Origin of the sequence: Niabella sp. (assembly GCF_030150205.1) — a bacterium.
Taxonomy (GTDB): Bacteria; Bacteroidota; Bacteroidia; order Chitinophagales; family Chitinophagaceae; genus Niabella.
In genome coordinates this window covers 1-84958 of record NZ_JASLGT010000032.1, presented here as the reverse complement: position 1 = coordinate 84958, position 84958 = coordinate 1, and the positions used below count along the sequence as shown (strand labels likewise).

52 protein-coding genes are annotated in these 84958 nt (G+C 48.0%); 9 read left to right on the top strand and 43 right to left on the bottom strand.

The window, feature by feature from the left end; all coding sequences use genetic code 11:
* Together Q1V85_RS23405 and Q1V85_RS23400 are read right to left on the bottom strand one after the other, a co-directional pair.
* Positions 1–3054, bottom strand: a 3054-nt coding sequence (locus Q1V85_RS23405) for a DUF6443 domain-containing protein (protein ID WP_300604042.1), incomplete at its 3' end; no start/stop codon positions are given.
* A gap of 72 nt (positions 3055–3126) precedes the next feature.
* Positions 3127–6936, bottom strand: coding sequence for a hypothetical protein (locus Q1V85_RS23400; protein WP_300604040.1), 3810 nt, complete (start codon positions 6934–6936; stop codon positions 3127–3129).
* 496 nt (positions 6937–7432) lie between these two features.
* Between Q1V85_RS23400 and Q1V85_RS23395 the strand changes: the two genes are divergently transcribed.
* From Q1V85_RS23395 to Q1V85_RS23375, 5 genes are all read left to right on the top strand, one after another.
* The gene (locus tag Q1V85_RS23395) at positions 7433–8068 is read left to right on the top strand and encodes a response regulator transcription factor (RefSeq protein WP_300604037.1); all 636 of its coding nucleotides are present in this window, start codon (positions 7433–7435) and stop codon (positions 8066–8068) included.
* Positions 8069–9417: 1349 nt separating this feature from the next.
* Positions 9418–9945 carry a helix-turn-helix transcriptional regulator gene (locus Q1V85_RS23390; protein ID WP_300604034.1) on the top strand — a complete coding sequence of 176 codons (528 nt, stop codon included), beginning with the start codon at positions 9418–9420 and terminating at the stop codon, positions 9943–9945.
* A gap of 228 nt (positions 9946–10173) precedes the next feature.
* Positions 10174–10584 carry a hypothetical protein gene (locus Q1V85_RS23385; RefSeq protein WP_300604032.1) on the top strand — a complete coding sequence of 137 codons (411 nt, stop codon included), beginning with the start codon at positions 10174–10176 and terminating at the stop codon, positions 10582–10584.
* Positions 10585–10670: 86 nt separating this feature from the next.
* The gene (locus Q1V85_RS23380; RefSeq protein WP_300604029.1) at positions 10671–11189 is read left to right on the top strand and encodes a hypothetical protein; all 519 of its coding nucleotides are present in this window, start codon (positions 10671–10673) and stop codon (positions 11187–11189) included.
* 18 nt (positions 11190–11207) lie between these two features.
* Complete coding sequence (locus Q1V85_RS23375) at positions 11208–11651, top strand: phage holin family protein (RefSeq protein WP_300604026.1); 444 nt, start codon at positions 11208–11210, stop codon at positions 11649–11651.
* Positions 11652–11784: 133 nt separating this feature from the next.
* On the opposite strand, the gene Q1V85_RS23370 is transcribed toward Q1V85_RS23375, so the two are convergent.
* On the bottom strand, positions 11785–12522 hold the full coding sequence (locus Q1V85_RS23370) for a carbohydrate-binding family 9-like protein (protein WP_300604023.1): 738 nt from the start codon (positions 12520–12522) through the stop codon (positions 11785–11787).
* A gap of 317 nt (positions 12523–12839) precedes the next feature.
* On the opposite strand from Q1V85_RS23370, the gene Q1V85_RS23365 reads away from it, so the two are divergent.
* A complete protein-coding gene (locus Q1V85_RS23365) occupies positions 12840–14198 on the top strand; it encodes a M20/M25/M40 family metallo-hydrolase (protein ID WP_300604021.1) in 1359 nt (452 codons plus the stop codon).
* Positions 14199–14471: 273 nt separating this feature from the next.
* Here the strand turns inward: Q1V85_RS23365 and Q1V85_RS23360 are convergent, their stop codons facing one another.
* The 4 genes from Q1V85_RS23360 to Q1V85_RS23345 form a co-directional block, all read right to left on the bottom strand.
* A complete protein-coding gene (locus Q1V85_RS23360) occupies positions 14472–16154 on the bottom strand; it encodes a RagB/SusD family nutrient uptake outer membrane protein (protein WP_300604018.1) in 1683 nt (560 codons plus the stop codon).
* Between the two features lie 19 nt (positions 16155–16173).
* Positions 16174–19581, bottom strand: coding sequence for a TonB-dependent receptor (locus Q1V85_RS23355; protein ID WP_300604015.1), 3408 nt, complete (start codon positions 19579–19581; stop codon positions 16174–16176).
* Between the two features lie 124 nt (positions 19582–19705).
* Positions 19706–20758, bottom strand: coding sequence for a FecR domain-containing protein (locus Q1V85_RS23350; RefSeq protein ID WP_300604013.1), 1053 nt, complete (start codon positions 20756–20758; stop codon positions 19706–19708).
* Between the two features lie 59 nt (positions 20759–20817).
* Positions 20818–21390, bottom strand: a complete 573-nt coding sequence (locus Q1V85_RS23345; protein WP_300604010.1) for a sigma-70 family RNA polymerase sigma factor — start codon at positions 21388–21390, stop codon at positions 20818–20820.
* 163 nt (positions 21391–21553) lie between these two features.
* On the opposite strand from Q1V85_RS23345, the gene Q1V85_RS23340 reads away from it, so the two are divergent.
* Positions 21554–21724, top strand: a complete 171-nt coding sequence (locus tag Q1V85_RS23340; protein ID WP_300604007.1) for a hypothetical protein — start codon at positions 21554–21556, stop codon at positions 21722–21724.
* Here Q1V85_RS23340 and Q1V85_RS23335 read toward each other — a convergent pair.
* From Q1V85_RS23335 to Q1V85_RS23275, 13 genes are all read right to left on the bottom strand, one after another.
* A complete protein-coding gene (locus tag Q1V85_RS23335) occupies positions 21705–22169 on the bottom strand; it encodes a heme-binding domain-containing protein (RefSeq protein WP_300604005.1) in 465 nt (154 codons plus the stop codon). The two genes, Q1V85_RS23340 and Q1V85_RS23335, sit on opposite strands and share 20 nt — an antisense overlap.
* Positions 22170–22239: 70 nt before the next feature.
* Positions 22240–23388 carry an efflux RND transporter periplasmic adaptor subunit gene (locus tag Q1V85_RS23330; protein ID WP_300604002.1) on the bottom strand — a complete coding sequence of 383 codons (1149 nt, stop codon included), beginning with the start codon at positions 23386–23388 and terminating at the stop codon, positions 22240–22242.
* A gap of 126 nt (positions 23389–23514) precedes the next feature.
* Complete coding sequence (locus Q1V85_RS23325; protein WP_300603999.1) at positions 23515–27855, bottom strand: CusA/CzcA family heavy metal efflux RND transporter; 4341 nt, start codon at positions 27853–27855, stop codon at positions 23515–23517.
* 254 nt (positions 27856–28109) lie between these two features.
* Positions 28110–28538: a hypothetical protein gene (locus Q1V85_RS23320; RefSeq protein WP_300603996.1), complete on the bottom strand. Its 429-nt coding sequence runs from the start codon at positions 28536–28538 to the stop codon at positions 28110–28112.
* Between the two features lie 45 nt (positions 28539–28583).
* Positions 28584–28805 carry a hypothetical protein gene (locus tag Q1V85_RS23315; RefSeq protein WP_300603993.1) on the bottom strand — a complete coding sequence of 74 codons (222 nt, stop codon included), beginning with the start codon at positions 28803–28805 and terminating at the stop codon, positions 28584–28586.
* A 22-nt stretch (positions 28806–28827) separates the two neighbouring features.
* The gene (locus Q1V85_RS23310) at positions 28828–29259 is read right to left on the bottom strand and encodes an SWIB/MDM2 domain-containing protein (RefSeq protein WP_300603990.1); all 432 of its coding nucleotides are present in this window, start codon (positions 29257–29259) and stop codon (positions 28828–28830) included.
* 393 nt (positions 29260–29652) lie between these two features.
* Positions 29653–32124, bottom strand: a complete 2472-nt coding sequence (locus Q1V85_RS23305; RefSeq protein ID WP_300603987.1) for a TonB-dependent receptor — start codon at positions 32122–32124, stop codon at positions 29653–29655.
* 292 nt (positions 32125–32416) lie between these two features.
* Positions 32417–33655, bottom strand: a complete 1239-nt coding sequence (locus Q1V85_RS23300; RefSeq protein ID WP_300603984.1) for a GTP-binding protein — start codon at positions 33653–33655, stop codon at positions 32417–32419.
* 400 nt (positions 33656–34055) lie between these two features.
* The gene (locus Q1V85_RS23295; protein ID WP_300603981.1) at positions 34056–34772 is read right to left on the bottom strand and encodes a DUF4625 domain-containing protein; all 717 of its coding nucleotides are present in this window, start codon (positions 34770–34772) and stop codon (positions 34056–34058) included.
* Positions 34773–34844: 72 nt separating this feature from the next.
* Complete coding sequence (locus Q1V85_RS23290) at positions 34845–35531, bottom strand: hypothetical protein (RefSeq protein WP_300603978.1); 687 nt, start codon at positions 35529–35531, stop codon at positions 34845–34847.
* Between the two features lie 35 nt (positions 35532–35566).
* Complete coding sequence (locus tag Q1V85_RS23285; protein ID WP_300603975.1) at positions 35567–36052, bottom strand: DUF4625 domain-containing protein; 486 nt, start codon at positions 36050–36052, stop codon at positions 35567–35569.
* 2 nt (positions 36053–36054) lie between these two features.
* Positions 36055–38463 (bottom strand): TonB-dependent receptor, encoded by a 2409-nt coding sequence (locus Q1V85_RS23280; RefSeq protein ID WP_300603973.1) that lies wholly within the window; start codon positions 38461–38463, stop codon positions 36055–36057.
* Between the two features lie 96 nt (positions 38464–38559).
* A complete protein-coding gene (locus tag Q1V85_RS23275) occupies positions 38560–38865 on the bottom strand; it encodes a hypothetical protein (RefSeq protein WP_300603971.1) in 306 nt (101 codons plus the stop codon).
* A 270-nt stretch (positions 38866–39135) separates the two neighbouring features.
* Between Q1V85_RS23275 and Q1V85_RS23270 the strand changes: the two genes are divergently transcribed.
* A complete protein-coding gene (locus Q1V85_RS23270; RefSeq protein WP_300603968.1) occupies positions 39136–40437 on the top strand; it encodes a hypothetical protein in 1302 nt (433 codons plus the stop codon).
* Between the two features lie 54 nt (positions 40438–40491).
* Here Q1V85_RS23270 and Q1V85_RS23265 read toward each other — a convergent pair whose 3' ends face one another.
* The 3 genes from Q1V85_RS23265 to Q1V85_RS23255 are packed head-to-tail and all read right to left on the bottom strand — an operon-like array spanning position 40492 to position 44187.
* The gene (locus Q1V85_RS23265) at positions 40492–41901 is read right to left on the bottom strand and encodes an FGGY family carbohydrate kinase (RefSeq protein WP_300603965.1); all 1410 of its coding nucleotides are present in this window, start codon (positions 41899–41901) and stop codon (positions 40492–40494) included.
* Between the two features lie 2 nt (positions 41902–41903).
* Positions 41904–42878, bottom strand: a complete 975-nt coding sequence (locus tag Q1V85_RS23260) for a sugar phosphate isomerase/epimerase family protein (RefSeq protein ID WP_300603962.1) — start codon at positions 42876–42878, stop codon at positions 41904–41906.
* Between the two features lie 40 nt (positions 42879–42918).
* On the bottom strand, positions 42919–44187 hold the full coding sequence (locus Q1V85_RS23255) for a class II aldolase/adducin family protein (RefSeq protein WP_300603959.1): 1269 nt from the start codon (positions 44185–44187) through the stop codon (positions 42919–42921).
* Positions 44188–44679: 492 nt separating this feature from the next.
* On the opposite strand from Q1V85_RS23255, the gene Q1V85_RS23250 reads away from it, so the two are divergent.
* Positions 44680–45711, top strand: coding sequence for a GntR family transcriptional regulator (locus Q1V85_RS23250; RefSeq protein ID WP_300603956.1), 1032 nt, complete (start codon positions 44680–44682; stop codon positions 45709–45711).
* Between the two features lie 122 nt (positions 45712–45833).
* On the opposite strand, the gene Q1V85_RS23245 is transcribed toward Q1V85_RS23250, so the two are convergent.
* From Q1V85_RS23245 to mgtE, 20 genes are all read right to left on the bottom strand, one after another.
* Positions 45834–48587 carry a family 78 glycoside hydrolase catalytic domain gene (locus Q1V85_RS23245; protein WP_300603953.1) on the bottom strand — a complete coding sequence of 918 codons (2754 nt, stop codon included), beginning with the start codon at positions 48585–48587 and terminating at the stop codon, positions 45834–45836.
* A 37-nt stretch (positions 48588–48624) separates the two neighbouring features.
* Entirely contained in the window at positions 48625–50010 is a 1386-nt protein-coding gene (locus tag Q1V85_RS23240) for a hypothetical protein (protein ID WP_300603950.1), read from the bottom strand.
* 23 nt (positions 50011–50033) lie between these two features.
* Positions 50034–51296, bottom strand: coding sequence for a hypothetical protein (locus tag Q1V85_RS23235; RefSeq protein ID WP_300603947.1), 1263 nt, complete (start codon positions 51294–51296; stop codon positions 50034–50036).
* A 42-nt stretch (positions 51297–51338) separates the two neighbouring features.
* The gene (locus Q1V85_RS23230; protein WP_300603944.1) at positions 51339–52529 is read right to left on the bottom strand and encodes a DUF4998 domain-containing protein; all 1191 of its coding nucleotides are present in this window, start codon (positions 52527–52529) and stop codon (positions 51339–51341) included.
* 30 nt (positions 52530–52559) lie between these two features.
* Entirely contained in the window at positions 52560–53777 is a 1218-nt protein-coding gene (locus Q1V85_RS23225; protein ID WP_300603941.1) for a DUF4959 domain-containing protein, read from the bottom strand.
* 31 nt (positions 53778–53808) lie between these two features.
* Positions 53809–55695, bottom strand: a complete 1887-nt coding sequence (locus Q1V85_RS23220; protein ID WP_300603939.1) for a RagB/SusD family nutrient uptake outer membrane protein — start codon at positions 55693–55695, stop codon at positions 53809–53811.
* A gap of 19 nt (positions 55696–55714) precedes the next feature.
* Complete coding sequence (locus Q1V85_RS23215) at positions 55715–58948, bottom strand: TonB-dependent receptor (protein WP_300603936.1); 3234 nt, start codon at positions 58946–58948, stop codon at positions 55715–55717.
* A 982-nt stretch (positions 58949–59930) separates the two neighbouring features.
* Positions 59931–61220, bottom strand: coding sequence for a hypothetical protein (locus tag Q1V85_RS23210; RefSeq protein WP_300603934.1), 1290 nt, complete (start codon positions 61218–61220; stop codon positions 59931–59933).
* Positions 61213–62406: an SGNH/GDSL hydrolase family protein gene (locus Q1V85_RS23205; protein ID WP_300603931.1), complete on the bottom strand. Its 1194-nt coding sequence runs from the start codon at positions 62404–62406 to the stop codon at positions 61213–61215. Before Q1V85_RS23205 ends, Q1V85_RS23210 begins: the two co-directional genes overlap by 8 nt.
* 4 nt (positions 62407–62410) lie before the next feature.
* Complete coding sequence (locus Q1V85_RS23200; RefSeq protein ID WP_300603928.1) at positions 62411–64030, bottom strand: beta-N-acetylhexosaminidase; 1620 nt, start codon at positions 64028–64030, stop codon at positions 62411–62413.
* Positions 64031–64135: 105 nt separating this feature from the next.
* Positions 64136–66916 (bottom strand): alpha-L-rhamnosidase, encoded by a 2781-nt coding sequence (locus Q1V85_RS23195; protein ID WP_300603926.1) that lies wholly within the window; start codon positions 66914–66916, stop codon positions 64136–64138.
* 13 nt (positions 66917–66929) lie between these two features.
* Entirely contained in the window at positions 66930–68711 is a 1782-nt protein-coding gene (locus Q1V85_RS23190) for a hypothetical protein (RefSeq protein WP_300603924.1), read from the bottom strand.
* 11 nt (positions 68712–68722) lie between these two features.
* A complete protein-coding gene (locus tag Q1V85_RS23185) occupies positions 68723–69667 on the bottom strand; it encodes a hypothetical protein (protein WP_300603921.1) in 945 nt (314 codons plus the stop codon).
* A 5-nt stretch (positions 69668–69672) separates the two neighbouring features.
* Positions 69673–72393 (bottom strand): alpha-L-rhamnosidase, encoded by a 2721-nt coding sequence (locus Q1V85_RS23180; RefSeq protein ID WP_300603919.1) that lies wholly within the window; start codon positions 72391–72393, stop codon positions 69673–69675.
* Positions 72394–72405: 12 nt separating this feature from the next.
* Positions 72406–74190 (bottom strand): RagB/SusD family nutrient uptake outer membrane protein, encoded by a 1785-nt coding sequence (locus tag Q1V85_RS23175; protein WP_300603916.1) that lies wholly within the window; start codon positions 74188–74190, stop codon positions 72406–72408.
* Positions 74191–74201: 11 nt separating this feature from the next.
* Positions 74202–77144: a SusC/RagA family TonB-linked outer membrane protein gene (locus Q1V85_RS23170; RefSeq protein WP_300603914.1), complete on the bottom strand. Its 2943-nt coding sequence runs from the start codon at positions 77142–77144 to the stop codon at positions 74202–74204.
* A gap of 42 nt (positions 77145–77186) precedes the next feature.
* Positions 77187–78998, bottom strand: a complete 1812-nt coding sequence (locus tag Q1V85_RS23165) for a RagB/SusD family nutrient uptake outer membrane protein (RefSeq protein WP_300603913.1) — start codon at positions 78996–78998, stop codon at positions 77187–77189.
* Positions 78999–79019: 21 nt separating this feature from the next.
* A complete protein-coding gene (locus tag Q1V85_RS23160) occupies positions 79020–82208 on the bottom strand; it encodes a TonB-dependent receptor (protein ID WP_300603911.1) in 3189 nt (1062 codons plus the stop codon).
* 429 nt (positions 82209–82637) lie between these two features.
* Positions 82638–82796 carry a hypothetical protein gene (locus Q1V85_RS23155; RefSeq protein ID WP_300603908.1) on the bottom strand — a complete coding sequence of 53 codons (159 nt, stop codon included), beginning with the start codon at positions 82794–82796 and terminating at the stop codon, positions 82638–82640.
* 93 nt (positions 82797–82889) lie between these two features.
* Positions 82890–84275, bottom strand: coding sequence for a magnesium transporter (mgtE, locus tag Q1V85_RS23150; protein WP_300603906.1), 1386 nt, complete (start codon positions 84273–84275; stop codon positions 82890–82892).
* Positions 84276–84958 lie beyond the last annotated feature (683 nt).

Below are 84958 nucleotides of genomic sequence, written 5' to 3'. Positions count from 1 at the left end.
ACCATCCGGATCGATAAACCGTACCGGATTATCAAAAGCATAATTGTAAGGAGAAAATCGCCGCATTTGATCAGCCAAAGGGTCTGCAACATGCCACCTTCCGATCTGTGCATCGTAATACCTTGCTCCGTAATCATATTGATCTAACCCCAGGTCCTGTTGCAGCTCCTTACCATTATACAGCTTCGCATTTCTTAAAGAAGCTGTGGTCGCCAGGGTAGAGATCCCTTTCATCGTTAATCCAAAAGCATAGTAGTGCGTTTCCTCTAACAGCGTCCCATTCTCTTGTAGCATCATCCGAACATTTCCTAAATGATCATGCAGGAAATAATCATAAACAATACCTCCACCGTTATCCGGACGTATTCGCCCCTCTTGCATACCGATGTGCTGCAGCACATCATTTTCAAAGATCATTCCACCCAGGTAGGTAGTGATTTTTTGCGGCTGACCTATTTCATTGACCGTCTTACTCAGTTTGTTACCCGCTGCGTCGTATTGATAAACAATCGTTCCTCTACCGGCTATCGTTACCTGCTTTGGTAAATTTAAGATATTATAGGCAATATTTTGAATGTTCTTGTTTTTATCCTGCGTCAGGTTGCCGTTTGCATCATAGCTGTAATCATCGTCCACATTTGTTCCGTCATTAAAATCACCCAGGGCATGCGTACGCGTATCCCCCGCGTTATCCGTTACCCGGGCCAGTTTATTGCTGCCCGGCTGGTAGGCATAAGCCAGCTGATCAATCAATATCGTGCTGCCACCAGCCAGTCCCCACTGGCTCATGGCTTTAATATTGCCATTTAAGTCATAAGCGCCATTGTTGGGATTAAGTGGATTTCCATCCCCCATTTGGCTGGTAAAATCGATAGCCGTTTTAATAAAGGCCGCACCACTTGCCTCCTTAAAGTCGGCCTTCATTAACCGGTTGGCCACATCATAGCTGTATTCATAACGGCGTATAGGGGCTCCGCCCTGTTGTCCCCGCCAGGTCATGCCCGCGATATTGCCGTTGAAATAACGGGCACCGGTGGTGCCCCCCAGCCCGGGATATTGATCATAATTGAGCTCGAAGCCGAAATGGCCGCCGCTTCCGCCCTGTGCATAGGTCCGGTTCACGCCCAGCAGCCAGCCCCGGATATTGTATTCATAGCTTTGCTGCTCCAACCCCGTTGTTCCATTGGCATCGGTGGGTTGCAGGCTTTTGACGGTAAGTTGCCCCAGGGCATCATATTTATTGATGGCGATCACCTTCTCCGCACCGTTTACCCCTACGCCATTAGCAGTACCATTTACCTCCTTTGTGGTCTTTACCAGCCGGCCCAGGGCATCATAAGTATTACGCGTAATGGTCGTTACACTGGCTGCCGCCGCGCCGGGGCTTTGCTGCCGGCTTACCATTACCAGCGGCTGCCCGCCCCAGCTGTATAAACTGGTCCCAATATCCAACCCATTTTTATGGTTGGTGCTCTTTACCTGTATGGGCCGTCCCTTACTGTCGTAAATCGTCAGAGTATACAAATATTCACTGGTTTCCAGTTTATTTACTTTTGTACCAGTGACCATTCCCTTGGTTTGAACCTCCTTTACATTTGCCTGCGCAAAAGGGAAACTGCTGGAGGGAACGGCTGCAAAATAAGCGGCATCCCAGCTGTTGTTATAGCTTGCATCAAACCCCGTAACACCGGGGTTCTTAGCCGGATCAGCCAGCCAATCATAATTATCATAAAAGGTTTCCGTTAAGATGCTGGCTATCGCCGGGTTATCCAATGTGGTTTGTGCCGGATACTGCCCGTCATAGTTGGTCGTTCCGCTCAGGGCCATGGCTGCACTCCAATGGGTTTGCGGGTCATTCGCTGAAGGGCCCACACTCCACAGCCCGGTTTTTACCGGACGGTTCAGGTAGTCATATTGGGTATAGTTCCATAAATACTGGCTCCGCAGGTTGCCGTCCTGCGTCATTACCAGCCGGTCCCATATATCATATACCATAAATACATCAGCAGCACCCGGCACCTGTTTGATGATCATCCGGTTGCGCGCGTCGTACTCGTACCGGAAGCACTGCTCTTTTAGCAGGGTTGGGGTCAGCACCCAGCTATAGCTCCCTGCCATGGTGTTAACCCCCTCGGGCTGAATCACACAGCGCAAATTGCCTGGGGCATCATAAATATAATATGTGCACATCCATCCGTCGTGGCCGCTACCCGATCCGTCATCCGCTGCCGCGGTCAACTGTACTTTTTTTAAAACAACCCGGCCTTTTTTGTCTTTATACACAATAACCTGCTTCCCATGCTCATCTTCAGTAATCGTTTTGTGCAGTTCCCCCGTAGCATAAGGCCCGCTCACAATATAGCTGCTATTAATGGCACTGCCGCCGGCGCCATTACCCGGGGCCGCATTTATAACATCCCAGATCAGTACTCCTTCCGTAATCGTATTAATGCAATAGTTGCTTTTCATGCCCCGGTGCGGAACACCATTGGCGGGATCGGCACTCCCTGCCCAGCTTTTTCCGGGAGCAAGCACCTCCTGTGCCCGGCCCAGCGGCGAGGCCTCAAACCGGGTCTGGCTATAAAAATAATCCTCACCCTGGGCACTATATCTACTGCTCAGTGCCGACTGCTGTTCCGTAAAAGGGTTGGTTTTAAAGGAACCGGTGGAGGAGGACGAAGCATAGGGCAGGAATTTATAGGCCTCCCGGCCAACACCATCGAACAATACCGGCGCTACCAGGTCCCTGGCATTGGCGGCATCCGTGGCCGCATTCCCGATATCTGTTGTTATCATCGAGCCTTGCTTCTGCACCGTTTGCAAGGGCCGGCCCAGCCCGTCTACATACTGCGTGACCTCTTTGACTTCTGTCAGGGGCCTGGAGGGCAACGCATTCTCATCCGCTGTTGGAGCCGTGGTGGTCCAGGTCCGGATATAGTTCAGCGGGGCATTGGCATCGTAGGTCGGGAGACTTGCGGGGCGCTGAGCAAACAGGTTTAAACTATATAGCATCCCCAGGATCAACAATGATGATAATTGGCGGAACTGGCACATAATGATTTATTTTTAAATTTGTATCACCAACGGTTGGCAACAGTTAAAGAAAAATCTCTTTGATAAAATCGGTTAATATGGGAAAGCGCCCACCATTACCTCATACAGCTGTCCGGCTACAAGGACCACCTGATCCCCGTTTTTGAAATTCTTATAGGCAGAAAGATTACTAATATCAGATACCACGAATTTGAGTCCCCCTTTGTCATAGCGCTGATCGGCCCCTACACGGATACTGATCTTATAGGTGCCGGCGGGGATATGTGCGGTAAACTCCGCTACCGGGTCGTTAATTTGCGACTTGCACTTAACGGTTGCAACCACAGCGTCATTCAGAATAAAGTCTACATAGTACAACGGGTAGATGCCATCACTGGGATCAGTAAGATATACCACGGCAACATCAGCCGTATTATTGGAAGGCGGTACGTCTGGAACAATGCTACCGGATGGCGTTTCAGCTTCCTGCTGTGCAAAAATATCGGCCGTGGACTGGTCATTTAAATATTTGCCGCCTTCCACTATTTTATTATAAAAATACCAGAAACCTGAACCGGCGACATTATGAGAATACATCATCGGAACATTAACCGTCTGTTGCCAGGTAGCCTGCACGGAACTTCGGTTCAACACATTATACCTGTACTGATTTAATATATTGCCATCATGGTCTTTCTTGCGCACTAACCGACCGATAGGATCATATTCAAAATAAGTAATTTTGGCATCTGCGGTAGTATGGCTGCTTACCCCTACCATGGGCCGGTAGGTATAAATGTCTGCCATTACATTCGGCTGGTTCAAGCCGGATAATAGGGTGCGGAGACCGATATCACTGGTGGGATTAATGATCTGCGCATTGGATTTATAAGAAGCCGGGATAAAGGCATAGCGTTGTCCCTTCAGCTCCGCAACAGGATATACATACTGGTATCCCCACAGGTAGGAAACCGGTAGCCCATCTTTGCCTATCAATTCCAGCAGATTTCCGTACTGGTCATATTCCGGAAAGCGGGTAACTACCTGTAATGGCTGACCGTTTACAGAACTGCTGATACTCGCCGGAGCTATTACCCCCAGACCTACTGAAAAATTATTGTATTCCGTTTTACGCCGGCTTATTTCCACGTTACCTGCAGGAACGTCGGTTTCTATTTCTTCCACGGGTAAGCTTACCATATTACGCCCTGCCATGGCATCATATACCGGCGTGCCGCCAAAATTATACGCATATTTTACCTGCTTTTCTATTGTATGCCCTTTACTATCTGTTGTAGTTATTTTTGAAGGATTCAAAAATGGAAGATGATCATAGCTAAATGAGGTTACTGTTTTTAAACTATCTGTATCTGAATAAGACAACTCCGAAACCTGGCTGGGCAGTAATCGGCCCACCGGTATACCATATTCACCAAACATAAAATCAGTCAAATTAAACAATGAACTATTTCCAAAATATTCAGAGGTACTGTATAAGTCAAATGGATTCCCGTAATAGTCTCCGGGGCCAACCGAATATAACGTACGTAAAAAAGAATAATTTACCCGAATCTGCTGGGGCAATGTATATCGTGTGTAACCGAACTCCTTTTTATGAACCAGCTTATACAGCGCACCCAGTTCATACGACTTTGCAGCTGGGTTAAACTTATATTGCTTTATCGATTTTTGTGCCCCGATCATCCATTCGGCACACAGCCGGTTTATATTTGTGCCCCCGATACGGCGGCTAGGGCTTTCTGCATACTGGCGCACCTCATAGTTATCAAAAAAATCACCCGGGGCGTAGTACTCATATACCGTCTTCCCGGTTTCTTTACCAAGGTCCTTGTTATACTCTGTTACTTTTTGATAATAAATGGGGCGGCCATTACCATATGTATAATCCAGGATGGAAGCTGGCTGGTAAGTAGTCTTCTTTTCAACCGTTTTTATTTCCATGCCGGTTTTACTGTTGCGCGGATTACCATCACCCGATCTTAAATAGGCCAAATCCTGCACAAGGCCAACGGCCCCATAATAAAACGCCCCATCTCCCCTGGTTAATTCAGGCTGATTCATTGTCAGACCCGTACCCTCTTCCAACATCCCATACCGGTAGTATTTTTGCCCCAACAGTTTACCGTTTTCATCATGGGTATTAATGCTACGGATGCGTAGGCCGCCTGCAAACTGGGGCAGGGTTTCGGTCACTCCACTTCCGGCATTCCAGCTAAATACCTGGTTATACTGGTTGGATTCAAAGTTAAAATCCGTAAAGCCACCGGTCGGATACACAATCCGTTTTAAGACCCCTGTTTTCATCATGGCCTCATTCGGAAGCTCTGCAGCATTGTTTCCTGTAACAGTCACCGGGATATTAGTTGCAAAGTTTGTACAGCTGAAATGACCATCCCGGAAGAACTTTGCCTCGTTTATCTTAATAGTAGGCAACGCCCACAAGCTGGTACCGGTATTGTTAGCGTATGCAATCTCCATCGTATTCCCATTCCGGTATCCCCAGGCATCCTGTCCCTTTAAATGGTTACCAAAACAGAACCGGGATTCATAGCCAAACGTGTAACGTTCATAGGTGGTTCCTGTGTTTTTAATATGCAGGGAATCCAGGTATGAAGTACCCTGAAAATTAAACCCATTGTACAACTTCGATTCCGTAATATATAGCGGCGCTGTATACGATTGGTAGAATTGTATGGTTTTTATCTCCTCATTGAAGGGGCCCAGTACCTGGATACCGGTTAACCGGTCTGCACCAATAAATTTGATCTTGCCCCCCCTGAAGCTAATCTCATCAACCGATATACCATATACATCCTGCCAACCACGATTGGTTGTTTCTTTTTTTTCATACACAGCATCCATCACATGGTCACTGGCATCGAGATACAGGGCATGAAAATAAGATTTAGGCCCATTACCAAAAACAGCCATATACTTGGGTGTGGCAACACCTTCAAGCCCCACCTGTATATAATCAAAGTCTGTGGTCTGATTCATAGGATACTCATTGGCCTTTGCAAAAACAGTCGGACAGGGCTTTTCATTATCATAGTACTCCACATAATCAATATAGCTTCTGTATGTTGTCATCGTTTTGGGCGTATAGGTAAACGTAAACTCTGCAACCCCCTGCGCACTCTCTATTTTTTTGCATTTCCAGGCAGAACGTTCGCCACCGTTTCCATTATTTGTAAATTCCAACCCCTTTGAAGCATACTGACTCACATCTATACTCCCTCCCGGCTCTCCAAAATAATATTTTGTACCATCCGTATCTGTAATAATGAACTGCCCGTTATTATATTGAATTCTTATATTATCATAAGGAACCGGCACAATACTATACCCGGTACCATTATCATTCTTCTGGAAATAAAATGATCCGGACTTATTCAATAATTTATAGTTAAACTTATCCGGTGCTGCATCTTTTTCCCCGGTTGCCAAAAAGTAATTCTCCAGATAGGTATCCGGATAGGCACAGGTAGTGCAGGTATATGGATTGGCGTAAAATGTTTTTACAAGCGAATTATTAATATACCCTCCGGTTTCAAAATCGCTCTTCCCATTTACGGTGCGCGTAATCTGCAAATCACTGCTCAACGACCAACCCAAACCGGACCGGGTGGCTTGTTCATTGATCCGGAATCCCCCTGCGTGATATACCAGCTCGATCGGCAACTTCATATTTCCCACTGTTACTTCATAAAGCGGAATACGGATATCCGGCAAACCGGTATTATAATCTATGGGGTAGTTTACTTCTTTTGCTAACGCCGCCGCTTCCGGCGTTACGGGCGTAAATTTATTTTCCTGCCCCACCGCAATGGAATAGCTAAAAATCGAAAAAAATTGTAGTAAAAATGCAACTTTGGCTCTCATGGCTTTCATTTTTCAATGTTTATAATTTTCGTTCCCCAAGGGCAGTGGTTTCTAAATACATTTACATTTCTTTATTATAAGGGCACATAGGATTTACCCTGCCTTAAACCTATGGCAATACCAACCTTAAACCGGCCAACATCTAATACTTAAAAAATCGTTATTTTAAAAGAAAATCACTCATTCAATTATTTGGTTGTTTATCATTGTACTTCAGTCGAATTTCCTCTATGTCGATGAACCAAAATTAAGAACCGCTTCAAAAGCAAACAATAGGTAATTATGCGTATTTATGGCACTACTTTTCAAAACCAACGCCGGTTATCAAGAACGGGTTCTATATCATTACTTACATCTAAAACTTCAATTCAACAATACGTACAAATACTTATTTTCCCAGCTATTCCGTTTTGGAATTTTTATTACTAAAATCGAAATTCGGTCCAGCGTTCACTTAAAACCATGAGAATATCTTTTGCTCACTAAAACTCTTGCCATGATTACATTAACAACTGCTAGTTATCATTTAGCTAAAAAATGCCAGGCCCTCATTTCAAAAACCCTTGACAAAGACACGACCATCAGCAACTGGAAAGATGTCGAAAACCCCGAACGAAAATCTGATATTATATTTATCATTTCCAAATATGCGGATGATGTAACTATTACGTTCCTGAAAAAAATAGAGCACTCTAACAAGGAAATCATTTTCATCGCAGAAGTGTTTACCTATCCGTTAATAAAAATGCTTTTAAAGCACAATATTTCCGTCTTTATCGGCATGGATGATCTTGATGAATTAACATTAAAAACAGCGACTGCCGCCGTCTCCAACAATGATCTCTATATGTCGAAATCAATCCTTCAGATCTACAAGAGTCCTCCCAAAAATGAATTAAATCATTTAAACTTATCAAACCGGGAGATCGAAATCATACAGTTAATAGGCGAAGAGCTTACCACATTTCAAATAGCCACTCAGTTATATATCAGCAAAAGAACCGTGGATACACATCGTCAAAATGTCATGAAAAAGCTCAATGTGCATAATAATGTCGGTCTGATTAAAGCAGCTATTACAAACAATATTCTGAGTGTACCAATCGGCATTCTTACGCTTCTAAGCATTTAAACACAAAGTTACAAGCAAGGAACTCAGACTCCAGCCCTCTCTGGAAGATCGAAGGCCTCTGAACAAATAACTTCGGATTGAGCCGCTGACCATCACATTACCCCGGGTGATTATAGATGTTTTGCTTATAACCATGCACCCGCCCATGTTTAATATGCAGCATAATTAATAGAACCTACCGCAGTTCCGATGTTTTATCCAGTTCAAAGCAATCGAAGCTTCGCATCGCAAAATCACAAAGATGATCGAGACCTTTCGGCTTCGCTCAAGCGTGACCAATGCATATGATGTCATCGCCACTTTGATCAGGCTCTTTATCAAATACTGCTAATAACAGATGATGTTATAAATTGGAGACGAATCACACTATCGTCGTGCTGAGCACAGCCGAAGCACCCCTGTGATACCGGACGGACCGAAGATCGGGAGACCTTTCGGCTTCGCTCAAGCGTGACCAATGCATATGATGTCATCGCCACTTTGATCAGGCTCTTTATCAAATACTGCTAATAACAGATGGTGTTATAAATTGGAGATGAATCACACTATCGTCGTGCTGAGCACAGCCGAAGCACCCCTGTGATACCGGACGGCCCGAAGATTGGGAGACCTTTCGGCTTCGCTTAAGGTGACGAATGCATACGATGCCATTGCCACGTTGATCAGGCTTCCTATAGCATACTCAGGAAGACCGCCCGATTTTTGAATGTTATTCATAGCCGTAATTTGAATGACAGGTTCGCTGCCCTACCCGTTTTTAAAATTAACAATTCCCGTTTCAACAAATAACTCTTTTTTACTATATTTATACTGTCAATAAAAAATGACCACTATGAAACCATTACAAACCGTACACAGCCCACCTGGTTTTGCCGCCGTTAACGGGCTCCGGGCATAGCCCGGTACCGGGTACTGCATATCACAACCGAAGCAACGCATCCCCGGGAAAACAACGCCGTTACCGGCTTCCTCATTACCCTTAGCAACCGCGCTGACCGCATCCGGAAGACCGGCAGCCAAAGCGATTCTTCACTGCTCTAAATCGATCGCCATGAACCCACCTCGTAGCAAGACCCTGCAACCCTAATCATCATTGCATTTCAGAAAGCGCCGGGAAGCCGGAACATTCCGCTATCGTTTGAATGTACCCGCATACTGCAGCACCCCTGACGGTGCACGGGCTTTCTATTTGTAAAAACGGCCGCAACCCGGCATACCGTCAGCCCCAACCGGCACCGGTAACGGAACCGCCGTGTCATTATTGTGAACCTGGTTTTGTGCATTTCTTTTTTGTTCACAAAAAGCGGTTCACAAACCGCACCATCCATCATCACGAAAAACGTTTTATCATGATTTTTTTCAGACAAGAAACCCAATTTAACCAAACAGAGCTGGCAGCACTGTTGGGCGTATCAAAAAGTATGATCTCGATGCACGAAAAGGGCGAACGTCCGTTGCCGCTTGAAGCGGAACGGATGCTGCTGGCCCTGCAAAAGACCTGGTCCCTCTTTTTGCAGGAGGGGCCATTACCCGGCCATCATGTTGCAGCAAAACCGGCCGGCTTTGAGCGGCTGCGGTTACTGCTCAACACCTGTACACAAAGGGCTGCAGCCGATGCCGTACGCTACAGTCAGCAAATTGAAAAGATCAGCGATACCCGCAGGGCCCTGGAACAAAAACAACGCTTTCTATACTATTTAATGCAACAGGAAGCCGCCGCAGTTGTACCCCTGCCCGTATTAAAAAACCTGGAACTGGACATCCGGAACCGGATGAAAAACTGTTGCATCGAAAACCAGCGGATCCTTGTTTTTCGCCTGAATTTGTCTACCGCATTACAACAGACCGCCCGCGAGGCCGGCAATGGATTACCCTGAAGGAGCCTGTTAAATATTTTTGAATGCTTGCGGCAACGCTTCGTTTTGGGGAGTGTGCAGCCCTAGGTTTGCTGTATTGTTAACCGGAGCGCTTTCTGCAGCCTGCGGGTACGGTACGGTTCTAACCGGTGGAACCTGCCGGGCCGGCACCCGGGAATAATTCCTGAAGATCCGCGGACAGGATTGGTTTGAGGGCGGCAGCAGGAAGCGCTTCACAAAATTTAAGGTATGACCGATTTTATCCAGGCATTTAAAACCATCACCCAATGCGATCTGGCACTGGCCGCTGCGGCAAAAAAACAAAAGGCGCTGCAAAAGAAGCAACGCAATACAAAGGAGGCCACTGAGCAGTTCCAGGAAACCGTTTCGGGTATCCTGCAGGAAATGACCGGCAGGGAAAAGGACATTGCTGATTATAAACAGCGATTGGCCACGGATCTGAATCAAAAAGAGCGGGATGAAATACAGGACAAACTGGTAAGGGCAGAATATGCCTTATACCAGCTGCAACGCCGCGAACGCAATTATGGCATTGCAGAACTGGCCGGTAAGGACTTCGATCTGGGCGAACTGGATCGCGGGGCAGAAAGCCTGGCTGAATTTATAGCAGCCGTGGAAGCCCGCAAGGCAGCGCTCTAAGGGTATTATGCTTACCCCGCTGCCCCGTAAGGCGGCGGGGTTTTTGAAAAAAAACAATCTATTATTCATTACAAAAAAACAACATCATGCAAGCAACAAATACGATCATGCCGTTAACCATCAGCGAGCAAGCCCGGCTACTGGGTATTTCCGCATCACAGGTTCGCCGCATTTACGGGGGCGCCCCCAATATACCAATGGCCGCCATCGAAAAAACGGTACAGCTGCAGCAGCTATGGGCAGCGCTGGAACAGGACCGGGCAGTAACAGCGCACCCCGATCCGGAGGCGCAAAAAACCGAAATAGCAGACCAGCTCCGGAAACTGCAGGAGCATATCGATGGCAAACGGCTCCGGCTGCGGTTCCAGGTATTCCATATAGAACGGCGTACCGGCAACCTGCCCCAGAAGATGGCGCTGATCCTGCACCTGGCAACAGCAGGCCCCGAAGGGCTCATTAACAAAAAGGAACTGGAGCTGATCCAATGGAACCTTTCGGAAAAGATCAGCAGCGCCGGCTGCTACCGGCAAAAGGCCATTGAAACGGAACTGGCGATCCTGGACGGCATAGAGCGGCTGATACAGGAACAGCTTCAAAAATTATAAGCCATTAAAATCTTTGCCATGCACACAATGATCCGATACTGGCCCAATATCGCGCTGCTTACCGGCCTGCTGGTGGTGGTACTGCTTGATTTTATTTTTGGAGTGGCCAAGGCCACGCTTACCGGCATCCGCCGCAGCTCACAGGGCTTCCGTAAAACCATTACCAAGTTCCTGCAATATGGTGGTTGCATCATCGTAGCGATGGTGATCCTGAACATCGTATATTGTTCCAACCAGGTGTTTGATCACCACTTTACCGGGTTCTTTGGAGACATCATGTTATATATCATGATCTACACCGAAGTGGTATCCGTTTTTGAGAATATGGAGGCGATGGCCCCGGGCAGCATCTTTGTAAAGGTTTTTGTACGCCCGGTGCGGCGCATCATTACCCTGCGGCTAAAGCGGTTATTTGGAGAGGAACCTCTTCCTGCTGCCCCACCCGGCTCAAATGATCCATAACCATGCATAGACTTAAAGACCAGACAGGTATTGATTCCCCGGTTCCCGGTGTTTCCTGAAAGAGACGCCGGGAACTGCATTGATAACAAGCGCGCAAAGCCCCCCAGCGAGCGCACCAACCGGAAAAATACCATCAATTAAAGACCAGGGTATAATACCGGTGTAATTCATGGAAAGATTCCTGAACGGGCGCCCAGGCCCATTTCACCATGGCGCCGCTATCATAATCGAGCCGGCAAAAATTGGCCCGCCATTGCGTGCCCTTTGCCGGTGGCATATTCTGAAAGGTGCTCAATAGTTCATAAGGGAAAAACAATTCGGCCGTCCAGGATTGAATGGCCGCCCCCGGCTGCATTTCCCCGCCGGTAATATGCACGGCCTTCTGTACTTTTTTCCGGCCTTCATATAGCGGCGGCGGCTGTGCGGCCATACGGCCGTTCTGCCGGCCCAGCAATAATACCAGCTCCTTATCCAGGGGACTTACCTCGTATTCAAAATACGCAGGCAAAGAAGGTTCCGGATGAAAGAACACCTCGAATACATCGCCCAGGAAAAGCTTTTCAAAATCTTTTTTAAAAGAAGAAGATACCCGTGCATCTGCGCCATCAAAAAGCACATACACCCCGGTAACGGAGTAAAGGATCTTAAACCGGCTTTTATAAGCGGTGCCGGCGGTATCCAGCTTTTGCAGATCGACCCATGGTGCTTTTTTCCATTGCGCATTCCTGCCCTTCCCGGTGATCCTGAAATCCTTGCAGGGATGCACCACCAGCGCCGTATCGGGACCGGGAAATAAAGCCCGGCCCGCGCCGGCAAAACCCGGCATTGCTGCCAGCTGTATGATCAAAAAAATAAAAAAGCATTTCCACATAGCAAACCATTTAACCGTATAACAGTGGCTGATGGAATATGGGCCCCATCGTTTACCGGAAAGATACAAAAAACGCAACAATCGCCCTGGCGATGCATGCTTCCCGGTGTCTCATCCCGCAACGGAAACAGCAGGCGCCGTATCAGCCCCCAGGGAACCTTTATCAACAGCCCTGCTGAGCGAAAGCCCATAAGATTATTGTAAACACATCATCGGTTTTATTATGCAGACAAGCAACGCAGCATAACCGTAAAAACTTTATTCACCCCTGTTGTGTTCCCATACCAGTTTATTATTTTTGGGTCATAATTGCAAATATGAAGCAGTATTTTACCGGATTACTGATGATGATGCTGGTACCATTAGCATCGCCGGCGCAGATCATTACCCATAAAGATCCCATGATCGAAAAAATGGCGGCGGCTGTTTCGGCCGATTCCTTACGCTCCTATATCGATGCATTGGTTGCCTTTAACACGAGGCATACCTTAAGCACACAACAGCAGCCCCGTGAGGGCATAGGTGCTGCACAGCGATGGGTGCTCCAAAAATTCCGGCAATTTGCTTCCGGATCCGGCGGTAACCTTTCTTCCTTTATCGATACGGTAACGTATACGCCGGACAGCAAAAGAGTAGACAAGCCCTTTGTGCTGGGTAATGTGGTGGCCATTTTAAAGGGAACCGATCCGCTGGACCGGCGGGTACTGATGATCACCGGGCACCTCGACAGCCGGCGAACGGATGTAATGGACCGTACCGGCACAGCACCGGGTGCTAACGACGATGGCAGCGGTGTGGCGGCCGTACTTGAATGTGCCCGGGTAATGAGCCGGCAGGCATTTCCGGTAACGGTTGTTTTTGTGGCTACCTCCGGCGAAGAGCAGGGCCTGTTGGGCGCCCGCTTTCTGGCAGACCAGGTAACAGCAAAAAACTGGCACCTGGAAGCCTTACTGAACAATGATATTATAGGGAGTAATAACAGCAATGAAACCCGGATCATCAATAATACCCAGGTCCGCGTTTTTAGTGAGGGCCTTCCCTTAAAGGCCGACCGGGAGGCCTTTGTAAAGATCCGCTCCCTGGGGTTGGAAAATGACGGCGCCCCCCGGCAGCTGGCACGCTATTTTAAAGAGATCGGCGAACGTTATGTAGACAATATGACCGTAAAGCTGGTTTACCGCAATGACCGCTTCCTACGCAACGGGGATCACAGCCCTTTTGTTGAAAAAGGATATACCGCCGTACGGGTCACTGAAATGAATGAGAACTTTGAACATCAGCACCAGGATGTTCGCACAGAGAACGGCGTGCAGTATGGCGATCTTCCCCGGTTTATGGACTTTGAATACCTGCGGAAAAATACTGCGCTGAACCTGGTTACCCTGGCCAACCTGGCAAAAGCGCCGGCGGTACCACAACGCGTTGCCTACATCACCAAAGGGCTGGAAAATTCCACCACTATCCAATGGACGGCTCCCGCTACAGGCGCGTGCAAGGGTTATTACCTGCTGATGCGGGAGACCAGCAGTCCGCAATGGGAGAAAAAGATCTTTACCCCGGCAACCACCATCACGGTTCCTTATTCAAAGGACAATTATTTTTTTGCCATACAATCCGTGAGTGCAGAGGGGAATGAAAGTCTTCCCGCATTGCCGGGTCTTTCATCCTCCAAATGATAACCGGTTCCAAAGGCCTTATAAAAAGTCAGGAAAGTTACTTATATAAATGAGGTTGCAGCAAAAAAAAGGATAATCTATTAATAGATCATCCTTTTTCTAATAAGGTTCCTTTGTCCGTAAAAACTGCTCCGCTGCGGTTGGGGTGACAATGATCTTTCCCGGCGGGATCTTCCGGTTACCAGACTGTCCGTATGCACAGCATTCTTTCAGCATCCCTACATTGCGTTCCTGATAACGAACAAGGTTTGCTTATGTATAACCAGGACTTCCTTAATATCCCTTCGCCGTTTGTGCGCTGACCAGATTCGGATTTTTATCAACTGCCGACTGGGGATAAGGCATCAGGATAAATTTGTCGTTCCAGATTCTTGTCTGTGCAACCGAATTATTCAGATCTTTCAGGCTGCCCATTACATTTTTTGCGATGCCCCATCTGCGGATGTCAAAATACCGCTGCCCCTCGCCTGCCAGTTCCAGCCGCCGTTCATTCCGGATCAGCTCCCGCAATTTATCTTTGGTATTAAAGGAAGCCTCGTCAACCGGGGGCATGCCGGACCGGTCTCTTATATCATTTAAAGCCGCATAAATAGTGGCGTCCGGACCGCTGACTTCATTTTTAGCCTCTGCAAAAGACAGCAATACTTCGGCATAGCGAATGATCGGAAAATCCTGGGCACCATCCCAGTCGGTAGATACAAAGGCCGGGTCTACTAATTTTTTAAAATTATACCCGATCTTGCTGTTATTGTTATTAACGCCGGACTTCCACGTAAATACATATCCCTGCGCATACCGGTTCCAGGTGGTGGTTGGGAAAAGCACACTGGCATATAAACGGGTGTCCCTGTTTTTAAACTCGGAGAAATAAGCTGCGTTGGAATTACCATCGCGGAAATTCGCAGCCCTGGTTTCCGGGGAAGGCGCCGTAAATGGCTTCCCGTCACGTCCCCAATATGCATCTACCAGGCCCTGTGTGGGCGTAATGGAGCTCCACCCCCCCAGTTCGGCCGGAGGAAATAAGGTATTTAAACCATTGCCCCAGGCATAGGAGGAATTGGTAATGCTCTGCGAGCTTAGAATCACTTCCTTGCTGGTTAATTCATTGGCCGCCCAGAACTGCTGCTCATAGCTTGCCAGGCCTTTATAAAACCGGGTTTTATCGTCATTGTTTGCAAAATCTACAAAAGGCGCATAATCCTCCGTCATATCCGCAGCCGATACCGAAGGAACGCGGAAAAGTTCGTAACCCATGCCCATTACTTTTTGTGCGCTGGTAACCGCATCGGCCCATTTTCCAAAATGAAGCTGTACCCGCGTCAGCATGGCCCAGGCGGCCCCGCTGGTAATACGTCCCTTTTCATTACCGGCTCCGCCGGGATAGCTGGCAGGAAGATCGGGAGCGGCAGCCTGCAGTTCTGTTATTACAAAACTGATAACGTCTGCCTGTGTTGCAGGAGCCACCTTGGTTTCGGCCGGATCTGTATAGGCATCTTTTAACAGCGGCACCGGACCAAATGTGGCCGCCAGTTCATAAAAAGCAAAGGCCCTGATCGCTCTTGCTTCAGCAATATACCGCTTCCGGGTACCCTCATCCATGGGCGCCTTCCCGATATTGGCCAGGAAATAGTTGAGCGTACGGATGGATTGATACCGGCTGTTATATCCTGCATCCAATGAAGGATCCACATTGCCGGCACTTACAAATGTGGCCGTACTTTCCCAGTAATATTGGGCAAAGGCATTATCAGAAGCTCCGTCATTATAGGCATAATTATACCCATATTGTAAATACCCATAGCAGGCGTTGAGGGCAAGCAACGCATCTCTTGAAGATTTCCAGAACGACCCGGACGATACCTGGTCCTGGGGAACATAGTCTAATTTTGATTTTGAACAGCTGATCACAGACAATAAGCTCCCGATACAAATGATATATAGCGTAACACGTTTCATGTTGTAACTTTTAGGTAGGTTAAAAAGTGAGGTTAACGCCGATGGAATAAGATTTGAGCTGCGGGTAGGCCGCCCTTGCGGAAGGCGCTTCCACATCAAAGTCTTTCATACGTTTATCGCCTCTGAATGTAAATGGATTGTTGCTGGAGTAATAGACCCGCAACCCTTTGATCTTTGCTCTTTCAAGAACCGCAGCCGGCAATGAATAGCCAAAGGACAGCGATTTGATCCTGAAATAATCGGCATTGAACAACCAAAAGCTCGATAGCTGCAGGTTTTGCGCATTTGCCGATGAGCGCAGTACCCGGGGATAAACAGCATTGGGATTGGGATTATCGCTGGTCCACCGGCCCAATACATATGCCTTTACGCCCGCTCCATTAAAAAAGGCCTGTGAGGCTTCATTTTCGAGGTATACCTGTACGCCGGATACACCCTGGCCGATAATCGAAAAATCAAAATTTTTATATCCCAGTGTGGCGTTCGCCCCATAGGTAAGATACGGCACATCGTTACCGGTGATCACCCGGTCGTTTGCATCGATCTGCTTATTTCCATCCTGGTCTACATATTTAATATCGCCGGCCTTTGTGTTTGAAAATTGTTTTGCATGACCGGCTACCTCATCATCACTTACAAACAAGCCATCCGCTTTGTACATATAAAAGGATCCCACAGCTGCACCCACGCGGTTAATATAATACCCGCTGATCATATCGGTATTGTCGGCATTTCCAAGCGACAGGATCTTGTTTTTGATCTTGCTGAAGTTTCCGCCGATGGAATAGCTGAAGCCGCCGATATGGTTGGCATAATTCAGGGAAACTTCAACACCTCTGTTTTGCACTTTTCCCATGTTCCGGGAAGGATATAAGGAACTGGACAAGCCCGCTTCGGCCGGTACCGACTGATCGGTTAATAAAATATCGTTGGTGATTTTATTAAACCAGTCGGCCTGTAAAGAGACCTTATTTTTAAACAGGCTTACATCCAGCCCCAGGTCCGTCATGGTAACCTTTTCCCAGGAGAGGTTGGGGTTTGCCAGTTTTCCCGGAGACACACCATCCTGCTGTTTTTCATCCAGGATGGCCACTGTTCCGGAACTCAGGCCATCGAAAAAGTCGTAGTTGCCCACATTATTAATATTGCCCAGTTTTCCCCAGGAGCCCCTGAGCTTCAGTTCAGACAGCCAGGCAATATTTTGCATAAATGCTTCCTTTGAAATGCGCCAGGCTCCGGAGAAGGATGGATAGTATCCCCACCGGTGCCCCGGTGCAAACCGCGAAGACTCATCACCCCTGAAGTTCGCCTCCAGGAAATAGGTTTCGTTATACGAATAGTTCAGTCTTCCGAATGCTGAAAACATTGCATTTTGCTGTATGCCGCTGGTGCTAACACCGGGTATGGTACCCGTTACCGTGGTATTGAGCGGATCGGTAGAGCCGGCATCGATCGAATTGAGCTCGTCGTTTACAAAATTCTTCCGGATCACGCGCAGGGCCCGGCTTTTATTATTCTCGTATGAAGTACCCACCAGCAGTTTCAGAAAATGACGGGCGATCCGCTTTTCATAATTTGCCGTAAACTGACTTAGCAAGCTGGTATTATTGACCCAATCTTCCGTTAACTGGTTTACCGTAACGGCCGTTGAATTTAACGGTGCCCCTGTAATAAAGTTGGGGATCGGGTTCATACGGTTCAGATAGGCATCAGCGATAGAATTAAAATTATTATACGAGAACAACCCGTTCAGGTCCAAACCTTCAACCGGCGTAAAGGTTCCGGTAAGATTTCCAATAAACCGGTTACCGGCCGAACTGTTGCGTCCTCCTTCCTGCAGCTTGCGAACCGGGTTGTCAGCGGCAAGCGTTGCATCAATTTTTCCTCCGTTCATGCTGCCCCATTCTCCGTTCGACTGTTTGTTTACCAGCAGGGGAATGACCCGGTTTAAACTTACAAAACTGAGCGGCCCGCTTTTGCTGTCGATATCATCGCGCACATAAGATATATTGGTACCGATCTTTAATTTTTCAGAAACCTGTGACTCTACATTTGACCGGAAGGAGTAGCGTTTAAGATCTTTATTCGGAATTAAAGAGCCCTGCTTGAAAAAGGCGCCGCTAAAATAATACCGGGTAGTACCACCTCCGGAAACATTTACCTGGTGCTCGGTGATGGGTGCCGATGACCGCAGCGCCAGTTTATACCAGTCGTTGTTGGGAAAGCTATCCAAAGCGGAACCGTCTTTTATTTTTTGCAGCTGCGCATCAGAAAATGGTGCAGCGCCGCCGGCATTTTGCGCAGCTTCATTGCTTAAGATGGCATAATCATAGGAACCCAGCCAGTGCGGCAGCACGGTGGGTTTTTGCGAGCCATAGTACCCATTATAATTCACCACGGCTTTACCGCCCTTTTTACCGCTTTTTGTTTTTACCAGTATGACGCCATAAGCTGCCCGCGATCCGTAAATAGAGGAGGCGGAGGCATCTTTCAACACAGAAATCGATTCCACATCCGCCGGGTTGATCCGCGCAAAATCACCGGCCGATACCGGCACCCCATCTACTACAAACAGCGGCGAAGAAGTGCCCAGGTTGCCCCTGCCTCTTACATTGATGGAGCCGATATCACTGCCTACATCCCCGGGTCGGGCTAAAATGACCATTCCCGGTACAATGCCCTGCAATGAATTGGTAAGCGAGGTTACGGGGCGGCTGGTGATCTGAGCAGTATTGACCGTATTTACCGCGCCGGACAGGTTCACTCTTTTTTGTGTACCATAACCCACTACCACCACTTCTTCTATCTGCTTTGCCTGCGTTTTGAGGGTTACTGCAATATTGCCGGAGCTGCCGATCGATATTTCAATGGTGGCATAGCCGATGGCTGATATTTCCAGTACATCCCCTTCCGCCGCTTCAATCCTGAAGTTTCCGTCTTTATCGGTAACAACGCCCCGATTGGTTCCTTTCACATTTACCGATGCCATGGGAATGGCTTCACCCGCTTCATTCCGGACCACACCCGTTAGCTGCCGGTACTGCGCACTAACGAAAACAGGCTCCTCCGATGAGGTTAACACAATCCTGTTTTTGGGAATCACCTCCCATTTAATGGAGGTTCCGTTCAGCAGTTTAGACAGGGTCTGGTTGATCCCTGCGTTTACAATATTGATCGTAAATTTCTGGCCAACCGGCAAATCATCGCTGCTGTAATAAAACCGGTAGCGGGTTTGTTTTTCAATTTGAGCAAAGATCTGCTGTATGCTTATATTATCTGCCTTCAGGTTGATGACCTCCTGAGCATGGTTTGCCGCCGACACCTGCAGGGCAATAAAAAGAAAAAAGGTAGACAATTTCATAATCAGAATGGCTCTCCGCAGATACAAAAATGTACCCGCAGAAAAAAGACAAGCGCTTTTTTCCATAATTTTGTTTTAAGTTTTAGACTATTTGTTCGTGTTTAAGACCCTGTTAATGGAGGATGTTGCCGCATTCTCCATTTTTTTTATACCCTATGTTTGTTCGCTCATTGGCAAAATATTTAAATCGTTAGTAAATAAGCACTGTATTTTTTTCAAGCCGGTAATGAAAGGGCTTGATCATTTGCAGGATGCGGAGGATATCCTCCAGGTTCGTTTCATCAAATACGCCGGTATAATGATAACCGGCCACCTGGTTATTTGCAAAGCTGATCGTTACCTCAAACCGCCGTTCAAATTCCACGGCTATTTCAGAAAGCGGCTTGTCTTTAAACGCCATCTTGTTATGCAGCCAGGATGTTTCTACAATTTCACTGTCTGCAACGCTAATATTGGTAATGCGGATATCTTTTGTGGCGGACGGGGCGGTTTTTGAAGTGTTTACCGGCCGTTCTATGATCACTTTTTCAGAAGGTTCCATACGGATGGTCCGCTTCGTTTTTACCAGGGTCATTTCGATACTTCCCTTTAGCAGGGAGGTTTCCATTTTGTCTTCATTATTATAGTTCCGCACATTGAATTCCGTACCCAGCACTTTGATATCGGCTTCTGAAGTATGCACAATAAATGGCACTTTGGCATTGTGCGCCACCTCAAAATAGCCTTCACCAACCAGTGTAACCTCCCGGGTGGTTTGGCCAAAACCGGGTTTATAGCTCAGGTAACTGTTTGTATTCAGGTGCACAATGGTACCGTCCGGAAGGGAAAGCGTTGATTTAGATCCCCGGGGCGTTGCCGCTGTAAGCGCCGCAGGAGGCAGGGTTGTATTTTTCCCTTTAAACAGGTAGCCTCCGAGGCCCAGCACCAATATAAGCAATGCGGCTATGGAACAAAAGGCCAGCACTTTCTTAAAGCCGGCGGTTCTGGTTTTCACCGGTACAACCGATGGCAACGCCGCTGCTGCAGGGTTATGTATCATCTTCAGATAATGCGGCAGATAAGCAGCTTCGGTATCAATCGATGCCTCCGGGGGGGCGGGTTTCAATAACTGGTCGTGCAGGAACTGAAGCTCCGCATCGCCCTGCAGGATATGTTCGAGCTCCCATAGCTCTTCCTGCGTGGCTTCCTCAGACAATTTGCGGCCCATTAAATCATAAAACCGGTCCTGTGAAGACATCCTCATGTATATTCCTTACATCTATGACGTTTGAACGAACCGTTTCCGTGAATGGTCTGGAAAAATTATTTTTTCTCCGTTGCGAGGTAGCTTTTTAATGCCAGGCGGATCTTTTTTAATGCAAGCCGCATATGTGTTTCTACTGTGTTTTGCGAAATCTCAAGGATCCCGGAAACCTGTTTATAGGTAAAACCCTGCTCCTTTATAAGTTTGAAAACCAATTGACTCTGTGTTGGCAAGGCCTCAACGGCCGTTCTGATATAATGATCCAGCTCGCTTGTGATGTATAACCGTTCCGGGGTAAGGGCATCCACCAATCCGGGCTCCTGGTCATAAGCAGCTGCAGCCACCAAAATATCCCGCTTTTGTTTCCGCAGGATATCCACCGCTTTGTTGCGTGCCATCCGGAACAGGTACAACGACAGGTCTTCTACATAATTGAGCTCACGGCCCATGGTCCAGACCTTCAGCAACGTTTCGGAAACCACATCTTCCGCGTCATCCCTGTTTTTGACAATGGTATTAACAAACCGCACCAGTAAGGGATGAAAATGAAAAAACAATGCTTTGTAGGCCGCCTCATCCTGCAAATAAGCAAGCCGGTTTTGCAACTGCAATATTTCCTGTCTTGTTTTCAACGAAGACAAATATCGTCAAAAGTTCATATTCACAAATAGAAAATAGTTTTAAACTGATGGCCCTGTTGCCTCAGCATCCGGCCGCACAAAGCAAAAACAGCCGTTCCAGTTTGGAGAACATCTTCTATATGCTGAACCACCTGATTTAAAACCAATCAATTGCATGTCTTGTTATTATTTACAGGCACAGCAGGCAGCAACCCGGTTTGCAAAACCGGTACTGCTTAAAAAAAAAAAGCCCGGTTCTCCGGTACCGGAAATGATGCTGTGTACGCTCCTCCTTCTTACCTTACCCCGGAGCGCTGTTCCGGGGCTTATTGTATTTGCTTTTTAAGCTCCTTTGCCCATGCTTCAATTTCTTTCTTATCGGTATCGGACAGTATTGCATTGCGATGAATGAGGGTATAGGAAGTAAGGGGCATTTCGCCTTTGTGAACGGTTTCCGCCACCTCATCCAGTTTATGCAGTTTCTTCTTAACCGGATAGGTATTAAATTCATCAAAATTCAAATGTCGTTTGCCGGAATTGATATGGTTGGCAAGCCACCATTTTACCGGCTGTACCTGGTTGTACCAGGGATAGCGGGTATTATTGGAATGACAGTCATAGCAACTGGTCTTTAACAAGGTTTGTATATGCGGGGGCACGGCATAATGTTTATCGATGGCATTTTCGGAGGCAACGGCTGCGCTGTTTTTACCGGTTCCGAAAAATTGTATCACCACCAGCAGCAGCAAAACGCCAATGATTATTTTTTTAACAACAGCCTTTTTTTTCATCTCCTGGTATTTACGATTTTAAACATGCGGATCTGCATACAAACATCCATCAAGTGGGCGCCCTACAGGCTTATTCCCCTTCACCTTCCGTATTCTTTAGCTGCATCAGCAGGGTGTACGCATTTTTTGTTACGATATTTTTTCCTGAAAATTCCTGATAATTCTGAACCTGTACAAATCCTTTTTCTGCTGTGCCGGCTGTAACGGGGGTTAACCGGTACGTTTTTGGTTTTTCCTCTACAAACACATAGCTTTTTCCTTCAAAATCCACCACACTTTCTTCCGGTACCACATGGGCCAGGCTGGTTTCTACCTGAATTTCCGCATTCATATAAATGCCGGGAACCAGGTTCCGGTCGTATTTTTCAAAATGACAATGCACGTCTGCCAGTCCACCCGCTGTTATATCCCTGCTGATCAGGTGAATTTCGCCGTAATATTTTTGATCCGGATTGATATTGGTATACGCTACCACTCGCTGCCCCGGTTTTAGCATTGCCAGATCTTTTTCATATACTTTAAGATTCAGATGGATGTCTTCCGGGTTAACAAGTTCAAAAAGAATATCAGCAGGGTTCACATATTTTCCTATGTTCACATTTACCTTGCTTACGTAACCATTGATGCTGCTATACACCGGAACGCTCCTGCGCATATTTTCCGGTGTGATACCGGAGGGCGTAATATGCACCAGTTGCAGCTGCTGGGCAATGGCGTTCATCAATATCTGCTGGCTGTTCATTTCGGATTGCGCCTGCTGCATTATTTTGTCGCTGCTTGCCTGGCTTTGATTCAGCTCCTTCTGGCGATTATAATCCAGCGTGGCAAAATGCAGCTTTGACTTCGCCGTAAGATAATCCTGCTGCAATTGTATAAACTGCGGATTTTCGATTACTGCGATCACTTCCCCTTTTGAAACCTTCATGCCCGGCAGCAGCCGGGTGCTTTTCAAATACCCGCCCAGCGGCGTGCTTACAGAGATCATATGCTGGGGCGGCACATCAATTTTTCCGTTCAGCTTCAGCACCGCGGCCATTTGCTGTGTAGCCAGCTGTATGGTTGCAACCGGTGCATTCCGCAACTGGGCATCGGTTAGTGTAACAACATATTCGTCTTTCGGAGCCACTGCTGCCTGCCTCTTTTCCTCCTTGCTGCCACATGCGGCCAGCATTCCTGAAAGTGCTATAACAACGGGTATATTTACAATTCTTGTTTTCATGCGTTTGTTTTTTCTTTGGGGCCAACTCAAAAGTCTGTTACCGATCCCTTCTACTTTTTAGATGTTTGGATACTCCTGTTTGCCAGGGCGGCCTGTCAACAGACGTTCTTTTAGTTACCCTTTTAATTAATTGATCGTTATATACTGGAGCGCTATGGCATTTTCATTCAATTTCCAAATAGCTTCTGCATAATTGCTTCTTACCAAAACAGCCTGGTTTACCAGCACTACAAATTCCAGATAATTGATGGCTCCGTTTAAAAACTGTTTCTTTGCCGTTTCAACAATGATCTGTGCATTTTTCAGTTCGGAGGTTTCATACTGCTGCACAATACCCAGATTGCTTTTATAGGCCTGTAACAGCTGCTCATATTGTTTTTTTAAAGCGGCCCGTGCATTTTCTAAATGATCGGCTTCGATGCCGGCAGCCATTTTAGAGGCTTCAATCCTTGCCTTTTGTCCACGGGAAAACAAGGGAACCGATATGCCTGCCTGAACCGAATGAAACCGGGGACTGGCATCATATAACGTTTCATCGGGCCCCATGCCTTTAAAACTATTCAGATTATAACCCAGTTGCCAGCCCGGAAGCAGTTTGGACCGTTCAACAGCCGTTTGTTGTACTGCAATCACTTGCTGCTGCTCCAGCACCTGCAGCATGGGATGGGCGTTTAATGCATCCATTACCAATACCGCTTTCGGCTCTCCGGCCGGAACATAATCTGTTTCCGAATTCAACAGCCACCGGAACTGCAGCCGAACGGTGTTTAGCTCCTGCCGTACCTGTTGCAACTGGATATCGATGGCCGCCTTCTGCTGGTCGGCCGTGGTTTTCTCCAGCAGATTGCTCTCTCCTGCTTTCAGGCGCAGCGCTGCCTTGTCCTGGAAACCGGAATAGAGCTGAACGGCCTCCAGCAGTAGTTTTTCCTTCTCCTTCCAATACAAAAAATCGTAGTAGGCAAGACTCACTGCTTTTTTCAGTTCAAATGCCTGCAGGGAAACATTGAGCGCGCTTTTTTTCCATTCTTCGGTATACAGGTTTTTCTGTCGCTTATAAACAGCCGGGAACGCCATACTTTGCGCAATCCCCAACCGGGTATCCTTATAAACGCTGTTAACCTGCCCGTAATCCACCGTGATACCGGTTTGCGGAATATCGGCACCGGAAGTTTTAATGAGTGCTTTGGCATAATCGGAGCGAAGCTGTTCATGCTTCAGGTTCCGGTTCTGCTGCAGGGCAAGACGAACGGCCTCATCCAGGGAAACAGGCACCTGTGCGTTCAGGGCTCCTCCCAAAAGCAGGGAGCAGAAGATCAACAAGGGTATTTTATTTCTATTGATTGTCTTTTTCATTTTTATTCCTTTTTCAATGGTTACATACAGCAGTGGTAATACAAACAGTGTCAATAAGGTTGCAATGATCAGCCCGCCGATCACCACGGTAGCCAGCGGCCGCTGTACCTCAGCACCGGCTCCGTTGCTGAGCGCCATGGGTATAAAACCCAGTGAAGCCACAGAAGCCGTCATCAGTACCGGCCGCAGCCGGCTTTCGCCTCCATCGGCCACGATCCTTACGATATTGCGGATGCCCCTTTTATAAAGACGGTTAAATTCAGAAATCAGTACGATGCCGTTTAATACAGCCACACCAAACAATGCAATAAACCCAACGCCTGCGCTGATGCTAAACGGCATTCCCCTGAGTGCGAGAAAAAATACACCGCCGATGATGGAAAGCGGAATGGCGGTATAGATCAGCAGGCTTTCCTTAACCGATTTAAATGCCAGGAACAGCAGGGTAAAGATGAGGGCCAATGCCACCGGAACAGCGATCATCAGGCGCCGTTTGGCATTGTTGAGGTTTTCGAAAGAACCTCCGTATTTAACGGAATACCCCGCAGGAAGTTTTACCCCTTTTTCTACTTTTGCCTGCAGTTCCGCTACGATACTTTGCACATCCCGGTCCTTAACATTGAACCCTACCACGATCCGGCGCTGTGCATTTTCGCGCTGCACCTGGTTGGGCCCCTGTTCAATATCCACGCTGGCCAGCTGTGCTAACGGGATCTGGTTGCCGGAAGGCGTTGGCACCAGCAGGTTCCGGATGTCATCGATATTTTTCCGGTCACCGGCATGCAGGCGTACCACCATATCAAAACGCCGCTCGCCCTCAAAAACAAGACCGGCGCTTTGGCCTGCAAATGCGGTATTGATGACCCGGTTTACATCGGCTACCGAAAGATGGTATTGCGCAATAACAGGGCGGTTGTATTTTACCACCACCTGCGGCAGTCCCGAAACCGGCTCAATATACAGGTTTTGAGTACCCCTTACGGTTTCGATGATCCGGCCTATTTTCTGTGCGCTCTGAACCAGGGAATCCAGGTTGTCGCCAAAAATTTTCAGCACCACATCCTGCCGGGCTCCCGTCATCAGTTCATTGAACCGCATCTGAACCGGGTATTGAAAGCCAACGGTAATACCGGGCACATCCTCCAGCGCCCGGGTCATTTTATCTGCCAGTTCGGGAAAGGATCTGGCAGACGTCCATTTTTTCTTGTCTTTCAGGATCACCATCATATCCGATGCGTCCATCGGCATAGGGTCTGTAGGTACTTCCCCGCTTCCGATCTTCGTAACCACTTTTTCTACTTCCGGGAACCGGGTCCTGAGAATATGTACGGCCTTCTGCGTGCTTTCGATGGTTGTATTCAGGTTGCTTCCCGGCAACACGCGGGTATCAACGGCAAAGTCGCCTTCTTCCAGCGACGGAATAAACTCGCCGCCCAGCCGGCTAAGGATAAAAATGGCAAGTACAAACAAAGCCAGCACCAGTGCAAAAATAGTTTTGGGAATCCTCAGCACCCGGAACAGCGTTTTTATGTACAGCACCTCCAATTTTTTCATCATCCGATCGGATAAGGAAGGTTTGGGGTTCCGTTTCTTTAGGAGTACCGCGCTCATCATAGGAATATAAGTGAGGGATAACAGGAATGCGCCCAGCAACGCAAAGGCAACGGTTTCTGCCATAGGTTTAAACATTTTTCCTTCAATCCCCTGTAAGGTAAGAATCGGGAGATATACCACCAGGATAATCACCTGCCCGAAAACAGCGCTATTCATCATTCTGCCGGCAGACTCCTCTACAACCCGGTCCATTTCCCTGCCGGGGATCTTTAAAAGATGTTTAAATTTCCGATGCTGCATTAACTGGTGCAATACGGATTCTACAATGATCACCGCGCCATCAATGATCAGTCCGAAATCCAGCGCGCCCAAACTCATCAGGTTGCCGCTGACGCCGAAGAGGTTCATCATACAGATGGCAAAAAGCATTGCCAGGGGAATCACCGATGCCACCAGGAGCCCGGCCCGGATATTGCCTAAAAACAACACCAGTATAAATACCACGATCAATGCCCCTTCCAGCAGGTTGGTTTCAACAGTGCTGATGGCATGGTTCACCATTTTTGTACGGTCGAGGAACGGCTCTATCCGCACTCCTTCCGGAAGTGTTTTTTGTATTTCGGCAACGCGGGTTTTTACATCTTTAATTACCTGGCTGCTATTGGCTCCTTTCAGCATCATGACCACGGCCCCGGAAACCTCCCCGTTGTCGTTATAGGTCATGGCACCATAACGGGTAGCATACCCGGTTTTTACATCTGCCACATCCCTGATAAAAAGCGGCACTTCGTTTTGTTTACCGGTAATGGAAATTTGTTCAATATCTTCCTTATTCCCTACCAGCCCTTCGCTGCGGATGTACAGCACCGTAGGCCCCTTTTCGATATAAGCGCCACCGGTATTCTGGTTATTATCGTTTAATGCATTAAATACATCATTGATGGTAATACCATAGGCGTTGAGCTTACCGGGGTTTACTGCAATTTCATATTGTTTTAGTTTTCCGCCAAAGCTGCTGACTTCGGCCACGCCTTTTACACTGAGCAGCTGCCGCCGCACCATCCAGTCCTGGATGGTCCTCAACGCGGTAATATCGTATTTTTGTTCGTAGCCTTTTTCAGGACGTACCACATACTGATAGATTTCACCCAGCCCCGTGGAAATGGGCCCTAACTCCGGGTTGCCGATCCCCTGCGGGATCTCCTGCCGCGCCTGTTGCAGCCGTTCTGCAACCTGCTGGCGTGCCCAGTAAATATCAATATCATCGTCAAAAACAATGGTAACCAGTGAAAGTCCGAACCGGGAGAAGCTCCGGATCTCCTTTAACCCGGAAATATTGCTGTTGGCCTGTTCAATCGGAAAGGTAACCAGGCGTTCGATATCGGTTGCACCAAATGAGGGGGCAACGGTAATTACCTGCACCTGGTTATTGGTAATATCCGGAACCGCATCGATGGGCAACCGGGTTACCTGGTAGGCACCAATGCCCACCAGGGCCAAAACCAGTAATGCAATAATGAGTTTATTCCTTACGGAAAACGTGATAATTTTAGTAAGCATAATGATCCCTTACATCTTAAGTGTTAAAGAATGAGCTATGGCTGATGCTTTATTTTACAGGGCAGTGATGCACCCCGGCGGGAATGCGCCGGTACCCGGGAACAGCGTTCTGTAATACCCAAACAGGTATTGGCATACAACACCTACCATTGCACGGCTGGCTATAGCTGCGATACAGCATTGAAACCGGGGCTATATGTATAAATACCCCGGAAGACTGCCGGTAGCCGATGAAAATAAAGCGATAAAAAAAGTTAACAAACCCGGGGAGGCTGCCAGATAGAGGTTAAAACATCTTTTTCATAAAAGACATTTTTGTACGGTGTTGTCCGTTTTAAAGAAGGGAACGTCCATTTCCTGAGTTCCAAAGAAAAATGGCTATCTACGGTAAATACAAGCGTGAGGCTGCCGGAATGGGTTACGAAGGGCAATTGCTGATCCCGCTGATAGTCTGCATCCTTAACCGGGTGATTGTAGTGCATTTTCAAAAATGCCCCGAACGTCAACTCCGGATCCTGCTGCCGGTGTTCTATAAAATGCGCTACCAGTATGGGTATTTTCAGGAACTGGGAAGCCTCAGTCGTAGAGACCAGGTAAACAAAAAGCATACATATAGCGATCCACCTGCGCACCGGCCAAAGGTATGAAAAACCGGATAAAAACAGCGTAGTTTGGATTTGCATATTTGTAACAAAACAATATACCTGGTCATAACATCATAGCCAACTTCATAAAAAAATTTTATCGCCTCGCTGTTCAGGTATGGATGCAATATGCACAGGATGCAGCCCGGTGGGCTTCAATATAAACAGCACCAGTACTAAAGGAAGCCAGGCCATCCCTGTAAATGGTCGGCCCCTGGCATACAGCAATACGATCGTTTGTATAAAATAAAAAAGCTGTATCAAAACCATCGCTTCGTTCTGAAGGATACCTTTTGATACAGCCATGCGGATGGAATCCGGAAACCGTTTATTTCACATTCGCACTAACGATCTTGGCCAGATCGAACATTGACACCTGGGATTTACCGCTAAATAAGGTTTTTAATTTATCATCAGCGTTGATCATCCGTTTGTTGGTGGAGTCTTGTAATCCCTGCTTTTTAATATATGCCCATATTTTTTTGATAATATCGGGACGCGAAGCCGGTTTATTACCGATTACTGCTGCCAATGCCGGACTGGGTGTAAGCGGTTGTAACAGGGCGGGGTTTATTTTTCTTTTCTTCTTGGGAGCGGCCTTCTTTGCTGCTACTTTCTTGGGGGCTGCTTTCTTTGGTGCTGCCTTTTTGGGAGCCGCTTTTTTTACGGGAGCTTTTGTAACTTTTTTGGGTGCAGCCTTTTTAGCGGCTGCTTTTTTGGGTGCTGCCTTTTTTGCAGTGGTTTTTTTCGCTGTTGCCATGATAATGGGTTAAAGTTTAAAATCGAATTAACCTTATAAAGTTAGCTAAAACATCCATTAAAAAACAAAACAGATCCTGCCGGTCTTTATCTTTTTACATATTCAGCCAGGGAAGTACCCCTGTTTTTTCCCGGCAATGGTCCGTTTAAGCGGGTCTTTTAGGGGATCAGCAAACCGGGGCCATACCCCGCTTCCGTTACGGATACTTTACAGAACAGCCGGAAGCTGCACCCGCCTGAGGGCTGCTTTACACCGCAAAAATGGAAAATATGGCTGCATCCCGGGAAGCCGTCCAACCGGTACCGCCTCATTAAAGAAATTGAAAATCAGCGGCATAATGCATCAAAAAAGCCTCCTTCCCATACCATGCAGGTGCCGGTGAATGGCGGCCATTCAGAAGGGCAGGATGATTTTAAGACTGCCATTCCGGCCCATATTATAAATCCCCGAATGCCCGTTCGGTGATTGTGCATAGTGCTCAAAATATTTCAACCGGTTTAAATTGGATTGATAGGCCTTATTGAAAAGATTTGTTACCTCGAACTGAACCTGTATGCTTTGCATTTTTGAAAATGGAATGGCGGCAACCACACCCGCATGAAAGAGCATAAAGCCGGCTGTTGCCGTTTCCGTTTGATCTAAACCAAGGTAGCGCCCCTGCGCAGCCGTACATTCCATGGATAGTTTTGGCGTTAACGCATCCAGCCATCCGGACCGGGGGTTTATGACCTGCGAAAGACTGCCTACCCATTTCAACGGCGGTATCAGCGGCAGATATGCGCCCTGTATCCCTTTATTTTTATAGGCAGCCTCCCGGTTGAAGCCATACACCAGGGCCAGGCTGTTATCGAACCGGAAGCCTGCTAATCGCCGGGGGTGCACCGCCAGCCAAACCTCCGCTCCATAGAGTTGCGCACGGGCCTGCCGGTATTGATAGGTTTTATTGCCCTGGGGATCTGCCAGGGCATTACCGTTTGCATCTGTCACTAAATTTAAGTAGATATAATGCTCAATATCCGTATTGAAAAAACTTACATCGGCGGAAAAATTTTTAAACCGCGCACTGACTCCGATATCTTCCTGTAATGAAAACTCCGGTTTAAAGTTCCGGTTGCCGAGGTAAATCATATGCGCACCGGGATCTAACCCGTTGCTGGCCATTTCGGTGATATTCGGTGCCCGGTATCCCCTGCCGATATTGGCTTTCAGGCTTAGCTGATCAGAAACCCGGAAAGTTCCGCCCACACTTGCCGCCATTCCGGCGAATATTTTCCGGTATGCCTCAAACTGCAATACAGCCCCGGTGGTGTCCGGGATCATTGCCTGCTGATCAAACCCCGTGGCATCATTGGGCTTTACATAGAAGTTATCCCATTGCACCTGCCGCAGATCATAGCGCAGTCCGCCGCTTACTGTCCACCGGTCATTGCTCCATTTTGCATATGTATATATACCACCGTCTCCCAGATGATAATCCGGAATGGGGAAATCAGTAGCAGTTAAACTTTTGTTATGCTGGAACATCCCATTCAGCCCAATGGTTGCTTCAATATTTGAAAATACCGGCGCATGGTACCGCAGTCCATAATTGAGGGTATTTAATTTTACATACATGCCCGGCTGCTGTAACAGGGCCGGGTGATTATATTCCCTGCGGATGTTTTGCTGGGCACCCAGCAACAGCTCAATGCCACCGGTGCCCGCCTGCCACCGGCTGTTGAGGTACGCCCGGTAATGCTGTATATGCTGTGAAAGTCCGGGTAACCGGTACCCGTTTAATTCACTGGCCGGCACCACCGGGCGGCGACCGATGGTATCTTCCGTTCCCTCATACACCTGTTTGGTAAATTTACGGGTAAGCGAATCGCGGCTGCCGTCTGGAATGGCCTGGAGGTTATCATATAAGGTAAGACTGATCCGGATAAACCCTTTATCCGTTTTGTAACCAGCAAGCGCAGACAGATTGCTTTCACGGAACCGGGTAAGGTACACCCTTCCGTCTACCGGGTTGCGGTAGTCTTTCGCCATCCTGTAAGATCCTCCCGCAGCCAGTAAAAAATGCCCGTTATCGTAGCCGAATCTCAGGCCATTGCCTATTAAATTGTTATTCGTTTGATACTCCCCCGTAAATTTCCCGTGAACCCGTTTGTCCGGAACACCGGGTACAAAGGGGAACAGGCTCACCACGCCGGCCAGCGCATCGGATCCATATTGTAACGAGGACGGACCTTTGATCACTTCTGCCCGGTCTATATTGTAGCCATCCACTTCAATACCATGCTCATCGCCCCATTGCTGTCCTTCCTGCCGGAGGCCGTCGTACAGGGTAAGCACCCGGTTATAACCCAGCCCGCGGATGAACGGCTTTGAAATGTTTGGCCCGGTTTGCACCGCATGTAATCCCGGTACATTTTTCACCAGCGCGTCTATAATATTGACCGATGCCGTTTGTTCTATTTGTTTGGATGAAATACTGGTCACAGCCAGCGGGTTCTCCCGGATACGCGTTGCCTTCGATACACCGGTGATCACAATTTCATCCATAATGCCATCGCCCGCCGGCAATGCTACCGGGATGGTCAGCTGTTCATTTTTTTTTACCCGTACCGGCAACTTTACATCAATATAGCCCACGCAGGACACCTGCAGGGTATAAGCACCCGGGGGAACATCGCAGATGATAAAATATCCGGCACTGTCGGTAACGGCACCCCGCCGGAGCTCTTCCAGCAATACATTGGCCAGGGATACCGGCTCCTGGTTACCGGTTACCACGCCCCTTACCACTGTTTGAGCATACCCCATCCCTGTTAACAAACAACACGCCAATAACCATCCGGCATAGTTCACCCGTATTCTGTTCATACCACGCTTTTAAATATGTAATAACGGGCAGCAGCCAACATTTATCTGCCCACCCCACCTGCAGGGTCGTACCTATGCTTTCAACAAGAAAGCAATAAAAATTTATTTCATCAGCAAAAATATAAAGTTAGATTAGTCTAACAAACAATTTTCCGGAATTATTTTCTGCCCGGGGTAAAGAACGCCGGCACTGTTTCCTCCTTATTCTGAAAAGTGCGGGAATAACGGAACTCCAGGGGTTACCAGCGGCCACCCGCTCTGTGAATGCAATAGCACACTCAAAATGCCTGTTTTAAATATTGCAGGGAAACGGATCGCTGAACCGGGCCTTTGTCGTGAACAGATACAATTCCGTATCCTGTAGTAAACATTGTTCCAGGTCCGCCGTAAGCTGCGTTTTATCCAAATCCTGGCCGATAAATACCAGTTCGTTCATCCGGTCGCCCCATTGCTTACTCCAGCGTGCCTCAATTGCGTCCCGGTTATATACATAAGACGGATAACGCATGCGTTCATTGTAAGGCATACTACTCCACCATATCCCTGCTTTTTCTATACGGGAAGAACCGCCGGCCTGTGAAAAATTCAGGGCGTCACCGGGCCTTGATGCCAGCCAGAACAGACCTTTGGCACGAATGATCCCCTGCGGGTATTGCGTGTTTAAATAATTCCAGAACCGCTCCGGATGAAAGGGCCGCTGCCTGCGGAACACAAAGGAGCTGATGCCGTATTCCTGGGTTTCGGGGATGTGTTGTGCTGCCTCCAGTTCCTTTTGCCAGCCGGCCGCGGTTTGGGCTTCTTCAAAATCAAACAAGCCGGTATTCAATATGGCGGCAGGATCTACCCTACCAAAACCGGAACGAATGATCCGCGCCCCCGGGTTTAGCTTTTGAAGGGTGGCCTCCAGGAGACCGGCGGTATGTGCGGTCACCAGGTCGGTTTTATTCAGGATGATGACATTTGCAAATTCTACCTGGTCGGTCAGTAGATTGACAATGGTGCGGTTGTCCCCCTCCATATCCGTTAGCGCGCGGTCTTTCAATAAAGCCTCTGTACTAAAATCTTTAAAAAAATTAAAGCAATCCACTACGGTAACCATGGTGTCGATATAGCTGAACCGGGAAAGATCGATACCGTTTTCTTCATCGCTGTAGGAGAAGGTTTGTGCCACGGGTATGGGTTCGCTGATGCCGGAGCTTTCGATGAGCAGGTAATCAAACCGTTCCTCCCTGGCGAGTTTCTCTACCTCCAGCATCAGGTCTTCACGCAGCGTACAGCAAATACAGCCGTTGCTTAGTTCCACTAATTTTTCCTCCGTCCGCGACAGCGCGTTTTCCTGCTCCGCCCCGGGCAGATGATTTTCGATCAGCCGGGCGTCCAGGTTCACCTCACTCATATCGTTTACGATTACGGCTACCTTTAATCCCTGTTTGTTGTGTAAAACATGGTTGAGCAGGGTTGTTTTTCCCGCTCCCAGAAAACCGCTCAGTACCGTTACCGGTAATTTTTTATTATTATTGTTGTTGACCATTGTGCATTGTTTTTTGAGAAAAATCCGGTGGCTGCCGGTTTCATAAATATCCGCTACCGTTAATGGCAATGCAGCCAAGTTTATATTCAGTGCATGTGCTGTTAAAAAAAAAGAGGGTCTCAAAAGTCTTTTACAGGAGGATCAGCACCACAACCCTGCGTTGTTATGCCTGCTTCCCGCAGCGCGGCTGTATCCTGCGTACCTGTGGTACAGGCTTACGCCCTTGCCGGTGCCGTCACTGCAGCGATCTAACCGCGAAATCCAACTTAACACCTGTGCGGTCAACCGGAACTACAGCGTTGCGTTCAGGGCACGGCGCGGGGTTTGTTATCAGCCTGGTGCTATTTTGCAATAAACACCGGGCATAACCAATGGAAGACGATTGAGCCCCTCTATAACTTTATTTATCAAAATGGCCTTCCCATTCCCGCATTTTTCCGGCCTGATCTTTTATCTTCAGATGCACATGAAAGTGGCCGGACGGTATATCGGAAAGGTTAAAATGTTTATGCAGATGAAAACCCGGTTTACCCACATAGTCTCCGGTGATGGCATACTCTTTTTCAAACGTTCCTCCATGGATCTCCAATGATATATCGGCAATTTTATTAGGGGCTGTAATATCGCCCGCTATATGCAGGTCGGCCGTTGCATTATTATATGCTACTTCGAAGCCCGTAACGGATGGCAATGAAGGGTCTGTGATAATACTTAACCGGCTATCTGCCTTTGCGGTATTGCCCGCTTTATCGGTAACCGTGAGCTGCACCCGATAGCCGCCGGGAGCCGCCGTTTCCGGGATATCGATATGCTCATGAAATGCCGCATTCTTTGAGCCGGTATATCCTTCGGTAAAGGTTTTATCAAAAGTCCAGCCCGTTCCGTTTTCCGGTTGAATATGCACGCTAATGGCTGCAATGGTACCGGGAGCCTGTATGGTGGCTTCCATATGCACGTCATCGCCGGGATAGCCGGTTCCGCTGTTAGCGCTGCCCAATTCCAGTTGACTGATAGCTGGTCCGGCAACGACCTCCTTATCCTTACTGCAGGCACTGATGGCCAGTATAAAAAGAAAGACGGGAATACTCCATTTACTAAAAACCTGTTTGTTGTTCATGATTGTTACGTTGATGATTGGTTAAAAAAAATTTACCTGTTTATTATCCGGGATATGTTCCCCATTCAAAAGTCATTGCTGATCATATGTACCATAATAAAACAGACCGGAGGATCTGAAAACAGTGAGTCTTTTATCAGACACAAAGCCCAGCTCCGTGGTACTGCCATTTACCGATTTAAAGCCACTCCCTCCAATAAGCGTGTAGCTGGTTGCCGTGTTATCAATTGCCCCTGCATCGGTTCCGGAACCATAAGTACTTGCTCCGGCTTTGTTAAAACTATAAATCAGCCCGGCACGGTTGCTTGATGCGCCCATTTTAAATTCGTCGCCTTTAAAGATTTTTCCAGCCAGTTCGTTCGTACCGGTGATGGGCAATAGTTCGGCCGTTGCCTCATATTCCACGGGACCGCTACCGCTGTAGTAAGCGGATGTGATTTGCTTATTTTTGTTCAGGGTAAACTTAGCTGTACGGGCATTGCTGCCGGTTACTTCAAAAAGCAGGGAGGAATCGGTTAAAGCGTAAGTGCCCTCCAGATCGGTAGCGGCCGAAGCGATAAACAATGCCTTGTTACCTTCCAGGAACCGGATAAAGTAAACACTGGTGTATTTGCTTCCGGTTTTCTGGGTATTGGTACCTGCTACAAAATGCCCGGTAATGGCAAATGGTTTATCGGGCGCTGTTATAATTTCTTTCTTCTTACATCCGCCGGCGGCGGCAATGCCTGCAAGCATCATTACTGATACTATTTTTTTCATTTGTTTATTTTTTAAATGGTGATTGTTTCCGTGATTCATTTAATTTTTATACTTAAGCCTTTGATGGTTTGCCAACCCTCTTTGTCGGTAACTTTTATCATAAAATGATAGTCGCCGGTATCGGCATCCGCAGGTATCTCAATCTGTGCCGTAGCAGTATAGGTGCTGTTGCCGGGTGGCACCGGTATGCTTTTTACAAGAAGCAATGGCTTCACCGGAGTTTTTACGGGGTCCATACTACAAGTGTTTACCTCGGTGCTGTGACTGTGATGATCAAAGTTGTGGTGTACATCGATGCTCACCGACCCCAATGCTGCATTATCCGCTACCAGTATTTTAGCGGTAAATTGTTGCCCTCTTATCAGTTCGCTGCATTGCCTGGGAAACGCCGCCGCCGCTGTTACATCGATCGAAGGATATTCTGTATCTTTTATGCGGTCCTTATCTTTTGAGCAGCCGGCGAACAATACCGCCCCACAGATGCCTGCAGCTACCCGTTTCCAATGTTTCGTCTGATTCATATCTATTGTTTATTGTTTAAAAAATCAAAAGGGATCTTTGCCACCAATACCCAGTTGCGCCCCTGTTCCGGCAACCCGATCAGCCGGTAAAAACTGGTATGATTGAGGTAGCGGAGGTTGAACACATTTTGCAGTTGCATACGCAGCTGCACTACCTGCCGTTTTATCCGGATGCCGGTTCCTGCCTGCAGATGCATCAACCGGTAACCGGGTGTTTTTTTCTCCGGTGGCACCACCTGCTGTTGTGCCGCAGTAATGCGGTAATCCACCGAAAAATAAGTATGTTGAAAAGATTCCGGGAGTTCCGGCTGATAGGTAAGATTCAGCAACAGGGAGGATGGCGGTGAAAACGGCAGCGTATAGCCTTTTTTGTCGCCGGATACCTGTTCTGCATACAGGTATTCACCCAGTACTTCCGCCTTTAAATTTTCCCGGAGCTGAAAGGCGATATCCAGCTCTCCCCCAAACCGCAATACCCTGCTTTGCCGGTATTCAAAAATCTGGTTACCCGCGCCATACAGGTAATCAAAATCCGGGGTGGGATTTAAATAAATATAATTGGAGAAATAATTGAGGAACGGATTGAGCTGAACACGCCATTTGTTTTTAGTAAACATCCATCCCGCGTCCAGCTGGTATGATGCTTCCGGGGCAAGGTCCGCATTGCCGCGCTCATAGCTGAAATAATGATAATTGATACCATTGGCACCCAGCTCCTTTGCAATGGGCATCCGGAAGCTTTTACCGATATTGGCTTTCAGCTCCCATTGCCGGGTATGATACGTAACACCAACAGACCCGGTAAGGCTGTTAAAACGCCGGACGTTTTCTTCGGCACGTACCACATAAACAGCGTTCGTATCCCCGTTCCGGATAAGCGGGGAGGCAAACCAATCGGCGTACCGGCGCATATGGATCCGGCCGCGATCATATCGTAGTGCACCATGTAACAGCATGCGTTCACCCAACTTCACCCGGTCATATACAAACGCGCCAATTGTCCGCTGATCAAAGGCCGGCGCCAAAAAGCTCCAGCCACTGATCTCATTATCCTGGATCTCTCCATTCACCCCAAACTGCAATTCCTGTTGCCGCAACTGCAGCCGGTCATGAAGGTTCACAGCATACACCCGTTTAAGAAACTGTCGTTCGAGTGTTTTGGGAATGGTCATCGCAGCGGGATAAACCGGTGGCATAAAGCCATGATTGACATAAACATTGTATTCCTGCCGGAAATTCTGCTGATAACCCAGTTCTAATTCCAGGTGGTGACCGTTCATCCTTACATCGTTCCGGCTGATGGCTTTAAAATGACGTACCTTTTGATACGGCATCTGCAGGTCCCGGCTGCTCCGGTCGTGCAGCGCCGGATCTACCGCCCTCGGTTCCAGTCCGTGGGCATTGGCAAAAAAGCCGCTTTTACTAAATGTATTACTGATGTAAAAAACAGACCGGAACCGGTCCGAAATATACCCGGTGCTCATATGCAAAGCCGTTTCTGCTCCGGCCGTATTTCTTAAATATTTTTTGTACAGGGATACCGGGTAATCGTATATATACACGCGGGCAGCAGGTACCCGGTAATCGCCGTAGTTGAGGCCGGTTACCCTTCCGGTAGCAAACCACCGTTGCTTGCGGCCGTAGAGATTTAAGGAACCACCATACAACGCGTTATTGGTTTTCCCGGTCACTTGCAGATCACCACCCAGGCTGTGCGGCGCCGGCAGCGCGGGCGGTTGTATACGGATAACACCGGCTATTGCATCGGAACCATAAGCAACAGAAGCCGGCCCCTTTATGATTTCCACTTCCGCCGCGGCAAACTGATCAATTTCCAGGCCATGATCGCCCCCCCATTGCTGTCCCTCATGCCTAATGCCCCGGTCTACCACCAGCACCCGGTTAAATCCGAGGCCCCGGATCAGCGGTTTGGATTGCCCGGATCCGATGCCAATGGCCTTTATACCCGGCAGTCGCTCCAGGCTTTGCATAAGGCTTCCGCCCAGGTTTTTCTGAAGCTCATCGCCGGTTACGATCTCCAGGTTTAACGGTGTTCCGCTTTTCCGCCGGCCCATTGTATTGTTAGATACGATCACCTCATCCAAAAGCCGCGTTTCCCGGCACAGCACCACGCGCAGCGAAAGATCCCGATCGGTAATCGTAATATGCCGGGCAACGGATTGATAACCGGTACCTGATAAATAGAGCGGGTAAGTACCGGCAGATAACCGCCTGCATATATAAGCGCCCGGAGCTGCTTCTACCGGAATCGCAGGACGCTTTCCCAACTGCACTACAGCGCCGGGAACAGGTTGTTCATCTTTATTGATAACGGTTATGGTCAACTGATATAACTGCGCATTTGCCACGCAGCAAAACATGCCGCAGCAAAGCAGGAGCATAAATTTCATATACAGAAATGCAATAAACCCGGCAAACGCCCGCGTTTATCTTTTCATTAAATTGGGAATAGGGAAAACAGGTACACCCCGTAGGTGGGGAATGTATTAAACAATAGCAGTGGCCATGGCAGCCGGCGGACCTTTATTGGTAAACCCCTGTAAGGTAAATTTATAAAAACCGATATAATAGCGTCCGCCATGCACCGGTATGGCCGCAATGGGAGTCGCTATCTGAATATCCGGAACGGATCCATCATAGGAAACGCCGTGCTGAATCTGATCGCAGATCTTACAATGGTCTGCGATCATTTTTACCAGCGCTTCTTTTTTTTCCAACATCACTTTGTTTTCATAATGATGCTGGTGCAGCAGCTGCATGGAAAATGAGCAAAGCAGGATCAGTGCAAACATCGCTGCCGATAATTTACAGCGCAGCAGGATGATATAGAAGCCGGCTTTTCTCAAATCGCAACAAAGTTGCAAAAAACGAATTACTTATCCAAAACTGATTCAATTTATTTTTTAGCGACGGACAGGTTCACTGCTGCAGGGTTCGGCCGGCCGTACATATGCGGCCCGTACCCGGGATGACGGCAACATCCGTCGTATCCATTTAACAGATCCATCGATGCTATCCTGTTTTGCAATAAATTCGCAGCAGATTTTTAAAACGAATTGCACATGAAATACCGGAACCTGCTAAGATTCGTCTATACAGGAATGTTGCTGGGGTTCTTTGCAGCGAACGCATCCGCGGCGTTGCCCGTTACCCCCAATGATTTTAAAGGAACCGATACCGAACGGATCCAGAAAGCGATCCGCAAGGCCGCCAGGTACACGAATACCATTACCATTCCTTCATTTAATGCCAATGGCACCGCTATCTGGAAAATTGACCAGGCCATTTTGGTGCCCTCCGGGATGACCATCCTGTTGGACAATTGCGTGCTTCAATTGTCAGACAGCTGCCGTGACAATATGTTCCGCAGTGATAATGTAGGGGAAGGTACAGCGCACCCGGTATGGAATAAAAATATTGCGCTTATCGGCATCGGTAATGTGATACTGAAGGGAGCCAACAATCCAAGGGCTACCGGCGACGGGTTGCGCCGGCTGGTTTCTGCCTATGACGCCAATCACAGTAAGGAACGGATCAGTTATGGAAGCGATGCCGGGAAGCCCGGAAGAAAACAGCTGTCCGACTGGCGGAACTTTATGATCCTGATGGCCTATGTAGACGGCTTCAAACTTAAAAACATCCACTTTGAGCACGCCCATTCCTGGGCCGTAACGTTTGAACGCGTACATCATGCGGAGCTTTCGGATCTAAGCTTCTTTACTCCGCAGTTCCGGTGGATAAGGGGAGAAAAAGTTACCACTTACAACAATGACGCCATCGATCTGAGGGAGGGATGCAAATATTTCCAGATCAGGAATATAACCGGGATCAATGGCGACGATTGTATCGCACTCTCTGCCCTTGACCTGGGAGCTGCGTATCATTCAAATGGCAACCTGCAATCATACCAGGTTACCTCCACCCTGCACAGGGACTCCGCGGATGATATTGAGCACATTCATATCAGCAATATCAAAACCAATTATACCGGGGTGGCGCTCCGCGCCAGTGACAGCGCCAGCATTCATCATGTGTTTATCAACGGCGTTACTACCGTTGCCGATCCTGAAATTCCGCCGCCCTATAAAGGCAGCCCTTATACGGTTCTGCTGGGGAATACCGGTTATGGGAAAGCTGCCACCGCATATAAGATCCACCATATCTATATATCCAATATCACCGGTGATGGCCTGGCGTTGATTGAGGTAAAATCACCCATCGCCGACTGTGTGTTTATGAATGGCGTGTACACCGGCTCAAAGGCAGCAACGGCCGTCACTTACCGGGATCAAACCCAAACATTGAGTCAACATATACGGGAAGTAAACCTGATCAGATCTGAACATTCAGCGGTTCCTCAATAGCAGCGCATGGCCCGGTATTCCGGCCGGAACAAGGTACCGGTATTACCTCCCCTGTCAGTTTACAGTTGCAGGACCCGCACCAGTTTTCGGACCTGGTATTTTTTTTACCTGAAAAAATGAGACCGGCACCGGCTGCCGGTTCCAGTGCCGGTGCAATACCAGGGCCGCACCCAGTGCCGTGCCCTGGTTCATAGCGGCCGCAAATACTTCCTGTTGCGGAAATACCCGCGCCAGCAATGCCATAAAGAGGGCATTTTTACTAAATCCTCCGTCTACATAAATGCTGTTGACAGCACTGCCTGTTAATACAAGCTGCGAAGCAATGCTTTGTTGCAACACCAGGTCCATCATTAACCGGCGATAGGCGGCTCCGGGCGTTTTAAAGGCATTCAGATCCCGCTGGTGAAACCGGCAGGGTGTTGTAGCGCCTGGATAGCCACCAGCAGTACCGGTAGCCTCCTGTCCGAACCCTTCCGGCACCACCGGGTCTGCAGCAACGGCTTTATAAAAATCGGGCGGTGCATTAAAATGGCGGGCGATGCGCTGTACCTGCTGTTCGTGGTCGTTGCCTGCAAACAACATGGATACGCTTACGGGAGCACCCTGATAGGTAAGATAACTCAGGCATCCGTTTGCCAATGCTGCTTCGTCGGGCAACCGCCGGCTAAAAGGATTCAGACTAATGGCCCAGGTGCCGGTAGATAAAATCATAAACGGTTCGGAAAAACTTTGCAGATAAGGGATCATTGCCGCAGAACTGTCGTGCAGCCCGGTACCAACCGCGATCCATTCACCCGTTTGCTCGTTCAGCACCGGCACGGCCCTATCACCCGGTGTAACAGCACACAACTTATCCAGCAGCGCTTCTTCTTTCAGCCAGGCATGATATTGTTGTTCCCGGAAATTCCACATGGCAGAATGACAACCGATATTGGTCATTTCAGCCACTTTATTACCGGTTAGTAAAAAACTCAGGTACTGGGGAAAATGCAGCACGTTTGCAACCGCTGCATATAACAAGGGTTTCCTTTTTTTAAACCAGAACAATTGCATACCGGCATTCAGGTGTCCCATCGGAGGCGAACAGGTATCCTGCGCAAACGCAGTGCCCCCTGTTTGGGCAGTAAAGACCTTTAAAAGCTCTTCCGGATAAGGTTTCAGGTAATTATACAGGTACCCTACCCTTTTTCCTGCAGCATCTATATATACCAGCGAGGCTCCGTAAGTAGTAAAGTTGACGGCCTTTAACTGATAAAGCGGCGAAGCTTTTAACTGCTGAAAATGCGTCAATATCCAGGCTACTACCGCATCCAGGTCTTCGCAGGGGAAGCCGTCATCATCAGTTATTTCATCAAAAACAACCATATCCTCTTTTACGATATGGTACTGCTCATCAAAGAGCAATAATTTCTTATTGGTCTTGCCGATATCAAAAACAGCACTTACCGGTATTCTTGTTTGCATCGTTATCCATGTATCAGCTTGCGCAAAAACCGGGAGGTTTTTACCGCATCATTTTCCCGGATGAGTGCGTCGATTTCATTATAATGGTCTTCCACGATCTGCTCATATTTCTTTACCCACCATATGCTTTCGGCGATGGCGTCTACGGCATCTTCCCGGTAGGGATATTGATCCATAGAGATCCAGCCATCATAGCCCGTTTTCTTTAACCAGAATAATAGTTCAATGTACGTGGTAAAATGTACGCTGCTTACGATCATATCATCATCCCAGCTTCCATGGTTATCATTAAAGTGCATATGATACAGCAGGTTGCCGGCCCTTTTGGCCAACACTACTGCTTCTGCCACATTTTCCCCGGCATAAAAGCTATGCCCGGTATCAATGGTAATGCCCACATTGCTGCAGCCGGTTTCTTTTGCGGCCAGAATCGTATCAGCCATGCGTGCATGATAGGAAAAATTACGCGGCTCCTTTGGCTTGTATTCCAGGGCATACCGGAGGGTGGGAAACGCTTCCGCAACGGACCGGGTGGCTTCTGTGAGCCAACTCCGCTCCTGGTCGTAGTCGGTTGCCAGCAAATAATCATAGCCGTCCTGGCCCAGCCACAGATTTACGATGCCGCAATTCATAGCCAGCGCCACTTCGCTCATTTGCCGCAGGTAATCCAGCGCAGTGCGGCGCACATTGGCGTCTATGCTGGTAAGGCTGCCCTTTCCGAAAAGCGGATTTCCAAAAGTATCGGGTATAATACTGGCGCAGGCCACACCGGCATCATCCAATCGCTTCTTCATATCGGATACATTATCCGGCCGGATATCCCAGCTTCCGACCAACTCAATTCCCTGGATCTGCGGCATCCGTTCCAGTGCCAGCTTTAACATTTCTTCTGAGCTGGGGTTCTGTTTATACCCCTGGCAAAAACGGTCGCGCGTATTTCCCAGGTTCCCCAGTATAATAGCATATTTATGACTCATAACAATACGGTTCTATAGGGTGATGATAAATTGCACTATCTTATATTTTCCATTCATAGTTTTTCCAGCGGCCCATTACTTTTCCGAGGGCTTCAATTTCGTTATCTTCTATCGGGATCATGTCTCCCAGTGATGTTGACAATATTAATGATTTTGCACTGAATTCGGCTACTTCAAGATAATCAAACGCCTGTAAGAGTTTATTACCGGCCACCACCACTCCCTCGTTTTTAATAATCATTACCGGTGAATTTTCCGGCAGCACCGGTTGCTGTGTATCTTTATTGGCAAACAGGCATCCCAATTCACCCATTTGTATATCCTGGAGATAGATCCAGGTTTCCGGTATGGTGCGCACGTTAAAATGCGCCCCGGTAATAGCAAAGGAAGTGAGGTAAATGGGTTGTGTGATGATCACCGCATTGATCTCCGGATGGCGTTCATAAATAGCCTGGTGCAGCAACACGGTTTTATCCGGTACTTTTCCTTTTTCCGTTTTACCGTTCCGGATCTGCACCAGGTCACCGGGTGTAAGATCCCATTTAGACAGACCGTCCGGCGTAATAATAAAGTTGTTCTCTTCCCACCGGACAGACATCGATCCGTATGCGCCCATCATCAGGCCCTGGCGGCAGGCCCGGTTAATAATTTTGTGCAGCTCCGTTCGCTTTTCCCGGTTAGCGGTTGAAAAAGACGGCTCCTGCGCTTCTTCCGGCAGGCTGGTCTTAAACCGCATCAAATGTTTTTCGATGCAGGTTTCGGTAAGGGTATGCAGGTTTCCGATCCGGTAGCCATAAAGTATAGATTTTGCGGTAGCCTCCATCAGCTCAAACTTCTGATAAGCATCCGATATATCGGAGCCTCCCGTTACCGTTCCATGATTTTCCATTATGACCACCGAAACCCCTTCCTTAAATTCCTCCGCAATCCGTTCGCCCAATGCTTCGGTTCCCGGCATTGCATAAGGCGCATAGCCGATGTTGCCGCATAGCGCGCGCACCTGCGGCAGCACACGGGTATCTGGCACTTTACGTACAATACTGAAGGCTACCATACCGGGAGGGTGCGCATGTATCACCGCTTTTATATCGGGGCGCTTTTTATAAATAGCCCGGTGAAACGGGTACTCCGACGAAGGTTGATGTACGCCAAGGATGGTGCCATCCTTTTTTACACAAACAATATCGGATGGTTTCAACAATCCTTTGTCTACTCCCGCCGGTGTAATCCAGATATTTTCGTCTTCATCAATGATGGATATATTTCCTCCGGAGGTAGTGGTAAGTACCCGGTCGTATATCCGCAACATAATTAATGTGATCTGGTCACGAGGATGCATTATTGTAGTACTCAGCAAGCTTTTCATAAAAGAATCATTCTAAAAAGTCTCAATCGCAACAAACTTAAAAATAGCAATCAGCATTTCTATCCTGCCTTGACCCGGAAGCAGTTTTCAGGTATTAGCAATTAGCTATCAGTTATCAGTTTTCAGTTGATTCGTCCGGCATCGGTGATCTGACATCTTGCATCAAGTATCAAACGTGAAACCTGGAACCTCAAACCTGGAACAGGCCTTTGACGTTTAGCATTCAGCTATAAGTTTTCAGTTATCAGTTTTCAGTTATTGTTGTCTCGTGATCGGTGATCTGACATCTTGTATCAAGTATCAAACGTGAAACCGGAACCTCAAACCAGGAACTTTAAACGTTAACCTGTTTTTATTTTAAAGAATCCTTTTTTTCTTTCTTATATTCATTTTTTAACCCTATTTTGGATGTTGTTAACGCATTCCTTATTGCCAATGAAAAAAGAAACATTATTGGACCTCATCCAGGTAGATCCTTATTCGAGCACTTCAAAATACCTGCAGATCGTAAATGCCGTTTTAAGAGAAATTGAAAAAGGCACGATCAGGGCCGGCGACAATATGCCTTCGATCAATGAGCTCAGCATTGAACTGGATATTGCACGGGACACGGTGGAGCGGGGTTATAAACAATTGCGCCAGATGGGCGTTATTAAAGCCGTTCCCCGGAGAGGTTATTTTATTGAGAATACCGAGTTCCGGCGGCCGCTGAAACTGTTTCTTCTTTTTAATAAACTGAGCACGCCTAAAAAGCAGGTTTATGATGCGCTGGTACATGCGCTTGATGATAACGCCGGGATTGATTTTTATATTTACAATAACGATTTTCATTTATTCAAAAGCCTGCTTTCCGGAAACAAAGATCCTTATACGCATTATGTGATCATTCCGCATTTTATTGATAGCGGTGAACGGGCGTATGAGATCATCGATATGATACCAAAAGAAAAACTGATCCTGTTAGACAAATTACTACCGGAGATAAAGGGCCCTTATGGCGCTGTTTATATCGATTATGAAAACGATATTTACCAGGCTTTAACGGCCGCCCTGGAGCGCCTGGTAAAATATCATACCATTAAGCTGATCTTTCCGGACAACAGCTATTATCCAAAAGAAATAAAAAAAGGCTTTGCGCATTTTTGCCAGGACAATGCCTTCTCCTACCGGATCATTAACAATATCGAAAATGAACCGATCAAACAGGGGGAAGTATACATCAACATGATTGAGGAAGACCTGGTTACGCTTATTGAAAAAATACAGCCTACATCCCTGAAGATCGGCACGCAGGTGGGTATTATCTCTTATAATGAAACGCCTTTTAAAAGAGTTATCCTAAATGGGATCACTACCATTTCTTCCAACTTTCATGAAATGGGTATCATGGCTGCAAAGGCGATTGTTTCCGGTGCTACGGACAAACAGAAAGTACCATTCCTGCTTACGTTAAGGCCTTCTTTATAAGACGCAGGCCAACAGGTCTTGTTTACTCAAACGCATCGCCCACCGTTATGACCGCATTCTTTAATATGCAGGAACTGATTCAACAGTTCTCTGGACCACGCAGTCCATGCAATGGCATCCGCTTAACGCGAAGCGAACCGGTATTCACCGGATCCAACCTGCACAACGGTATACCCATCTGTAGCCGGCAAAACCCGGATGTCCTTTATCAACCGGATGTTCTTCCCGGATTCTGTTACGGATGCTCCCCTGGTGGCAGGGATCCATACTTCTGCGCTGGTATTGGGCGGTATGGTAACGGTTAACTCATAGCCGCGGCCTTCCTTCTTCCAGCTGCTCTGAATGGTTCCCGCTACGGACCGGAAGGTACCACGCGCCTCCGTAAGGTTCCCTGTGGGCTGGGGTTTGATGCGGATCTTCTCAAAACCCGGTGCTGCCGCATTTATACCCAATAAAGAGCGGTAAAACCATTCACCAACCGATCCGAACATGGGATGATTTTGCGAGTAGGTATTATCCGAATACTTCCAGGTTTCCCAAAGCGTTGTAGCACCACCTTCAATCATATGCCCCCAACCGGGATAATCGCGCTGATCTGCGATCCTGTAAGCCAGATCATTCCGGTTGTGCAGGCGCAGCACATCAAAAAGCATTTTGGTGCCAAAGATCCCTGTAGAAAGGTGGTAATTTTTTGCAGCAATGGCCCGTTCCATGGCGGCCAGCGCCTGCGCTTCCTGCTGCGGATCTAATAAATGATACCAGAGGCCAAAGAACTGTGCCGACTGGGTTCCATTGTCAAATGTTCCGTTGGCTGTATGATAAAATTTTTGCACAATGGCCCGCCGGATGGTGTCTGCCAGCAACTGGTATTTTTTATGATCCGCCTGCTCACCCAGGATGCCGGCGAATTCACACATTAACCGGATATGGTGATAGTAAAAACAGGAGGCTGCAAATGCAAAGGGTTTTTCATCGAGCGATTCATGATCACTCAGATCGGTATCATATAAATAGTCTTTTGCACGGTCTGTAAGAAATTGTACCTGTCGCTTTAACGCCGGGTAATGGTTACGGATCACCCGCTGATCTCCGTAAAAATCATATACCTGCCGGATCACATAGGCAAACCCGATCTGGAAACCCAATGGGCCCGATTGATCTCCCGGGCCGCTATCGGCAATGCCCATATACGGTGCCGTTTCTGTAATGCCCCCCAGGGGCCGCTGTGCGTCTTCATGATCCTGCAATACTTTGCGGTAAAAATTGGCCATATCAAAATTAAAATTGAATGCCTCCGCCGTACAGAACATATCGCCGCCATAACCGAATTTTTCACGGGCCGGACAATCAGACTGTACACTGAACAGGTTGCTTAAAAAGGTCCAGCGGATATTTTCTGCCAGTTGATTCAACATAGCATTCGAGCAGTTAAAGGTTCCGGTTTCCTCAACTGCCGCACTCATCCGCAATCCTTCAATATCGGAAAGCTGCGGCGTACCCGGCCATCCGGTTATTTCTACATACCGGAATCCATGAAACGTGAACCGGGGATGCCAGACTTCTTCACCCCTACCCGATGCCGTATACCGGTCTTCCTGCCAGGCAACCGGGGGAGCACCCGGGCCACCATTGCCCGATTTTACCTGGCCGGCTACCGAGGTCATCCCGTTTAAACTGCCATCCTTATACACATCTTCTCCGTACCGGAGCACTACCTGGGTACCGGCCGGTGCCTTTAAACGGATGCGGGCTACCCCCGCAAAATTTTGTCCCATATCCACCACGTAAACGCCCGGTTTAACAGCGGTTATTTTCACCGGATGAATGACCCGGGTAATTTCCACCCCCGGCTGTAGCTGCGCCTGCATTTTACCCGCTGGCCCCTGCACCCGAACGGCCGGTTTAGCTGCTGCCCAAATGCCCCCGGAACCATTCCAGTGCTCTATTCCGGCACGGGCATCATACTGTTCTCCCAGGTATACATTATTCCGGATAACAGGGCCTGGTGCTGTTTGCCAGCTGGTATCCGTGGCGATGAAACCGGTAGTACCATCTGCATACTGCACCCTTATCATGGCTTTTACACAAGGTTCTCCAATGGTAAGGTGTTCTCTTAAATTACGCGCGCCCCACATATGCAGCGGCAGCGGGTTATACCATCCGTTACCCAGCATTACCCCAATGGTATTGGAGCCCTGCTGCATAAAGGCGGTAATATCCAGCGACCGGTATAATACTGTTTTGTCAAAGCTCGTCCATCCCGGGGCCAGCAATTCCGTGCCGGCTTTTTGCCCGTTAATATATGCTTCATAATATCCAAGCCCTGTGATGTACAAACGTGCGGCCGTAATTTTTTTTGCACTGCTAAACGATTTTCTAAACACCGGTGCCGGCCGGCCTTTATAAAAATCTTCTTCCCGCAGCGGTGTTTTGCGCCCGTCACCGATCCATTGCGCATTCCACTCACCTGCGTCCAGCGCGGCGGTTTCAAACCAGGCATTCGGCGTCCATGCCGAGGGTTTTCCATCCTGGTCCCAAACCCGCAGCTTCCAGTAGTACCGGGTAAAGGAACGTAAGGGCCTGCCACTATAAATGATGCCATTGGATTTTGAAGTGCGAACAATGCCCGAACTCCAGCTGCGATTTCCGGCACTGTGTATACTATCGGTGCTCACCACGATTTCACAGGCCGATTGTTTGCGGTTACGGCCGCTGGCTTCAAAAATCCAGCTGAACGCCGGCCGGGCGATATCAATGCCCAGGGGATTTTGTATATACTCGCACTTCTGCGTAATAGGCCGGAGGGTTTGAGCGGCCAGGTTGTTTGCCGGCGAAACAACTGCCAGCAACAGGGATAACCATAAAAAGCGTACCATTTTCATGTGATGGTTTAATAATGAATAGCGGTCAACATCAGGGTTTATGCATCATTTCATTTAAAACAATATAAGGACAGGACACGGAAGTAAGATAAACCGGTCCGCGGGTATACGACGGCGGATGAAAACATTCCAGCGGACCGGCATAACCGCTGCCCTTTCGAAAATCCGTATCCCTTAATTCAGCAATATACTCCTTTACCAGCTTTTGCGCATTCTGCTCGTCTACAAGCCAGATGGCATATGCCACCCATCCCACCGGTGTATGCCAGTATGCACCGTTTTGATACTGGTTTAGCGGAGCTTCGGGTATGGCCCCTTCCCAGGCAGTAGCAGCACTGAAATCATCTGTTGTAAGCACATGCCGTATCGCACCTTTATACGCCAGGGTACCTGCCGTATATGCCTCCGAAAGTGAGGCCGCGGCCTTTTCTGCTGCTTTACCCGAAAGGATCCTTAAGTAAATGGCCAGCGCAGTACCCCATACATCTTTTTGCGCGCTCTTGCCGGTAGATGCCCGCAGCATGCCGCCGGTATCCGTAAAGATCGCTGGTATGGCGACTTTCAGACTGTCGGCAATCGTCTTATACAAGGCTGCTTTGGCAAAATTGTTCTTTTTTTTAAAGATCGACGAAAGATCCAGGGCGGCCTCATATTTCAGCAATGAGGGATAAAGCAGATCGCCCGTGATATGGATGGCATCCCTGAATCCAAAATCCACCGCGCGATACGGCTCTATGGAATGCACTATATGCGTACCGGAATGCGCAGGGGGAACCCGGAAAGCGATCTCCAGCCTGTCTGCCAGCGCCGTACCATTAATTATTTTATCCAGCACCGCCCCATCACCGGTGGTGGCAATATAGTGTGCGGCCATCCTGATAAAATAAAACTGATCACAGTATGGCGGAAAAAAACCAAATGCATCGGTGCCCTGTTCTTCCACATCATAGGTACCGGCAAAATAAACCGGCACCCGGTTATCGGCCAGGATATGATCTGCAATGGCCCCATAAGGGATCATACCGCCGCCTTTCGTGATCTGCGTTTGATCGCATTGCGTAGCGGCCGTAAGCAATAGCAGGTGCTTTTGCTCGCGGGCAGTTACAAAACCCGTTTCGAGGCTCATCACATAATCCCTTATCCAGAAAGCGGGATAGGTATCCCTTCCTCCCGGACGGATCAGGGTGCCACCCGTTTTATTAAATCCGAAAGGTGTGGGCATCGGCTGGCCGGAACGCACACGGGCGCTATCTAATACCGCCTGTGTAAGCCCTTTTAAAAAGCGCAGGTCTTCCGTGTGGATAATACTTCTTTTTTGTGCGTAAACGGATGACGTCCACAGCCGAAAGAACATGAAGGCTGACAGGGTCAAATATTTCATGAACAAAAGCTGCCATGATTTTTTTCTGGATCGCATAGTTTCTTTTTTACATAGGCACTTTACCAGTTTCCCTTTAAGGCATATAGTTTTCCTGCGCCGGGTGGCAGCAAATCCGTAAAGATCGCTCCTGGCTTATACCGGACGGCGTGCTGTTTTCCATCCAGTGCTGACACGTAACGTATTCTTTTAATCCCTTTATTCACATTGAATGAAAAAGCTACTTCGTTCTTCAGCGATTTGTTTACCACCATTACAAAAGATTGCTTTGTACGGCGATCTTTAAAATGCGTAAGCAGCATGCGTTGATCCTTCACCGGTTTCCAGAAAAAATCATCTGGTATGATCATTCCTTCCGTACCATCCAGGGTATCTGAATGATATACCGCCACTGCATCCAGTAAGCCTACGGTCTTTCCCAACTGCTTCAGTTCCGCATTTAATTTTTTAAAAGACTCGTACAAATCGGTCTTGTTGCCCAGGCTGTCGATGATGGCATTGGTAAAGCGCTCCACAGGCTGTCCTACCGGCGTATTGTAGGTAAACCATACCAGGCTTTTGATCCCGTAAGCCAATGCCGTATATGCGCTGTACCGCAATTCACTGCTGTTGGGTCGCCGGTAAGCATTTACAATGCCCATCGATTGCGGGTACATGGAGGTGGCTATCCCATACTGCAGGCCGGCACGCCGGATCACATCCAGGTTTTTAAAATACGCCGGCCCGAAAGATCCGTTCGCCAGCAACGGATAATGATCAAAGGAAAGCAGTTTCAGGTTTTCCTTCCCCACCTTCTGTATCCAGGCATCTACATAGGCTTTTTCATAATCGGGGTAAACAAAATTGGGGAACAGGTTTACGGAAGGAATACGTACCGGGTCATATTTCAATATAGTTTTATACGCGTTGGCCGGCCAGGCCAGATCCTCCTTACCTGGCTCATCTACGATAAAATAACCGCCCAGCCCGGGGTGTTGCTTATAGACCCGCACCATTGCAGCAATATCTGCTTCGCTGCCCCGCACACGCGGGTCACGCACAAAATAGTGCAGCCCATACCGGGCCGCCAGGTCGAGGATGCGGAGGTTTCTGCGTTCTGCTACGGCGGCATCCTTACCAACGTTAAAAAGACTATCCCCTATAAACTGGATAAAATCCACATTGGCCTCTTTGATCCAGCGGAACTGTTCATCATTGGTCATTTCCGGCATCGGCCCATAGAAGATGCCGATTGAAAAAGAACCGGGAAGCGTATCTTTTACCGTAGCTGCATGCGCTGTAACAATCAGGCTCCAGCATACTACCACTCCCAACATGCGTTTCATGTACCTGTGTTTTATACGATTTTATAAATGAACGACGGACGATCAGGGTTTGCTAAAATTGCCCATCAACTCAATTTCCATGATCTGTATGGCCTGGGTTGGTTTGGGGTTCCAGGTGGAGTGCACCTGTATCCGGATGTACCGGTAGGCCTGTGCACCCGGCGGAATCAGAAAAAGCTCCCCTGCCGTAACATTATGTGTGCCTGAGGTGAAATCGCCCAGCTTGGTCCAGTTCGTCCAGCTGCCGTCTGCCGGCGGATTATTGCTGCCCCATAGCGAAAATGTTTTGGGGTTACCTTCCGAATACGTCGATCCCCAGTCTGTACGCTGCCATAACCGGAATGAATACAGGGCGTAATCCGGTGTACCTAATTCAAAGGTAACATGAGCGGGTTTTAGAATATCGGGTGAATGATAACCGGGGTCTGCATTGGTTCGGCCGTCCCACATATTTTCAATACGCCATGTGGGGAAAATAGAAGCCATTTCACCGGCATCACCCGGAAGCCTGACCGCCTTAAATTTCGATTTATCGAGCTTATACACGATGGCTTTTGACGGAATCAATGCCGGGCTGGTTTTTAACGTATCAACAGACGTTGTATCGGCCCGGTACCAGGTGGTATAGGAAAGATCCGTTCCGGATTTATAATCGGCAAGCGTGGTATTTGCCGACTCCGGTGTTACAAAGATCTTCTTAACAACACCGGTGGCATCCGTATAGGTAAGTTCATGTCCGATGCTTCCATTATAGGTGTCTGCACCACCCCAGGTTAATAACAGCTTTCCGTTTGTATTGTCTACAAAGCTCTCGCTCAGCGGGCGGTTAAACATATTGGAGAGAAAGATAGCTCCTATGGAACGGCCCTGTACCTCTACCGGAACGGAATGTTTACCCGCATCATCAAAGGTTTTGATAATAAACGAATACATTCCCTCAGGTATATTCAAAAAATAGGAAACCGTGTCTATATTCCCAGGTATTTTGAATTCTGCAGAGTCTGCAAAATTATTCCAGTAAATACGGGCTTTGGAAACAGTGGGATCTACCGGTGCCGCCCAGGTAAACTTAACCCGGTTCAGGCCCGAATATGTTTTTACCGCTTTGGCCCGTTCTACATAAGTGATGCCTTCGGGTACTATATATTTCTTATATGGATCATCCATTTTCTTACAGCCGCCAATGACCAAAATTACCAGCGCTGCCATAAACAGACCTGTATTGATTTTCATATTGCTCTAATTAATTTTACGATAGCATGATTATTGTCCATCCTGTCCCCACAAGGTCAGCTCCTGTATCACGATCTGCGTTTGACCGCTGGAAATGCCCCAGGTATTTAATGTTTTAAAGCGGATATATCTTACCGTGGGGATGCCGGCTTCAAACTCAAACTCCTCTCCCCTGTTAAGGGCATAATCCTTGTCTTCTGTTGTTACCGGCCCTTCACCCGATGGTTTAAAAGAGCTGAACGTTCCCAGTTTTACCCAGTTACTACGGTAGATCTTATTTTCAAGGTCTACATAATCGCCATCCGGGTTCACGCTGTTGGCACCCCATATTTCAAAATTTTTGGGGTGCGATCCCTGGTAAGCGCCTTCGGGGTGCAGCCAGGTTCGCATGCGGCTGATGGCCACCGGGCGGCCCAGGTCGAGGGTAAAGGTTTGCGGCAACTGGTAGCCCCTGGTAGCAAAAAGACAACAGTAGCCAAAGCCTCCGTCAAATATTTTGCGCAGGGGGTAGTTTTCTACATACTCGTAATTATCTCCCGGCAGCTCCATCGCTTTCCAGCTGCCTTTATCGATCTGCTTTTCAAACCAGGGCTTTATGATGGCATTCTTTTGTGCCGTTTTATTGTTCCAGCGGTCTCTTAACAGTACGGCGAACTTTCTTTCGGTAGTATCCATCCCTCTTACAGAAAAATTAACGCGATCCGCTGCGGTATAATAGGTGGTGAGCTCGCTGTAATTACCATTGCGCAGGGTATCCTGCAGGATCACTACTGCCAGGTTCGCACGTTCCGGATTCTGAAGTTTCACATTAATTCCGCCGAAGGTTCCTCCAATACTCAGCGTTTCATATACCGATTGAATGGCAGGCGTGAGCGGTTTTATCTTTACCACCAGCGGATCAGACGCTTTTTCATTTTTCCCCACGCTGTACAGCTTTACATCGTATTCTTCGGTATCGCCAAAGCCTTCTATTTTTAGCGTATCTGTGTAATAAGAAGATTTCACCTCCCATTTGGAACCGGGTGCCGTTTCATATACGGCTTTTACATACCGGAGGTTGGGGTCTTTGGGTATTTTGTAAACAATGTATGCTCCGCCGCTCCGGGGAATCACTCTTGCATCCTGTACCTGTGCCGGCGCAGGCAGGTTCGCATCTGTATAATTGAGATAGTTTTCCTTCCGGTTACAGTTGAGCATTAACAGCGAAAGAAGTCCTAAAAGCCACAGCCGGTATTTTCGTTCCATCATTGATAAAATTTAAAATATTAAGTTGCTATTCCTACCATCCGATATTTTGTACCAGGTTCGTATTTACATTGAGATCACTTTCCGATATGGGCCAGAAATAATCTTTTATACCAAACCGCTGCTGGAAAATATTGGTAGGCCTGTAGTAGGATTCGGTGGAGGAGCCGTAAACGTTCCAGCCGGTAATTGTTTTGTTCATTTCTGTAAGAGCCAGTTTCCAGCGGCGCAGGTCCCAGAAACGCTGTTCCTCAAATGCCAGTTCATTTAACCGTTCCCGCTGAATGATCTCCCTTACACCATTTTTCGTGGTTACTTTTGCCGGGTTGGTAGAGAAGTTAGCCCAGGCGGCAAGCACCCCGGGAATGCCGGCCCGCTCCCTTACTTTATCCAGGTACAAAAACACTTCCGGATCCGGCCCTTTCACTTCATTCAGGCATTCACTGTATAAAAGATACAGATCAGCCAGGCGCATCAATGGCCAGGGATACTGAATGGTGGTATAGCTGGATGGGCTTCTTACATTATCGGGGTGGATCCATTTTTTAATGGGGTAACCGGTTACAGGTCCCTGGAAGCTGGAGGCTTTGCCGATCGGGTCGCCCAGCTTAAACCGGAGCCAATAAAGATCATCGGCATTTTTATCATTAAATTTACCCTGGCCATACCAGATGCCGCCATCAAAACCCAGGTAGGCGTAAAACCTGGGTTCGCGGCTAAAATTAAGCGCCGCCGTAACAAACCCATTTCTCAGGTACCGGCGGTGAGCGGCCGTAGCGGTGCGGGTCGTATACCGGTCTGCATAGTTCCAGGTCTTATCTTCATTTATAGGCAACCCGTTGCTGGTATAAAACTGTTCTGCTATTTTTAAAGGTGCGTTGTACCGGTTATCCATCCATACCCTTGCCTGCGGACTGGGATCCCAATCGGGCGATGCAAGGATCTGCATCCGGCTGATCCAGCTTTGGGTATTGGCCCAGATGATCTCGGAATTCCATTTTTCTGAGAAGGCCATGCGCAGACTCAGTTCGGTTTGGGTGGTATCGCTGATCAGAAATGCTGCTTTTACATTGGGATGCTTATACAATGCCATACCGGCCGTTTCACATACAGCGATGGCCTCCCGGCAGGCATCGGCAGCCCGCTGCCACTTTGCCACGGAAGATTCCGTATTAAACAGCGGTGTTCCGTCCGGGTTTTTGAGACTGGCTTCATCGGCATTTCCGTTAAAGAGCGGGCTGGCGGCAAAAGTGAGCACTTTGGCTTTAAGGCTGTATGCTACAGGCGCGGTTATTTTCCCGTTATACTGTGGGTCTACAATGGTTGCCGGCAGGTCGCCTTTTGCTTCATCCAGGAGCTGTGCTATATAATTGAAGCAGGAGTCTACCGGCTCGCGCAGCACTTTTACTTCATTAACACCAGCAGAGATCGGCAGGTTAACCCTTACCACGGGTATGGGACCATACATCCGCAGCAACAGGAAGTGATAAAAAGCTTTCAGTACTTTTACCTCGGCAATCCATTGCCTTTTTTCCCGGGGCTCCATATCCGGTACCCTGCCGATATTTTCGAGGAAGATATTACAGTCCCGGATGGCACGATACATGGCAGACCAGTAATCACCTCCAATAGGATTGATCACGTTCTGATCGCCCTCTGCAAGCCGCCGGTATGTGCTGGTTTCACTGATATCCGGGAGCTCCCATATTTCATCACCGCCGAATAAGGCCGGGCTACCATTGGGCTCAGCGTCCCGCGGCATATAGGAGTAACAGGTAAACAGGTATTTTTCTGCCTCACCACGCATCGCAAAGGCGTTGTCAAGGGTGGCCACATTATCGGGAACAATGTCGAGGTATTTCCTGCAGGAAGCAAAACAGCAGACGATCCCTATAAAAACGCAGCCGGCAATTTTTTTCATTATATGCATTTTAATCCGTTTAATTAAAATTGAAGTGAACACCCAGGTTGTATACTTTTTGAATGGGGTAGCCCAGGCCATTACCGCCCATCTCCACATCCCAGAGTTTGAATTTGCTGAATGTAAGCAGGTTGTTCCCGCTAAAATAGATCCGGATACCGGAGGAACGTATTTTGTTGGTTAGCTTTTGCGGCAGGGTGTAGCCAATCTCTACTGTTTTGAGGCGTAAAAATCCTCCATTGCGCATAAACCAGGTACTTGTTTGTGCATTATTCGGATGATCAAAATTACTGAGGCGGGGCCAGAAGGCATAAATGTTCTGGTTTTGTTCGCTCCAGTAATCATCGGCAATTACTTTAAGCACCTGCCGGTCGCCCACAAATGGATTGACCGCCCAGTAAGGTTTGTCGGCTCTTGGCGTTACATAATTAATCCAGAATGATTCGTGGGCCATACCCTGGAAAAACAAAGACAGGTCAAAACTTTTATAGGATAGCGAGGGCCCAAAGCCGTAAACAATTTCAGGCACCGTAGGATAACCGATCGGCACCCGGTCGGCTTCTGTAATGCGTCCATCGCCATTTACATCCAGGAATTTAATATCACCTCCCAGCACCTGGCGGCCAAAGTTCTGAGCCGGGGAATTAAGCGCCTCTTCATCATCTACAAAAAGGCGCTCTGCAATATACCCATAAGTCTGATTTACATTTTGCCCCACTTTGGAGCGCCAGGGTTCCTTATACTGCGGTTCTTCATTTACCAGGTACTTATTGGTAGCATAGGTAAAGTTTCCCATGGCCGAAAGGAACAAACCGCTGCCGAAGGTTTTGCTTACCGTAAGCGAAGCATCAATACCCTGCGAAGCTTGTTCTCCAACATTTGCCCGTATGGGCGCCGATAGTCCCATAGTGGTTGGGATAAATGCCCTTGTCATCAGGATGTTGGTACGGTGCTGTTTAAAGAAATCCACGTTCAGGGTAACGGCGTTGAATAACCCAAGCTCCAGGCCCAGGTTTTGCTGGTACGATTTTTCCCAGGTAATGTCTTCATTGGCATACCGGCCAACGGAAACGCCATTCAGGTACTTGCTTGTGCCAACCAGGTCTCGTCCAAAACTGGCCCCTCTCCCTGGAACATTCATATTAACTTCCGATAAATAGAAGAAGCGATCGTCCGGAGAGCCGATGGCATCATTGCCGATGACACCGTAGGTGTAGCGAAGCTTCAGTGTATTGACCGTATTCCGTAATTTCTCAAAGAAGGGCTCGTTATGAATGGTCCAGGCGATCCCTCCGGATGGGAAAAATCCAAAACGTTTGTCCTTATAAAACCGTTCGGAACCATTATACCCAAAATTGAATTCGGCATGATACCGGCTGTCATAGCCATAAGTAAAGCGCCCCGAAAGCCCTGTATTTCGTAAAGGCAATGAATTTAATAATGAGTTGGCAGCGGAATTGAGCCGCTGCTGTACAATACCTACCAGCATGCCACTGATGGAATGTTTTTCATGGATCCGGTTATCATAATTCAAAACACCCTGGGCATAAAAATTTGCATTAACCTCTCTTTCAAGCGGGTTACTGCTATAATTTAAATACTCTGTTCCTATTGTTCCTATTGCATGATCGTTGGCCGAGGAGTTGATGACATTATACCTGTATTCCTGGGTAATGGGATCGTAATTGGAAACCTCGTAATAGAAGGGATTGTAGGAACGAACTACTGTATTATAAGCATAGCGCTCCACATTGAGCATACCCCGGAAATTAAGCCCCTTTATCAGCGATCCCAGGTTCTGGGCAACTTCCAGCTGCGCCATCATTTTGGACCGGTTCCAGTCCCGGTAGCCCTTTACCATTTCCGCATAAGGATTCAGGTAGAGGGAACCCCGGTTGCTGCGGGTAACATTGTTGCCAAAGAGAATATGTTTTACAAACGAATGGGCCGAATCTTTTGGAAAGGTGGCCGGGAACTGCACCGGGTTGGAGTGCATCACCATCCCGTACATTTCCTCCCCGTTGTTGATCGGTCCCCGGTAGTCGTCAAAATTCCCATACAGCCTTACCGTAAGCATAGTGCTCTTGGTAAGATCAATATCTATATTGGAGCGCAATGAGTAGCTTTTGAGGTTGATATTGCTGTTAAAGTTATTTACAGGGTCTACCTTCAGCACACCGTTATCCTGGTTTAAGGCGCCGGAAACAAAGTAGCGGGCCACGCCGCCACCGCCACTTACGTTAAGCGCATAGCGCTGGTTGCTGGTATAATCCTTAAATAATATCTTCCTCCAGTCATTAGCCGGATAAATATAGGGACTGGCTCCTGGCTGACCGGTGCGGTTGATCTTGTCTTCTGAGTAGAGAATATCACCCAGCGGATTCCTGGTAAGCACGGCTTCATTGGCCATTTTCATATAGGTGACCGGGTCCGCAAGTTCTATGTTTTTGGTGGGCATGGAAAAAGCCTGGTCTACGCGCAGGGATATTTTTGCACTGCCTACTTTTCCCTTTTTGGTATTTACCAGGATCACACCATTTGCTCCTCTTGCACCATATACGGCAGTAGCGGTAGCATCTTTTAAAATGGAAAAGGCAGCAATATCATCCACCGTAAGGCGGGCCAGGTCTGTACTGGAGGATTCGATGCCGTCTATCAGGATCAGCGGACTGTTCTTATATCCGAAGGTGGTTACGCCTCTTACGAAAAACTCTGCATTATCGCGGCCCGGCTCCCCGGTACGCTGGTATCCTATTACTCCAGCCACCCGCCCTGCCAGCGCCGTGGTAAGATTGCTGGAGGGAATCCGCAACTCTTCCGGGTTCACAGAGGTTACCGCACCCACTACCTGCTCTTTTCTGCGCGATTCAAACCCCACCTGCACTACCACCTGGTCGAGCCCCTGCACTTTTTCATCAGACTCCAGTACAATCACCAACTCTTTGCCGCTACGGGCCAGTACCGTTTTCGGCTTATAATCTACGGCCGACACTTCGATGGAGTCTTTGCCGGAAGATGCCATGATAAAAAAATTACCGTTCGGATCTGTTACCATTCCCCGGGAAGTACCTTTGATACTTACCGATGCGTTCTCTATTGAAGCACCGTCTGTATTCATTACTTTGCCAAATACCTTAATAGTATCCTGCGCCTGTGCAGCGGCAGTTGTAATACAAATCAACGTATAACAGAGTGAGAGACCAAGCACAAGCCGTTTCAGTCCTGAAAAACACAGCAGGGTTTTTCTTTTCATGTTTTATTTATTTTTTTTGATTCGGGTATAGCGTTCATCATAAGCACACGCAGGGCTGTGCGCTATGAAACAAACCGCATTTGGAGGCATTCGCTATCGTTTTTTTTCAGCAAGGAATCCTGGAAAACCGTTACTTTTTCAATGCAAACAAAACAATCGTTTAATACTGTTTCCTTTTTAATAAAGGTTTTTCAGATACCGGATTTAAAAGTAAAGAATCATCATAAGCTGTCTGTCCTGTACTGTACTGTAATACAAAAAAAAGGGCGACATACAACAATGCATACCGTTGGATACACATAATGAACCGGCATCAAAATTATCTTTGTGGGGTGTACCTACGGCACACCCAATGATCTTCGCGCCACCAATAGATTGTTCCGATGGAACAAAAAGGTGAAATGTTTTTAGGCCCGTCACGCTTTGCAGTTGGATATTGTTTATGAATGCTATTGCTCTTTTTTAGAACCCTGTATCAGAACAACTCACTTGCTGCATACCGTACCACCAATAGATTGTTCCGATGGAACAGAACAAGCGAAATGGTTTTGAGCCCGTCACTCTTTGCAGTTGGGTATTGTTTATGAATGTCATGGCCATTTTTAGAACCCTGTATCAGAACAGCTCACCTGCTGCATACTGTACCACCAATAGATTGTTCCGATGGAACAAAACAGACGAAATGGTTTTGGGCCTGTCACGCTTTGCATTTGGATATTTGTTTATGAATGCTATTGCCTCTTTTAGAACCCTATATCAGAACAGCTCACCTGCGCATACCGGCTATCACCAATATTGTTCCGATAGAACAAAACAAGCGAAATGGTTTTGACCCGTCACGCTTTGCAGTTGGATATTGTTTATGAATGCCGTTGCCTCTTTTAGAACCCTGTATCAGAACCGCTCACCTGCTGCATACCGGCTACTCAATAAATAAGCTGCCGTTTTGAAAATGATTGCAGACAGGATCTTACATAATCGTTTACCGGGATATACTTACCCGTTCTGATTCCAGGCCAAAATGATTTACCGTACTGACCGCGATTTTTCCGGGATCATTGACGGGATCCGTCAGTGTTATCTCCATCCGGGGCAATTCAAGCGGATATCCATTATCGCCGTTTGTGTCAAACTGCTGATAGGTTCCTGCAGAAGGCCAACGACTCACCAGGATATTGTTCCGGTAGATATTGAAATGACTGATCCCTGATTCTACATCGGCATCGGCTTTCCAGGTGAGCACCGCAGCGTTTTGCCTTTTTATTACCTGCAGACCATACGGCGCCGGTGGTGGCGTGCGATCGGTTACTGTTCCGGTGATCACGTATTCCCGCCACTTTACAGCAGTTACCGAATCGGGCAACCAGGCGGCGTTTAGCTTGCTGCCGGGAAAAGCAACAGCCAGGTATAAATTATAATGTACGGTATCTGCCAGCCATGCTTTAGCGGGGTTAACAGGGCGCATGGCGGTATAACCCGCCGCCGGCTTTTGCGGCAGCCGCTGCTGCAGAACGGCTTCGTAAAACGGGATGGCCATATACCGCACATAACTGTAATTATGGGTTTGATGCGGAGTATAAGCTATACCGGTATAGCCACCACCAGAACGGAGTTTGTGAAACTCATCTATGGAGGCTTGCCAGCAACAGGCATCTCCTTCCGGTCCGGCATGACGCAACAGCACCGGAACCTTAAGTGCGGCCGGCGGATAAGCACCCGGTTGTGCAGACGGGGAATAGCCAAACAGCGCCATTATTCTTTCAGGATACTGTTTAAGCATGGACAGGGCCCAATAGCCACCGCCGGAATGCCCCCATAGCAGCCAGGGAAGATTTGCCAACTCCCGGTGGCCAGACAAAGCCCCGATCTCCGTTAGTGCTTTTATGAGTGCCGTTCCCGACCCGGAGCTTGCATCACGCCAGTTACGGCAATTGCCTTTTGCTGCATACAGATCCGGACCAACTATGGCCAGGTGCCATTTCTTTGCAAAAGCCTGGTATTGTAAATCATAAGCAGTTGCCGCTCCGGTTCCTTCCATCGTACATCCGTGCTGATGTATAAAAACACCATTCAGGGATGACATACTATCCGGAATAAATATGGTATAGCGGGCGGAATCAAACGTATAGCGGGGATCCGTTTGCGTAATGATATAAATCTTGCCATTGGGTACCTGCCGCACCTGGTGAAGAGGCAACCCTTGCCCCTGCGCCCACACCATTAGCAATAGCAATAGCCCGCACATCAAAATCATTCCTTTTATCTTATTCATAAATTTCGGGTATATCCGTTAAGGTTTGCAGGTACATCCGCCTTGACCCCTTCTCATTGGGATGATGATAGATCTGTCCGAAGTCGTAGTCTTCATGCCACATGGTGGTTTTATCAACCACAGCTCCGTCAAAATCCAGTGAAGTTGCCTGATCAAACAGCGCGCCTTTGATCTTATATTTCCGACGTACGTTTTCAATGACTGCGTTAACCGGCACCTGGCTGCCACTTTCATTTGCCGGAATATTATTGAGGATGGGTATACTCCCCTGCAACCGTATGTATTCAACCAGGGCGCTCAGGTTTTCTTCTGTATTGCCTCCGTTAGTACCAATCGTCACCATTACGTATTTTGCTTTTATAAAGGGGAGTTCATTTTTGATCCGTTCGGATAATTCCCGGATCGTTGTTCCTCCACGTCCACTGGCGATAACCGTTCCCTGGATCCGCTGCCGGATCAACTGTGTCCAGGCCGCAGGAAAAACCGATGTTGGAAAATATCCTTCAGGCTCTGTAATCGAATCACCGTACAGCAATAATGTTACATTACAGGCCTTCGAAAGTACCATCATTTGCTTTATCCAGATGCCGGTACCTTCCACTAACCCAACGCAATAATAATCGTGCTGAAGCCCTACCGCAAAGCCGGAGCCTACCGCCCCGGCCCGTACGCCGCCCGTGCCATCCATGGTAGCCACCACACTATCGGCATCTCCGGTATGCAAATCGATCAGCTTCAGCATTGCCCTCTGGTAATCGCGGTGTACTTCTACCAGGTAATCATGTCCGGGATTTAGAAACGCAACGGCCTTGCGGGTCTCCGGCCTGGTATGAATGCTGATGCTTTTATCCACCATATCCACCCCTGCTTTAAAATCGCCCTGATCGCTCTGAAAGATGGCATGGGCATCTGCCGAAAACCGCAGCCGGTAACGCACCAGCCGCGCTGCAAGGGAATAATATTTATTCAACCGGACCAATGCCCCCTTATAGTTCAGCAGCAGCCCGTCTTTTGTAAAACGGGCGCCGGAGGCCGGCAGGGTCATCTCCGGTACATGAGCCTCCCGGTTAAACACCTGGTTGTATAATACAACCGTGCCCTCCATACCGGTTTGAGCGCAAACCCGGATAGCCGCTGAACATAAAAAAAACAAGCAATACAAGAGCAGGCGCCCATCCTTTTTCATAGTGTTAATATTTTCCCTTTTGATGTAAAATATATCCCTTATCCGTCCATATTTTTTCAATCGGAACAAGCCTTTTTCTAAAATCCTCATACGATCGTTTTACATCCTGTGGCATCCAGCCTGCTTCCGCCAGTGCTGCAATGCGCGGGAAGGTTTGAAAATAAACGCGTTCATCCGTAGGCGTAAACTCGCCCCACATCTGGGCGCCCATTCCCAGGATCTTTTGCCGGTCAGCTGCTGCAATACCATCGGGTACCGGGTTGAAGGAGTACGCTTTCTCCAAGGAAGTGGTTTCATACGGATAATCCAGGTAGGTGAAATGCCGGTTTGAGTTCACCACATCGTATCCCTGTGCAATCGCCTTGTTTACCAGCTGTACATCGCCATCCCAGAACTGCACCAATGTACCTTTTGCCAGCCGCTCCGATTGGCCGGCCTTTATATGTGCATCACCACGAATATTATCCCCTGTAATTTCATTCCACCCGATCATACGATATCCTTTTGATGCAATGTATTGCGACATCCGGTTGATGGCCCAAACCTGCAGATCTGCATAAGTAGGGATCGCATGCGCTTTCATAAAATCATTGATCGTTTTTGAACCTTCCCAACGCCGGTAATCTGCTTCATCTCCGCCGATATGAATAATACCATCAGGGAAAAGCGCAATCACTTCGTCCAGCACATCGTGCAGGAACTGTTCTACTTTTGGATCGGTAACATCATACAGGTCATAATGTACAGGGTACCCTGCTACCTTACTGCTGGCCCCCAGCCAGGGATACGCAAAAATGGAAGCAGATGCATGGCCCGGCACTTCAATTTCGGGAATTACTTTTATACCCCGGGCATGTGCATAAGCAATGATCTCCCGGATATCCTTTTGAAAATAGAACTGGGCAGGAGGCTCGAGGAACAGGCTGTCCAGGCGACTTTCAGCACTTTGAAAATGCACCATATGTCCGAAGTTCCCCCTTGATGCAATACGGGTAAGCAGCGGATACTTTTTAATTTCGAGCCGCCAGGCAGGATCATCTACCAGGTGCCAGTGAAAGGTATTGAGCTTTAAACGGGCCATTTCATCCAGTACCCGTTTTACCATTTCCTTACCATGAAAGTTGCGGCTTTCATCCAGCATAAAGGCCCTCCAGGGAAACGCCGGCTTGTCGGAAATAAAACATGCAGGAAAGCGCACTTCGCCTGCCTGCTGCTCCTGCGCCAGCTGACGCAGGGTTTGCAGGGCATACAGCAACCCATTGCCACCACCGGCCTGTGCACGCACTTCCGGCACCCGGCCCCTGTTGCGGATCTCCAGGGTATACGACTCATCCCCGGCCTGTGGCTGTCCGCCGTTTAACCGGAAACTGATGGTTGCTTTCTGCGGAGCAGCTACCCATTGAGCACTGATCCCGGTTTCTTTCAGAACGCCATCCCAATAAGCCGTATCGATTGGCTGCCGCTGATCTACATAAACGGTAGCCACCGGGTTCAGTTTTACCGTTTCCTTTTTTAACTGAACGGATGCAGGTTTCGGAATAATATTTAATGATTCCTGCTGCGCCCCTGCCGGCATCGCACCGGCCCATAAACCCATCCATAAATAAATGACCATTCGTTTCATATACATATACTTTTAAAAATAGCGCTTATTTAAATGTCGCTTTTAATACGCATCTGCTTCAAAAAAAGGATAACAGCATGCTGCAGCATGGCTACCTGCGTATTATTATTCCTGCAGCCGGATCCTGAAGTGATACCTGCCCGATCCCAGTTCTATCAGCAGCCGCCCCTTCTCCATTCCCTTTATCAGCAGCTCGTTCCGGTTCAGCACAGGCTTTCCGCTTTCTTCGATCATACCCGAATCCGCTACCGGAAAGTAAACAGCCGCGGTACTATTGGGTGGAACAGCGATCTGCCATACCAGTTCTTTTCCGTTCTTTTTCCAGTTACTCTCTATCATGCCGTACCTCGACTGGTAGCTTGCATTGACATAGTTGAGGCCTTTCGGAAACAGCGGATTCATAATTACTTTTTTAAAGGCAACCTGCCGGTCATCCGACTTTATCCCCGCCAGGTATTCGTAGTACCACACCAGGAGGTCGCCTAATAACATCTGGTGATTCCACGAATTCATCAGCGGGTCTGCCGTATTCCCATTCCAAAGTTCCCAGATGGTGGTAGCACCGTGCGCAACCATATAGCCCCAGCTGGGATAGGTGCGATTGGTGGCAATGGTATAGGCCAGATCCGGCCGGCCATGATCGCTTAACCCACGCATCAGCCACATCATTCCCATAATACCCGAATTTACATGATCCTGATTTGCCGCAATCCCTTTTACAATTTGCTCAAAGACCCCGGCCCTTTTTTCTTCGGGCACCAGTCCAAAGGTAAGTGGCAGGAGGTTCGCTGTTGTTGTATTATTGGCGTAGTATCCCTTTTCGGCGTTAAAGAATTTTTGATTGAACGCTTCCTTCATTTTCTTACGCAGCTCCAAAAACCAGGCGGCATCTTCCGGCAGCTGCTGCAACCTGGCAAACTGTTCCATAAGTGTGGCACAGTAATAATAGTAGGCCGCGCCTACAAGGCCGCCATCAGTGGTGCGCAGGGGATCATTGATCCAGATGGCATCGGATCCTTCATCCGGCGCCACACACCAATCGCCATATGTATCTTTTAATACCAGGTTCCCGACCTGGTACTTATTCCACATATACAGCATCCATTTTTTCATACCGGGATAGTATTCCCTGTAGGTTTCATCGCCAAATTGCCGGCGCAGCATTTCGGGGATGATGATAAAGGCGCTGGGATAGGTTACGTTATCTGTATGCTGCAGCCAGTATGCCGGCACAATATCCGGAAGGCTTCCGTTCTCCAGCTGGGCAGCCTTTGCATCCGTCATCCATTTATGGTAAAAGCGGGCATTATCAAACAGGAAACTTTCGCCGTAGGAGCTCATCAGCCGGTCGCCCAGCCAGGCCACCCGCTCATCCCGCTGCGGACAATCTGTAGGAATACCCCTGTAATTTCCGCGGATCGTCCACCAGGCATTATGATACACCTGGTTGATCGTAGTATCAGAGGTTTCAAAATGTCCTGTAGGAGCAACCTGGTCATACACGACCTTCCCCGTAAAATCCTCCGGCGAGGGCGCTGCCGATAAACCAAACACTTCTACATAACGAAACCCATGATAGGTAAACCGGGGTTCCCAAATTTCCTGGCCCTCGCCTTTAAGAATATAGGTATCGGTAACCGCTGCATCGCGCAGGCTGGCCAGGTATAAGCTGTCTTTATTTTTAAGCCGTTCTGCAAATACCAGCCGTATGGTATCATGCGCCTTGCCCTTCACCTTTATCTGCAACCATCCCACCATGTTTTGCCCCATATCAAGGATATAAGAGCCATTCTTTGTTTGGTAAACAGACTGTGGCCGCACCGTATCATTGACCCCGATATTTTCATTTGCCTGTGCAAACAGCGTTCCGCCAGGCGCGTCCATCAGGCTGGCCGGCCGCCAACCGGAATCGTTATACCCGGGCTTATCCCAACCGGTAAGCGCTAAACCGGCATCGTAGGTTTCTCCATCATATTCATTGTTGGCACGGATGGGGCCCTGATCGGTTACCTTCCAGGAAGGATCCGAAATAATATCGGTAATGGTGCCATCGGTAAACGTAATACGGATCTGCAACAGCAGCCGGGGAAAACCATAGTTTACCTGCGCAATACCCGTAAGCGGGTTGGGTGTACCCTGAAAATCGCGCATATTAAAAAAGCGGCCATTCCCTAAAATAACGCCAATAGCATTTTTTTCTTTCCAGTTGCCGGTAATATCATAACTGTTATACGGAACCCGTTTGCTATAATCGGTTAACGTGGGGCTTAATACATCCTGGCTTATTTTATTACCGTTTATATGCAATTCACTTAAACCCAAACCACTGATATAAGCGGTAACCCGCTTTACCGGTTTATCCGTTGTAACCTCTTTCCGGAGATAACGGGCCGAAAGCCGGGTGCGCGTCTGCGTAGGTGCATCCGTTGCGGAAAAGGTATCTAAGCCAATCCAGCGGGCATGCCATTCCGATGGATCCAGCAATGCCATGCGCCAGTGCTGCAGATCGCTGACTGCTGAATCGCCCTGGTTGGTCCATACCTTTACCTGCCAGTAGTAATCTTCGTCGCTCTTCAGCGCACTACCATTAAAAACAATATCCAGGCTGTTGCCGGATTGTACTTTGCCGCTGCTCCAGGTATTGCCCTGTCCCTTTTTCAGCAGCTCTTTTGAGTTAGCCACTTTTATTTCATAAGCCGTTTGCAGCACACCTTTTCTTCCGGGGGCCTGTAGCTGCCAGCTTAAACGGGGCGCAGCCGATGGCACGCCAATGAAGGCACTCCGCCCCTCAACCTTCAGCTGCTGTACACGCAGCGCTGGTTTTGTGGTTCCGCAGGAGAGCAGGATCAGTAATAAAAGATAAAGACCATTCCTATATCGATACATAAAATGTTATACTTTAATTCAACTGATATAAATAAGCGAGCCGCCCAATGGGAGCACTGTCACCGGTTACATAGTAATCCATCATATCATCATAACGGGTAACATGATCCGCTATTTTGATGCCGATGGCCGTTCCGGGTTTGTGCAACCCGAGCGTATGCAGCGGGATGGAAACCTGCAGATAATTTCCCCATACCTGCATCCGGGCTGTTCCGGCATCTGACCATTGAAACCCGCCTATCGAACGCTCTACAGAGGTTGTTCCCCCAGGTCCGGGACGACGATTGATGATATAATGAAACCCTTCAAAACCCGGTTGCCAGCTACCGGTGCTGAGCAACAGGTTCATCCAGTTCCGGTCGGTTCCGTTATACGCCGTAACCGGCTGGGCTGTTTCCACTAGGAGGTAAAGATTTTTTTTATCGTTGGTGACCCGGACGCTTATGATATCATTGCGGGCGCTGCTGTCCCGGTAATGCACAGCAGGTGCAAAGCCGGCAAAATCTCTTGGAACGGCATCACCTTCAAAATCTTTAAACATTGCGGGTGCTTTCTTCCATTGATGCAAAGCGGTGTCCCGGATATTGATGATCATTTTTGGCGCACGCACCTTCACGACTGTACTATCATACTTGAACCGCCGGATATTGGCGATGGTCTGCAAATAAAAATGATCGCCATAGCCGTCCTTCATCATCTCTATATCTCTTGAAAACGCTTCATCAAAGGCATCTACAAAATACACGCCTTTATCATTGGCCATCTTTATTGCGACCCACTCGTTCCACCCGGTTATAAAAACATTGGAGATCCGGTCTTTATTATTAAACACGGTTTCCCACTGGCCCTGGTAGTTTTTACCGGTGCGAACGCCAGGTTCGGTATTCTTTTTTGTTTGTACATCGTAGCCCCGCCCCCGTGTATGTACCGTATCCGAAAAAACGATGGTTTGAGGGCCATGCTGCGCCACTGAAACGGAAACGATACCGCCATCATGGATCCGTTGCGGATAATCCCAGCTGATCCAGGGAAATGCGGCACTGTTGTACATACCGGTAGGCCATTGTGCCTCCCGCACATCAAAATACTGCTGCAGCTCTTTTGAAACAAAATCTTTAAAGTTGCCGGATCGTGTTTGATCCGAAGCCTTGTGGTTGTTTTCTGTAATACCAATGATGAACGGTTTCTCTTTTGGGCGGTACCATTGGGCCTCATACCGGCCCGAAGCGTAAAACTGCTTATAGATGTGGGCAACGGTAGTGCCGGAAGAGGAATTGGTATAAAATGCAATTTTGGGTACGGCCCATCCCTGCTCCCGGAAAAAAGCCAGGCGGTTCAGCAAGGTGGTAACCACTTCCGGGTAATAAAATGCATTGGTAGCATCCAGTACCAGGTAGTCGATGCCCGCCATAGTCAGCAACTCTATATGCCGGTTAATGATCCAGGGGTCCGCGCTGTTATAGTACCCATACAGGGGTTCGCCCCAAAAATGATATTGCCCTAATGGACTTTGGGGGGTTCCATCTGCCCGGTACAGGGCCGCCGGGTCTGTTTGCAATAGCTTACCGATGGTATACGTGCCTTTTTGCCCGCCGGGATGCTGCCCCAGCCAGGTAAAATAAAACAGCCCCACCTCATGCCGGCCTTTTTTTTTAATAAGGGAGGTAAAGCTCTGCTGTTCCGGTGCTCCGGTATACGCCACTGTATATGCATTTGCATCCGTTACTTTATCGGTGCTATCTTTAGCACTTCCCTGCATCCACCATACATTCATCAAAACAATTAAACTAATCATACTAATCATACTCAAAACTCCTCAACCATTCGCATGGCCCCGAGATAATAAAAACCATTGGGGCTATTATTATCAGGTCCGGCTGTTATGGTAAGCAGGATATTCCCGTTTGCATCCGGGCTTACCGGATCTGCACAGGCAATATTATTTACATTGTTAGACGCATTAAGAGTTGTAAAGGCTTCATTACCGCCGGTAATGGTGTATTTGGCATCCCGGATTTCTCCCGCCCCCATTCTTGATGCATAAAAACGGCAGCGGTACTTTTTCTTTTTATCCAGGCCACTGAATTTTATCACGCTCCTTGGCGTGGTTACTCCTAAGAAGTCCGTTGTATTGCCATAAAAATAATCGGAAGACACTTCGTTTGGCATATTAAGATCGGTACTTGTATTGGTAGCGCCGGCAGCGCCCCACAAGTTGAAACGTTCAACCACTTTTAAGGAAATACCTGTACTGCGACCTGTTGTTGTATGCAAACCGGGGAGCGAACCATCAATACGCATCGCATTCGTCACATTATTCCATTCCGCCGGTGTGGTTTTATCGCCGAAATTAATGAGTATAACCGGTGAAGGCACCACTGAAATATTGCAGACCTGTTCCAGGTCACCCCCATCTTTGGAACTCAGGCGTAACCTGGTTGTTCCCAACTGGCGACCGGTTACGGTTACGGAAAAATCCTTGTTCATGTACACGGATGCGATCGAGGGATCATCGGAAGTCCAGCTATACTTTCCGTTAGGTATGATCACTTTCCCGCCGTCAAAAGAAGGGACGATCTTTATTGTTTCGTTCACCTGCATATCTGCAGCTGTTTTATCCAGCGCAAGTGACTGCTCCAATGCCCCGCTGCCGCCCGTTGAACTCTTTTTACAGGCGCCAATGCCCGTTAAAAGCATAGCGAAAAATAACAACAAATGGCTTATCCTGTAACCTTTGTAAATCGTATTCATAAAATTTAGTTCGTTTTAAATGTCATAAATTCATAGTCGCCGGAAGCTACCTCAAACACCGTCCATTGCGCTTCGGTGCGCAGGAGCTTCAGGTTTTTATTTTGCGTATATGATTTTCCGTTAACGGTAATTTTTCCGTTTACCGAGGGAATAAATACCTCAGCTACGCTATTGGCAGGAACCGTCACGTTCATTTCGATTTTATCTTTCCCCTTTTTCCACCGGCTGTTGATCATCCCTGTTACCGAATGATAACTACCCGCGCAGCTTTCAAGCCCCCGGGGCATATACGGTTTGATGATGAAGCGTTGAAAACCGGGATTATTTTCATCGGGTATAATACCTAAAAGATATTTATAAAACCAGGAACCCACAGAGCCCATCATCGGATGGTTATGCGAGTTCATAGAACTTCCGGTCTGGTATTCCCAACGCTCCCAAAGCGTGGTAGCACCCTTTTCCAACATATAACCCCATCCCGGATACGTGGTTTGCGTGGCAATCTTATACGCCACATCCACCTGGCCTCTTTCGGTTAACACTTCCAGCAAATATTTTGTACAGATATTCCCGGTGGTAAGGTGGTAGCCCTGCGCCTTAACATCGGCCACCAGGTTTTGCAGGGTTTGTTCCTGCTGTGCCTTATTCCCCATCCCAAGGAACAATGCGAATGCATTACAGGCCTGGTTATTGGAACCATACCCTCCTGTGGAAGCATTCCAGAACCGCTCCTGGAAAGCAGCTGCTGTAATACGGGCCAGCGTTGCATAGCTTTGGGCGTCTTCCTTCCGACCGGTTATAACGGCCATTCGCTCCATTAACTGCGCGTAGTAATACAGGAAGCCCGTAGACATTAACGAGCCGGGCGTATTTTTTGAGATCGCCCCATAGCCTGCTCCTGAAAGGCCCAGCTCAGCCGGCGGCGACCAATCGCCATAGTAACTGTATTCGAGGATACCGTCTTTTGTTTGGGATTGTAAAAAACGCACCCATGCTTTAAACCCGCTATAATGTTTATCAATGATCGTACGATTCCCATAATACTCGTAGCATTTAATCGCCAGCAGTAAATAGCTGACAGAAACGGGATCTGCCGGGCGGCCACCTACCTTATAGGGAGCCGTATCACCAATGCGCCCTTCTTCATCCTGTGTGTCGCTGATATCATCCAGGTATTTGGGATAAAAGCGCGACATATCAAAATTGTAGATGGCCTGATCGATCCGTACGGTCATATCATTCAGCCAGCCCATGCGTTCGTCCCGTTGCGGGCAATCGGTAGGAATACTGTGCAGGTTGCTGGCTTCCGTGCGCTGCACCATTTGATGAATGGCATTGAGCAATTTGCTGGAACTGGAAAAAGTACCGGTTTCCGCCACATCGGAGCGTACCCGTTTTATCCTGAAATCGGTGCGCCCGGGCCGGCCGGGCATTCCCTCAACCTGTATATAGCGAAACCCGTGATAGGTAAACGAAGGTTCCCATACTTCCCTGCCGGTGCCTTTTGCAATATATACATCCGTTGCGCGGGCCGTGCGGAGGTTCTCCTGGTTTACGCTTCCATCCGGGTTAAGGGTTTCGGCAAATTTCATTACAATTTCGGTGCCTGCTTTGGCCGCTGTGCTCAGTTCCAGCCAGCCGGCCCCGTTTTGCCCGGCATCCAGCACCAGTACGCCCGGTTTTATTTCCGTTACTGAAACCGGGTGGAGCGCTTCTATTATCCGTATCGGTTCCTGGTGCTGTGCTACCATTTTTCCACCGGGCGGCTCCACGGTTAATGCATATCCCCAGTGCTTATTGGGCAAGCCTTTAATAATGGTATCGGAAGGAATATCCCACTCCTCAAATTTTTCCAGGCGGGCATCATATTGTTCGCCATCGATGACACCGGCACTTTGTACCGGCCCCTGGGTTACCCGGCGAATATCGGTTGATGAAAATTGCTGGCGGCTGCCATCGGTATAAATGATATCCGCCTGCAGCCTGAGTTTGGGCATACCATACCAACCCGGCGCCACGGCTACCAGTAACACATTTTTATCCTTTAATTGAGCCGTTACATCATAGGTGCTATAGTACACCCGCTTTGCATAATCACTGTTGGCCGGCTCCAGTACCCGGTCGCCTACCCGGTGGCCATTAAGCCGGAGGGTATTATAACCAATACCGGCCACATAAATACGCGCCTGTGCCACCGGTTTTGCGCAGTCAAATACATGCCGGAAATACAATACTTTTCCGGGCCATCCAAAAGAATAGCCCACCCAGTCGCCGGTCCATTCTTTCTGATCCAATAATCCTGTTTCAAAAAAAGATACCGGGCTCCAGCGGCCGGCCGGAGCGCCACGCAGCTGTACCTGTACTTTCCAGTAATAGCGGGTGCGGCTTTTTAGCGGCAGGCCATTGTACGCAACACCTGCAGACTGCGCCGATTTTAATTGTTTACTGTCCCACATATTTGCTTCTTCTTCCTGCAGCATTGTGCTGTCATCTGAAACCAGTACCCGGTACGCTTCCTGTAACAGTCCGGGCCTGTCAGATCCGATCATCCAGCTGAATTGCGGCCGGGTAATGTTCATGCCTACCGGCCGGTCTGCATATTCGGTTTTCAAACCGGTTATCGCCCATTGATCCTGTGCCCCGGCGCTTATGATGCAAAGACAGCACAGCAGGCTGCTTATGATACAGTTCTTCAAAAATCCATAGTATCTGATCCGCTGATGCATGATTATATTCCTTTACCAACCTGGGTTTTGCCAGTTATCGCCCGTTATTTTCTGCATTTTGGTTACCTCATTTGCGGGCAGGGGAAAGATAAGGTATTTGTCGGCCAACGCCGCACGGTCGTTTTTAACCACGAAGCGCTGGTAGGTAAATCCGCCGCTGCCATTGGAAACCGGACGCATGCCGGTAACCACTTTACCGTTATCGCTAAGGGTCTTCCACCGCCGGAGGTCATAAAACCGGTGCTCCTCGTAAGCCAGCTCCACCCTGCGTTCTGAGCGTAGCCGTAGCCGGAATGCTTCTTTGGACAGCCCTATTGGCAATGCAGGCATGCCCACGCGCGCCCTTACCGCATTAACAGCATCCAGGGCATCCTGCGGAGCGGTATTGCCGGGCGCTGCTTCGTTGGCCGCCTCGGCAGCATTCAGATACAGCTCGGCCAACCGGTACAATTTAAAGTAACCGTCATTATTTGAATTCCGGTCGGAAGTAAAATTGGAAAACTTCCGCAGGTAATATCCCGTGCGTGTATTACGGATATCGGTGGCGGATATGGGTGCATTTCCGCCGGCATCCATTGTTACCTTACTGGCGGCATTGCCCAGGTTAAACGGCGCACCATGATAATAGATGCTGGCCCGGAGCCGTGGATCCCGTTTGGCAAAAGGGTCTGCGGGATTATAAAGCGTGTTGGCTGCATTGTAATTGGGTTGCAGGTGATCATTATCTAAATAGGGACGCGCCGGATCCAATACGGGCTGCCCGTCGATGGTTTCAAATGCATCTACCAGTTCCTGTGAAGGATTATCGCCCGAAGTAACAATGCCGGGCGTAAACGGCAGACCGTTGTAATTGTACACCTGCAGCCGCTGGTTCAATTCAAATACCGTTTCCTTATCGCGTACCCGGTTCACATCCGAACGGGTACGGAAATAAATATCAAAGGCATTATATCCGCTGGCCGCCGGAGGCACCACATCATAAAGTTTAAACCCGTTTTCAAGACAGATGCTTAATGCCTCCTTTGTATAACGCGCCGCAAGCTCCCAGGTAACCGAGCCATCATTCCATAACGGGCTGGCCGCATAAAGCGCTGCCTGCGATTTCATAGCGGCGGCTACTCCTTTATAAAACATGCCCCGTTGAAACTCGGTTTCTCCCTGTATCCAGCCCATCGCCGCATCGGAAACATTTTTCAGCACATCATCACATTCTGCAATAATGAACAATGCCACGGTGGAAAAGGATGGGCGCTTTTCCATGGAATAATCATAGTTAACAGGGAGCGGTTTGGTATAAATGGGTACACCGCCATACCGTTTGATCAGCTGCAGGTAATAAAAGGCACGCAGCAAACGGGCCTGGGCCTTATAACCCGCGCGTATCGTCTGGCTGGCTACAGCGGCCGAATCAATATTTTCCAGGAACACATTGCAGTAGCGGATGCCTTCAAAATTACCGGCCCACCAGTTGGAGTTACCGGAATTACCACTTTCAACCGGATTAAAAAATGGTGTCAGCAACCCACGATGCCATTGCTGCTCCATACTGTTATTCACTTCTCCGGCCTGCAGCGCTTCATCACTGTACCCCGCTAAAAAGCCACCGCCCGCATAAGAGCTGCCATAGGGCTGCATTTTTGTATAGCAAAGATTCAGGTAGCCGGCTGTTTTTTTATAACTGTCAAAAACCTCTTCATAAGACACCCTTCCATCTGCGTATTCCGGCATCTTGGTACAGGAGGCCAATAAATAAACAGCAAGCAGTGCGTACAGGTGTATTATATACGTTCTATTCATGATTGTCTGCATTAAAATTGAATATTTAACCCCAGGTTATAAGTTCTGTAAACCGGGTAAGCAATGAATGTATTTCCTTCCGGATCCAGCCCGTCAAATTTAGATTTGTGAAACGTAAGCAGGTTCTGACCGCTTCCGAAGAGGCGCAGATTGGTTGCGTTTGTTTTACCAAAAATATGGGTAAAGGTATACCCGATCTCTACGGTCTTTAACCGCATATAGTCCCGCCGGTTTACAAAAAAATCGTTAATGCGGGTACTTGATGAAGACTGGGTAGAAAGAGCCGGGTATCCGATCTCCTCGTTGTTGGCATAACGCTCCGGGGTCCAGGCCGTACGGTGTATGGGGAAATACGTGCCGCGCCCGTAATTCTCCATCACCCCAATGCCCTGTAAGTAAGCACTGGTACGGCCAACGCCCTGGATCTGTATATAACAATCAAACATTTTATAGTTGAAGCCTGCTGCAGCACCATAAGATAATTCCGGGATGGCAGTGAAGCCCATGGGCGCCATATCTTTTTCATCAACAATACCATCCCCGTTCAGATCCCGGTAAATAAAATCGCCGGGACGGGGCTGCGCGCCGGAATAAGTTAGCTTCCGGTCTGTAATTTCCTGCGGACTATTGAAATACCCGTTCCCATTGCTGTAGTCGACCAGGTAACCAAATAACTGTCCAATGGGATATCCGGTTGACCGGTAGGGGTAATAGTACCCGCTGCCCGACTGATCCAGCTCCCCGAGGTCGACCACCTTGCTTTTGTTGTACAGGATATTTCCCGATACAAATAGTTTCCAGTCTTTATTGAGCGTTTTATCGAACCGGATATCAGCTTCCAGTCCTCTATTTACAATCAGCCCGGTGTTGATATAGGGGAACGCGCCAACCGGAATGCCCTGCATGGATGGCACCATATTACTTTGTACAGAAATATTTTTCTGCGCCTGCCGGAACGCATCCAGCCGGATGGTGAACATTTTCAGCAATTCCATATCGATACCCAGATTCAGCTGCTGTTGTTTTTCCCAGGTAACCAGTGGGTTGGCAATGTTATTTTCCCGGATCAGACTTCCGATATACAAGCCTGCAATAGGACCTCCCGATGTGGCGGTTATATTATCCATATACGAAAAACGGGGGTTGGGCAACTGGTCGTTTCCGGTTAGGCCATAAGACGCGCGCAGTTTTAAAAAGCCAAGCCATTGTTCCGCAGGCTTCATAAAGTTTTCCCCGGAGACGATCCATGCAGCCGACACCGCCGGGAAGAACCCCGCCCTTCTGCCAGGAGCAAACTGATCGGAACCCGTATAGCCGGCTACAAACTGGGCAATGTAGCGCGCTTTATACATATACCTGACCTTTCCGGACAGCGCTAACCGATCATATGGAATTACGGTTTGAATAGACATGCCATTCGCATAAACCGGTACATAATTCTGGGCAAAATAATTAACAAAGCCTTCTACAGTATGATGGGTATTGAAGGTTCGCTGGTAGTTCAGCATGCCGTTGAAATTGAGGAAATAGCCAAAGAGTGAATTCCGGCCCATCGCCAGCGGCGTTTCTGTATTTTCGCCATAAGGCTTGTAAATAATGCTGTCTCTTCCATCCGCCGTTTGCGCAACACCGTCCCTGATAAACCGGGGATAATCTTTTGTTCCGGAGCGCGTGCCATAATACTTGGTTTCAAAAGCCATATAACCAGACGCGCTTAAACCGGGCGTGATAAATTTGAGATCAACGTTCAATCCCAGCGTCCCATGATAATCCGTGATCATCTCTCTCAGGTAGCCACTTTTATTAATAGCGCCATAAGGCGGATTATTATTGTACAGCGTGGCAATTACGTCCCCGTTGGGTGTAAGCGGACCATTTTCTGTGGGAGGCATGGTAAGTATATTCTGCAAGATGCTGCTCATACTGGTGGTGGGCCGGTTTCTACGGTCGATATTTACAGACTGGTATAAAAAGGCACTCAGGTTTTCCAGTATTTTCATTTCCACATTTGCCCGGACTGTAAACCGCTGCAAGGCATATTCGGGATTAAACCGCTCCTGCTTTACCGTACGTAACAAAGAGCCCTGCCGTAAATAGCCGGCATTTAAAAAATAGTTCACCTTTTCGCCCGCGCTGCCTACCGAAACATTGTACCGGTCCAGCACCGCCTGATCTTTCATAAAGAGCTGATACCAGTTATTATCCGGGTACCGTTCCCTGTTTACCGCAGGATCCCTGAACTTTTCAATATCGTTTTTTGTATACGGAAGATTGAATACCCCATCATTCATATAAGCCTGGTTCCGGAGTGTGGCATACTCCCAGGATGGCAGGATGACAGGGCCCGAAACCGCCTGCTGTACCCCGTGGTTTACTGATGCTGTAATTGCATTCCCCTTCATGCCTCTGCCCTTCTTTGTGGTGATCAGCAATACGCCATTGGAAGCCTGGTATCCATAAACCGCCGTTTCCGCTGCATCTTTTAAAACAGTAACTGTTTCTACTTCCTGGGGGTTGATAACACTGATATCCAGCAATGGCGAGGGCACACCATCTAAAACGATCAGCGGGCTGTTGCCGTTAACGGTACTGCGTCCTCTTACATAAAGCGACACCCCATCGGCATAAGGCTGTTGTGTACCCTGCTTTACAATTACACCCGGTAACCGGCCGGCCAGGGTAGACGCCAGGCCCGGCGCCGGTGTTTTGATCAGTTCACTGCCCTGCACACTTGAGATAGCACCCGTAATGTATTTTCCCGGACTGAACTTCAATACCGGTAATGGCACTATTTCACCTGAAGTATCTGTATTGCCTAATTCCGGTACAGGTATGGTATCCTGCACAACGGGCCGCAAATTACCGGCGGTAGCTGCGGCAGCGCCTACCTGCAAAAGCATGCCGGTAAGTATTGCGATAAAACCTGTATGCATCTTATGTATTGTCATTTCCATTATTATCTTATTATCATTAGCCGTTAAGACCTGTATGTTTGATTACCAGCCTTTGTTTTGCCATACCTGTTTGGTGGCGGCTTCCAGTTTTATCACTTCTTTTTGGGGAATGGGATAAAAGTGCCATTTCTTCTGATAGTTGGATTTACTGGGAGCTCCGTTGCCACCTCCTAATACAAAGCGATCGTATTTAAACGAGCCATCCCCATTTTTGGTAATCCGCATACCTGTAACAAATTTCTCTTCCTTCAGGTCCTGCTCCAGGGGCGTCCAGCGACGTACGTCGAAGTAGCGGGCCTCTTCATAGGCCAGCTCCACTCTTCTTTCATTTCTCACAATGGTGCGGGCGTCTTCAATGGATGAAGCGGTCTTATCTACAGCGGGGCTAAACCCTGCACGATGGCGTATTTTATTTACATATTCCATGGCCTCCGCTATATGGCCGGCCTCCGCAGCACACTCGGCCAGATCAAGAAAAGACCGCCCCAGCCGGAAGAAACGGGGCTTTCCATCTACAAAACGAAATACGGCCGGCCAGTAAAGCGTGAAGTACGCCTTACGTGAATAGTAACCGGTATGGGTATGTTTGGCGTTGTTTAAATTTAAGCCGCAGTTGCCTCCCACAAAGGTTTCTATAGGCGCAATATTATCAGAACCATATCCCGCAACGATATAGGTACTGCCATTATAAAATGTGGAAGCATAAAAACGGGGATCTCTTCCCACATAAGGCTTTTGAGGATCATATCCCGACCCCGGCAGGTAGTTGGGTTGTAAATGCTGCTCATCCAGGTAAGGCTTTACCGGGTCCAGCACCGGCTTTCCGGTTGCGGCCATATCATAGGCATCGATCAGCTCCTGTGTAGGTACATTACCTGCAAAGGATCCGCCCAGTATGGGTAATGTTTGTATATCAAAAAAATCCATAGAAGCTCTGAAGTTCTCCATGATGGTTTCCCTGTCATTGGGGGTAGCCGAATAGTCGGGGTTCTGTGCAAAGTATTCCTGGTAAGCACTGCTGTAGTTGCCGCCAACCTGGTAATCGGTGTAAAGCTGGTAGCCGTTTTGCACCAGCAACTCTACGCTTTTCTTGTTTACCTGGTAGGCCCATTCCCATAAATTTTCGCCGCCATTGTTTGCCGGGCTGGCCGCATACAATGCTGCCTGGCCCCGTAAAGCAGCGGCAATCCCCTTGGTCATCCGGTTCTGCTGGTTGCCATCCGTCAGGCGCCAGGGCAGGTTTTCAGAAGCCAGGGCCACATCACAATCGGCCACGATCTGGCGGCAGATGTCGGCATAGGACGCCTTCTTTATTGCTGAATAATCTTCCCCTACCTGCATTACGGAGGTGGTTAACGGAACGGGGCCATACCATTTGATCAGTTCCATATAAAAATAGGCCCTTAATAAATGGGCTTCCGCCGTCCACCATTCCCGGTCTTTCTCCGACTCTACTTTTGCCTGGCCAATATTTTGCAGGAAAAGATTGATCCGTCTTATTTGTTTAAAATAAGAAGCCCAGTAATTACCATCCCAGGGAAAGCCCAGTACGTCGGTTGTTTCCAGGCTGTTATTAGCCGCCGTAATACTTCCGTTATACGCATCCGCCAGCGGCCCATCGGTTCTTGTATACCAGGACTCATCCGACAGCCCTACCGGGTTATTGGCAAAAAAGAAATAGTTGAGTCCTTTAAGCGGCAGGTTATCAAAACAGGTATTAAACATCGCTTTCACCTTTTCCTTATCCTGAAATACATCTTCATAAGAGATCCTTCCATCAGGTGTGGCATCTAACACTTTCTTACAGGAAATAAGACAGCAAAGACTTATGATCATCAATACAGCGCGCATCATTTGTTCAGTATTTAAAACGAATTAGTTAAAATTGATATTAATACCCAGGTTATAGTTTTTCATCAGCGGATATACAAATCCATTGGCCTGCTCCGGATCAAAGCTGCCCATGCGGAGCTGATCCCAGGTGAGCAGGTTTGTAGCATTTACGTAGATACGCACGCTCTTTGCAAACCGTTTGGTAACACCGGTGGGAATGGTATACCCCAGTACCACATTGCGCAGGCGTAAATAGGATGTGTTCATAATATAGTAATCGTTTGGAATATGGCTGGACGAGGCCGTTGTAGCAAGACGGGGATGGTTGATGGTTTCATGTTGCTGGTACCGTTCTGCCGACCACCTGTTTAATTGCCATGAATAGAAACTGGCCGAACCCATTTCCTCAAAAACCCCGGGACCTTCATAATATTTTGAAGCACTGCTTACCCCCTGCATCAGCAACGAACAATCAAAATTTTTATACCGGAGGTCTACCTGCATCCCATAAGAAATATTGGGCAGGTTGGCCTTACCGATGGGTACCATATCTTTTTCGTCTATAATGCCATCTCCATTCTGATCGGTGTAAATAAAATCTCCCGGCCTGGGTGTTCCTACCAAATAGTTCAGCCCCGATTTTGTAATATCTTCCGCACTGTTAAAAAATCCGGAGCCATCTTTTCCTTTGGCCGGATCAACGGATCGGTCGATGCGGTAGCCCCATTGCTGCCCCAGCGAAAAGCCCTCAATCCGTTTACGATACACATAATCATGTGCTCTCAGGGGTTCATCATAAAACAGCACCTTATTTTTATTGTAACTAAAATTCAGACTGGTGTTCAATGAAAAATCTTTTGAAACCGGCTTCTTATATCCCAATAAAAACTCCATCCCCCTGTTATCAATTTCGCCCAAATTCAGTACCGGCAATACGCTTTGCGGTACCCCCAGTACATCGGGCACGGTTTGCGGTCTTAAAAGAATACCGGTTCTGTTTTCGCGGTAAAAATCGGCGGTTAACGATAACCCGTTTACAAATGAGAGATCCAAGCCGGCATTCTGCTTCTTTGCCCGTTCCCAGGTAATATTGGGATTGCCGATCATCACTTCATTGATCTTATTGCCGGCGCCCCCCAGGGTTGGCACATCCCCTCCGTACAGGCCCGTGCCACCTATCACAATATTATCCAGGTAAAGGAACCTTGAAGTGCCGAGCAAATCATTTCCAACAAAGCCGTAGGAATAACGGAATTTCAGGTTATTGATCCAACGCACCTGTTTAAAAAAGGCCTCATTAGAAACCACCCAGCCTCCGGATAATGCCGGGAAGAAACCGAATCGCTTCTTTGGAGAAAATTGTTCAGAACCATTATATCCCACATTGAACTCAAACAAATACCGGTTGTCATATCCATAAGTGGCCCGGCCCGATAAACCCAATATATTAAAGGGCAGGTAGGGTGCTTCATAACCCGAGCCCTCTCCGGCCTCCCAATAATCCCGCTGAAATAATACCAGGCCGCCTATGGCATGCTTTCCAAAATTCCGGGCATAATTAAACTGCCCCTGCAGGTTTACCCGCATAGAGCTTGCAGATGATTTACTAAGCGACAGGGGATTATCCTCCGTTTCATTTCCACGGTTGATGACGTATACTCTCCGGGGTTCGTTGTTCAGCGTAATATCCTGGTAATTGAATACCACATAATTTTTGGAAGCCGTCATCCGGGTTGAGCCCAGTGAGGTAAGTGCCGCCGAAGCGCCAAATTTGAGCCCCGGGGTAATGGCATCCAAATTATAATCCAGCCCGAATTTTCCATCAAAGCCAGAGCGGGTGCCTAATGTGTATCCGCTTCTGTTCAGATCCCCATAAGAAGAACCCGTGCCATATTTGTCTGCCACAATCCTGCCCGCCGACAGTGGCTGCAGCTCGCTATTCATATATACGGGAACACCGTCTTTTGATAGCGGCCCCACATCGGTTGGCCTGCTTGTTAAAGCATTTACAAACAATGTAGCAAAACCAAATTGTCCGTTCAGCAGGTTGGAGTTGTTTACGCGTTCTATATCTCCCGAAAGGTTGGCATATAACTTTATAGCCTTTGTTACATCAAAATCAACATTTGCACGGAAATTATAACGGTTCACTTTTGTTTGCGCGTCATATTTCAGATACGATTTAGGTTCTACATTGAATAAACCCGACTGTGTGAGATAGCCCACACTGGCAAAGTAGCGCAGCCGCTCCGTGCCCCCACTCAGGTTTACATTTGTACGGGATAATGGTGCGTATTTTTTAAACAAAATATTTACCCAGTTATTATCCGGATACCAATACGGATCTGCGGGGTTCCCGGTTTTCCAGCTTTCATATTTGGCAATGTCTGCGGCGCTGTACTCCGCCGGCATACCATCATTGGTCAATGCCTCATTACGCAAATGCACATATTCATAAGAAGGCAACCTGTCTGGCAGGTATGCCATCTGCTGAAGGCTTTGCTCCGTAGATGCACTAATGGATACTTTTCCGGCTTCACCTCTTTTTGTAGTAACGATAATAACACCGTTGGCGCCCCGCACTCCAAAAACTGCGGTAGCAGAAGCATCTTTTAAAACGCTGACACTGGCCACTGAAAACGGATCCAGTTGACGTAACCGGCTCATCTCAGCAAATACCCCGTCGATCAATATGAGTGGATTTACGCCATTTGTTGTAGCAACACCTCTCAGGTATAGTGCCGCGTCATCCTCACCGGGCATCCCGGTTCCCTGCACTACCGTAAGCCCCGGTATCAATCCTTTTAAGGATGCACCAAAATCGGGCGACAATTGTTTGGTCAGTTCGGATCCGCTGATCGTAGCAACCGCGCCGGTTAGCGTCACTTTCCGCTGTTTTCCGTAGCCTACCACAACAACCTCCTCCAGCCCCTTGCGGTCTTCAGATAATAGAACTACTACATCCCCAATGCCATTTAATAACAATTCTTTGCTTTCATACCCGGTATGTGAAAAAATGAGGGTCTGCCCGCTCCTGGCACTGATCCGAAAAACACCGTCTTTATCCGTAACAGTTCCGATGCCGCTGCTGTCTTTTACAGATACAGAAACCTCTTCCAGCGGCCCGGTTGCATCTTTTACAGTACCCTGAATCATTTGTCCCTGTACCAGTTGGGAAGCAGCTGTCATTGCAGACAACAAAACGAAAAATATAACTATCCTTTTTTTCATATTACTACATTACTTTTGGAGTTACGCCCGGTTAAACACAGGCATTTAACGATGCAGGCGCGGTTCGTACTTTACCCATGGCGCTGCACAGCACATTTTTTATGCACCGATCCCAAGAAGTTATCTTCTGCAACCGTTACCCCTCATTCAAAAAATTAGTTTTGCCGTTATCTAATGTGAATGTAGTATGTTATTTTTTCTTTACTGACCTGCCTTGTACTGATCGGGCTGAAAATTTTATGGCATGCAGTTTCATCCACTTTAAGCGATAACCGATGCTTGTGTTGAGGTGTCATCTGCAGCTCCGGCAGGTATATTTCCCGCAGCTTTATACAGATTCAGAAGGGTCATACGACAGTCTGCAATAAAAAGGTTCGTGCATACACATAGCCGTCAACTTAAGGGTTAGCGGAAGAAATTGCTGCATTGTCAGATTCCGTTGGCGGGGCTATCGTGTGGACATATTTCGGGAGCTTGTGCGGAAGTGATTTTTCTATAGTCGTTGCTAAAGTACCCGAAGGCTACAATGTGCATGGTTCCCAGCATCAGCCGGGAGTTATTCACATTGTAGCCCTTCAGACTACGCATATCTTGTTTTGGTAAGTGTCTTCTGTTAAGTTGACGGCTAGGGTGCATACACGAACCAAATTGAACCCTCAACGGGATATCGACCCAAAGGCACTACATTATCCAGTGTTGAAGCAAGGTTGCCAGGCCAAGAAATACAGCAAACCCGATAATATCCTGGAAGGCCGTCTCAAAAGGACCGGCTGTTGTAGCCGGATCAAATCCCATTTTTTTAGAAACCGAAGGGATAAGCGTTCCCATTAAACCGGCGGTAAGCATAGAACAGGTAAGCGCGATCCCGATTACAATACCAAAAGGGATATGCTTTGCCCAGATCGCACCGATCGTGCCTAAAACAACCCCACATGCGATGGCCATTAACAGGGTTGTTAAACTCTCTTTCTTTAACGATGCCCAGATATTTTTTTTATTGGTTGACTCCATATCAAGTGCTCTTACGGTAATAGCGGCAGCCTGTAATCCTACATTGCCCGATATTGCGGAGATAACGGGCATAAACGACGTCAGCAAAATGATCTTCTGAAGAACGGCATCGTAATGCGAAATGATCATACCGGCTACCAGTTCTATTACCATCGTTCCTAACAACCATGGAACACGCAATTTAGCCGCCTGTACCGGGGTCAATTGTTCCATCGTTTCAGCATCCGTACCTACAGCCTGCGTATATAATCTTCGGGATCTGTTTACAATGATCGACATTAAATCATCCGCAGGTACCACCCCGATCAAATACCCTTCCTCATCTGTTACGGGTAAACTCATAAACTTATATTTAGAGAGAATGGCAGCAGCGTCCGTTTCATCAATCGTTGCCATTACCGAAACCACCTCTTTTTCCATAGCATCTTCAATCCTGGTCTGTGGGTCACACATCAGCAAATCTCTTATAGAAATCACACCCAAAAGGGTATACTTTGAGGCTTCAGCTGTTTTCTCCACTATATAAATATCATCCGGTATATCCACTTCCGGATCGGTATACTTAACGATCCGGATCCCTTCTGCAACTGAAATGCCTTTTTGCAGGCGGACAAAATAAGTGGTCATTAGCCGTCCGACCGATCCCTTGGGATAAGAGCGCCGCAACTGCGCTTCTTCCACTGCGGCAGAGTCCCTTATTTTCTTTTTTAAATAGGTATTTAACCGGGATGGAATATCGGTGATGAGTGCAGCTGCTTCGCGGGGAGGCAACGCATCCAGCAGGTTGATCAGCTTTTCGGGATGCAATGCCAGTATCTTATTGGTTCTTTCCGGTTCCAGCTTTACCAATACATCGGTTGTCATGGGCATATCAAGTGCCTCAAATACACGTGCCGATTGTTCAGGCGAAAGCTCTTCCATAACAAGTGCCACATTTGCAGCCGTCTGCTCCTGCAATATAGTTTTGATCACTTCATCTTCATTCTCGCGCTTCTCATCCGATAGCAGGGCTTTAATTTGTGTTGCAAGGTCTTTCCATTCGGGTTCCTGGGACATATCTCCTGATTTTTTTATAAATCTACCTGCTAAAAGTCTGCCATTGTTCTTAAATGCCCGCCCTAACCACTTTAAACGTATCCATCCTTCTTTCTTTTTGACGAAAGACAGCAAATGAGCCATTGCAACAGGATCATATTTTTGGTATCGCCGCTATCACCTGTGCAATATTCTCCACATAAAAACAAAAAAGATGAATAAATGTGGTAAGAGATCAGGGCCGCTTTTTGTTACCGGTGAAAAAAGGGGGAACAATGGTGCTTACAGAAGGCGGGCAAGCCCAAAAATTTAAAAGGTTGATGCATAAAGAAACCAGCTGCGGAGTAATGAACCGATTCATGTAACCGCTCAGACAAGATTTTTCATCTTAGGCCATTCTATACTTCCTAAAAAGTTCCTTCCTGTATATAATCAAAAACAAGCCTAATAATTAACCGCTATCATTATTACTAAAATAGTCATATCCTTTTGATAGTTGTTTTACTGCCCCGGGGTTTTGGTAATATGACTCCAACGCGCGTACTAATGTGTTTTCTACATCGTCAACCCGGTTGAACTTTTATGGAGAGAACTTCGGCGGAAATATTTCCACAACAAAATATTCAACAGCCTTGACGATGTAGAAAACACATTAGTACGCGCGTTGGAGTCATATTACCAAAACCCCGGGGCAGTAAAACAAC

Bases quoted from the DNA above. Each gene is read 5' to 3' on its own strand.
- Q1V85_RS23395 (WP_300604037.1), top strand. From the start codon at position 7,433: ATGATTACATTAACAACTGCTAGTTATCATTTAGCTAAAAAATGCCAG.
- Q1V85_RS23305 (WP_300603987.1), bottom strand. From the start codon at position 32,124: ATGAACAGAATACGGGTGAACTATGCCGGATGGTTATTGGCGTGTTGT.
- Q1V85_RS23200 (WP_300603928.1), bottom strand. From the start codon at position 64,030: ATGAAACGAATGGTCATTTATTTATGGATGGGTTTATGGGCCGGTGCG.
- Q1V85_RS23280 (WP_300603973.1), bottom strand. From the start codon at position 38,463: ATGAAATTTATGCTCCTGCTTTGCTGCGGCATGTTTTGCTGCGTGGCA.
- Q1V85_RS23240 (WP_300603950.1), bottom strand. From the start codon at position 50,010: ATGCGATCCAGAAAAAAATCATGGCAGCTTTTGTTCATGAAATATTTG.
- Q1V85_RS23250 (WP_300603956.1), top strand. From the start codon at position 44,680: ATGAAAAAAGAAACATTATTGGACCTCATCCAGGTAGATCCTTATTCG.
- Q1V85_RS23175 (WP_300603916.1), bottom strand. From the start codon at position 74,190: ATGAATAGAACGTATATAATACACCTGTACGCACTGCTTGCTGTTTAT.
- Q1V85_RS23355 (WP_300604015.1), bottom strand. From the start codon at position 19,581: ATGGAAAAAAGCGCTTGTCTTTTTTCTGCGGGTACATTTTTGTATCTG.
- Q1V85_RS23350 (WP_300604013.1), bottom strand. From the start codon at position 20,758: ATGAGGATGTCTTCACAGGACCGGTTTTATGATTTAATGGGCCGCAAA.
- Q1V85_RS23185 (WP_300603921.1), bottom strand. From the start codon at position 69,667: ATGAATACGATTTACAAAGGTTACAGGATAAGCCATTTGTTGTTATTT.
- Q1V85_RS23225 (WP_300603941.1), bottom strand. From the start codon at position 53,777: ATGATGGAACGAAAATACCGGCTGTGGCTTTTAGGACTTCTTTCGCTG.
- Q1V85_RS23205 (WP_300603931.1), bottom strand. From the start codon at position 62,406: ATGAAAAAGGATGGGCGCCTGCTCTTGTATTGCTTGTTTTTTTTATGT.
- Q1V85_RS23285 (WP_300603975.1), bottom strand. From the start codon at position 36,052: ATGAATCAGACGAAACATTGGAAACGGGTAGCTGCAGGCATCTGTGGG.
- Q1V85_RS23260 (WP_300603962.1), bottom strand. From the start codon at position 42,878: ATGAGTCATAAATATGCTATTATACTGGGGAACCTGGGAAATACGCGC.
- Q1V85_RS23365 (WP_300604021.1), top strand. From the start codon at position 12,840: ATGAAGCAGTATTTTACCGGATTACTGATGATGATGCTGGTACCATTA.
- Q1V85_RS23160 (WP_300603911.1), bottom strand. From the start codon at position 82,208: ATGAAAAAAAGGATAGTTATATTTTTCGTTTTGTTGTCTGCAATGACA.
- Q1V85_RS23320 (WP_300603996.1), bottom strand. From the start codon at position 28,538: ATGCAAATCCAAACTACGCTGTTTTTATCCGGTTTTTCATACCTTTGG.
- Q1V85_RS23335 (WP_300604005.1), bottom strand. From the start codon at position 22,169: ATGAAAAAAAAGGCTGTTGTTAAAAAAATAATCATTGGCGTTTTGCTG.
- Q1V85_RS23290 (WP_300603978.1), bottom strand. From the start codon at position 35,531: ATGAAAAAAATAGTATCAGTAATGATGCTTGCAGGCATTGCCGCCGCC.
- Q1V85_RS23245 (WP_300603953.1), bottom strand. From the start codon at position 48,587: ATGGTACGCTTTTTATGGTTATCCCTGTTGCTGGCAGTTGTTTCGCCG.
- Q1V85_RS23255 (WP_300603959.1), bottom strand. From the start codon at position 44,187: ATGTTGCGGATATACGACCGGGTACTTACCACTACCTCCGGAGGAAAT.
- Q1V85_RS23265 (WP_300603965.1), bottom strand. From the start codon at position 41,901: ATGCAAACAAGAATACCGGTAAGTGCTGTTTTTGATATCGGCAAGACC.
- Q1V85_RS23375 (WP_300604026.1), top strand. From the start codon at position 11,208: ATGCACACAATGATCCGATACTGGCCCAATATCGCGCTGCTTACCGGC.
- Q1V85_RS23315 (WP_300603993.1), bottom strand. From the start codon at position 28,805: ATGGCTGTATCAAAAGGTATCCTTCAGAACGAAGCGATGGTTTTGATA.
- Q1V85_RS23165 (WP_300603913.1), bottom strand. From the start codon at position 78,998: ATGATGCGCGCTGTATTGATGATCATAAGTCTTTGCTGTCTTATTTCC.
- Q1V85_RS23270 (WP_300603968.1), top strand. From the start codon at position 39,136: ATGAAATACCGGAACCTGCTAAGATTCGTCTATACAGGAATGTTGCTG.
- Q1V85_RS23235 (WP_300603947.1), bottom strand. From the start codon at position 51,296: ATGAAACGCATGTTGGGAGTGGTAGTATGCTGGAGCCTGATTGTTACA.
- Q1V85_RS23230 (WP_300603944.1), bottom strand. From the start codon at position 52,529: ATGAAAATCAATACAGGTCTGTTTATGGCAGCGCTGGTAATTTTGGTC.
- Q1V85_RS23390 (WP_300604034.1), top strand. From the start codon at position 9,418: ATGATTTTTTTCAGACAAGAAACCCAATTTAACCAAACAGAGCTGGCA.
- Q1V85_RS23295 (WP_300603981.1), bottom strand. From the start codon at position 34,772: ATGAACAACAAACAGGTTTTTAGTAAATGGAGTATTCCCGTCTTTCTT.
- Q1V85_RS23210 (WP_300603934.1), bottom strand. From the start codon at position 61,220: ATGAATAAGATAAAAGGAATGATTTTGATGTGCGGGCTATTGCTATTG.
- Q1V85_RS23180 (WP_300603919.1), bottom strand. From the start codon at position 72,393: ATGCATCAGCGGATCAGATACTATGGATTTTTGAAGAACTGTATCATA.
- Q1V85_RS23170 (WP_300603914.1), bottom strand. From the start codon at position 77,144: ATGGAAATGACAATACATAAGATGCATACAGGTTTTATCGCAATACTT.
- Q1V85_RS23155 (WP_300603908.1), bottom strand. From the start codon at position 82,796: ATGCGTAGTCTGAAGGGCTACAATGTGAATAACTCCCGGCTGATGCTG.
- Q1V85_RS23310 (WP_300603990.1), bottom strand. From the start codon at position 29,259: ATGGCAACAGCGAAAAAAACCACTGCAAAAAAGGCAGCACCCAAAAAA.
- Q1V85_RS23380 (WP_300604029.1), top strand. From the start codon at position 10,671: ATGCAAGCAACAAATACGATCATGCCGTTAACCATCAGCGAGCAAGCC.
- Q1V85_RS23190 (WP_300603924.1), bottom strand. From the start codon at position 68,711: ATGATTAGTTTAATTGTTTTGATGAATGTATGGTGGATGCAGGGAAGT.
- Q1V85_RS23275 (WP_300603971.1), bottom strand. From the start codon at position 38,865: ATGTTTGCACTGATCCTGCTTTGCTCATTTTCCATGCAGCTGCTGCAC.
- Q1V85_RS23385 (WP_300604032.1), top strand. From the start codon at position 10,174: ATGACCGATTTTATCCAGGCATTTAAAACCATCACCCAATGCGATCTG.
- Q1V85_RS23400 (WP_300604040.1), bottom strand. From the start codon at position 6,936: ATGAGAGCCAAAGTTGCATTTTTACTACAATTTTTTTCGATTTTTAGC.
- Q1V85_RS23340 (WP_300604007.1), top strand. From the start codon at position 21,554: ATGTCTTGTTATTATTTACAGGCACAGCAGGCAGCAACCCGGTTTGCA.
- mgtE (WP_300603906.1), bottom strand. From the start codon at position 84,275: ATGTCCCAGGAACCCGAATGGAAAGACCTTGCAACACAAATTAAAGCC.
- Q1V85_RS23370 (WP_300604023.1), bottom strand. From the start codon at position 12,522: ATGTGGAAATGCTTTTTTATTTTTTTGATCATACAGCTGGCAGCAATG.
- Q1V85_RS23300 (WP_300603984.1), bottom strand. From the start codon at position 33,655: ATGGTCAACAACAATAATAATAAAAAATTACCGGTAACGGTACTGAGC.
- Q1V85_RS23360 (WP_300604018.1), bottom strand. From the start codon at position 16,154: ATGAAACGTGTTACGCTATATATCATTTGTATCGGGAGCTTATTGTCT.
- Q1V85_RS23330 (WP_300604002.1), bottom strand. From the start codon at position 23,388: ATGAAAACAAGAATTGTAAATATACCCGTTGTTATAGCACTTTCAGGA.
- Q1V85_RS23215 (WP_300603936.1), bottom strand. From the start codon at position 58,948: ATGAAAAGAAAAACCCTGCTGTGTTTTTCAGGACTGAAACGGCTTGTG.
- Q1V85_RS23195 (WP_300603926.1), bottom strand. From the start codon at position 66,916: ATGTATCGATATAGGAATGGTCTTTATCTTTTATTACTGATCCTGCTC.
- Q1V85_RS23220 (WP_300603939.1), bottom strand. From the start codon at position 55,695: ATGAAAAAAATTGCCGGCTGCGTTTTTATAGGGATCGTCTGCTGTTTT.
- Q1V85_RS23325 (WP_300603999.1), bottom strand. From the start codon at position 27,855: ATGCTTACTAAAATTATCACGTTTTCCGTAAGGAATAAACTCATTATT.